The sequence below is a fragment of the Rhizobium sophorae genome (assembly GCF_013087515.1).
Classification (GTDB): domain Bacteria; phylum Pseudomonadota; class Alphaproteobacteria; order Rhizobiales; family Rhizobiaceae; genus Rhizobium; species Rhizobium sophorae.
In genome coordinates, this window is record NZ_JABFCN010000003.1 from 1 (window position 1) to 113,078 (window position 113,078).

Here is a 113,078-nt window from a genome sequence, read left to right on the forward strand (position 1 = left end):
AATGCGGCTGATCCCCTACCCTTCAAACGCCCATGTTGCACTTGGTGTAGATTCTCCAAAAAAACCGCAAAGTTGAAGTGTCCTGTTTCTGCAAAGTTGGAATGTCACTCTCCCCGCGTTTGATGACGTAGGAGATTGCGGATGGGACTGATAGCGATGAGCGAGCGTGATCTACAGCGGATCGAGATTCTATCGAAAGTGATTGCCGGCCGGATGACGATGGTGTCGGCGGCACATGTGCTTGAACTGAGTACGCGCCAAGTACGTCGTCTGCTGGAGCGGATCAGCACAGGTGGTGCGGAGTCGATCCGGCACAAGGCTCGACGCATAGACGAAGATAGCTGCGTCTGAAGCGATATACCTCCTTTTATCCAACGATGACGTGCGGCACGAAACGCGATAGATTGGCGGTTATGCGCGAGCGATCCTCGCGGACGGCAAGACCGCAGGCGCGATCACCGACGATCCAACTGCCGAGCACGGCGAAGCCGCCATCGCTTTCGAAAAGCGGAGCATAGGCCTGGACGATAAAGCCTTCGTCACCATAATCGCCGGGCGCGGAAATCAATTCCCGGCCATTTCGGAATATCGTGACGTTCTCGCCTTCTCGCGACAGCAGCGGTTTGCGCACATAGTCCGTCAAGGTCGAGGCCGCCGGGTCGTCGGTGAAATAGCTGGGCAGCAGGTTGGGATGATTGGGGTGGCGCTGCCAGAGCAGAGGCAGAAGCCCCTTGTTGGAGAGCACGGACTTCCAGGCGGGTTCGACGAAAACATCGCCCGAGCGCACGAGGTCGCGGGCGAACGGCTCGCGCAGCATGAATTCCCATGGGTACAGCTTGAAGCAGCGGTCGATCACCCGATCCTGGAGGTCGGTGTAACGGCCCTGCGCATCGATGCCGATCTCGCGTATGTCCAGAAGCTCGACGCGATGGCCAGCCTGCACTGCACAGTCCATCAGATAGACCGTCGTGCCGCGATCCTCCTCATTGTCGGTCATCGCGGCGAAGTGGAAGATCGATTCTTTGGAAAATTGCTCGAACGCCTCGACCAGGCTTTCCTGCAAGGAATTGTACTGGTCTGCTTCCTTGGGCAGGATACCCAAAGCCACCTGGTCGGTCAGCCAGTTGAACTGGAAATAGGCTGTCTCGAACACCGAAGTGGGGGTATCGGCGTTGTATTCGAGCAACTTGGCCGGGCCAGTGCCGTCGTAAGCAAGATCGAATCGGCCGTAGAGGTGCCGGTCGCGGCGCTGCCAGGAGCGCTGCACCACATCGCGCAGGTCCTCCGGAATCGCCAGCCTGTCGAGCGCCTCTTCGCTTCCGACGATATCCCCTACCAGATCCATGCACATGTCGTGCAGTTCCTGGCTCGGCCCTTCGATCTGCATCTCGATCTCATCGAGCGTGAATGTATAGGCGGCATCATCGAGCCAATAGGGCTCGCCATACATGACGTGAAACCCGAAGCCGACGGCGCGCGCCTTGTCAAGCCAATCAGGACGCGCAGGAAGTGTGATGCGCTTCATGTCAGCCGCCGAAACTGAACGACGAACGGCCCCCGAAGCCTTGACGGGCAACGGTGCGAGTGTTGACGTTGACCGGCTTGACAGTCTGACGCGAGGGCGCGATCGCGGTGTCGCTGCCGCCCGAGCGAACAGTCGTTGTCACCGTTTGCCCCGAGCGATTGCGATAAATCGGTGTCGAGCCGTAGGAGCCACTCTCCTCCTGGCGCCGGCGATAATTGTAATAGTCGCCGATGTTGTTGAGTGCCGAAGACAGCACGTAGCCTGTCAGGAACGGCACGAAAAAGCTGCCGCCTCCGCTGGTATTGTTGGGGACGGCACTAGCCGACTGTTCCGTGCACTGGCCCGAGCCGTATTCGGCCTCGCAGGCGGCCATGCCGTTGAAACGCGGCGCGGCGGCAAGATGGGCCCGCATAGCATCCTGATAGCCGGCCTGGCAGACCTGCCGGTCCATACCGGAAGTCACGCATTGGTCGACAGAGGTGAACATTGTCTCCGAAGGTGTCTGATCGCCGCAACCGGATAGCGCCAGGGTCGAGGCAGCGATAGTGCCGAGGGCCAGGAAAGGTCGTTTGTGCCCGCTCATGCGTCTGCGCATCGTTCCCTCCCTCAATAGGTCATGCAGGCGGCGTTGAGAATACCGATGACGAGCGCGATGCCGCCGCCCCATATGCCCGCAGCGATATTGTCGGCAGTGATCTTTTCATGCAGATCCGTCATGGTGAAATTCGCGATGTAGTAAGCGAGAATCTGGGCCAGGATGCCTACCATCGCCCATATGATGTAGTCGACGATGCTGACCGAATTGGCTGCTGCCGAAGCCAGAGGCAGGCTGAAACCGACAAGCGCGCCCAAGAATGCCGTGACGGCGGCAAGATTGCCTGCGCGAATGAGTTGGACTTCCTTCTGCGGCGTCAAGAATGTGTAGATCACCGCGAAAACGCCATAGGCGGCAAGTCCGACGGCGAAATAGCCGAGGAAGGCAGGCAGACCCGCCACGTAATGGAGCATTGAAAAAGTCCTCCGTTGAAATTGATAGGATCCATCAGACGCGGCGAACATCGGCCGGAGCGAGTCCGTAGCCGATCAGAAATTCCACCGAGCTGCCTGCCTGGCTCTGTCCGAGATCGAGGTCGCGCTCGACATTGATCAGCAGCATTTCGCGCGTCGAGCCAAGCGGGCGATAATACAACATGCAGGTCTGGTGAATGGAGCGTTGCGCCTCACCATCGTCGACCTTCTCGACAAACTCCGCCAATGGGGTCCGCTCCGGGCCTTCGCCCCAGAATCGGCTATAGAGGATGCCGTCGGCATCGTAGGCTGGCTGGCCGATCAGGCCGTCCGGCCCGGTCCAGCGGTTCCATTCGCCCTGCCCGGCAGGCACGACGCTGTCCCAGGGCTGATAAAAGCTGATGTCGTCGACATCACCCGGCTGGCCCGACGTCGACATCACCTGGATCATCCGATGGTCTTCATCGTAGTAACGCGAAAGAACCGTCGCGGCATCGAGCGAAACCTCACCGTAAGCGGCAATGATGAACGGGCCGCTCCGTGGCAGCGGCATGGCCGGCTGGCCGGCCAACGCCTCAGCTTCGAGGGAGAGGAAATCGATCTCCAACGCCCCGCCGATGGCGGCGCTCAACGGGCCAAGTTCTTTGGGTAAGGGCCTTTCGTTCTTGTCTCTGCCGAACCAGCCGATCATGATACCTCTCCCATTCGAGCCCAAGCGATGGCAGCGGGATCTAGCCGCATTCCGCTGATATAGTAAAGGGTCTCGCCGCCCCGCATCAGCGTCTCGTCCCGGCAATTGAGGTCGGTCATGCCCTGGCTCAGCATGCCCACCAGCGTCACGTTATGCTGACGCTTGAGCCTTAAAAACACGTCTCCATAGAGTAGCGGCATTTGCAAAGGCGGCACCGCCAGGGAAAAGGCCGTGTCGGTGGAGGCCGCCGACAGCAGCCGTGCGGCGATTTCCGAAGAGCCAGGATCACGGGCGGAACGCGACAGCAACTCCTCGGCGAGCGAGCCCACCGCCTCGACACGCGGCCGGCGTTGTTTGACCATCTGCGCCGTGCGGTCGTCGGCGAAATAGGCCACGATATGGGCGTTGGGCGCATGGTCCGCGGCAATCAGCACCGCGGCCAGCGTCTCGTCGTCATTTGCTCCGCGCGCGATGATCGCCCGCGCTTGGGCCACACCGGCCCGCACCAGAGCGTCGGCATCTGCAAGCCGCTCGGTTCTGATATAGTCGGCGTAATTGCTGGCGGGGTTTTCCGGAAGGTCCTTGGCAACCAGAACACTCATCGGTTCGTTGGCCTGTCGTTCGGCATGCAGCAGCCGAAGCGTCTGGTATGTCTGCCCCTCCTGCCAGCCGAGGACGATGATATGGCCGGTGCGTTCGCTGTAATCACCCAATCCGCGCATGCGGTTTCTCCAGATCGTGCCTATAGTTGTCAACAACTTGCCAAGAACAGCGGTGAAGATGGCAATGCCACCGGGAAGAACGAACAGGACGGTCATGATTCGGCCGAGCCCGGATTTTGGAGAGAGATCGCCATAGCCGACAGTCGTTGCCGTCACCATATAGTAATAAAGAAAGTCGACCGGATTGCCGACGAGATCGCCTTCGCCGGCTAGCAGGAAGAGCAGATAAGAAGCGACCAGATGGATCACGAGGATAAGAAAAAGGGCTGACCAGGCCAATTCGCCGAGCGAGAGATATACACGCCGCAGTAATGAAGCGATAAATGGCACGCGATTGGCCCCCGTTCCCAACGCTTAGCCTAGCGAAATTTATTTAGCGCGCCACCTTTAAGTGGCATATCGACTACCCAGATATTTTCGACGTTCCAACCGATGGAGGATTTTTTGGAGACCTGGAACCTCACCACTTTAACGCGCCTGTTCGCCTCCGATCCGGAGGTGCTGGGCGATGTGGATGTAGCCGTACCCGAACAGGGCGACGTCATATGCGTGACTCTGAAGGAAAAGGGTGATCTCGACGTCTTCGTCGCGGTAAGCGGGGAGCGCGATATTCTTGTCAGCGCTGTTCTGGTGCCATGCAAGGACATCCCCAAGCGGGAAGCCTTCGAACGCCTGGTGCTCAAGACGCACAAGTTCGTGCCGCTCTCCAGCTTCGGCATCACCACGATCGACGGTGAGGAATGGTATGAATTGTTCGGCTCGCTGTCGGCACGCTCGACGGCCGAGACGGTGGTCGAGGAGGTCGCAATTCTGGCTGCCAATGCCGTCGATGCGGCACACATGATCGAAGAATGGAAAAACGGGGAGATTGCAGCGTGAGCACCTGGGGAAAGATTTTCACCGCCATTCGCGGCGGTATTAACGAGGCAGCGGAAGCGGCCGCCGACAGTCAGTCCATGCGCATTCTTGACCAAGAAATCCGCGACGCTGAACAGTCTCTACGCAGCGCGCGATCCGATCTGGCCGGGATCATGGCGTCCAACAAGAGCGTCATGCGCCGACTTGAAGAAAACCGCGCAAAGGAGACCAAGGATACCGACAGCGCTCGCGCCGCGATCTCCGCGGGCCGCACGGATCTGGCTCAGGGTCTCGCTCAGCGCATTGCCGGTACCCGTGCCGAAGTGCAGCGCGACCAAGAAGAGCTCGATCGGCTGCTGCCCCGCCAGCAGCAGATGCTGCGCACGATCCAGGAGACCGAAGCGCGCATTGCTCAGATGAAGCGTGAGGTGGAGAATGTCAAAGCCAACGAGTCCCTGCTGCGCGCTCAGTCGGCGATTGCCCACAGCCAATCGGGCATCAACACCCGTCTCGGTAGCGCCGTCGAAAGTCTCGAACGTATCAAGAAGCGCCAGGAAATCACTTCCGGCCGCATCGAAGCCGGTGCTGAACTGGCCGCGCTGGAAAACGGCAGCGATCTTGATCGACAACTGCGCGAGGCCGGCATTGGCAGTTCGAGCCACTCGGCCGACGACATTCTTGCACAACTGATGGCACCGAAACATTCGGTCGAGCCCATCTTGCTGCCCGCGCCCGCCGGCAACAAAGACTGATAATGTGCGAAGCGGCCGCCCTGTCGGCAGATTGAAGACAGAGCGGCCGCACGTGGGACTTTCGGCGTTGCAGCCCCAACAAATCGAAGAATGATACGGCTCCTGCCTGTGATCTCGTCAGTGGGTTGCCAGCCAAGCACGTGCTCGCAGACCGCGCCTATGACGCCCAGCACGATCCCGGGAGTTCGGCACCGATGCGGCTTTGAGCCGGAGCTTTTGGAGCGATGGGCGCCTCCTAATTATTTGGATGTAATGCATTTGAATGGTGATCCCCCGCGACGCGCATCTTGCGCTTGCAGTCAAAGCACGCTAATTGGCTTTTGTAATGTTATTACATCACCAGGCGCGCGATGCGTGCCGGCCAATTGAAAGAGTTTCAGTGAATGAACAAGGCGATCACAACACTCAGCTATGCACTGGCTGTATCTGCAGCATTGACCTTTGCAGGAACGGCAGGCGCCCAGACATCTTCGGGAAACAATCGCAGCCACGGCCATTCCCACGATAAGAAGGGGTCGGTAAATGAGGGTTATTTCGATGACGATCAGGTGAAGGCGCGTGAACTGTCGGACTGGGAAGGCGACTGGCAGTCAGTCTATCCCTTTCTTGTCGACGGAACCTTGGACCCGGTGATGGCCGACAAGGCGAAACACGGCGACAAGAGCGCCGGGGAATATCGTGCCTACTACGACAAGGGATACAAGACCGACGTCGACCGGATCGTCATCAACGGAAAGAAAGTTACGTTTTTCCGCGGCAAGGACTCCGTGACCGGAGACTACGAGACGGATAGGCACGAAATCCTCACCTACAAAAAGGGTAATCGAGGGGTTCGTTTCATCTTCAGGAAAAGCGCCGGTGATGACGCCGCACCTCGGTTCATCCAGTTCAGCGATCACATCGTCGCCCCCGAGAAGGCCGACCACTACCATCTTTATTGGGGCAATGACCGCGCCGCCCTACTGAATGAGGTCACTAACTGGCCGACCTACTACCCCTCGAGCTTGAATGGGAAGCAGATCGCCGAGGAGATGCTGGCCCACTGACTAGCCGAGGCCGCACGTAGCCGGCTCGGGGGGCGCAGAGCGCCCTCTCTTGTTTTGCTTGGAGCGCGAAGCATCCGGCGGTCTCCATATCCTCGCCGAGGCTACAGCGCGTCGAGGAACCTTTGGCAATCACCAAAGTTTAGTTTTTGAAGCTCTTAGCGCGGAAGACTTCAGTGACGAGCGCCTCAAAAGACCTGCGTGAACAGCTTCAACGGCTCCGCGCCCTCGCGCCGCGGCAATCGATGACAATCTAGGCCTGCAACATGCACGTCGAAACGACAATTTTCGAGCCGAGCGACTGGGTCCCGAACAATCAGCGCCTTCCTGTGCTACTTTACCAGGGGCTTTCTGGCGACAACCGACCTTGTGATTTCGAAGATTGCTTCGCAGGAAGCGGTTGGAGGGGCATCTGGACAAACGGTGTCTTCGATTATCAGCACTACCATACCAGCGCACATGAGGTGCTCGGTGTGGCACGGGGTAGCGCCACTCTTCTCATTGGCGGTCCCGGTGGTCACGCAATAAAGGTTACGGCGGGAGACTGTTTGGTGCTTCCAGCCGGGACAGGGCACCAAAATCTCGGCTGCACGTCGGACTTCCAAGTCGTCGGCGCTTATCCTGAGGGACAGCATGCCGACATTCAGACTTCGGCTGCATCAAGCGAAATGCTGGCAAAAATCTCGTCAGTACCCATCCCCCGCAGCGACCCCGTTCAAGGCCCATCGGGATTTCTCACCAAGGAATGGCGGTAGTCGTTCGCCACAAATCGTGCGACCACACGACCGGCTCTGAAAGCTTTACATCTACCGATCACGACCTTGCTGGTATCCGGGGATGCACGAACCCCGGAGTTGCGGTTGCGCTTCAGGCGCTCGACTGCGCGTTAGCAAAAATATCAGCATTGCCTATGGTCGCATCGCCTAAAGGGCGCACTGGGATCGAGAGCTTTTCTGCAAAGCTTAAGCGATGACGACGAAATGCAACTCGCTATGACAAAATCGCCGCCGACTTCATGGGGTTCATCAATATTGCAGACACTATGCTCTGGCTCAAATGATTGAATTGTTACCGCCGCCTAGCTGACACCGAGAAACTGCCTGAGCTCAGCAGTCTGCGGACTGGCGAAGACGTCCTCGGGCCGGCCTGCTTCATGGACTCGACCCTGATGCATGAAGACAACGCGGCTGCAGACGTCGCGGGCGAACTTCATCTCGTGCGTTACCATCAGGAGGGTCATTCCCTCGGCGGCGAGTTCGCGCACGACGGCCAGAACTTCGGCGACCAGTTCCGGATCGAGCGCCGAGGTGATCTCGTCGCAGAGAAGCGCTGTCGGCTGCATGGCGAGCGCGCGGGCGATGGCGACGCGCTGCTGCTGGCCGCCCGACAGCTCGTCCGGATAGGCGTCGAACCTGTGACCCAGACCCACCCGCTCCAGCATCTTGCGGGCGGTGGCCTCGGCTTCGGCCTTCGGGGTCTTCTTGACCACGGTCTGCGACAGCATGACATTACCGCCGACAGTCAGGTGCGGGAAGAGATTGAATTGCTGAAAGATCATGCCGACCTTCAGGCGCAGTGCCTTCAGATGCACCTCGTCATCGAGGAGCTGCGCGCCGGCCACGGAAATAGAGCCGTCGGTAATGGTCTCCAGACCGTTGATGCAGCGAAGCAGGGTCGATTTGCCCGAACCGCTCTTGCCGATAATGGCGATGACTTCGCCAGCCTCCACATCGAGATTGATGCCTTTCAGCACCTCGGTGGAGCCAAAGCTCTTGCGGACTTCAGTGATTTCGATGAGCGACATTGAGCTTCCTTTCCAGGATCTGGCTGCTTTTCGACAAAGGCCAGCACAGGGCGAAGTAGATGAGGGCGACGAGCCCGTAGACGGTGAAGGGCTGGAAGGTGGCATTGGTGACCACGGTGCCAGCTTTCGACAATTCGACGAAACCGATGATCGAGGTCAGCGCCGTTCCCTTGACGATTTGGACCGAGAAACCGACTGTGGGCGGGATGGCGACCCTCAGCGCCTGCGGGAGGATGACGTAGCGCATCTGCTGCAACCGTCCCATGCCGAGGCTGGCGGAAGCTTCCCATTGCCCCCTAGCGACCGATTCGACGCATCCTCGCCAGATTTCGGCGAGGAAGGCAGCACTCCACAGGGTGAGCGCCAATCCCGCGGCAAGCCAGGCCGGCACATCGATACCAAAGAGCCCGAGGCCGAAAAAGGCGATGAAGAGCTGCATCAGCAGCGGCGTGCCCTGGAAGAGCTCAATATAATATTTCGCGATTGCCCTGAATGCCTTGCGCTTGCTGATGCGCAGGAACAGCAGCCCCAGTCCGACTGCGCCGCCGCCGATGAACGAGACGAGCGAAAGCAGGATCGTCCAGCGGGTGGCGAGCAACAGGTTGCGCAGGATGTCCCAGAGTGTGAACTCGATCATCGTGCTGCTCTCCTCGGGAAAATGAACCCGCCGACCACCCCGAGCAGCTGCCGGAGCAGGATTGCCAGGACGAGATAGATGGCTGTCGAGACGATGTAAGCCTCGAAGGCGCGGAAGGTTCGCGATTGTATGAAGTTCGCCGCAAAGGTCAGATCCTCGGCGGCGATCTGGGAGACGACCGATGAGCCGAGCATGACGATCACGACCTGCGACGATAGCGCCGGCCAGATGCGCTGCAGGGACGGCACGAGAACGACATGGCGGAAGGTTTCGAAGCGCGTCATGGCGAGGCTCTCGCCTGCCTCGAACTGGCCCTTCGGCGTCGCCTGGATGCCCGCGCGGATAATTTCGCAGCTATAGGCGCCGAGGTTGATGACCATCGCGAGATTGGCGGCCGTCAGTTCGGGAAGCTGGAGACCGAGCGACGGCAGACCGAAGAATATGAAAAAGAGCTGGATCAGGAACGGCGTATTGCGGATCAATTCGACATAGGTCGCAACGACGGGTTTCAGCCAGGCCGGACCGAGTGCCCGCACCCAGGCGCAGAAGATGCCAAGCGCAATGCCGAGCACGCCGCCGATCGCGATAAGCTCCAGTGTGACCAATATGCCCTTGATGATGTCAGGATAATATTCAAGCAGCCAGCCAAATTCGAAATGATAGCTCAAGGAATTGTCCCCTCTTGCGGTGACGGAGCGTCATGTCATCCCGCGCGCGGCGCGGGATGACATCCGTGAGACCGGGTTCCTTACAGATCCGACGGGAGATCGGCGCCGAGCCACTTCTGCGATATGGCGTTCAGCGATCCATCGGTTTTGGCGGCGGCGACAATGCCGTTCACCTTCTCCAGAAGAGATGCCTGTTCCTTGTTGAGACCGATGTAGCAGGGCGAGTTCTTGATGAGGAACTTCAGCTCAGGGCGCTTGGGGGGATTTTTGGCGAGGATCGCAGCGGCCACGACGTTGCCGGTGGCGATGGTGTCGACCTGGCCGGACAGGAAGGCCGAGATGGTGCCGTTATTGTCTTCGTAGCGCTTGATCGTCGCGTCGGCCGGCGCGATCTTCGTCAGTTCGAGGTCCTCCACGGCGCCGCGCGTGACGCCGATGCTCTTGCCCGCAAGATCCTCCGCCTTGGCGATCGAAACATCGGCCGGGGCGAACACGCCATTGAAGAAGGGGGCATAGGCTGTCGAAAAATCGATCACCTTTTCACGCTCCGCATTCTTGCCGAGGCTTGATATGACCAGATCGACTTTGTTCGTCTGCAGATAGGGGACGCGGTTGGCGCTGGTGACCGGCACGAGTTCGGCCTTCACGCCCAGCTTTTCGGCAATGAGATTGGCCACATCGATATCATAGCCCATCGGCGCCATATCGGTGCCGACGCTGCCGAAGGGCGGGAAATCCTGCGGAACGGCGACACGCAGCGTCCCGCGCGCCGTGATGTCGGCGAGAGCATCGGCATAGGACGCCGAACCGAAGCCGAAGGTTGCAGCCAGGGTCGCGATTGCGAAGAAGACTCGTCTTGTCAGCATGTTTCAATTGCTCCTTTGAAGTTGTGGTTTTTTGGGTCTGACGGTTGGGGATACAGTCCTGGGAGGAAGGGACAGGGAACTGCGCAGTTCCGAGAGCGGATCCGGGCGCGCGGTGAGGTCGAGGCCCATCTCCACTTCGTCCAGATGTTCGATAGAGAGTTCGGCAGCTCTGGCGAAATCGCCCGCCCGCATGGCCTCGAAGATGCGGCAATGCCCGTCATGAGACTGTGCCGCATGAAATTCAGACTGGTAGAGCATCGAAATGAGGATCGTCCTCGCGGTGAGATCGCGCAGGATATCGACGATGATGGCGTTGCCGCTCAATTCTGCGATGCGGATGTGAAAATCGCCCATCAAATAGGTCAGGCGCTGGCGGTCGCCCGCAACCATGGCGCCCTTTTCCTCGTTCAAATGCGCGTCGAGCGCTTTGTGTCCCTCGTCTGTCAGTACGCGCATGCTGCGCAGCAATCCGGCCTCGACGACGCGCCGTGCCTCATAGACCGCGATCGCCTCTTCGGCGGACGGTTCGACGACGAACCAGCCTCGTCTCGGACTGACATGCACGATGCCGCGTGTTTCCAGGCGCATCATGGCTTCACGAACACGGGTTCGAGACACGCCGAAGAGCGTTGCCAGCTGGTTTTCGCTGAGACGCGTACCGGGTCGGATCTTGGCTGAAAGAATCCCTGAGACGATCGTCTCCTCGATGGTTTTCTGCGGGGTCTCGGATGTCTGGCTATCTTGCATACAAGACAGGAAAGCAAAGCTCGTGCCAAAATTCTGCGGTCAGGATTTCCAGGGTGTCTCGGATCCCTCACCTGGAGTTTGCACGGTGAGAATGCAGATTGAACGTAAATTGAGCGAGTGCCTGCAACTCATTGCAAACCTGGATCAGCGTCGGCCGCTCATATGGCGCCGTGCCCACTGGCCGAACGACCTTATGCGGTCGAAGCCACCCAGGGATTGATCACTTTAACGCCCGCAGCGTCGAAAGCACTTGTATCGCGCGTGGCGACGGCGAACCCTTTTGATGCCGCGATGGCGGCGATATAGCCATCCGCAGTGGGGAATCCTCTGCCAGCGGCTCGGGCCTTGACGGCGAGATCGGCATAGTGCCGTGCCGCTGTGATGTCGAAAGCCAAAATACGGCTTTCGAAGAGCTCCATCAGACCGTCCAACGCGTTGGAGAGCCTTTCCCTGCGCTTGCCAGCCGGGAGCGCGCCGATTCCAAACATCAGTTCGGCGATCGTGACGCTAGAAAGGAACAGGGTTTCGGCTGCCTGCTCATCTAGCCAGAATTTCACGGCTTCGTCGGGCTCGGGTTTCATCGCCTCGGAAACGACGTTCGTATCGAGGATAATCATTCAAAGCTCATCGGCTTTGCAGGCAATGTGTCGCGAGCTTGGTCCAGAACGGCAAAGTCCTCATTCGTCAGCCCGAGGCGGCGGCTGCGTTCGGCGAGCGCGCTACCAAGACGCAGCCGCGTTTCTGGACGCACGGCAGCCTCAAGGATTTCCCGCATTTCCGCTTCGGCGCTGCGCCCGTGATGAGCCGCGCGCACCTTGAGGGCCCGGTGCGTCGCCTCCGAGAGGTTTCTGATTGTGACTGCAGGCATGATGGCAACCCCGTGAACATGATAGCGATGCTAGCAATGTAATGGATTTGCCATCACATTCAATGTGCGCTTGCCATGCGATCGTAAGGCAACCAGTCGCTAGGAGAGTTGCGCCCACCGTAACGGGTGATCGTCAAGGATTTCTCTTTTCGCCTAATTGAAACTCGAGGTTTTGAGGAATTCCGCGAGCCGTTCAGTCTTCGGATGCACGAACATGTCCTTTGGATCGCCCTCCTCGCAGATGACGCCCTGGTTCATGAAGATGACGCGTGACGAGACGTCGTAGGCAAAGCGCATCTCGTGGGTGACGAGCAGCATGGTCATGCCGTCGGCGGCAAGCCCCTTGATGACCTGGAGCACTTCGCCCACCAGTTCCGGGTCGAGGGCGGAGGTCACTTCGTCGAACAGCATCAGCCTCGGCGACATGGCGATGGCGCGGGCGATCGCGACGCGCTGCTGCTGACCGCCGGAAAGCTGCCCGGGGTAATGGTTCGTGCGGGTGGAAAGGCCGACCCGATCGAGCCATTTTTCCGCGATAACGCGGGCATCCGACTTCGTCATTTTCTTCACCTTGACGAGGCCGAGCATGACGTTTTCAGCGGCGCTCATATGCGGAAAGAGGTTGAACTGCTGAAACGCCATGCCGGTCAGCGCACGCTGGCGTGCAATCTCTTTCTCGCTCTTGCGGCGCCGTGTTGCGCCTTCGGCGCGGTAGCCGATCTCCTCGCCATCGAGGCTGATCGTGCCGCCCTGGAACTCTTCGAGCATGTTGATGCAGCGCAGCAAGGTGGTCTTTCCGGAGCCGGACGAGCCGATGATGGAAATGACTTCGCCTTCCTGCACGGCGCAATCGACGCCCTTGAGGACTTCGTGGATGCCGTAAGTCTTGCGCAAACCCTGGATGTCGAGAATGGTCTTGGCCATCGGGGGTGTCTCCTCAGGACGGCAGGGCGGTCTTGCGCTCGACGTATTTGCCGAAGTGCTCGATGCCGTAGTTGATGATGAAATAGAGACCGCCGGCCAGGAAATAGAACTGGAGGCTCATGAAATTGCGGGAGATGATCTCCTGCGTGCGCAGGAGAAGCTCAGCGACGCCGATGACGGAGAGCAGCGTCGAGGCCTTCACCATCTCGGCCGCGGTATTCACCCAGGCCGGCAGGCACTGGCGCATGGCCTGCGGCCACAGCACCGAGGTGAAGGTCTGGGTAAAGGTCAGGCCGATCGCCTTGGCGGCTTCGGTCTGCCCCTTGGGGATTGCCTGAAGCGCTCCGCGCACGATTTCGCCAACATGGGAGGAGCAGAAGATGGCAAGGGCGAGCACGCCGGCCGAGAACGGCCCGAGATCGAGGCCGACGGCGGCGGAGACATAGTAGCTCGCGAGCACGAGCACGAGCACCGGCGTGCCACGGATGATATCCGTATAGGCGCGCACGGTCAGACGCAAAACAACGCCGCCATAGACGAGCGCCAAACCGACGAAAACGCCGAGCACGGAACCCGCAAGGATGGCCAGCAGGGAGATCAACACGGTCACGCCGATGCCGTTCATGATGACATAGCGGGCGATCCAGAGTTGTTCGAGAAAGGTGTGGGACATCAGGTCTATCTCGGCAGGGCCAGACGGCGCTCGACAAAGCGCATCACGGCGGCGATGAGGAAACAGGTCGCGACATAGAGCGCGGATGTCACCATCCAGGTTTCTATGACGCGGAAGCTCTCGACATTGATCTTGCGGGCGGCGAAGGTCAGTTCGGGCACGGCGATGGCGGCGGCGAGCGAGGTGTCCTTGAAGAGCGAGATGACCGTCGAGGACAGCGATGGCAGCACGTTGCGCAGCATCAGCGGAGCGATGATGGAACTGCGGATCTGCATCCCCGTTAGGCCGATGGCAAGCCCCGCTTCTGTCAGTCCTCTTGGAATAGACAGCAGCCCGGCGCGGAACACCTCGGCCAGATAGGCGCCGGAATAGAGGGACAGAACCAGGACGAAGCTTTTTATCTTGTCGAGGCGCAAACCCATTTGCGGCAGCGCGAAAAAGACGAAAAGCACCAGGACGAGAATCGGCAGGTTGCGGATCACCGTGACATAGACCCGCGCCGGCGCGACCGCAAAGCGGCTTTTGGAGGTCAGCGCGAAGGCCACCACAAGGCCGATCGCGGCCCCGATCAGGATCGAGATCACCGCAAGGCCGAGGCTGAGCGCAAGCCCGCTCAAAAGAAAATCGAAGTTGCGCCAGACGGCAGCGAAATTCAACGTGTAACCCATGCGGGCCGCCCTTTCAGACCAGATCATGATGCCGAAAAGTGTGAGCGGTTTTCGGACGACATCCTGCTCTCACTCTTTAAATGCGGAGCGGGAAACATGTCCCGCTCCGCATGGCTGTTACTTGAACTCGACCGGGAAGCCGATCTGCGGCGGCGTCAGATCTTTGCCGAACCAAGTCTTGAAGGACTTGGCGTAAAAGTCGAATTCAACGCCGGTCATGGCTTCGTGCAGGGCGGTGTTGACGAAGTTCAGCCAGTCCTGGTCACCCCGCTTGACGGCGCAGGCGTAGGTCTGCGGATTCCAGCCATAGCCGGCATCTTTGTAGCGGCCCGGATTCTGCGTCATGTACCATGCAAGCGACGACTGGTCCGTGGCGACTGCATCGGCGCGTCCCGATTCCAGCGCCTGATAGATCAGGTCGACGGAATCGTACTGGTCGACGGTCGCCTCCGGCAACGCCGCATGCACCATCGCCTCGGCATAGACGTTCTGGAGAACCGAGATGGTGACGGAGGAACCGGCCGCCTTGAGGGCTGCGTAGTCGGCATACTTTCCGTCTGCCTTGAGCATCAGGCCGACACCCTCGCGATAATAAGGAATGGTGAAGGCAACCTGCTGGGCGCGCTCGCCGGTAACGGTCATGAACTGGCAGGTGATGTCGACTTTGTCGGTAGTGATGTTCGGGATGCGGGCATCGGAGGACTGGTTCACATATTCGATCTTCTCAGGATCGCCGAAGAGCGCCTTGGCGATGATATGGCCCATGTCGACGTCGAAGCCCTGAAGCTTGTCGTCGGCGCTCTTGAAGTGCCAGGGCGCATTGGTGCTGCCCGTGCCGAGGACGAGATGGCCGCGGGCCAGCACTTCATCGAGCTTGCTGCCGTCGGCCAGCGCAGGCGTGGACAACAGACCGGCGACGGCCAGCGACATCACGGCGGTGCGAAAGGAAATGGTCATGGCGTTCCCCTTATGGATGGTTCCTGTTGTTCCAGTATAATGGACGTATGTCTGTTTTACTGGAACAATGTTATGAAGTGCCATCAAGGGTGAATTGTCAATGGGTCATGCCGAAAAAACGCGCAGTGGTGCGCGTGGCGATTTTTTCGGCAGTGCAGCATTGTTCTGTTGTCTCAGAGGCTCAATATCATGCCCTTCCCGCTCAGCGACCTGACGGCCATGCCGACGGCGAAAGATGCGGTCTTCAGAGCCAGCGCCTCAGGATCCTGCGCCTTACGCGTTTGCGGTTGCAGCGCGGATCAGTGAACCAGCCGCCTCGCCTGCAGCTTCCATATAGGTCGGGTCGCGATGCAACAGAACGACGGCAAACGAGCCATCGAGCAACAGGACGATCTGCCGGGCGAGCTGCGGCGCTTCCGTCTTGATTCCGGCCGCCTCGAACGTCACCCGCAACCAGGCCTCGACCCTCTTCTTGTGTTCAATCCCGACTTTTATGGCTGGATGGCCAGGCATATTGGCGAGTTCCGCAGAAGTGCGCAGGAAGCCGCAGCCCTTCCATTTCGGATGACGGGCCGCGCGGGCGAGATTGCGAAAGATGCCTTGCACCTTATCCGCCGGTTCGCCCATCGCTTCCGCGTACCAGCGTTTGAACAGAGATAGGTTGGGCTGGTCGCGCCCTTCCAGATAGGCCCCGATGAGGTCGTCCTTGCTGGCGAAATGGTAGTAAAGGGTGCGTTTCGTGACGCCGGCCTCTTCAGCCACCGCATCGACGCTGACGCTCCTGATGCCCTCGTTGTAAAACAGCTTGGCGGCCGCCGAAATGATGCGTTCGCGCGTCGGAATTGCATGTGAGGTCATGCCTCTATGTATACCGACTAGTGAATATACACAAGCATCGGCCGGCGGCATAATTCTCCCGACGCAGCATACCGGAAAGGAAAACCGCATGGCCGACACTGTTTTGATCGACAGCCGCGACGGAATCGCCACCGTCACTCTCAATCGCCCGGAAAAACTCAATGCGTTGAATTACGCCTTGATAGACCGCTTGCTCGCGATCCTCGACGCTATCGAAACCGACAGTTCAATCCGGGTGATTATCCTCACCGGCGCAGGCGAGCGGGCATTCTCGGCGGGCGGCGATATCCACGAATTCTCCGAAAGCGTGACGCAGGGCGCCGATGTCGCGATGCGCGATTTCGTCGCGCGCGGACAGCGATTAACTGCGCGGCTGGAAGCCTTCCGAAAACCCGTCATCGCCGCCGTCAACGGCCTTGCCTTTGGCGGAGGCTGCGAGATCACAGAGGCTGTACCCCTCGCCATCGCCAGCGAACGCGCCCTGTTCGCCAAGCCCGAGATCAATCTCGCAATGCCGCCGACCTTTGGCGGAACACAGCGTTTGCCGAGGCTGGCCGGGCGCAAGCGCGCCTTCGAATTGCTGTTGACGGGCGACGCATTCTCCCCGCAGCGCGCCCTCGAACTAGGCCTTGTCAACCAAGTTGTCCCGCATGACGCTCTCATGCCGGCCGCCCACGACCTCGCGCGGCGCATTCTGCGTCATTCACCGCTGGCGGCGGCGAGCATTCTGACGGCGGTGACGCGCGGCATCAACCAGAGTATTGCGGAGGGGCTGCTGATCGAAGGCGAACAATTCGCCCGCATGGCGCCAACCGCCGATTTGCGCGAAGGGCTCGACGCGTGGATCGAGCGTCGCAAGCCGAACTATCCCGGCTCGTGGTCGCTCGATTGATTGTCGCCAATACTAATGAATGCCTTAGTCAGCGTAATCAGAACTCTTCCCAGTCGGACTTCAGCGCGGCGGAGGCCGACCCGCGCTGGACGGACGCGAGGGGCGAATTACGAACGACTTTCAAGGCCGTCGGTGCGGCAGGATGACGATCCGCCTGCGCAAACGAAGACCTGGGTCTCGGCGCATCGTTGAAACGGAACTGTTCAAGAAGCTCGAAGAGCGCGGCAGCCTCTCGGGCAAGGCCATGGCTCGCAGCCGTCTGCTCCTCGACCATTGCGGCATTCTGCTGCGTTCCCTGGTCGACGGTGTTGATGGACTGGCTGATCCCGCCGAGCGCAGTCGATTGCTCGCGCGCCGCCTCCACGATCGCCGTGACGTTGGTATTGATTTCGTGAACCTGAGTGGCGATTTCCTGGAGCGCGGATCCGGCATTCGTCACGAGGGCGACGCCGTTTGCGACATGGGAACCGGACGCTGTGATCAGGCTCTTTATCTCCTTGGCAGCTTTCGCCGACCGCTGCGCCAGCTCACGGACCTCCTGGGCGACGACCGCAAAACCCTTGCCCGCCTCCCCCGCTCGTGCCGCCTCTACGCCGGCATTGAGCGCCAAAAGGTTCGTCTGGAAGGCAATCTCATCGATGACACCGATGATATTGGAAATTTCGCGTGACGAGTTTTCGATCTGGTCCATCGCTCCGATGGCGTCACGCACCACCTGGCCGGAATGCTCGGCGTGATTTCTGGCGCGCCCCACGAGTTGACCGGCCTCCTCGGCGCGGCGGCTCGAATCCCTGACCGTCGTCGTGATTTCCTCAAGGGCGGCGGCCGTTTCTTCGACGGATGCCGCTTGCTGCTCGGTACGCTTTGCCAGGTCGTCGGCCGCTGTGCGGATTTCATTGGAACCGGCTGATATCGCCTTGGCATTTTCGGCAACAGTTGCCATTGCGCCCTTCAACTTCTCCGAGGCGCTGTTGAAGTCGGCACGCAGCCTTTCCAGCGAAGGAATGAAGGGCTTCTGGATCATCTGCGACAGGTCACCGTCCGCAAGGTTCGTCAGGCAACGGGCAAGTTGTTCGACATTTTCGACGCGCGCCGTGACATCGGTTGCGAACTTCACGACTTTGAACACTTTGCCGTTCAGGTCGAAAATCGGATTGTAGGAAGCTTGGATATAGACCTTCCGTCCGCCCTTGCCCACACGCATGAATTCGTCGGCAACCAGCTGGCCGCTCGCAAGTTTCCGCCAGAATTCCTTATAAGCCTCCGATCTCGAGTAGTCAGTTTCACAGAACATCGAATGATGTTTGCCCTGGATTTCAGCCAGCGAATAACCAAGCGCAGTCAGGAAATTATTGTTCGCGGTCAAGACTTCGCCGGCCGGCGTGAATTCGATGATCGCCTGAGCCCGGGACAGTGCATCGATCTTGCCCGCATCCTCGGCAGATTTCAGCTTCTGCGCGGTGATATCGGTTGCAATCTTGATCACCTTGACCGGTTTCCCGCGTCGGAAGACGGGATTGTAAGATGCTTCGATCCAGACCTCGCGCCCGCCTTTTCCGAGACGTTTGTATTGCTGTTGATCAAATTTTCCGGCTGACAGCTTCGTCCAAAAAGCCTTGTATTCTGCCGAGGATACATAGGCAGGCTCGACAAACATGCTGTGATGTTTTCCGACGATCTCCCTCAACTCGTAACCAAGCGCGCTGCAGAAATTTTCGTTTGCGGTGAGGATGTTGCCCGATAGGTCAAACTCGATCATGGCTTGCGAATTCGATAGAGCCGCAAGAACCGCGACAGCATTTGCACCACGATCAAGAATATTCACTCGCAAATCCCCCTAGATTCATCGCTGTCGATCCAGCCATTTCGCAAATATTCGCCCATGCTCATTAACGGGGATTTAATTATGAATATGACGTGCAGTATATTTTGTTTTCAACCAGCGCTGTGTTCGTCGGGCGCATCCGGGCAAAGGCAGCCGACCCCTGCAGTGCCGCGGGCAGCCATGCACCTCCGTCAAATTCTCCGGGAAGGAGGCCTGCAGGCCGCTCAGCCTCTTTTCAACTGCGCGACCGCAAGCAGCGTGTCAGCGCTTATTGCCGCCGAGCCAGTCAGGATCGAAAGGGCTGACGACGTGGTGCCTGTGCCGTTGGCCATGTCATACATGGCGGTGAAGCGTTTGATCAGATCATCGACTTTTTCGGGATCCGACAGATCCTCGATGTCGATAAAATTGTCGATCATCTCGGCTTGCTTGTCGACGTCCATGTTCGAGACGTAACTGGACAGGTTGAAGCTCGTCGTAAAAAACTCGAAGAGCGCGCTGTCGCCCAGAATGTCGTAGGCGCTCGAGATTTCCGGCGCCTTGCGCTGGAAGTAGAGGGCAAGGCGCACGCCGGTGTTGCTGTCGCCTTGATCATCCTCGAGCGTCAGCCTGACATAGGCGCCGATCGTCTCCAGCACGTCGCCGCGCTGCTGCACCGTCCCGGTCGGATCGGCCGAAATATTGCCGTCCTGATCGAAATTGAACGCACCGACGAGTTCGGCGAAACGATTATCGTCCAGCTTGTTGACGTAACTGTCTTCGTCGTCGAGATCGGAAGAAAACATCTTCTCCAACTCGTCCGACGTGACATCATCAGGATCGAGCCCCTTCGCCTTGAGCACGAAGGAAACCAGACGATCGTCGGCCAGGAACTCGCTGGTTGTGGTGATCGTCGCCATCTGCTCGCGAAAATAGGTAATCTCCTCGTCCGCCGCGTCGGTCGCTTCCGTCAGCTCGTCGCCTTCGAGATATCGGATCTTGTCCTGCTTGTAATAAGCGGCATAGTCGTCGACGACGGATTCCGACATGGCCTGCAGCGGAACGGTCACGTCGCCATTGTCGTCGAAATTGAAGGCTTTGCGAAAGGCGGCGATCCGCTCGTCTTCGAGGCTGTTGACATAGCTCTTCGAGTCCGAGGGATCGCTTTCGAGAATTTTCCGGACCTCGCTTCTCGAAACGCTGTCCGGGTCTATGTCAAAGGCTCGCAGCGCCATTTCCCACAGTTCCGGGAGATCGTCGTTGTCGTCATCGTCATCGTCATCATTTGACACCAGGAAATCATCGATCGAGGTGATGCTGGCGATGCGCGTCGTATAGTTGTCGACGGCGTCTTCAGTGTCGGTATTGGCGATCAGCACCTCATAATTTTCATCGAAGGCCGCCGTGGTCGCGGCGGTCTGTTCCGATGTCTGGGCCGTATCGCCATCGGCAAGCGCGCCGTCCTCATCGAAATTGAAGGCATCGTGCAGCTCGGACAAGCCGATCGCGTCGGCGAGGTCGGCACTTTTCAGCGCTGCGGAAATGAAGTTATCGGTCTCGCTATCGGTAAGCCCATAGGCAGTTCTCAGATAGGAAACCAGTTTGTCGTCGCTCATCAACTCATCGACGGAGGTGATATTTCCGATTTGCGCGGCGAAGTAAGTGTCATAGGCCTCCCCGGTTTCCGAGGAAGCGATCGTCGCAGAGGCCACCGCATAAGCGCTTGTGACCAGCGAGATCTGATCTTCCGACATCACGTCGCCGTCGGTCGAGCCATCCTCGTTGAAGTTGAAGGCCTTCGCCAGATTGACATAGACATCGTCGTCGAGCTGATTGACGAAACTATCGGCATCGTCGAGATCGCTCGTCAAAACACTCTTCAGGAAGCTGGTTGAGGTATATTCGGTGCTGAGGCCGAAAGCCGTCAGCACATAATTCTTCAGCTTAGAACTCGACAGGAGATCGTCGACTGAGGTGATCGACGAGATATTCTCTTCGAAATAGTCCGTCTCGTCGGCGATTTCGTCCGCCTCGGTGTCGAAGGACTCCTGATAAGCATCGAGCAGATTGTCTCGCTGCACGTCCGATTGCGCCGTCTTCGTCTCGCCGGCGAATTTGAAGGCGGCAGCGAACTCGGCATAGCGGGTGTCGCTCAAGCTGTTGGCGAAGCTCGATGAATCGCTAAGATCGCTCTCCAGCACCTTCTTCATGAAAGCCTTGGCATATGTCATGTCTTCAAGGCCGTATGCCTTCATGGCATAGGAATAGAGCTTGTAGTCGCCCATGAAGTCATCGACGGTCGTGACCTTGTCGATGTTTTCCTTGTAATAGGCGCTGTCGCGGGCAACCGTTGCCTGTGAAGCCACGTTCGAGAGACTGGCGTTCAGATTTCGCGCGACCGTAAGATAGCTTACATAGGTGGAAACCAAAGTGTGTCCCTTTCATAGGCACGGCGGTGCCGCGCGAAAGCCTGCCGGCAGTCACGGGTGAAAATTTTCATCTCTGCGGGAATGTCGTCGCCGGTCATGGCGAAGCGCAGCCATCTACATATGGCCGAATCAATTTAATAGAACTATATAGTTCTGTAATTCATCCAATGCGGAATTGGAAGCGAAAGTCAACGGATCGCGTTTTGCCGGACGAAAGCGCGAGGAGCGAATCTGACAGATTGCGATGCGCTTTAGGCGGCGGCGACGCCTGCGGCAAAGATGGCAATGCAGCGGCGAAGATGGGCAAACAGTTGAGCCCGATCGGGCCATGCCTGCGCGCGCCCTTCCGGCGGACCCATTCCGCCGAGGATCATATCCATCAGCATCCGGGCTCCACTCTCCGTATCGTCCAGCGTCAATCTGCCTTCCGACCGGCGTTCGCTCAGCCAGTCGGCGAGATGCTGCCGGCTGCCAAGCATGCCTTCGCGCTGCAGGATATCGACAAGTTCTGGAAATTGCGCCGCTTCGCGAAAGACGAGCTGCAGGAAGCCGGTGCGATCGGCATCCTTGCCCTCATCCATGTCGATCATGAAAATGCGCTCGAGGCTCGCGGCAATCGAGATATCTTCGGCAGGCCTGGGCAGATCGAGCATCAGGCGTTGATGCGCGCCGACCACGGCGGCAAACAACTCTTCCTTACTCTGAAACAGCTTATAGAGCGTCTGCTTCGAAACGCCCGCCTCGGAGGCGACGATCGCGGTCGTGCTTCCGGCATAACCGTATTTGACGAAGACGCGGCCGGCGACTTCGACGATATGCGCCCGCTTGTCCTCGTCGCTGGAAACTTTCGGTCGACCGCGTTTGCGCGGCTCGTCCGCAGGTTCGTCGATAATATCCATGACGGTCTAGACCACCCTGCCGAAACGCGTGCCGACGACCTGAGAACGTAGACTACGATTTCTGAGGGGCAATTTTTTCGGTTGTGGCATTAGTGATTTCGATTTAGAGAACTTATCAGTTCTGTAATGCGTTGCATCCTCACCCTCCTAGCGATGGAGCGCTTATGACGGCCATTTCCGCTGCAACATCAGTCTCTTCCTATTCCTATGGCAAGCACCCGGCATCCGCGTCCGAGGAGATCCTATCCTCTAATACGGTTTCGTCGGCAAAAGCAACCAAAAGCGGGCAGCTCGATGAAGACACGTCCAGCAGCGCCGACAAACTCCTGTCCCAACTGATGACGCTGTCGATGAACCGCTTCTCCGATCCGTCGGGTTCCGGTGAAGACGAGGACGGCGGCGAAGGCATGGACGTTGCCCAATTGGACAGCGATGGCGACGGCTATGTGAGCAAGGCCGAGTTCGTCGCGGCCCGACCGTCCGATGTGACGGAGGACCAGGCCGGCACGCTTTTCGACAGCTTCGACAGCGAAGGAGCGGGGTCGCTATCGGTCGATGCGCTGACCGAGGCAGTGTCGGTTGAGCGGTCGCAGCGTTCCGAAGGACTGCCACCGCCGCCGCCCGCAGAAGACGACCAGTCTCAATCCCTGCTCTCCGATCTCGATACGAATGGAGACGGGCTCGTGACATTGGACGAGTTCATGGCAAGCAAGCCAGAGGACGTCGCCGCAAGCCAGGCGAGCCAGCTCTTCGATCTACTCGACACATCCGACACCGGTTCATTGTCCGTACAGTCCGCAGGCTGACGGTGGATACGGAGCGTCGCCATTGCAGTTGCTGGAGAACGGCAATGAGACGATCTGAAAGCGGCCCGGCAGTGGTGCTGGCAGAGCCCTCAGCCGGGCCGCTCCTGAAATACTGAAACGTTGGTGTGCCGCCACAGGCGCACAATACTAGCGCGCGGATGAGCCGAGGCGCCTATCGCCATCACGGGGTCAGTCCAGACAATCAGATCATCGACCGGTGTCGGCCTTGCCCGGCGCCAGCGATGTCGTGCGCCCGCAACCCGGGCCCTGGAAGCCTGTCGTCACATGGCATGTTCCCAAACCATAAAGGAATCGAGCCATGAGCATTTTTGGAAGCATGAAAACCGCCGTCTCTGGCATGAGTGCACAGGCAAACCGGCTGAGCACGGTTTCCGACAATATCGCAAACGCGAATACCACCGGCTACAAGGCCGTTTCCACGTCCTTTTCGTCGCTGGTCCTGCCGTCTTCCTCGGGCAATTACAATTCGGGCGGCGTTCAGACATCCGTGCGCCAGGCGATTTCCCAACAGGGCGACATTTCCTATACGACTTCGGCCTACGACCTAGCGATCTCGGGAGACGGGTTCTTCATCGTGGAAAGCGCCGACGGCACGCCTGTGCTCACCCGGGCCGGCGACTTCTCGGTCGACAGCGACGGCAATCTCGTCAACGGTGCCGGCTTCACGCTCATGGGATATTCCTATGATTCCGGCGTGCCGGCGGTGGTCGTCAACGGCTTCGACGGCCTGGTGCCGGTCAACGTATCCCAATCGGGCTTGAGCGCCGTCGCTTCGAGCAGCGCCTATTTCAGCGGCAACCTGAATTCCGAAGCGACTGTCGTCACCGATACGACGACGCTGCCGAGCGCCAACACGGCAAGCGTCACCGACGACACGCAGAAGATGTCGCTGGTTGCCTATGACAGCCTCGGCGGCACCGTCCAGTACGACTATTACTTCACCAAGACCGGCGTCACGACGGATGCGAGCGGCGCGGTCACCGGCAGCACCTGGGAGGTCGCGGTTTACCGCAATGCTGATGCAGCCACTGGCAGCACGACGTCCTTTCCCTACTCTTCCGATGCCGTGAGCGTTGCAACGCTCTCCTTCGACGCCGGTGGCCAGCTGACCTCCGCAACCGATACCGACATCATCGATCCGGTGACGGCCAAGACGATTACCATGGACTATTCCGACTTCACCCAGCTTGCTTCCGACTTCTCGGCGACGGGCTCGGCAGACGGCCAGGCCGCAAGTGCCGTAAGCTCGGTGTCTATCGGTGCGGACGGCGTGGTGTCCGTCTCCTATGCGAACGGCGCGACGAAGGCTCTCTATCAGATCCCTCTCGCGACGGTTGCCAGCCCCGACAATCTGACGCTGCTCAGCGGCAACGTCTACAGTGCCAACGGATTGTCCGGCGTCACGGTTACCGGTTTTCCGCAGACGAACGGGCTTGGCTCCATCCAGTCCGGCGCTCTCGAAAGCTCGAATGTCGATCTCGCCGGCGAACTGACGGAGATGATCGAGGCGCAGCGCAGCTATACCGCCAATTCGAAGGTGTTTCAGACCGGCTCCGATATCATGGATGTCCTCGTCAATCTGAAACGATAGGGAGGGCGCCGGCATGTCGCTCACCTCCGCCTTGAACAGCGTGCAGAATATTTTCAACAATACGGGCCAGCAAAGCAGCGTCATCTCGACGAATATCGCCAATGTCGGAAATTCCGACTATGTGAGACGGGAGGCGTCGGTTACGACGTCTCTTTCCGGCGCCCAGGTCGTCAGTATCAGCCGGGCGCAGGAAACTGCTCTGCTTGCCCAGTATCTGCAAACGAATGCCAAGGACAGCGCCCAGCAGACGCTGGTGACCGGTCTCGAAAGCCTGAAGTCGCTGGTGGGCGGCAATGACTACGAGACCTCGCCGAGCACCTATCTCACGGCATTTCAGCAGGCGCTCCAGACATTCGCCACATCCCCGAGCAGCACGACCGCCGCGCAATCGGCCGTGACCGCCGCGCAGGATCTCGCCAATTCGCTCAATACCGCAAGCGACGGCGTCCAGTCGATCAGAGCCGAGGCGGATGCGGAGATTGCCACACAGGTCTCCACCTTGAATACGCTGCTGTCGCAGTTCGAGTCAGCCAACAATGCGGTCAAGCTGGCGACATCGACCGGCGCCGATACATCCTCGTCGCTCGACGAGCGTGAAAAGCTCCTGAAGCAGATCTCCTCGATCGTCGGCGTCACCTCCGCCGTGCGCGACAATAACGATATGGCGCTTTACACCTCGGACGGCACCGTACTGTTCGAGACCATCCCCCGAACCGTCACGTTCACCCCGACAGCGACTTACGTCGCGGGGACGGAAGGAAACTCCATCTACATCGACGGCGTTGCGCTCGACGCCGGCGAGGGATCGACGACGAGTGCCTCGGGCAGCCTGCAAGGGCTGCTGCAGCTTCGCGACGAGATCGCCCCGTCATTCCAGGCCCAGCTCGACGAGATCGCCAAGTCACTCGTCCAGATCTTCTCGGAAACCGACGGCAGCACCAGCGCGCCGGGACTTTTCGTGTGGACGACGGCGTCAGGCGCAACCGGGGGAACACCTGCTGCTTCCGACGATACGACAGGGATCGCCTCCACCATCTCGGTCAATCCAGCCGTCGTCACCAGCGAGGGCGGCGATGCGACGAAGCTGCGCGATGGCTCCATCAGCGGTATCACCGATCTCAACACCTCGGGAGACAGCGGCTTCTCGGACAATCTCGACGCCCTGTATGAGGCGCTGACGGAACAGCGCTCGTTCTCTTCGGACGCCGGTCTCTCCACGAAGCAAAGCCTGACGGACTACGCCAGCGCCTCCATCGGCTGGCTCGAACAATATCGAAGCGACGCCACCTCGGCCTCCGAAACCACGGCTGCCGCCTTGTCGCGCTCCGACGAGGCCTATTCCAACGAAACCGGCGTCAACCTCGACGAGGAACTGACACTGCTTCTCGACATCGAACAATCCTACAAAGCGGCGACAAAGATCCTGAACGTCATCGACGAGATGTTCCAGTCGCTCCTCGACATAGCGAGCTAGTCATGAAAGCATCTTTTGTCTCATCATCGGCGATGCAGAATGTTTTGCGGCTCACCATCAGCCAGTCCCAAGACAAGCTGCAGCAGGCCTCGACGGAAGCGACCACAGGAACCTACGCCGATATCGGCGTGTCCCTCGGCGCCGGCGCTGCAAAGTCGATCAATCTCACCAGCGCCATCGCCCAGGCCGCATCGTTCAAGATGAGCAATGCCGTCGTCGAATTGCGCATGAACGCATCGCAAACCGCTCTTTCGAGCCTCAAGGATGCTGGCGACAGCCTGGTGTCGAACCTGACCGCGCTCCAGGCGAGCCAGGATACGACGAGCATCGCCGTTGCCCTGCAGACGGCGAGCGCCACGATTTCGCAGCTGGTCTCGACGGCAAACACGTCAGTCAATGGCGAATTCCTGTTCGGCGGAACGAACCTCGACAGCCAGCCTCTGACCGATCAATCCTCGGCGGTCTCGGCTACGATCGTTTCCGCTCTGAACGATTATGCAACCGGTCTCGGAAAAGACGTCAGCGAGTTGACCGGCGAGGAAATCGGCAGCTTCATCACCGACACGGTCGAGCCGATGTTCTCCGAGAGCGCCTGGACGGATGCTTCCGAAGGCTGGTCGGCCGCTTCCAGTACCGACATGACAAGCCGGATTAGCGGATCGGAAACCATCACCTCGTCGACCAACGCCAATTCCGAAGGCATGCGCTATCTGGCCCTCGCCTCCGTCGTCGTCTCTGCCCTTTTCGGCCAGGATCTCAGCTCCGACGCGCAGAGCACCGTCGCATCCAAGGCGATCGCCTATGCGGCGCAGGCGACCTCCGGGATCGTGACGCAGCAAAGCGAACTCGGCCTCGCCCAGGAACGGCTCGAAAAGGCAAATGACGCGCTCGACGCTCAATCCACTCTGCTTCAGGGAAACCTCGTCGATCTCCAGGGCGTGGATACCTATGAGGCCTCGACGCTCGTCAACCAACTGCAGACGCAATTGGAAACGGCCTACACGCTCGTTTCGAAACTCCAGAGCCTGAGCCTGGTCAACTATCTCTGACGGATTGAAAAATGCGGGAATTCAAGCAGTTGCAAATACCGGCCCTCACGAGGGAGCCCAACACGACGTGTTCCGAAATCGTGGCGGAGGCGGCCTTCGCGCTTGCCTCCGGCATCATCGATACGATCCCCTTCGTCGGCAGCAAACTCGACGCGCAACAGCTGCGGGCATGGCCGCGATCGGGTGTCTTCACGGATGACGGCGTCGAGATGACCGGTACGCCCCCAGAAATATTCGAGCTTTGCGAGCTGCTGGCAGCCCACATCGAGAAAGGCACATCATTCGACGTTTTCGAGGTTTTCCACAAGATTGCACGCATCGACCGGCTGATCGACTGGCGCCACGGCGCCGTGCTGTCACCAGAGCCTCATCCGGTAACGCATTGACAGGAGACGCAAAATGCCTTCCCAATGGCGGCGCGATCACGGCCGCGACGCCAGGAAGCATGGCATAGGCTGGTCTTGCAGACTGCTTGTCCGTTGCGGCAGTCTGGACTTTCCCATAGGGGAGACTGAGGACGTTTGCCGAAGGTCTGCCGGCAATGGTCTTTCAGAGACCGAGTGTGTTCTTGATGTCGAAGCCGCGCGCGAAGCTACCCTTCTCCGAAGAGACCTTGCAGGCCATGCTGATCCGCGTGCTTCGCCCGCTGGTCAAGCTCGCACTCGCCTCCGGCTTCAACTTCATCTCTTTTTCGACCGTTCTTCGTCGCCTCTATATCGAGGTCGCAGAGAAGGAATTCGCGCTGCCGAACAAGAACCAGACGGATAGCCGCATCTCGCTTCTGACCGGCATTCACCGCAAGGACGTCAACCGGTTGCGCGGACAGGTGCTTGCGGCATCCTTCCTGACCACCGGCGTTTCGCAGACGAGCCGCATTCTCGCCAGATGGCTTGCCGATCCGTTTTATTGCAATGCGGAGGATCGGCCGAGTGCCCTGCCCCGGACCTCCAGCGACGGCGGTCCGTCATTCGAGAGCCTGGTGAGTGACATCACCAAGGACGTCCACCCCCGCTCCATCCTGGACGACTGGCTGGATAAAGGCATCGTCGTTCTCGATCAGAAAGGCTGGATCCAACTCGACCTCTCATCGATCGTCCCCAATGCCGGTGACGAAGCCCGTCGGCATTATTTTACGCGCAACCTCCGTGACCATGTGCAGGCGTCGGTCATGAACCTGATGAACGAGCCTCCTCCCAACTTCGAACGCGCGGTCCATTATGACGGGATATCACCTGTTCTCGCCGCCCGGCTCGACGAGATCGCGCGTGCGGAAGGAATGGCGTTGCTCCTGAAGCTCAACAAGATCGCCCATCAGGCTATCAAGGACGACCCCGGCGGCAACAGCCGCTGGATTGCTGGGCTCTATGTCATGACCGAGGAGGGCGAAACCGATCTTCAGGCAGACGCCGCATCCAAGACGGAGACGGACGAATGACCCCGTCGGCGATCTCGAGAAGGCAATTTCTGTTGGCCGGAATAGCGCTTCAGGTTCTGGGGCCCAAGATTGCCGCCGCGCAGCCGACGGGCACCAGCGATCACGGCATCGGCGGATCCGGACTTTCCATTCAGGGCGGCGGGGAGAACGAAGATCACGGCATCGGCGGAACGGGCATCGTCGGAACCATCCAAGGTTTTGGAAGCATCATCGTCAACAACATCCACATACCGTTCAGTGCAACGACACCGATCGAAATCGACGGCCGACGCGTTCGCGCGAGCGCGATGAAGGTCGGTCATGTCGCCCGGGTGCTGCTGACGGGCAAGCTTGCCGCCCGCATCACGATCGCCAGCGAAGTCCAGGGCCGCATCGACCGGATAGACAAGACCGGCCTGACCATACTGGGGCAAACGATCGACACGACGGGTGTTGCGACGAAGGGCCTGCGCAAGGGCAAGCAGGTTGCCGTGTTCGGCATCCGCAAACCTGACGGTACGATCATTGCCCGGCGCATCGAGCCCCGCTCCGTTTCCGAAGGCGCCCATGTTCGAGGCATCCCCGTCAAGAGCAGCAATCGCGTCCTGATCGGCGGCCTTTCGCTTGGAAGCACGCATGGATACCTGGCCGGCAAGCAAACGCTCGTGCGTCTCAAGGCCGTCGCCGATCGATTGATCATCACGCGCATTCAGTCTGAACCCCTTGTCCCGGGCTTGAAACGCGGCATCGTCAACGTCGAGACCTTCCGGCCGACCGATAAGGACCGGCCGGGCGCGGGACCCAGAGGGTCCACGCCTTTCGGCTCGATGCCGCCATCTCCTGATGGTCATGGCTTCGTCGATGTCGGCGTGCGGGACTCAAGCAGAATGACCGGCTTTCCCGATGGACGCATTCCGGACGGCTTCGGTTCGAGACGTCCGGGGGGGCCTTCGGATCGACCGCCGCCCGATCATTCGCCCTTCGGCAGAGGCGGGCCGGGCCGAGATTTTTCCGCTCCGGACAGAGGCGGGCCGCCAACTCAGGACGGCCCGCCGCCTGGGCCGCCGCCCCCGGGCCCGGGTCCGGGTCCGGGTCCGCGCTGAAAACGCTGTCACTCCTACGTTGACAAATGGGAAATTTTCCCATTTATTGTTCATGCGAATTCTGCTGCGGGTGATTCCTGGGAGGGTTTGCCGATTGGCTAACGGGTCCGCCCCACACCCGCTAGCCAATCGTTTGATTTTCAATCGTTCTGAGACTGTCAAACCCCATGTTCCTGAGTCATCGCAGGAATGGCCGATCCCGCAGGTTGGATGGCGCCATCCGAACCAAAACGTCATCGCCCAAGAGGAATCAGGAATTGTTTTTGCTGGAATGCGAACCGGATATGTCGGTGGAGATGGACGAACCGACCATCGTTGCAACCTGGGAAAACCGCGCTCAAATCATCGAAATTATGAGCAGTGCACGCACCATGAGCCAGGAATTTCAAGATCTTTGGAACAGCAGCGGCGGAAGGGGCCGGCTCAGCCAGGAAAACACGGACAGATTGGTCGAGCTCCTGCGCGAGATCGGCGCCCTGAACGAAAAGCTCCTGCGCTTGGCTTGAAAGGCCTCTCGGCTATGAGCGCCAAGCATGTTTCGGGAATTCAAAATTGCCATGGTGAAATCAACTCAAGACCTGTGGTCGCAAAGTCCCCCAGGTTTCGCGTCGCAAGTCGACCGCCATTAACCCGCGCAATAGCGGCTATCATGCCATCCGGAGCCGACATTCCACGCCCTTGACGAGCAGCAAGGCCCATAATGTCGCCATAAGCAAGAGCTGCCTCTTCGGTCAGACCGAAAATCCGGTCCGCGAAGCGACGGCGCCAGTCGGACAGCCCCTGTTCGAGGCGTTCGGCTCGCTGATCGGGTCGGATCTTCTGGATACCAAAAGCTATTTCCCCAATAGTCACCGTCGGTAACGCCACTTCTGCATCATGACGGACCAGCCATGCAATCACGGCCTCGTCGGGCGACTTTTTTAGGGTTTCCGATATGACGTTGGTATCGAGAAAGATCAAAGTTCGATGCCCTTGTGTGCGTGCCTGTCCTCTTTGATAACTGATTCAAGGTCGATATCCGTGCCACTTTGCTGCAAAAGACGAGCATAGAAGGTCGTGGCTGCCTCGCGGCCGGCTTCCCGTATTTCATACGATTCCAGAGCCCGCTCAACGATGTCAGCTATTGAGCGATTTTCGCGCCGGGCAAGCCGATGCGCAAGATCGCGTGCCTTCGCACTGCGCACGGAAAGTTGAGGTTCAGCCATGTCGGTCTCCTTTCATCTGTATATAAACATCAGCCTTCTAGCCATCAAGATGGCAACTGATGGCTAGGTACCACAAGTATTCAGGCTCTTGATTTCTTCCGACATCGAAAATAATTAACCATATTTCAGTGTTCTTGCCAAATAATGCCACACGTAGATCAGGCATCTCGAAGCAGATATGCCAAAAGTTATTTGGGGACAGTCGTGGCATTTACCATTGCTCGTAGTTTGGTGGCGTTTGGTGTCGCCGTTTCAGCCGGCCTTTTCATATCGATCGGTTTGCAGCAATCGGCGCTCGAACGGCTGAAGGTCAATGGTCCAGTCTACGAACAGGTGGTCTACGGCAAGGATTTGATCGCCGATATTCTGCCGCCGCCGTTGTTTGTAGTCGAATCCTACATGCTCTCCTTCGAGGCGAGCAAATTTCCCGAACTCACAGAAACCAATCTTGCCAAGATCGCAAATCTCAAGGCCGCTTACGACGACCGCCGCGCCTATTGGAAAACCACCCGGCTGCCGCAGGCTTTGAAGGACGAGCTTGAAAACGATGTCATCGCCAAAGGCGATGCATTCTGGGGGGTGATGAACAGTGAAATCATCCCGGCCCTGAACGCCAAGGATGAAGACAAGGCGCATGGTGCGATCGAGCAGTTGCACGGCGCCTTTCATTCGCACCAAGACGCGGTCGAGAAGCTCGTTGCCAATTCCGACGCTTTCCTGAAGGGCGAGGAACGCAATGCGACCTCGGAGATCGTCACCTGGACGGTCTATGCGGGTGCTGCGGGCTTCGGATCGTTCGGGCTGTTGCTGGTGGGGCTCTATCTTCTGCGACGCCGGGCGATCGTGCCGCTCGATGGCATGAAGGCCTATATGGGCAATCTTGCCGAAGGCGATTTTTCGACCGACGTGCCCTACGCCAACCGTTCCGACGAGATCGGAGCCATGTCCAAGGCCGTCGCGGTATTCCGCCGCAACGCGCTCGAGCGGCAGGACGCACAGAAGCGCGAGACCGCACTTCGCGATGCTGAATTCGAGCGTGAACGCAGCCAGCTGGCCGAAAAGGCCGCCGAGGAGCAGATCCGCGAAACGGTGATCGATCAGCTGACATACGGACTGGAACAGCTATCGACTGGCAATCTCGATTGCCGGATCAAGACACCCTTCGCCGCTGCCTACGAGACTTTGCGCGCGAAGTTCAATGACAGTATGGACGCTCTTTGCGCTTCGATGGCGGAGATTGCCCAGACCTCCAAGCAAGTGGGCAGTTCCGCGGCCGGCATCACGGATGCGGCTGACAGTCTTGCGTCGCGCACGGAACAGCAGGCCGCAATGCTCGAAGAAGCAACAGCGGCGCTCGATGAGATGAATGCCAAGGCGAAAGACGCCTCCAACCATGCCGGCAGGGCAACCGGCATGATGGCCGAGACCCGCACCAGTGCCGAACATTCGGCAGCCGTCGTTCGCGAAGCCATCGCAGCCATGGAAAGGATCGAAGGATCGTCAACCCAGATCGGCGATATCGTCAATGTCATCGATGAAATCGCTTTCCAGACCAATCTTCTGGCGCTGAATGCCGGGGTTGAAGCAGCCCGCGCGGGCGAAGCAGGCAAAGGTTTCGCGGTCGTTGCCCAGGAAGTGCGCGAGCTCGCCATGCTCTCGGCCAACGCCGCCAAGGAGATCAGAGCGCTGATTTCCACCTCCTCGTCTCAGGTCTCCACCGGGGTGCAGCTCGTCAACCGCACCGGCAAGGCGCTGCTGGAAATCGAAGGACAGGTCGAGCAGGTTGCCGGCCTAATCGCCCGCATCGTCTCGGTGTCCTCCGAGCAGGCGGTAGCGATCGGCGAGATCAATGCCTCCGTCAACGCCCTCGATCAGGTCACGCAACGCAACGCCGCCATGGCCGTCGAAACCGCCTCGGCCTGCCGGGCGCTCGGCAGCCAGACGCAGACATTGGAAGGGGTCGTCAGTCGCTTTCAGATCGACGCGGCCGCCGGCGGGTCAAAACCGCAGAAAGCTGCTTGACGTGTGATCGGCAGTCGAAATCGATCCTGCCTCTGCCTGTCCGACCACCTCAGTCCGTAACGATCGCCACGACGGCAACGCAATCACCAGCCTTGACCAGCCCTGGGAAATGCCGGGCACAAAGAATGCCATTCATGCTGGCGCGGATCTCGCGGGGGGCCACCCCGGTCCGTCCGGTCGGATAGATGCGAGCGATAACGGCATCGGCGGTGACGGCTTCACCGAGATCGATGACAGGTTCGATCAATCCGCCCTCCTCCGCGAGGGAGAAGCAGCGGCCGTCCGGCATGTCAAGCCAGGTCGTCGGACCGGGATCGACGGCGCCCGCGACGATCCCAGCATGGCGCAGCACGTTCATGGTGCCGCGCTTGGCAATCGCAGCACTTTTGGCCGTGGCGGTGCCGCCGCCGCCGAGTTCCGTGGTGATGAAGATCTTGCCCATCTCCTCGGCCGCGGTGTCGTACATGCCGACCGCATCGATCTCCAGCATCTTCATCGAATAGGGAGCGGCAAAGGCCGTCACGAATTCGAAGGCTTTTTCCTGCTGTTGCTTGTTCGGCAGGATGTGGGCTGCGCAGAACGGCAGAAAATCGAGAGTCTTGCCGCCGGAATGAAAATCGAGAACGAGATCCGCCATCGGCAGAAGCACACGGCTGAAATAGTCGGCGATCTTCTCGGTCACCGTGCCGTCCGGCCGGCCCGGGAAGCTGCGGTTCATGTTGCCCCTGTCGATCGGCGAAGTTCTGGTTCCCGCCTGGAATGCCGGATAATTCATGGCCGGCACGACGATGACAGTGCCACTCACCTCTTCGGCCTTTAGCGAGCGGGTAAGATCGAAGAGGGCGATCGGTCCTTCATACTCATCGCCGTGATTGCCGCCGGTCAGAAGGGCCGTAGGTCCCTTGCCGTTCCGGACGACCGTTATCGGCACCATCACCGATCCCCAGGCGGAATCGTCGCGGCTGTAAGGCAGGCGCAGGAAGCCGTGCTGGACGCCCTCGGCGGCGAAATTGACCGTCGCGCTGATCGGCGACGGCCGCAAGCCATTTTCTGTCATGACAGCCTCAATCCTTCACCATCAGCCTGCGCGGCACGTTGGCGAAGCATTCGACACCACTCTCGGTGATGAGGATGCTCTCGGTCGTCTCGAAACCCATGTCCTCGAGCCAGAGGCCGGTCATGAAATGGAAGGTCATGCCGGGCTTCAGTTCCGTCCGGTCGCCCGGCCGCAGGCTCATGGTGCGCTCGCCCCAGTCCGGCGGATAGGAAAGGCCGATCGGATAGCCCGTGCGGTTGTCCTTGACGATGCCGTATTTCTTCAGCACCGCGAAGAAGGCGTTGGCGATATCCTCGCAGGTATTGCCGGGTCTGGCGACTGCAAGACCGGCTTCCATGCCCTCCAGCGTCGCCTTTTCGGCATCGAGAAAGGCCTGCGTCGGCTTGCCGAGGAAGACGGTGCGCGACAGCGGCAGATGATAGCGGTTGTAGCAGCCGGCAATCTCGAAGAAGGTGCCCTCGCCCTTCTTCATCGGCCGGTCGTCCCAGGTCAGATGTGGTGCGGACGCTTCGACGCCGGACGGCAGCAGCGGCACGATCGCCGGATAATCGCCGCCGATGCCGTCGACGCCACGGGTGCCGGCATCATAGATTTCCGCAACCAGATCGCACTTGCGCATACCGACCTCGATCTTGTCGAAGATGCGGGCGTGCATCGCCTCGACGATACGGGCGGCATTGCGCATGTAGCCGATCTCGGTCTCGCTCTTGACGGCTCGCTGCCAGTTGACGAGGGCGGTCGCGTCGACGAAGCGAGCATTCGGCAGGTGCTTCTGCAGCGCCGCAAAGGCGGCGGCAGAAAACCAGTAATTGTCCATCTCGACGCCGATCGTCAGCTTGCCGAAGCCGCGCTCCGTCAGCATGCCCGAGAGGTAGTCCATCGGGTGGCGCTCGGTCGATTGCACATAGTGATCGGGATAGCCGACGATGTTGTCGTGCTTCAGATAGGCGGTGAACTTGGCACCATTGGCATCCTGGCCGCGGCCAAACCAGATCGGTTCGCCGTGCGGCGGCACGATCACCGCCTGGTGGACGTAAAAGGACCAGCCGTCATAGCCGGTCAGCCAGGCCATGTTCGACGGGTCGCTGACAACAAGCAGGTCTACGCCCTTCGCCTCCATGGCTCGCCGTGTCCTTTCCAGCCGCGCGGCATATTCGCCGAGCGAGAATTTGAGATTGGGCTGGGTCATATTTCTTCCCTTCTTTTCCGGCGCCGCGCCGGTCAGCTTTCGAACGTGGTTCCGGCATTCGCCGCACCGGCGCGGGCGAAGGCGAGCGTAGCGATGGCGGTATCCTGGATGCCGGTTCCGGTGAGGTCCGCGATGGTGATCTGGTCGTTGCGCGTCCGCCCCGGTGCCCGGCCGGCGACGATCTGGCCGAGTTCGGCGAAGACCGTATCGGCCGTGACCAGGCCGGCGTCGATTGCGTGATGCAACTCGCCGAGACGCCGCGTCTGCTTCAGGCTGTCGGCGACATAGACGTCGGCACCCACGATGGCAGCCGGATCGATCTCGTTCTTGTGTTCCGCATCCGAGCCCATGGCCGTCAGATGCTGTCCGGGTTCCAGCCACCCCGCCTTGATGATCGGAGTCTCAGAAGGCGTGGTGGTGACGATGAGATCAGCGCCGGTCACCGCACCTCTGGCCTCCGGTGTCGCGGTGACGGGAAAGCCGAGCTTTGTGGCCAATTCCGCTGCCACGGCTTGCGCCTTAGCAGCATCACGCGCCCATATCCTCGCCTCGCGGATCGGCCGGACCAGCGTCAGTGCTTCGAGCTGCAGCCGCGCCTGCATGCCCGCACCGAAGATCGTGGCCACGGATGCATTTTCCCGCGACAGATGTCTTGCCGCGACGGCGCCGGCTGCTGCGGTGCGCACGTCGGTGAGATAGCCATTGTCCAGTAGCAGCGCCTGCACCAGCCCGGTCCGGCTCGACAGCAGCACCATCATGCCGTTGGTACTCGGCAGTCCGATCTTGGGATTGTCGAAGAAGCCAGGGCTGATCTTGATCGCGAAGCCCTCGATGCCGGGCACATAGGCCGTCTTCACATCGACTTCGCCGCGATATTCCGGAATGTCGAGCCGCAGGATCGGCGGCATGGCGACGGCCTTGGTTGCAAGCGCTGCAAAAGCCTCCTCGATGCAGGCGACCGCATCTCGGTCAAGCCCGATGACTTTCCGCAGTTCCGCTTCCGTCAGAATGATCATCCGGCTCATGGTCTCTCCTCGCCGTAGAGCGGCTGCTTAGCGCTGATCACCCGCTGGTGCTGCTCCATGTCGACATTTTGCCCGGACAGGATCACGACGATGGGACCGTCGCCCCTGATTTTCCCGGCAAGTAGCGCGGCGATACCGACCGCGCCAGCGCCTTCGACGACTTGGCGTTCAGCGGCATAGGCATGGCGTATGCCGGCGGCGATTTCCGCTTCCGTCAGCAGGATGACCTCGTCGAGAAGGTCGCGGCACATGGCAAAAGTCAGGCGATTGTCGAGGCCGATGCCGCCGCCGAGCGAGTCGGCAAGGCTCGATACTTCCTCGACCTGCACCGGCCGTCCGGCATCGAGGCTTGCCTTCATCGCGGCGCCCTTCTCCATCGTCAGGCCGATCACCTTGGTCGTCGGACTGATGCCTTTGACCGCGGCGGCAACGCCGGCCGCAAGGCCACCGCCCGAGAGCGGCACCAGCACGATTGCCGCCTCCGGCAAGGTGTCGATGATTTCGAGCCCCATCGTCCCCTGCCCGGCTACAACATCAGGATGATCGAAGGGCGGGACCATCACCAGCCCCTCCTCGAGAACCAGCCGGTCGACCTCCTGTTGCGCCTCGTCCTGCGATACGCCGACGATGCGGACATCGGCGCCGAGGCGGCGGATTTCTGAAACCTTGTTCTCCGGCACCAGCCGCGACATGCAGATGGTCGCGACAGCGCCTTCCGCCTTTGCCGCATAGGCAAGCGCCCGGCCGTGATTTCCGGTCGAGGCTGCGGCGACGCCGCGCGAGCGCTCTGTCGCCGACAAGGAGAGCACCGCATTGGTCGCTCCGCGCAGTTTGAAGCTGCCGGTCGTCTGATGATGCTCGAGCTTGAGATGGACAGGTACGCCGGCCAATTCGCCAAGGGAAAAGGACTGCACCATCGGCGTGCCGAGTATGCGGCCGGCAATCCGGCGCGCCGCAGCGCGGATATCCTCCAGCGAGACGGGCAAGGTGCTCACCATGATCTTAGCCTTCCCAATAGGGCTTGGTCATCAATTGACCGAGTTCGGGCCGCGCCCGATCATCGCCGCAAAGCCGCAGGCAAGCCCAAGCGGTCGCGAGATTGCTGGTGACTACCGGCTTGCCGATTTCAGCCTCGATCCGGGCCGCGACCTCTGCTGCCCGCACCGCCGTACAGGAGATAAACAGCGCGTCCGACTGCGGCGCCAGCGCCTGACGCGCGAAGGCAAGGATCTCGTCCGGCGCGATCCGCGCCATCTCGCGATCATCGGTCAGGCCGAGACAGGTGAAGCGGTCGATCGCAAAGCCAAGATCGGCGAAATAGTCGGCCATCGGCCGGCTGGTCTCGATCGTATAGGGCGTCAGCACCGAAATCCGTCTGGCGCCCAGCGCCTTCAGGCCGGTCACGGCGACAGCCGTTGGCGTCACGACGGGCACGCCGGGCTTGGCCGCATGGATCGCCGCCTCGATATTCCGGTCGCCGATCACCACCGAGGCGGAGGTGCAGGAATAGACGATGGCATCGAGCGCCTCGTCCGGCAGGATCAGTGCCGCGCCTTCAGTCAGCGACGGCTGCATCTTCAGGAGATTTTCCGGCGTGACCGGATTGGCATAATGGATGCGGCTGACATAGATGCCGAGGCGATCGCTGGCGACCATGCGCTGGAAGTCGACTTCCGTCGTATGGTCGGTCGCGAGGATGACCAGGCCGATACGCTTTTCCAGCGGCCGGTCCTCCAGCCGCGGTGGCCGGCCGGCAGCGATGATCTCAATCTCTACGGTCATGATCAGTCGTCCATCCTGGCGTAGCGTTCCTCGAGCCAGCGTAATCCCACGACCGAGATCAGGCTGATGACGAGGAAGAAGACGCCGACCAGCGTCATCGGCTCGATGTAGCGGTAATTGCTGTTGGCGATGCTCTTTGCCTGGTTCATGAGTTCGAGCACGGTGATCGCCGAAAGCAGCGGCGTCTCCTTGAACATGGCGATGAAATAATTGGCGAGCGCCGGAATCATCGGCGGGATTGCCTGCGGCAGGATCACGTGGATCCAGGCCTGGCGCGTCGTCAGATTGGTGGCCTTGGCCGCCTCCCATTGTCCACGCGGCACATTCTCGATGCCGGCGCGATAGACCTCGGCGGTATAGGTCGCATAGTGAATGCCCATGCCGATGACGCCGGCGACCAGCGGCGCCAACCGGATGCCGATATCCGGCAGCACGTAGAAGATGAAGTAGAGCTGCACCAGCAATGGCGTGCCGCGGATGAATTCCGAGACGAAGCCGACCGTCCTGGAAATGCCGGCGACCGGTGAGCGCCGCGCAATGGCGAGCCCCAGGCCGACGATCATGGCAACGGCAGCGCCGAGGATGGTCGCGAGAAGAGTGATCTTGAACCCTTCGAGAAGGGTCGGCATGATCTGCCAGACGAAGTCCCAATCCCATTCCATCTGATCAGGTCCTTATGCCGTCGAGGCTGCGTGCCATCCGCCGCTCCAGCCAGCGCATCGTCGCGGAGATCGCCGAGGCCATGAGAAAATAGAGGATGAGGATCGTCGCGAAGGGCACCAGCGTATTGCCAGTTTGCGCCCGCACCACCTGCGCCTGGAACGTCATATCCGTCAGCGAGATCAGCGACACGACGGCCGTGCCCTTCAGGAGCTCGATCGCATTGTTGCAGAAGGTCGGCAACATCAGCGGCAGTGCCTGCGGCAGGATGACGTGGCGCATGCGCTGGTATCGCGAAAGGTTGAGCGCGATGCAGGCTTCCGACTGTTCGCGCCCGACAGCCTTGACGGCGCCGCGCACCACTTCCGCCGCATAGGCGCCGACATTCAGCCCGAGCGCCAGCACGCCCGCCTGCAGCGGCGTCAGGGTCAAGCCTGCGAAAGGCAGCACGAAATAGACCCAGAAGAGCTGGACGAAGATCGAGGTGCCGCGGAAGAACTCGATATAGGCCGTCGCCAGAGCCCGCACGGCAAAGAAGCGGGACAGGCGGCCGAGGCCGGCCAGGAAGGCCATCACCAGCGCCAGCGCAGACCCCATAATCGTCAATTCGAGCGTCACCAGGGCGCCCTCAAGGATCAGTGTCAGATAGCCGGACCATACCGACATCGGGAACTCGCTTCCTAGATCATGTCGCGCAAAATGGTGCAGCGGTTTTGCGATAACGACATGCGTAAAAACAAGGACCTAAAGCGCGACGCGCTTTGGGAGATCGTTGGGGGACAATCCGGCCATGCCCATGGCATGGCCGGCTGTTCACCTCATTTACTTCGCCGCGGCGCAGAGCTTCTCGCGGCTCGTCGACATCGCCGCCTTGGCCGAGAAACCATAGGGCTCGATGATCTTGGCGAATTCGCCGGATTCCTTCAGCTTCTTCAGCTCGACATCAAAGGCGTCGCGCAGTGCAACGTCCTGCTTGCGGAAGGCAGCGCCATCGCAATAGACCGGCGCATTGACGACGGGGGCGACGGTTTCGAGGTTCGGATCGTTCGCCTTAGCCATCAGATCGTGGATTGACAGAACCGGCAGCGAGTAGACGTCGATGCGGCCGTCCTGCAGCATCTTGATGCCGCTCTGGCCATCCGGAACGACGATGACGCGGTCGCGCGGCACGCCGGCTTCGAGCGCCAGCTTCTCCTCGGTGCCGCCGCCCGGCGCGCCGATCTTGGCGTCCGGATTGTCGGCGATGTCCTTGTAGCTCGTCAGCTTCAGCGGATTGCCCTTCTTGAGAGCGAAAGCTTCGGCGTCGCAAAGGATCGGTTCGGAATAGGCAACGGCGTTGCAGCGCTCGGGCTTCATGAAGAGGCCTGCGGTGATCGCGTCGTGGCGGCCGGCCTGCAGGCCGGGGATCATTGCGCCATATTCCGAGATCGAGGCGACCACTTCCTTGACGCCCAGCTTTTCGAAGATTGCGCGCGCCACATCGGGGGCAGCGCCAGACACCTTGCCGTCGGCGCCGACAGCGGTGAACGGCGGCTCGTTGGCGATGGCGATACGCGCAAAGCCTTGCTCCTTCAGCTGCTCGAGCTTGTCATCGGCGGCGGAGGCCGGGGCGGCCGTCATGGCCAGAAGCACCGACAGGCTGGCGGCGCTCAAAAGATATCCTGTTTTCATCGTTCCCAACTCCTCTGATTTTCCTTGAGTTTTGTTCTTACGGGCAATGTCTGAGGTCAGACGCGGTGCCCCGCCGCAATGATCTTGCGCAGGAAAGTCTGCGTCCTCTCCTGCGTCGGATTGCGAAAGATGTCGCTCGGCTTGCCTTCCTCGACGATCTTGCCGCGATCGAAGAACAGGACACGGTCGGCGAAATCATGGGCAAATCCCATTTCATGGGTGACGAGAAGCATGGTCATGTCGGTCTCGGAGGCGAGCCGCCGCATGACGTTCAGCACCTCCTCGACAAGCTCCGGGTCGAGCGCTGAGGTCACCTCGTCGAACAGCATGATCTTCGGCGACAGCGCCAGCGCCCGGGCAATGGCGACGCGCTGCTTCTGCCCGCCGGAAAGCTGCGCCGGAACGCTCTTTGCCTTGTCGGCCAAGCCGACCATGTCGAGAAGCTCCATCGCCCGCTTTTCCGCCACGGGGCGCTTGATACCCTTGGTCAGCATCGGCGCCAGCGTCACGTTGTCGAGCACGCATTTATGCGGGAACAGATTGAAATGCTGAAAGACCATGCCGATCTTTTCGCGCATCCGATGCAGATGCCGTTCGTCGGCCGGCACCAGCCCACTGCTATCAGGCATATGGTAGAGCTGTTCACCGTCGACCTCGATATGGCCGCCGCTGATCGTCTCCAACGTCATCAGAATGCGCAGGATCGTCGTCTTGCCGGAGCCGGATGGCCCGATCAGTGCCAGCTTCTCGCCCGGCATGACATTCATCGACAGGCCGTCGAGCACGGTCAGCGGGCCGTATTTCTTGACGATGTTGTCGATGCGGATGATGGGCGGAAGCATTCATGTCTCTCCCTGTTGAGACAAGCAATGTCCTAACGATGACGGCCCATCAAAATCATGTCAATTCGTAAAATAATATCATGACAATTATTCTGCACCCGCTCAAATACAAGGCATCGACATCAGATCGCAAGCAGCAGCTCTTCCGGATTGCCTTGCGCCAATGAGGCGACGATGCCGAGCCCGGTCCGCAGCTCGCTTTCCGTTGTCGAACCAAGCGAGATGCGCACGGCCGGGGTCCAGCCCTGATCGGTGGTGTGGAAGGATTTGCCGGACGCGATCGCGACCCCGCGCAGCCTTGCCTGCGATACGAAACCGTCCTCCGTATGGTTGCCGGAGAGCGGCAGCCAGACGTGCAGGCTTTGCGGATGCGCCCGGTACGGTAGGCCGGCCAGCATCTCCGCCGCGATCGCGTGCCGGCTTAAAAGGGCGCGACGCTGCCAGTTGACCAGCTCCATCGCCGTGCCGTCGCTGACCCAGCGGGTGGCGATCTCGGCCATGGCAGGCGTCGCCATCCAGTTGGAGACGAGATGCCGGTTGGCGACGGCGGCGACATAGCGGTCGGGCGCGGTGAGATAGCCGATCCGCAGGCCCGGAACGGTAATCTTGGTGAAGCTCGTCACGTAGAGTGTCCGCTCCGGCGCAAACGCGGCCATCGGCGGCGCACGACCCTCGACCATCGGGCCGAGAATATCGTTTTCGATGATGGCGATATCATGTTTCGCAGCGACGGTGGCGAGCGCCTGCCTGCGCTCCGCGCTCATCAGCGCCGCCATCGGATTGATCACCGAGGGCTGCAGGAAAATGGCCCGGATCGGTCCCTTTCGGCAGGCTTCGTCCAACGCTTCGGGGATCATGCCCTCCTCGTCGATCGCCAGCCCTTCGAGGTGCAGACCGAGATAGGTGGAGAGCGGAACGAGCGTATGATGGCTGATCGCTTCAGTCGCAACCGTCGAGCCGGGCGGGGCAACGCTCATCAGCGCCACCGTCATGCCCGATGTCGCACCGTTCGTCACGCTGACGTTCAGCGGCGATACCTCCAGCCCGCAGCGCGCCAGCCATTCCGTGGCGACGGCGCGGTGTCGCGGAAACACCATGTTCGGCCTGAACGAAAGGGCCGAGCTGGAGGGCAGGTTTTCCGAAAGCCAGCCGAAGGCTTGCCGCAGCCTTTCCAAATGGATCTGCTCGCAGACCGGCTTCAGGATCGACAGATCGATCACCTCGCCCAGCCTTTCCGGCAGATAGGGCGGCTCCGGCTCGCGCGGCCTGGTCTGGACAAAGCTGCCGCGTCCGATCTCGCCTGATATCAGCCCCCGGCGGATCAACTCGTCATAGGCGCGGCTGACCGTCTGCACCGAAAGATGCAGATCATCCGCCATCTTGCGGTGCGGCGGCAATTGTGTGCCGTCGGAGAGCTTGCCGTCGGTGATCGCGTTTGCGATCTGCTCGGCGAGCGAGAGATAGGCCGGACGGCGGAGTTGCGAGGGATCAGGGCGCCACTTTGTCATGATTTTAACACTGCTGAAAATCAGTTCAATTGACAATGCAAAAATGCGCTCCCATTGTCTTTTCCCTGCGATTGAAATGATTTCTTTTTAAAGAAAGCACCATGAAGCTCGACGCCATCGACCTGCGCATTCTCGACGCCGTCCAGCGCGACGGCCGCATCACCAAACTGGCGCTGGCCGAAAAGGCCGGGTTGTCGCCGACCCCGTGCTGGATGCGGCTACGCAAGCTCGAAAAGGCCGGGATCATCACAGGTTACCACGCGCGCGTCGCACCACGGCGCATCGCGCCGGTTGCCAGCGTGATGATGGAAGTGACGCTCGCCAACCATCGCCAGGCGGATTTCGAGCGCTTCGAGCGTGCCATCAGCGCAATCCCGGAGATCGTTGCCTGCTGGTCGGTCGGCGGCGGTGTCGATTACATTCTGAAGATCATCGCGCCCGATATCGACGCCTATCAGCGGCTGGTCGATGGGCTTCTCGACCGCGAACTCGGCATCGACCGCTACTTCACCTACATTGTCACCAAGACGGTGAAGGAGGAAACAGTCCTTCCGGTCTCTTCCTTCACTGCCGTCGGCGAAGAACAGAGCGCGCCGTAGACAATCTCTCTGCCAGGCCGCCGTCCTTTAGACCATCTCTCTCTTTTCGCATCCGCCAACAGACAATCTCTCGCCCGCTCCCGTGGAAGACTGACGTCAACCCGCCACGAGGAGACTGGACATGACCGCCGTTTTTGCCCGCACCGCCTATCATGACGCGCTGTCGCGGCTCGCCGACCGTCATCTCCTGCGCGATCTGGCCTATGTCGACGGCCGGTGGATTGCCGGCAAAACAGGGAAAAGTTTCGAGGTCACCGATCCCGCTTCTTCGGCGACGCTGGCCTGGGTTGCAAGCCTTGGCGCCGATGAGACGGCAGTGGCGATCGATGCTGCCTCGGAGGCTTTCGCCGGCTGGCGCGCAATGCTGCCGCAGGGCCGTGCGGCGATCCTGCGCAAATGGTGTGAGCTGATGCTTGCGGCCAAGGAGGATCTGGCGCTGATCATGACGCTCGAACAGGGCAAGCCGATCGCGGAATCGCGTGGCGAGATCGATTACGCCGCCTCCTTCGTCGAATGGTATGCCGAGGAAGGCAAGCGGCTGAACGCCGAAAGCGTGACCACCCATCTGCCCGGCGCGGAGATGATCGTCAGGCGCGAGGCGCTCGGCGTCGCCGGCATCGTCACGCCCTGGAATTTCCCCTCTGCCATGCTCACCCGAAAGGCTGCCGCGGCGCTGGCCGCCGGCTGCACGGTCGTCGCCCACCCCTCCTCCGAGACGCCGCTTTCGGCACTGGCCCTTGCCGTGCTCGGCGAGCGTGCCGGCATTCCGGCCGGCGTCTTCAACGTGGTCACCGGCAATGCCGCAACGATCGTCGGACGGATGTGCACCGACACCCGCGTGCGCGCCATGAGCTTTACTGGCTCCACCGGGATCGGACGGCTGATCGCCGCCCAATGCGCGCCGACCCTGAAGCGGCTAGTGATGGAACTCGGCGGCCACGCTCCACTGATCATCTTCGATGACGCCGATATATCAAAGGCAGTCGAGATTGCCGTCAACGCCAAGTTTGCAACCTCCGGCCAGGATTGCCTTGCTGCCAACCGCATCTTCGTCCAGCGGCGGATCGCCGATGGCTTCGCCAAAGCCTTCGCCCACCGCATTGCCGAACTGAAGGTTGGTCCAGGGCTCGAGGATGGCGCCGAGATCGGGCCGCTGATGCATGAACGCGCCGTCTCCAAGGTCGAGGAGCAGGTCTCCGACGCGCTGGCGCATGGCGCGCGGCTCGTTACCGGCGGCAGGCGCCATAAAGCCGGCCGGCTTTTCTACGAGCCGACGCTGCTGACCGACGTGCCGGCGAAGGCGCTGATCATGCGCGAGGAGACTTTCGGGCCAGTGGCGGCGGTTACCACCTTCGACAGGGAAGAAGAGGTCGTCGCCCGCGCCAACGATACCGAATACGGCCTTGTCGCCTATATCGTCACAGAAAACGGCGCCCGCCAGATGCGGCTTGGCCGTACGCTGGAATACGGCATGGTGGCCGTCAACCGGGTGAAGATCACCGGCGCGCCCATTCCCTTCGGCGGCTGGAAGCAGTCCGGCCTTGGCCGCGAGGGGTCACGCCACGGGCTCGAGGCCTTCACCGAGCTCAAATATCTCTGCATCGACACGGCCGCCTGAGCCGCCCCATTTCAAGAAAGAGGCTACGACATGCTCGACAGAAGCAACGAACTCACCGCCTGGGACCGCGATCACTTCTTCCACCCATCGACCCATATGGGCGGGCATGCCCGCGGCGAGACACTGACCCGTGTCGTTGCCGGCGGCGAAGGCGTCTACATCACCGACACGACAGGACGCAAAAGCCTCGACGCATTCGCCGGCCTCTATTGCGTCAATGTCGGCTACGGCCGCCAGAAGATCGCCGACGCGATCGCCGAACAGGCGAAGAACCTCGCCTATTACCACGCCTATGTCGGCCACGGCACGGAAGCCTCGATTACGCTGTCGAAGATGATCATAGACCGCGCGCCCGCCGGCATGAGCCGCGTCTATTTCGGTCTCTCCGGCTCGGATGCGAACGAGACCAACATCAAGCTCATCTGGTACTACAACAACATCCTCGGCCGTCCGGAAAAGAAGAAGATCATCTCGCGCTGGCGCGGTTATCACGGCTCCGGCGTCATGACCGGCAGCCTCACCGGCCTGGCGCTCTTTCACAACGCCTTCGATCTGCCGCGGGCGCCGGTGCTGCACACCGAAGCACCCTATTATTTCCGCCGCCCCGACCGGTCGATGAGCGAGGAGCAGTTCTCGCAATATTGCGCCGACAAGCTTGAGGAGATGATCATCGCCGAAGGCCCGGAAACGGTCGCCGCCTTTATCGGCGAACCCATCCTCGGCACCGGTGGCATCGTGCCGCCGCCGAAAAGCTACTGGCAGAAGATCCAGGCCGTGCTCGACAAATATGACATCCTGCTCGTCGCCGATGAAGTCGTCACAGGCTTCGGCCGCCTCGGCACGATGTTCGGCTCGGATCACTACGGCATGAAGCCGGATCTGATCACCATCGCCAAGGGCCTGACCTCGGCCTACGCTCCTCTTTCGGGCACGATCGTTTCGAACAAGATGTGGCAAGTCCTGGTGCAGGGTTCCGATCAGCTGGGCGCGATCGGTCACGGCTGGACCTATTCCGCCCATCCGATCTGTGCTGCTGCAGGCATTGCCAATCTCGAACTGATCGATGAACTCGGCATCGTCGAGAATGCCGGCACGACCGGCGCCTATTTCCGCTCGGAACTCGCAAAGGCCGTCGGCGGCCACCGAAACGTCGGCGAAGTCCGCGGCGACGGGCTGATGGCGGCCGTCGAATTCGTCGAGGACGAGGACGACCGCACGTTCTTCGATGCCGGCCGCAAGATCGGCCCGCAGGTTGCCTCCGCGCTGCTCGAACGCGGCGTCATCGGCCGCGCCATGCCGCAGGGCGATATCCTCGGCTTCGCCCCGCCGCTTTGCCTGACGCGCGAGGAGGCTGACATCGTGGTCAAGGCCGCGGCGGATGCGATCGAAACCGTCTTCAAGACCATCTGAGGGAGAAGATCAGCATGACGATCCCGGAAAAGATGGCGGCCGTATTGCTCACCGGCCATGGCGGTTTGGACAAGCTCGTCTATAGCTTGGACGTGCCCGTCCCGAGACCCGCAGAGGGCGAGGTTCTGATCCGCGTCACAGCCTGCGGCATGAACAATACCGACGTCTGGGTGCGTCAAGGCGCCTATGGCACCGAGGACGATCCGTCTGCCGTCTCCACATGGCGCAGGCAAGGCAATACGCTGACATTCCCGCGCATTCAGGGCACCGATACGGTCGGTCATATCGTCGCCGTCGGTGCCGGCGTTAATCCGGCGCGCGTCGGCGAACGCGTCATGGTCGACTTCTCGATCTATAACCGCGACGACGACAGCCTCGCCGACATCGATTACATGGGCCATGGCCGCGACGGCGGTTATGCCGAATACATGGCATTGCCGGCCGAGAACGCCCATGTCGTCGCAACCGATCTGACCGACGTCGAACTCGCCACCTTCTGTTGCGCCTATCTGACCGGCGAGCGCATGCTGGAACGGGCAAGGCTTGTTGCCGGTGAACGCGTTCTGGTGACCGGCGCCTCGGGCGGCGTCGGCTCGGCGATCATCCAGCTCGCGCGCGCTCGCGGCGCCATCCCGATCGCAGTCGCAGGTCCCGGCAAGGAGGCGGCGATGCTCGATATCGGCGCTGAGGCGGTGGAGACCCGCGGCAAGGGCGATCTGGTCGAAGCCGTCCATGCCGCCAGCCGTGGCCAGCCGATCGATGTCGTCGCCGATCTCGTCGGCGGACCGCTGTTCAACGATCTCCTGAAGATCCTGCGCCCCGAAGGCCGCTACACCACAGCCGGCGCCATCGCCGGCCCGGTCGTTCAGCTCGATTTGCGGACCATGTATCTGAAGCAGCTGGAGCTGCACGGCTCGAGCCAGGGAAGCCGCGCTGACTTCCGCCGGATCGTCGGCTACATCGAAAGCCGGAAGATCCGGCCTCTCGTCGGCGGCGTCTATCCGCTGTCGGAATTCCACCGCGCGCAGACCGATTTCATGGCGAAGAACTTCGTGGGAAAATTGGTCGTGGTTCCCGACGCGAGATGATCCTTGCTTTCGCGGCGAACCTTATCGGGTTTCCAGCGTTTCACGGCCATGGAACATCATGATGGCACCGGGCTTTCGCTGCGTCGGACTATTTCGCAGCAATGCGATGACATCCTTCCCGCGCCCTCACTCGAGGAGGCGGAACGGTCGTTCACGCCAAAAGGTTGCTGATGCCAGCCTCCGCCAGCACGAAACACCTGACCTCCATCGAACTTGGAAGAATTCGGCGCGCCGTCGGCATAGCGCGCCTGATGGATACCGCGGTCAGATTGCCTGTCATCGGCGTGCGGATCGGCGCGGACTCAATTCTCGGCCTTATCCCGGCCGTCGGCGACATTGCCGGATCCCTCATCGGTCTTTTCATCATCGATGAGGCAAGACGCCTCGGCATTCCCACCCACAAGCTCGCACGCATGGCCGTCAATCTCGGCATCGACGCCGCCGGCGGAACCGTTCCCCTGCTCGGCGATATCTTCGACGTCTACTTCAAATCTCATCGCCGAAACGTCGGCATCATTCTCGACCACTTTGGGATCAGCGAAGACGAGTTGAACCGGCGCATTTGACCAAGCCTGTCGCCTTGAGGGTCTGGATCAGGTCCGAACGCCCTTCCCTGTTAGAAACGCCAGAGCCGCTGCGCCGACGAGGCCCGAGTTCTGATCCAGCGCCGCCAGCACCACTTTGACATCCTTGAATGCCGGCATTGCCCATTGCGTGATGTAGGCTTGAATGCCCGGCTGCAGCCGGTCGAACTCGTGGGAAAGCCCGCCTCCCATCACGATGATATCCGGACTGAAGATATGGATCAGGCTGGTGAAGCCGCGACCGAGAATTTCCGCTTCCTCGTCAATCAGTTGATTTGCGAGACGATCGCCATCTCTTGCGGCCGCGAAAACGCCGCGGCTGTCGATGGCGCCGCCGTCGCTGCCGATCGTCGTCCCGCTGGATTCCATCGCCCTCATTTGGGCGCGGCGCGCAAAAGCCGTTCCGGATCCGTAGGCCTCGAAACAACCTCTGTTGCCGCAGGGGCAAAGCTCTCCGTTCGGCACGACCGACATGTGCCCGACATGGGCTGCCATGCCCTTGCGGCCGCGCACGACGCGACCATCCGACACTACACCACCGCCAATGCCGGTGCTCACCGTGACATAGACCAGATTATCGAGCCCCTTGCCGGCTCCGAACTGCCACTCGCCGATGGCAGCGGCAATCGCATCGTTCTCGAGGTCGACCGGAAACGGAAACCGCTTCTGCAATTCCGCCTTCAGTGGAAAGTCGACAAAGCCGGAGAGGGTCGGAATATTCGAAGCGACACCGGCGACCGTATCGAGCGGGCCCGGAGCGGATACGCCGACGCCCACCACCGAGGCAGGGTTCGATGCTGCAAAAAGTCCATCGGTCAGGCCGCAGATTTGGGCGAGCACCCGGTCGGGGCCTGCCAGCGCATCCGTCGGTTCGGCTGCACGCGCCAGGATCCCGCCGTGCTCGTCGACGAGGGCAGCGCGCACCTGTGTCCCACCGAGGTCGATTCCAATGGCAATCTGCTGCATGTGAAGACCATGAGTTAGAGTGCGCGCACCCATGCCATCCGCTCGTCCAGTGATGGCGCATTGAAAGCCAGGGAGCCGAGGACGATTGTTTCCGCACCCGACTGGCGCAGAAGAGGCACGGTGTGCTCCCGAATACCGCCGTCGGCCGCCAGCACGATCCGATGCGCCGCACCGCAACCGGCGATGATCTGTTTTGCCTGCTGAAGCCGCGCTCCGGCTTTTTCGTCGAGACCCTGGCCCTTCACGCCGATCGCCGTGCCGAGCAGCGTCACAAAGCGCAGCCGGGAAGCGTATTTCTCGACGCGCTCGACAGGGGTGTCGACCTTCAGCACCATACCGGCGGCGACACCGCGGCGATCGAGAAGATCGAGAGCCTCGGCGGCGACACTTTCGTTTTCAACATGGAGACTGATCAAATCGCTGCCCGCATCGGCGAACTGCTCGATCTGCGACAGGAGGATGCTGTCAGCGACCATCAGGTGAACATGGATCGGGCGCGCGGACACTTTGCGCACACCGGCAACAAGATCGGGGAAAAACAACATGGCCGGCGCGAAATGGCCATCGGCGACATCGATGTGGAGGATGTCGACGTGAGGATCGACACGTGCCAGATCATCCGCCAGATGCACGAGATCGGCCGACCAGACGGAGAATTCGGCAATCAGGCGATCCTTCGGAAGGTCGGCGATCCAGGTCTTGGAGGGGGTTGTCATTGTTTCAGAGCTCCTTCAGAAAATTGCCCATGGCAAGCCGGAAGTCGGCGACGTATTGCGGGCGGCTCTCGGTCTTCGATGTGATCTGCACGAAGCGCGCGCCGGCGATCCGCTCGGCAAGAGCACGCGCATGGTTGAGAGGATGAATACTGTCCCGATCATGGCCGATGATGAGTGTCGGCATGGAGAGATTGCCGACCTCCTCGTCGGTCACATCAGGACCGTCATTGGAAATCCTGGTGAGCAGTTCGGCGGTCACATCCAAAGGCGTGCGAGAGAAAAAGCCGGCAAGCGAGGCCAGATTGTCCGGCGCCTCGGCGGCGAGCCGCACGCCCACCGGCCCGGCGAGGAACGTGGTCTTTGCCTCGCCCGGTGGCAGAGTTTTCAGAAGCCGCCCGACTTCGGCGTTGGGTGCCATATTCTCCGGCGCGGATGCCATCACCCAGGCCGGCCTTGCGATGATCAGAGCCTTGACAAGATCGGGCCGCTTGACCGCGAGACGCAAGGCAATCGCCGCACCCATCGAGATGCCGCCGATCACGATCGGCAATGCCAGGTTTTTCTCGATATAGGCGGCGATATCATCGCAGAAGGTCGCGATCGACAGTTGCCCCAGTTTGCCGGCTTGGGAATGGCCGTGGCCGCGCGCTTCGATCGTGACCCGGAGAAAACCCGCGTCGAGCGGAAAGACTTCATCGGTCTGCGCCGCGTCTCCGCATAGGCCGTGCTGGAATATGACGGACGCGCCCTCACCCGCCATATCGACATTGAGAATGGTCCCGTCGCTGGTTTCGAACGGTTGCACCCGTCTCATCTTCCTGCCCCCGCAGAATTACCGTCGAGGCTATTCTTCAGGAAGGCCGCCACACCGGCCGCCTCGGAGGCCGAAAGACCATGCGTGACGAGACTGCCGTTAAAGCCGATCGCCTTGAGGCGGCCGAGATAATGCCCGTAGTCGAGGACACCCTTGCCGGCGGTCGCGAAACCACCGTCAGGATTGCGGTCTTTCGCATGCGCCATGACGATCCGATCGGCCAAAAGGTCGATCGCGGAAGAGACGATGCTGCGCTGCTCATCCAGCGTCGCGACCTCGAAGAGATTGGCCGGATCGAGCACGATCTTGATGCGAGGGCTCTTCAGCGCCGTGATCAGCCGATAAGCTTTCTCAGCCGAGTTGACGACATTGGCAATCTCGGGCTCGACGCCGAGATCGACATCGTAGCGCTCGGCGATCTCGATGGCCGCCCCCATCGCTTCGAGGAGGTCCCGCCACGCCTCCGGCGTACTGTTGTCGGCGTGGGCCTTCCACTGGTCGATGGGGTCGCGTGTGCCAGTGCAGAGCGTGATCAGAGCGGTCGACATGCCGGCGCTGCGTTCGGCCAGCGTCGCGAGGTTGCGAAGGCCGGCCTCGCGAACGGCAGGATCCGGGTGGATCATGTTGAAGGTGCCGGAAACGGCAACGATCTCGACGCCGCTCGCGCGCGCCGCTTCGGCAACCGAGCGGGCCTGCCCTTCCGTGATGATCTCCGGCATCGGCGAAAGGCCCGAGCAGGCCATATTATATTGGGCGCAGGTGAACCCGGCGCCAGCGACCGAGTTGAGAACGGTTGCGGGTTCCGCTCCCTCGAAGGTCTTTGCGAAAATGCCGAGCTTCATCACACGCCACCCGTGACGTCGGCCAGCGCAACCGCCTTGCCGCTTTCGACGGAGCGTGCAACCGCGACCATGGCCTGGACGGATGCCAGGCCATCATCGATATCGGCGCCTTCCATCACGGCGCCATCCAGAATGGTGCGCGCGAAGCCTTCGACCTGACGGCGATAGAAATGGCCGTCGGCACCGAGCACGCGATGGGTCGCGCCGTCCGCTTCCCGGAAAATGTCCACCTCACTGGTCTTGTAGTACCACGGGTTATAGGTCTTGCCCAAAATGCTGCCGTTCTTGCCATAGATCTGAAAGCCTTCGTGCCAGTCCATGCGCACCTGGACGGTGAGATCGAGATGGCCGAGCGTGCCGGAGGCAAATTCCACGTCCACGAACCAGCACCAGATACCCGCTCGCTCGGACAGGCGAGCGCTGACGGAAACGATGTCGCCGGCGAAATAACGTGCGGTGTCGATCAGATGGCAACCATGCGCAAGCATATAGTAGCGCCGCAGGTCGGCTTTCGGATTGGCGGAGGGTTTCCGCGCATTGGCGCTGGTGACGATCAGCGGCTGCACGGCATCGGTCATCGGATACCGGTGCGTGCTGTCGCAATACCATGCTTTCAGAGCGACCATCTCGCCCATTTCATCGCGGATGAAGGATTTGGCGGCCTGGAGCCCCGCGTCGAAACGCTTCATATGCCCGACCTGAAACACCTTTCCGGACTTGTCGACTGCGGCCTTCAGCTCAAGGCATTCCTCGATGGTGACGCCGACCGGTTTTTCGCAGAGGACATGTTTGCCCGCCTGAAGGGCGCGAAGGGAAGCCGGGACGTGAAAGGCGTCGGCCGTCGCGATGACCACGGCATCGAGATCGGGATCGGCCAGCATCTTGTCGTAATCGCCATAGGTTTTTTCCGCCCCGTGGGTGATGGCCATGCGTTCGCGGAGATCCTCGGCGACGTCGCAAATCGCATAGAGGTCGGCATTGGCTGCCTTCGTACAGCTCTCGAAGTGCGCCGCCTGGGCAATCTGGCCCGCTCCCAATACGCCGATGCGGAGACGTCGTTCCTGTTTTGCTGGCATCGATAAGCCCTTTGGATCGGATATTGAAGATGAATGCTGGTTTCGGCGTCGGATGGAATGCTTTCAAAACATCGAACGTCGCCGACGTCGTCTGGCCGGACCGCCACCGTCGTGTCGGCTCTCCCTCGTCACTTCACAGCGCCATGTGCGTTTGAGGATTGAAAAAGTGAAATTTCGCCGGGTCGATGGCCAGATCGATCGATTGGCCCGTCTCGACCGTGCTGACGGCTTCGAACCGCGCGACGGCGTTGGCGGCACCGCTCAGGTCCTCGACGGCATCGGGGTCGCCCGAGTCGATCCGGACCGCGTCGATCTTCAAATGCACGATCAACTCGGAGCCGAGTTCCTCGATCGACTTCACGATAACCGGGATCGTCGGATGGGAGGCTCCTGACGGCAACCGACTGTCGTAGAGGTCCTCGGGCCTGACCCCAAAGATCACGTCCCTTCCCTCGAAAGCAGATAGACCGGGATTGCGCTCGAAGGCGCCGTCGGACAGGGGAATGGAGAAGCCCGACAGATGGATCCGCCCGCTCGCCAGACGCCCCTCGAAAAGGTTCATCGACGGCGAACCGATAAAGCCCGCGACAAAGGCATTGACCGGGCGGTGATACAGAGCCTTGGGCGTATCCACCTGCTGAAGCACGCCGCCCTTCAGCACCGCGACCCGATCGCCCATGGTCAACGCTTCGGTCTGGTCGTGCGTCACGTAGATCGTCGTCACGCCCAGCTGTCTCTGCAGGCTGGCGATCTCCGCCCGCATCTGAACACGCAGCTTCGCATCAAGGTTCGAGAGCGGTTCATCCATGAGAAATGCCGCGGGCTCGCGGACCATGGCGCGGCCCATCGCAACACGCTGGCGCTGGCCGCCGGAAAGCTGTGCGGGCTTGTTGCCCAGCAAGGGCTCCAGCTGCAGAATCTTGGCGATCTCATGCACACGCTTGGTGCGTTCGGCCTTGTTCTTTCCGGCCAGCTTCATCGAAAAGGCAATGTTGTCGAAGACGGTCATGTGCGGATAAAGCGCGTAGCTTTGAAAGACCATGGCAATGTCCCGGTCCTTGGGCGCGAGATCCACGACGTCCTGACCGCCGATGCTCAATGTTCCGCTGCTGATTTCCTCGAGCCCGGCAATCATGCGCAGAGCGGTCGATTTTCCGCATCCGGACGGGCCGACCAGAATCAGAAACTCGCCATCATGGATCGTCAGGCTCAGATCCTTGATCGCATGGTAGCTGTTTCCATAGGTCTTGCAGATTTTGTCGAGTACAACCACAGCCACGTCTCGTCCTCCCGTACCAGTCCGGATCACATCTTCAAACGGCGCTCCCCGCCGTCTCGGATCCTTTCGACAAGAAGGCTCAGGACTGAGCTTCAAAGTCAACAAAAGAATCGAGGATAACAGGCCATAGATCACCAGCCGAAATTAATATCTATTTGAAAAATATAAATCTTTTCTGATAAATTAAAAATCAATTGCGGAATTATATTTTTTATCGCGCGTAACTTTTGTGGTCGAAGTCACAGCTGTTGAATGCGATTCAATGACACGTCACCGTGAGACTCTACCCGTGCGGCCGACCGGCGCCAGCACCCATCGCCGCCCCGCGCTCATTTTTGGCATCCCGGCATCGGGAGCGGCGCAGGCGCATTTTCCGCCGCCATCCACGCCATGCACGTCTGGTGATCTGGCAGGCCTCTGCGCCCTCCCCGTGCGGTCACGGAAATGGCGGCCGCCGCCGTGGCATAGGCAATGCAATCAAGCGGGCTCTTACCCCTAGCGAGGGCAAGGGCGTAGGCACCGTGAAAACAATCCCCGGCGCCGGTCGTGTCGACCGCCTGAACCTGATAGGCCGGCACATGCCACCGGGTGACATCGCCTTTCTGGCGGAGGTAAGTCCCTCGTTCGCCGTCGGTGAGGACAACCGCGGACCGATCCTTTGACCAGAGCCTGTCCAGGATCATCCTGGGATCACCCTCGCCGGTGTATTCCTGCCCGAAGGCGAGCGGCAGCACCAGATGGTCCGCGAAAGCCAGGATCCGGTCGGTCGCGGAACCGACCGTCCATTCGATATCGGCAATCACGGCCAGACCCAAGGCGCGTGCGCGCGCTACGACACTTTCGGAGTGCGTGGCATAGCCGTCGATCAGCAGTACCGGGGCCTTCATCAAAACGTCGTCGGGCAGCGCATCCGACGTGCCGTGCAGCACATCGTCGTCATAAGCGATGAACCGGTCGCCGTCGGGGCCGACCGTGATCACGGAGCGGATCGGCGCGGCATCCGCGTGGCGGGGAGCGAGCGATATGTCGACGCCGTCCCGCTCGAGTTCGCTGCCCGCCACATCGGCCGTTGGCTCATCGCCGAGCCAGCCAATGAAGCCGGCCTGACCGCCGAGCCGGGCGACGGCAACAAGGGCTGTCGCCACGTTGCCGCCATGGTCCGTGGCACGCTTCGTCACTTTCCCCTTGCCGGCCGTCAGCCCCCGATCGACATAGATGATGTCATCGATTGCCAGGGCGCCGAAGCCCAGAACCTGGAAAGGGCGCGACATGTCTCAAGCACCGGCCGCCGCCAGCGCATCCTCCGGCGTCATCCCCTTATGAATGACGAACTTGAAGGCGCGCGCGGCCATGGTCGTATCGCCGTGACCCCAAAGGTTGCGACCGACGACCGCGCCCTTGGCTCCAGCACGCAATGCTTCCGAGGTCTGGACGAGCGCTCCGAGCAGCGTATCGGTCTTCGGGCCGCCTGCGATCACGACTGGAATCGGGCAGGTCGCGACCGTCTCGCGGAAGGATTCGAAATCGCCGGTATAGCCGACCTTGATAACGTCGACGCCAGCCTCGAAGCCGATGCGCACCGCATAGGCAATCTCATCCGGCGTGAATACGATCTTGCCGCCGTCGGAGAAATCACGGGGATAGACATGGGCGACGACCGGCATCTCGAAGCGGGCGGCGGCGTTGACCGTATCGGTGAGCCAGCGAATGTACTCTCCTTCGGTGGCACCGCGCACGGGAATGGCGACAGCCAGTGCGTCCGCACCATAACGCACTGCGTCTTCCGGGGTCGCAATGAGCTGGCGAATGCGGTCGTCGGCGGTAAAGCAACCGCCCTGGATGACCAGCGCTGCCTTTCCGGCATATTCCGACCAGAGGTGGCGCGCCGCGCCGGGCTGGATACTGATGTAGTCAGGCCCTCCCGCCATGACGCGTCTGAGCGCACCCGGCAGGTCGGCAAGCCCGCCCTCACGCACATTGCCATAACCGACAAAATGATCGACGGCGCCGCCGAACAGATGACCCGATGGGTTCGAGAACAGGCGTGCGAGGCGGACTTTGGTTCCGAGACCCATGGCGATACTTCCTTTGTGATGGCAGCCTTTGCGATTGCTGGCGCCGATGCTGGCAAAACCCTAACTCGAAAACAAACAAATATTCAATATTTCGATTTCTTTCGTTTTCACATGAATGATGAATTTTTGACGTGCATTTTTGTCATCGAACGGCTATTTCTGCAGCAAGAGACGTGGAAAGAGCCGGCGAACTTTCGTTTTTCAAAAGTCGCATTGTTGCAAATAACAGCAGTCGGGATCACACATGCTTGCAGAACAGAGGCGGCAGCAGATCATGCTGGAACTTCAACGGGTCGGCCAGGCTCGCACCCGCCAGCTCGCGGAATTCTTCGAAGTCTCGGAAGTAACGATCCGCTCCGACCTTGAGATCATGGACGCCAAGAAGCAGCTGATCAAAACACATGGCGGGGCGATCGCCCTGCCGTCCGACTCGCCGGCAGCGGCCTTCGAGGAACGCATGCAGCGCAATTTCGATGCGAAGCGACGCATCGCCCAGATGGCTGCGCGACAGATCATCGACAATCAGTCGATCGTCTTCGACAGCGGTTCGACCCTGTTGCAGGTGGCCATGCAGATGCCCCCGGTCAACAACGTCGTGGTTGCGACAACGGCGATGAACATCGCCCAGCATCTGATGTACCGGCCGGGGCTCGACGTGCACATGATCGGCGGTCGCGTATTTCCCAGCACCGTGAGCACGATCGTACAGGATTCCGACAAGGCGGTCGGCGGCCTCGTCGCCCACCAGGCCTTTGTCGGCGCCCACGCGATCGATCAGGCCTTCGACGTCGTCGATGTCTCCGAGGACATCGCCCGGACCAAGCGCAACCTGGTTCGCATGGCCCGGCGTGTCGTCCTCGTGGCGGATTCGAGCAAATTTGACATCGGCGCCTCCTCCAAAGCCTTCTCGCTGTCGCGCGTCGACCTGATCATCACTGACAGCAACATGCCGCACAGCATTCGCCACCGGCTGGACAAGCTGGGCGTGGAGGTTCGCTACGCGTGACCTGCAGTCCACCTCTCCAATTTACAAGAGAGACAGGAGAGGCTTTGGCGTCGACGAATAGCTTTGGCCGACGCCACGGAATACGAGATGGGCTAAAACCCCAGACGTCGAAGCGTCTCGCGGTTGGCGCGAACGGCTGCGGCAGGATTGGTTCCGGCATGGTCCGATTCTTCTTCCACCACGATCCAGCTGATAAAGTTCGGCGCATCCCGAACGGCCGAAATCACGGCGGGCACGTCGCAGACGCCTTCGCCCAGCATCACCCAAGTCCCGCCGGCGTCAACATCCTTCAGATGCACGTAGCGGATCCGGTCCCGGTAGGCTGCCAGCGTATCGCCGACCTGCTGGCCACCACGCAGGATATGCCCGGTATCCGGCACCCAACCCACGTGTGGATCCAAGAGAACAAACAGGCGGTCATAGTCGTTCCGGGTGAACAGGAGCGTGTTGTGGTGCGAGGAAGGATGGACAGCAACAACGACGCCAGCCGACTGTCCGATCTCGGCCGCACGATTGTAGCACTCCGCCGCGATGGCAAACTTCTCATCGAGCGGACCATCCGAGACGACCGTCGCCGACCCCATCGATACCATCGCACCGGGAAAGTTCGCCGCGAAATCGACCCACCGCCGCGCCGTGTCGAGATCGGAGGCAATCTTTTCCGCCATCGTGAACCCGCTGGCGGAGCCGAAGGCAAAGGAGACCAGCGCCAAGCCGGCATCCGTCAGCGTGCGGGCAAAGGCGGCGGGCTTGAGCGCGTAGTGACCGATCATCGTGTCGGTGATTTCGATACCGGCATATCCGCCATCGGCAATGGCGCGCACCAGATCGTCCGGACCGCCGCCCCAATCTGTCCCCAGCATCTCCCAGGTAAATGTCTGGCAACCGATCTGCAACTCAGCATTTTTCATATCTTGGTCCTGACCTGTTCGTTGATCGCAGCCGATACCGAAGCCGTAAGCATCCACAATCTCACGCGTTTCACCGCGTCTGCCGAAAGCCCCTTCCGCCGAGAGGCGGATCGAAAACCGGAAACGGCAACTCTTCATCGGGGATTGCGATCCCAGCGTCTTGTCATTACGTACGGTCAAATGTTACCGTGCGTCAATATAATTTATTCCCTGCGCTTAAAACGTTACGCACCCTCAACTCTCCGCAGCCGCGACGGCAAAACCAGGTTCCTAGATGGCACAGACCAATGATATGAAACTCAGGATCGGCGTTGTCGGATGCGGCAATATTTCGCTTGCCTATATGCGCAACGCGCCGCTGTTTTGCGGCGTCGAAATCACCGCCTGTGCAGATCTCAACGCCGACGCCGCCAAGCGTCGCGCGGCGGAGTTCAATTTGCGCGCGGCTGACGTCGATAGCCTCATTGACGACAGGAACATCGACCTCGTCCTCAACCTGACGATCCCGGCCGCGCATTTTGACGTTTCGATGCGGGCTCTGTCGGCAGGCAAGCATGTCTTCACGGAGAAACCGCTCGGCGTCACGGCCGCAGAAGGACGCGGCTTGGTGGATGCCGCCGCCGCCAAGGGCCTCATGCTCGGCTCGGCGCCAGACACGTTCCTGGGCGCGGCCGGACGCCATGCCCGGCGGCAGATGGAAGCCGGCGCCATCGGCAGGCCGGTGACCGGGACAGCCTTCATGATGGGGCGCGGCATGGAGCACTGGCATCCGGATCCCAGCTTTTATTACCAGGCCGGCGCAGGCCCGCTGATGGATATGGGGCCTTATTATCTCACGATGATGGTCAATCTCATGGGGCCGATCCGCCGTGTGCAGGCCGTCGCCACAAGCGGGCAGGAAGAGCGGCTCATCACCGCCGAAGGGCCGAAACAGGGCACCACGTTCAAGGTCGGCACGCCGACCAGCGTGCTGTCACTGCTGGAATTCGATTGCGGCGCCACGGTCACCTTCGGTACCTCGTGGGACGTATTCCGCCACTCCAACCACCCCATCGAGCTCCACGGAACCGCAGGTTCGCTGCGCCTGCCCGACCCCGACAATTTCGGCGGCTCCGTCGCGCTCTCCGGCCGCGGCGCGCCCTGGCAGGAAACGGATACATCAGGCGAACTTTTCGGTGCCGTCAATTGGCCCATCGCAGCGCCTGATCGTGCCAACTATCGTATGCTTGGTCTTGCCGATCTCGCACGCGCAATCATCGAAGGCCGTAAGCCGCGCGCTTCGGGCGATCTCGCGCTGCATGTACTCGAAGTCATGGAAGCGATCCTGCGTGCCGGCGAAACGGGTATTGCGCAGACCATTTCGGGTACCGTCGCGCAGCCGAGGGAATTGCGGGAAGACGAAGCGAGGAGTTTGCTGGCATGACACAACTGGATGAATCCGCCAAACGCGCGCTTGCGTGGCCTGGGGATCCGGAAACGCCGGTCGAAAACTGCACGCCGGCGCTGGCGCGGCAGCAATATCTGGATAGTTTCGCAGACATCCAGCGGCCACTCGAAGACGTGGCCGAGATCCTGGAAAGGCACATCGGCGCAATCAGGTTGAAGATATGGCGCGGACGGACCGCGCCGCGCCAGGGCGCACCGGCCTTGCTTTATCTCCATGGCGGCGGCTTTGTGATCGGAGCGCCGGAAACCCATGAGGATATCTGCCGGACGCTTGCCAATATGGTAGGTGCCGTCGTGGTTTCACCCGACTATCGCCTGGCCCCGGAACATCCCTTTCCCGCTGCCATTGACGACTGCGCCGCCGCACTCGTCTGGATCACGGAGCAGGCGGATGCGCTCGGCATCGATCCCTTGCGGGTTATCGTCGCTGGCGATAGCGCCGGCGGCAATCTGGCCGCCGTCGTCGCCCTGCTGGCGCGCGACGGGCAGGTGCCGGCTGTCATCGGACAGGTGCTGATCTACCCGGTGACCGACCAGTTGCAGACAAGCGACAGCTACTCACGTTACGAAGAGGGTTTCGGCCTGACGGCAGCCGCGATGAAATGGTTCCGAGGCCACTATCTGCCCGACGCCGCGAGCCGGTGGGACTGGCGCGCCTCGCCGCTTACCGTAGCGTCGCTGGCGGGCGTGGCACCGGCCCTTTTGATCCTTGCCGGACATGACGTGCTGTTCGACGAAGGGGCCGCATATGCCGAGCGGCTCAGCGCCGAGGCGAAGGCAACGACCCGGACCTGGCCCGGACAGATCCATGGCTTCGTATCGAAGAGACGAGCCATTCCGGAGGGGCAAGAGGCACTCGAAGCCATCGCAGCGGCATGGCGCGCCATGGACCCAGCGCTTGCCCGTTGAAGCGGAAACCCGTGCCGGCCTCAAGCCGACTCGCGCATAACAAGCGTTGCCTCAAGGATCACCTTGTTCGTCACAGGGGTCGTTCCATCATCCTCGCTCTCGATATGCGCCAGCAAAAGCTCCACGGATTTCGCGGCGATCTCGGGCGCGTTCTGGGCCATCGTCGTCAGCGACGGACAGGTATATCGGCTAAGCGGGTGATCGTCGTGCCCGGCAATGCGCACGTCGCACGCGTCGCTGCGGCCGATTTTCAGTCCCGAAGCGAATGCGGCTGCCATCGCGCCGAAAGCGAAGCGGTCGTTGGCGCATAGGAGCGTTTTGCCGGGAAGACCGCCATTTGCAAGAATTCTCTGCATCTGCTCGTATCCGAGACGCTCGAATTCCCAGGAAGGTGGTGCGTCGCAATCGATGACCAGCGGTGAATGCCCTTCCCTCGCCATGGTCGCGCGGTAGCCCGCCTGCCGCTCGCCGGCATTTTCGGTCATATGCGGAATTTCCAGGAAGATCGGCGGCTCACCGGACCGGCAGAGATATTGCACAATGGCTGCCATGCTTTGCGCGTTGTCGTTACCGACATAAGGAAGGTCGGCGTCGGCAGGATTGTCGAAGCAGACGACGGGTATGGCATCCCTCAGCCTTTCCAGCGCGGAACGGCGCGAACCGGCTCCGAGCGGTGCCACGATCGCACCCGCGACCTTCAGCGAGAGCAAGGTCCGAACGGCCTCCGCCTCCAGCTCCGGCCGCGTATGCGAAGAAATCTGAACAGGCCAGAATCCCTTTTCACGCAACTCCAGCTCGATCAGCGACACGACCTGCACATAAAAGGGATCCGACATGGTCGGGACCAGAATCCCGATGTTCCTGGTCCGCTTGCGATTGAGATGCCGCGCGAAAAGATTCGGCTCGAAATGCGACTTCTTGAGAGCCGCCTCGATACGCTTGCGGGTCACCTCCTTGATCTGCGAGGGATCATCGAAATATTTCGACAAGGTCGGACGCGATACGCCGGAGGCGCTCGCGAAGTCGTCCATCGATTTATAGCTTTTCTTGGCCATTCAATTCCTTATTGGCGGGACGACGACAACTGATCGGGAACGATTTCGCACAACGGCCGATCCTCTGATGCGCCAAATCATGCATTCGGCAATTGTACAGGTGAGCTTCGTATCCTGAATCGTCGAGAATCAACGCATAACCGGCGTGATCCGTCATTTTTGTGCAGGCTCTGCCCTCCTTTCGAAAATCGAAATATTCCCTTCATTTGCGACTTGTGCCGTTTGCGCCGCGCGGTTGCAAAAGGCGCTTGTTTCAGCACCTAAAATTCGAAAATTTGCAGTGAAGAAGCCGGGTGCCACGCTTTTCATTTTATTGGGTAAACTTTCATTTGTTTACGAAAGTAAAGAAAAAATGCGTCACAAGCAATACAAATGCTGCAGAAAAACACTGATGATGTCAATCAATTTTATGATTTTTTATCAATGATTTAACGCAACACGCGCCGTGAATGCCGGCCTCCCATCTTTTCCTGATCGCAGTTCTTCATTGACAGATAGGGGCTTCAGGGAACCTACTTTGCCTACGATCTTGAGGAGGATCGATTAACTGACAATCTTTGGGAGGCACAGATGAATATCAGAAAATTTGGCGTGACCATGCGGGCTGCCGTAGCGGTATGGGCGCTCTGCGCCACATCGGCGTTTGCCGACACCACCATCGAATTCATTCAATGGTGGGAACCCGAAATGCCGTCGGGCGCTCTGCGCGGCATCATGAACGATTTTGAAGCCAAAAATCCCGGCATCAAGGTGACGCTGGTCAGCGGTCCCTATGCCACGACGCGTGACCAGATCGTCGTCGGCGCAGCCTCCGGAACGCTGAGCGACGTGGTGGGCCTCGATGGTGCCTGGGTAAACGGGCTTTCCAAGCAGGGCGCAATCGCCTCCATGGACGAACTGATGGAGAAGGCGAAATACGACAAGAGCCAGATCACCGATATCGTCAAGATCGATGGCAAGAGCGTGATGTTCCCGCTGGCATCCTTCGTCTACCCGGTCTTCGTCAACCTCGATATCGCCAAGGCCGCCGGCGTCGACAAGCTGCCGGCCACGCGCACGGAATTTGCCGAAGCCGCGAAGAAAATGACCGACGCCTCGAAGAACCAGTACGGCTGGGTCCTGCCGCTATCCCTACAGTCTCCGAGCGGAATCCAGAACGACGTCATGTCCTGGGTCTGGGCCTCCGGCGCCTCGATGCTGAAGGACGGCAAGCCTGACCTCGAAAATGAAGCAGTCGTCGGCACGCTCGACTATATCGCCTCCCTCAACAAGGAAGGCGTTATTTCTCCCGGCATTTTTGCCAAGAAGGAACAGGACAAGGTCGAGGAATTCGTCAACGGCCGCGTCGGCATGATGGTGGATTCCCTCGCCCATGTGAACCTCATCCGCGAGCGCAATCCGAAGCTCAATTTCGGCATCTCCGCCTTGCCGGCCACTGACGGCTACACCGGCAAGCGCGGCATGCCCTATGCATCCTGGGGCATCGGCATCAGCGAGGGCAGCCAACACAAGGAAGAAGCCTGGAAGCTCGTCGAATACCTGATGAGCCCTGACGTCAACGGCCGTCTCGTCTCGATTGCCAATGCCTTCCCCGGCAACGTCCATGCCAAGCCGGACTTCGTGGCCTCAGACCCGATCTTCGCGGAAGCCTTCAAAATCTTCCAGAGCGGTTATCCTGCGAACGAATTCGTCGGCCTTCCGGTTGCCGAAGAGCTGATGCGCGACATGAACGTCGAAGTTCAGAAGATGTTCGATGGCCGGCAGTCAGCCAAGGAGGCAGCTGCCAATACCGAAAAGGCTTGGCTGGCGAAGTTCTAAGCACGTCGCTTTCACGGATCACCGGCAGCGCAACCAGGCGCTGCCGGTGCAAGTCGTCAAATTTCGGCAGAATGGAAAGTCACAGCTCATGAATCATTCGGCTACGGCTCTGGTCGCTGCGCAAGCCAAAGCGCGAAGAAAAGGATGGCTTCGTTACAGCACCTTGAGGAAGCTGGTGCCGTATTTCTACGTTTCGCCGGCGACCCTGCTGCTTATCCTGCTGATGCTGTTTCCCATGATGATGGTCTTCAAATATTCACTGATGGACGGCGCCATCATGAAAAAGGACGCTGCCTTCGCGGGCGTCCAGAATTATATGACCATCTTCGAGAATCCGGTCTTCTGGCAGTCGGTCGTGCAGACGCTTTATTTCACGATCATGAGCGTCATCTTCCACTTCATCATCGGCCTGGCCTTCGCGCTGCTGTTGAACACCAACCGCGTCGATCCGCTCATTCGCAGCATCCTGCGCGTGCTCTTCATCCTGCCCTGGCTGTTCACGGCCGTCATCATCGCCATCATCTGGCGCCTGCTGCTCGACCCGAACGGCGTCGTCAACAGCGTGCTGATGGCGCTCCATATCATCAACTTCAAGGTCGAGTGGTTCTCCTCCACGCGCACCGCCATCCATGCTTTGACCTTCGCAAACATCTGGGCAGGCTATCCGCTCTACATGGTCAGCCTGCTCGCCGGCCTCCAGGGCATTTCGAAGGAGCTTTACGAGGCAGCCGGTATCGATGGCGCCAACGAAGTCCAAAAGTTCTGGTACATCACCATTCCGCAACTGATGCCGATCATCATCAGCATCGCGCTCCTCGATTTCATCTGGACGATGCAGGTTTTTCCACTCGTATGGATGACGACGGGCGGCGGCCCGATCTATTCGACGGAAGTGCTCTCCACCTTCACCTACAAGCTCGCCTTCTCCCAGTATGAATTCTCGCTGGCTTCGGCGAGCGCAATGATCATCCTCATCATCTCGATGAGCGTCACCTACTTCTACATCAAACACCAGCAGCGCAGGTGACCCATGGCAAAGCGTTCCTTCAAAAGCTCGGTATTGCCGACCATCCTGACCTATCTCGGCCTGGCGATCGGCCTGGTCTTTTCGGCCTTTCCGATCGTGTGGATGTTTTTCAGTTCGCTGAAATCGAATACGGAAATCTTCGCCCTTCCGCCGCGGCTGTTGCCGGATGATTTTACGGTGGCCGCCTATCTGACGATTTTCAACGATCCCGTGAAAGTGCGGTTCTTCATCAACAGCTACTTCGTCGCCGGCGTCGTCACCGGCCTGACCCTGGTCGTCGCGATCGTGACCGCCTACGGCTTCAGCCGCTATCAGTTCCGGTTCAAGAACACCTTGAACATCTTCATCATCAGCACCCAGACCGTTCCGCCGATCACCCTTCTCATCCCCTATTTCGGAATGGTGGTCGCCTTCAGGATCTTCGATACCTATCTGGCGTTGATCCTCACCTACATGGTCTTCACTCTGCCTTACGCCGTCCTGCTGATGACAGGCTATCTCAACACCCTGCCGAAAGAGCTGGATGAGGCCGTCCTTGTCGACGGCGGTTCAAGCTGGACGGCGCTTTGGCGCGTCATCGTTCCCGTATCCATCCCCGGGATCGTCGCCACCGCGGTCTACACCTTCCTGCTGGCCTGGAACGAATTCCTCTTCGCGCTGACGCTGACAAAGTCGATGGACCTCCGGACGGTTCCGATCGGCATTCAGCTTCTGATGGGCCAGCACGCCTTCGAATGGAACGAGATGATGGCGATGAGCGTGCTCGGTTCCCTTCCCCTTCTGGTCCTTTACCTGGTTGCCCAACGCTATTTCCTGGCGGGCATGACCGCCGGCTCGGTCAAGAGCTGATGGAGCGCTGATCGCGCTCGAAACTCATAGCGGGAGCAGAGTGCTGCGGCTAACGCCGACGTCCCAATCCCGCAGGGCAGCGCCGACCTCGGCCCTGGTTGGCGCGCCGGTACGACCGCCGAACACCTTGCATTTGAGAGCCGCTGCGATGGATGACACGCGCATCCTCTCTTCGATCGGCAAGGCCTCTGCGACAGCCAGCGCGAAAGCACCATGAAAAATATCGCCGGCTGCGAGCGTATCGACCGCCCTCACCTTCGGAGCGGTAAGATGGACGATTTCGCCGGTTCGGTCATCGAACCAGAAAGAGCCCTTTTCGCCAGCGGTGACGCTGATGAAGGCATGCTCGAACTTTCGCTTCAGAAGGCCGACGACCTTCACCAGCTCGGCTGCACCCGCAAGGCGCTCGGCGGCCGGCTGCGAGAATACGATGTGGCTGGCCGCCGGTGCAAGCATCTCGATCACGCCATCGCCTGCGACATCGCCATCGAGAATGCCCGGTTTGCCCGCCTCTCGGGCGGCCAACAGCGTCCGCAGCGCAAGCTTCGGCCACCGGACGTCGACTAGCACCGCATCGAAAGAAGAAACGTCCTTTCTTGTGACCGGCTTGACCGTCTCGTGCAGGCCCGCATCGTAGAAAGGCACAATCAGGCGCTCGCCCTGATCATCGACGAGAATGGTCGAGACGGCCGAGCGGGCACCGTCAACGCGCAGCATGCAGCTCGTGTCTATGCCGCTGTTGCCGAGGTCGGCAATGATGCGTTCGCCGGTGGCATCGTTGCCGACTGCGCCCCAGAGGCTGGCATTACCGCCCAGCCGGGCGACCGCAAAGGCGGCGCTCGACGCCATGCCCTCGGCGATCTGCAGCATATCGTAGGGCAGAATTTTGCCCTGGCCGGTCGGCAACGTGCGCACCCGAAAAAGGGTGTCCATGACCGCCGCGCCGACACACAAAACGCGGCGCGCCCGATCGGGAGGTACATCGAAGGCAGAGGACGTCGTCAAAGCCGTTGTCTCACCCGCTCACTTGACGGCTCCGGCCGTCAGGCCCGCCACGATCTGCCGTTGCGCAAACACCGTCAATATCAGCACGGGCAAGGTGACGATCAACGCCGCTGCCGCCAGCGGACCCCAACTGACCTGCTCGAACGAGAGCATGTTGTAGACCGCGACAGGAAGCGTGCGCGTCTCGCGACTGGCGAGCACGATGCCGAAGACGAAGTTGTTCCACGAGAAGATGACCGACAGGATGAAGGCGACAACAATGCCCGGCCTGGCGATCGGCAAGGCGACCAGGCGGAAAACCTGCCAGGGTGTTGCGCCATCGATGCTTGCAGCCTCCTCCAGCTCCATCGGCGTCGTCTCGAAATAACCGATCATGATCCACACGACGATCGGTACGGTGACCACGAGATGGATGATGATCTGCGGCATGAGCGTGCCGAGCAGGTTCAGCCACTGGAACAGCAGGAAGAGCGGTATCAGGAAGGAAAGGCCAGGCGTCATGCGCGCGATCATGATAACCATGGCAGACTTCTCGGCCTTCAGCCGCGCGATGCCATATCCGGCGGGCACGCCGATCAGCAGCGCCAGAAGCGTGGCGGCACCTGTCACCAGCACCGAATTCCAGAGATAGAGGAAGAAATTGTTCTCCTCGAAAACCTTCAGATAATTCGACCAGGCCAAGCGCTCCGGGATGAAGACCGGCGGATAGGCGCCGTTGTCGATCTCATATTTCAGCGACAGCGAGATCATCCAGAGGAAGAACAGGACGACCGGCGAGATCATCACCAGGGCAACAAACAGCAGTCCGATGCGATCGAGCGTCTTGCGCTTCATCAGCGTGCCTCCCCGTCGGACCAGTTCACGCGCTGCCGCAGCATCATAAGGACGAAGGAGAGCAGGACGATGAGGATGAAGAAGACAACCGCCATGGCCGAGCCATAGCCGATATCGTAGTAGGCGAAAGCGGTGTTGTAGAGGTAGATGTTGATCGTCTCCGACGCCGTGCCGGGACCGCCTTGGGTCATGGCATAGATGATGTCGAAACTTTTCACCGCATCGATGCTGCGGATGATCACGGCAATCATCAGGAACGGCGCGATCATCGGCAGCGTCAGATAGCGGAATTTCTGCCAGACATTGGCTCCGTCGATTTCAGCACTTTCATAGGGCTCACGTGGAACCGCCGCCAGACCGCCGAGCACGATCAACATGATAAGCGGCGTCCACTGCCAGGTCTCGACCAATACCAGCGACGGGATGACGCTGCTCTGATTGTAGATCCACTCCTGCGGGCCGATGCCGATGAAAGAGAGGAGATAGTTGAGGACGCCGAGCTGCGGATGGTACATCATCGTCCAGACCAGTGCGATGGCGACGGGTGTGGCCATCATCGGCATCACGAATATGCCGCGGATAAGACCGCGCAACGGAAATTGAGCATCGAAGATCAGCGCGGCGAGCGTCCCTAGAAAAAGGGGGACCACCACGGAAAGCGTCGTATAGAGCACCGTATGCCACAGCGAGTCCCAGAAGCGCATGTCCCCGACCAGGCGGGCATAGTTGTCCAGTCCCGCAAAGACCTGGGACTGGCCAAGCGTCCAGCTGTTGACGCTCATCCAAAGCGTAAAAACCCATGGAAAAACAATTACGGCCGCAATGACGATCAGCGCCGGGATGACGAAAGGCCAATAGTTGGGAGCAAACCGGTCCGGTTTGCTCCTCCCTTTCGCCGTCTTGGCCACTGCGGCCGTTTCGATGCTTGTCGAGGCCATTATCCCTCGCTTTTCGCCAGGACGGGTTCGAACTGTGCCGTCGCTGCCTTCAGCTCGGTTTCGGGATCGGCGCCGCCGATCATGTTGGTGAGACCAACACCATAGACGTCGCGGAACTCGGTGACCGGAATGATGACCGGCAGCGCGAGCTGCGAGATCTTGCCGGAACCGACGACGGCATCAAGCCAGGCGCCCGGCATCTTGACGCCTTCGCGGACCTTCGCATCCTCGAGGACGGACTGCCGGAAGGGAACACCGGCGCCGGCCTGCAGCAGACGTGCGCCCATTTCATGCGAAATTGCCCATTGGCAGAAGAGGTACCCGGCTTCTTTCTTCTGGCTTGCCGCGACGACGCCAAGGCCGTCGCCAAAGGTGCCTGCGGCTTGTGCCTTCGGACCTTTCGGCATGATGCCGTAACCGACCTGGCCGACGACGCGCGACTTTTCCGGATTCTCGATCGGCGGCGCAAAACCGACGCCGTCCAGCCACATGCCGATCTTGCCCTGCAGGAAGGCCGACTGCGCCTCGGCCCAGTTGAAGCCAGAAACGCCGGGAGGGGCGGTTTTGGTCATCAGCTTTTGATAGAGCTTGGCTGCATCGATCGCTTCTTGCGATGTCGTACGCAGCTTGCCATCCGGACCGAGCGGGCTCGAACCATACCCAAGCAGCAGCGACGTCCAGACCGGCGTATTGGCGTTCTTCAGGCCGCGGGCGACGAAGCCGTAGGTGTTGGTGGAAGGATCGGTGAGCGCCTCCGCAGCACTGGCGAGTTCTTCGAACGTCGTCGGGTAGGCGAGCCCCTTCTTCTCGAACAGCGTCTTGTTCCAGTAGATGATCCAGTAATCGACCGAGAATGGAAGCGAACGCAGGACGCCGTCCGGATCTCTGGCAAAAGTCAGGCCGGCTTCGGCGAAGTCGCTTTCAACCAGAGACGGGTCGGTCAGAGAGGGGTCCTTGAGAAACCCGCCAATATCAGCAAGCCAGCCGCCCTTTTCAAACTGCCGCTTCTGGACATGGTAGCTCATGTGCACGACATCGAAGCTGGGCTTGCCGGAGCTCAGCTCGATGGTCGTTTTCTGACGCTGCTGTTGTTCGGGCGTCGCTTCGGCATTGACCTTGATGCCGGTCAGCTCCTCGAATTCGGACAAGTACTTCAGAAGTATTTCGCTGCGCGGGCTCTTGACCAGGTTGACTTCGAGCGTCGTGCCGGCAAAGCGCTTCCAATCGACGGCAGCCGATGCCAACCGCACGCCGAGCATGCTGCTGGCGCCAAAAGCGGCCGTACCTGCCAGAAAGCCGCGTCTCGTCGGATTCAAAAACGATGACATGTGATTCCTCCTCCTTTTGCCGGCGATCTCCTCATCCCCGGCTGTTTATTTCCGATTATATCCTGAGCGCACGATCTCTTGCATGATTGATATGTGCGACAAGGCTGTTGACGGCGTCCTCCGCCGATCGTCGTTCGATCGCCTCGAGCACCTTCAGGTGCTCAGCCATGACAGGCCCGACGTGACCTTCGATGCGAAAACGGTCCTGACTGATCAGGCGCATCTTGATCGAGTTCACCCGGTAGGCGTTCGAGATGATGGTATTTCCAAGGGCATCGATGAAGGCGTCGTGCATGCCCCAATCGACAGCCTGCGCATGCACTTCCAATTCGTGCGATCCATCGCCGCTTCGAATGGCGTCGGCGATATCCCGATGCTGCTTCAATAGTCCGGCGATTGTCTCGTCAGACGCAGAGCGGGTGAAAAGCGCGACCGCTTCCTTCTCCAGGAACACGCGCAGCTGGAACGCCTCGCGAATGAGGTTGAGGTCGATATGCGCAATCTGCAAACCCCGCTGGGGCACCGTCTTGATCAGCCCTTCGGCTTCGAGCCTCGGGATGAGTTCGCGGATGGCGCCAAGCGTCAACCCCGTCAGCTCGACGAGGCGGCGCTGCGAAACGAACTGGCCGGGGCGCACGTCACGCGCAAGAAGGTGGCGTGTGAAGCTCTCATACGCCTTTTCCCGCAATGTCGGCTGCTCGTCCGTTCCGTCCATCGCCTCTCCCAGAAACATCGCCGACCTATGCCGCTTTCGAGCGGAAAAGAGTATCGAAGGCAAGAAAGAGTTGCGCCTGCCCTTCTGCCGATATTGAGACGAGTGGCGGACGAACCGCAAGCCAGATTTCATCCGACGTCACGTGAGAGACCATGGTTTTCACGGCGGCAGTCACCGGAAATTTCAGCAGTTCCTCCACGAAATCCTCGACGCGGGAATCGTCCACGCCTTCCTCCGCCATCAGCTTGACCTCGCGTGGCACGAAATTCGCCATGCCGGAGATCGCACCCTGGCCGCCAAGCCGCACGCCCTTCGCCAGGTGACGTTCGTCCCCCACCAGGATGACGAGATCGCCATGCGACTTCAATAGTGTTTCCGTGAAAGGCCAGTCGCCGGAGGAATCCTTGACGCCGATAACGATGTTGGGAAAGGCGGTTCGCAGCCGCCCGATCAACGATACGGTCAGCGGCACCATGGTGAGCGAGGGAATGTTGTAGACGATAATGTCTCGCGCCTTGTCGCCGAGGATGGCGAAGACAGCGGAAAACCACTGGAAGACGCCATCGTCACTGACGTTCTTGAAATAGCACGGTGGAGCAAGAAGGATATTGCGGGCTCCCCTGGAAAGCGCACGGCCGGCCTGCATCGCCGCATCCTCGGCCGCGTCGACCAGCACACCGACGATGATCTGATTTGCGGCTATCCCACTATCGAGCAAGGAATCGAAAACACGTTCACGTTCCTGCGTTCCGATCGAAGAGCCTTCACCCGTCGTCCCGAACAGCGTAACGCTCGAACATCCGGCCGCGAGGCTGCGTTGCGCCTGCTCGATCATCGCCTCGATCGCGATATCCCCATTGCTGTCGAACGGTGTCGCAAGCGCGACCGAGAGCCCGAATTTCTGTGTCAAATATGCTTTCCTCCCAATTCCGCGTCAGATGTAGCAGACTAACATGTTAGCTGTAAAGAGGTGATTGCACACTGCCTCGTTACACGATCGTCGCGGCCATAGCTTGCTAACGATCAACTGGCATGCCTCGCCCCCGGTCCGTTCGCACGCACGAGCGCCATCAGCATCGGGCCGATCGCAAATTCGCCCCTTTCGGTCCTTCGGGTCAGATCTCTGAGATAACCGCCGGGCGAGTTGATGTGCCCTCCCCTTTCCAGGATGCAGGCGATCACGGTTGCTGCGTTTTCCGGCCCCATGCCCGAGCAGGCTTCCTCATATGCCGAGGGACTGACGCCGAGCATCGAGCGCACGACGACGGCGGCCGACATCAGGTCTCGCCAATTGCCGATGCTTCCGCCAGGCCCGTAATCGAGAATACTGGGGCAGGCCTGGAGGACGAGGCCGAGCGGGAAGGATTTCAGGCTTGGTCCGGCGCCCGGATCGGCCGCGCCCCCCGCCCTGTTGCTCATCCCGCTGGAAGGCTTTTGCTGTTTCAATCTTCGTTCGTCCGACGGACCGGCGTTCGGGTCGTTATTAGCCGCTGCCTTTTCGCCCTGCTTCGTTTCGAAGCTTGGTTCAAGTTCATTAAGGGAGTCGGGATTTGAATTCTGTTTGTGATGCTCAATTTGAGACTCATTGGCGTCTATTTTTTTTGCTTTTATCCGTCTTTCCAGCATGTTGACGATCTCTGCGCGCAGCAGCCCCATCTCGTCGAGCAGCGGTGCCAGGTCTTCGGCGGTCGCCACGCGCGGAATTCGGGCAAGAAGCGTTCGAAACATCGCCGAAATGCCCTCCCAATCACCAGAAATCCCTTCTTCGAGTGCGGCCGCTATCAGCTTGGAGATGTCGCGCCGGCACACCGTCAGGCGTTCCCTGGTCACCCGTAACAGCTCCCGGTCGGCAACCGCCTGGGCGGCCAGGTATTCGATTTCGGCAGCACGGGCCAGAAGCGGTGCGACACTGAAGCCGAAGGCCTCGCCGATGGTCCCTGCCCTGTCGCGGCGCGCATAGCGCTTTCCATTCGGGCTGTCCTTGCGCAGGATCAGGCCGGCATCGACCAGGACGGCAAGATGCCGCCTGAGGGTGGCTGGGGTCATGCCGCGAGCGCGCAACGAAAGCTGCGCATTCGACGGGAAGACGATCAGTCCCTTTTCCTCGGAGATTTCGTCGTCAGGGTAGAAGGTCAGAAGCGCGTCGAGCACCGTCAACGCCCGATCGGTGACGCCAAGCGCCGGTCGCGCTTCGCAGATCGCCCTGAACAGCTTCCATTTGCTGCGTTTCATTCCCGGCTCGATGGTCTCGGCCAGTTGCTGGCTTGCCAGCATGCCAAGCGACATCGGCCGCCGCCCAAAGGGCGTCGTCACATATCCACTCTCCATTTGCCTTCACCTTCGTTCAGGCAAAAGAAAACCATCCACCAATTTGGTGCCTAAGACGCTTGACTGTGATTCGGGGAAATGCGATTCTCGATGTGCTTAAGATCTGAGAAGGGCTTCCACGGCGTCGTCGTTGGGGGCCTTTTTCTTTTGCGCGCTACGCTCCTCTGTCCTTGTTGAACTCCTGGAACAGGCCCTTCAGCCTTTCCTGGACGAATTGATCAAAACCGGGCGCGGTCTTGCCGTCGAAGACGAAGGTCGCACCGGATGCAGTCTTCTTGATCATGACAGGCACACCACTAACCTGGGTTTTAGCCACCGCCGGCTTCGGCGCAGCCGTCTTCTTCGTTGCCAGAACGAGTGCCCGCTGAAACCGCTCGTCGCTCGAAATTTTGCGCGCGTCGTCCGCGGACAACTCCGCGATGATTTTCTCGACGTCGGCTTTCTCAAGCCGCTCGCCCAGTTCCAACCATCGCCGGCGGCCGATATCAGGTGCCGCGCCTATGGCGTTGACGAGCTCCAGGGGGACCTGCCGGATGACGATCAGCATTCTCGACAGCGCCGCCTTGTCCACGCCGAGAGCCGCCATGATCACATCGCGGCCAAAGCTGCGTTCCTCGAGCCGCGATGCAAAGAGCGCGCGCTCGATGTAGGAGAGATTGGTTCGAGCGCTGTTTTCCTGTCCCTGGCTGACGACCAACTGACCGTCGGTGAGATCGCGGACGACCGCACGCACCCGGATGCCGATTTCTCGGGTGGCAGCCAGGCGCCGATGGCCGTAGGCGACCTGATAGCGTCCCCTGGTTTCGGGATGCGGGCGGACAAGGATCGGAACCTGCTGCCCATGCTCGCGGATCTGCTCGACAAGTTGCGCGAGTTCCGCCGCATCGATCGCCAATCGATCGCTGACGAACGAAGCGTCGATCAGGCCGGGATCGAGTTCGACGATAGTCTGGCCGGTGGCAAGCTGCCGTTCCAGCTCACTCGCTCGCTCCATTTTCTCGGTAATGTTGCCGAGCGTCTTGGTAATGCCGCCGACCGGCGCGGCACTGCGCTCCTGCGGCACGAACCCGGCGATCGGACGATTGTCGCGCGGCGCGACTGCTTCCGCCCTTGCCGGGTTCGGAGCGGAAATTTCGATGAGGTTTTTGCGCGCCATCTATCTATTTCCTCCCCCAGGTGGAGCGAATATGCGCCTCGATCTCGCCGTTCACGAGGTTGAGCGACTCCAGTGCCCGATCGTAGGTTCCGCGTGTGAACTGCGACCGCTCGACCTCGTAGAGTGTCTGCTTGGTGACGCCGGCGTCGGCGACCGCCGTCGACTTCACCATGGCGTTGTGGAGCATTCGATTGCCGAAGATCGCTCGCATGAAGCCGGTCATCTGGCTTTGCGGTCCGTCGTTCGGTTCGAACCGCGTCACGAGATAGCGCATCCAGTCATAGCTGGTACGCCCGCCGGCCTTTTCCACGACCGACATCAGCTCACTCGTCATCGTCAGAAACTGCGACATCGACATGACATCCAGCATCTGTGGGTGAACCGTGATCAATACCGAGGTTGCCGCACAGAGCGCCGACATCGTCAAGAACCCCAGCTGCGGCGGGCAGTCGATGACCACGACGTCGTAAAGGCTTTCGATCTCCGTCAGGACCTCGCCGATGCGGGCAAAGAACATCGTCTCCGCCGTCCCCGACGCCATCGCCTTTGGGGTCTCGTGCTCGAATTCCATCAGCTCGAGATTGCCCGGAATGAGATGCAGATTGGGCGTGTAGGTGGCGCGCACGATGTCGGCGATGGGGCGTGGCTCCTCATATCGGATCGCACCGTAGATCGTTTCACCCTCTCCGACATCGAACTCCGGCTGATGGCCGAACAAGGCGGACAAAGAGGCCTGCGGATCGAGGTCGACGGCGAGCACGCGGTAGCCCCTGAGCGCCATGAACTGCGCCAGATGGGCCGCAGTGGTGGTCTTGCCCGAGCCACCCTTGAAATTCATGACAGAGATGATCTGGAGTTTTTCGCCCGGCCTGCGAGCCGGCACATATTTCGGTGTTCCGTTTCGCTCGTCGAGGACCCGACGAATCCGATCCATATCCGTTGCACTGTAAAGCCGCCGTCCGTTTGCGAGCGGATCGGGCCCATGGCCGTCGGCGGCCACCTGGCGGAGATAGCCTTCGCCGATGCCGATGAAGGCCGCAGCTTCCGCCGGCGAAAATGTTCTGATGGTTTTTTGCGACAGCGGGGGGAAGATTTTTGCCTGATGCTGCTGAAGTTGATAGGATAACTCCTTCGCATCTGTTGCCAGAAGCGACGGGAGGTGCTCTTGATCGTCCTGAAGAGCAAGACTCGGCTGCATGATCTTTTTCCCAAGTAACTGCGCAATTCTGAACGAAAGCGCTTCAGTTGCGCAGTTACTATATGCCTCGATTCGTTACCAATTTACAAATGCTTAACCAAACCGCCCGTTTCAGCCCGCCGAGACGGCCGGAGACGTAAGGCAGATTTCAAGCGATATAGGCAATGCAATTGGCTCGAAATGACTGATAAGCCGGGTGGCTTTCAAGCCGAGCGGGAGGGCAATGAATTCGCCGCAGAAATCCAAGTTCGTCAATATGTTGGGCGCCGTCAGGCTATTTCCCGTCATCCTTCAGGTAGTTGTTGCCGTTGATCACCAGAAGCCCGTCGGAGCCTTTGTCGGGTTCGAATATGCTCATGCTTTCCGTCTTGCCGCTCGCGTCGGTCAGGTCGAGACGGTAACCGGAAAGCTTGTAGCGTCCGCTTGCGCCCGGCCGGTTGCCTGATGTGGTGATGCCCGATCGCGATCCGCCGATTTCGTTCGTCATCGAGGCGCCGGACCAGCCTGTGCGTTCGAAAGTACCGTTTCGATGAAGCGTCAGCGTATGGCTGGACGCCACCGACCCCGATGAAGTCGCGGTCATGCCGCTCGAGGCAAAGGTGGAGACCCATTCGCCGTCGAGCGTCGTGCCCTCATCAAATGGCGGGACGGCCTTTGAGACGCTAAAGGTGATCTTACGGGCCTCGCCTTCCCTTGGAAAAGGGGCCGCCAAATCGCGTCGGCGTCTCCCATACGGACTATTGGCCGCATGAGCTCACCTTCATCAGTCGGACACGCTCTGGGCTGTTCTCATCGCAGCTGACGATCTGTGGGGAAGCGCGCTTAAGCTAATTTCGGGAAAGATCGTTCCGCTCACCGTGATTGCCACTGGCACGGCGAAGCATGGGGGCGTTTGAGACGAGATGACGAGGCTGGAAGCAACGTGGCTTTTCCAGATGTTTCGTCCGAGATCTCATCAACCCTACTTTTGAATAGTGCGCGCTCTTGGTCGTCGGCACTCGCGTGTCGAGCGACTGCTGCTCCCACATTTAGGCGATGGTGCTTCCAACGCAGTAGGGTATGGCCAAGTCCAACGAGGTTCTGCAATGGAACTGTTGGGGAAAGCGGGGAGAACCTTTCCGCTGGGTTCAATTTTCCCCATGATAGCTGCCGAAGTATTTTAGGGGTGACCAAGCCGGAAGGATCTCCGGCAGTTTTGGCGATAGAGCGCTATAGTCCTGCGCACCAAACACGACCTCGCCGTCCATGATCGTGAGCACAGAAGAGATGGATTTGATCTGATCTTCCGACACGGTGAAGTAATCCCTGTCGAGCACAACAAAGTCCGCCAGGTATCCGGGGGCGATTACGCCCATTTCGGATTCTGTATTCATGAACCACGCTGCACCATTGGTAAACAGTTTCAGCGCCTCGGTGCGGGATAGGCGATTGTCCTTAGCAAGAATTTCGGATCCGGACACAGACTTGCCAGATACCATCCAACTTATACCGACCCAAGGGTTGAATGTGGCTGCCCGGAAGGCGTCGGTGGTCATGGCCAGCGGCATGCCGCTATCCACGAGCTTGCGCAGACGCGGGGTCTCCAGAGCCTTCTCGCGACCATGGGTTTTGATGAAACCATCGCCGTGCAGCGCCATTTTGGCGTCCAAGGCAATTCCCCCACCCAGCTTTTTCACCCGATCGATGTTCTCCGGATTGATGGTCTCAGCGTGCTCGAGACTCCATTTCAGGCCATCGAGCGGGGTCGTTTCGTTCACCTTCTCAAGAGCGTCGAGAAAGGGGGAGATGTTCTCGTCGTAGCTGACGTGGATGCGAAACGGGATACGCCGCTGGACCAGCTTCGTCACATCCTGCTCGACGAAGCGTCGCATCTTCTCGGGCTCGATGATGACCGCCGGACGGTCGAAGTTCTCATGATCGTGCACTTCCCCGCTCAGAACCTCCCCGGCCCCTCGATATTCATGGCCATGTGCCAGGGTGGGGTGCAGGTTTTGTCCTGGGCTTATCGGCGCCGTTTTCGTGATCGCCTCGACTTCCAGATCCACCATGTTTACCGGCCCGCCGTCGCCGAGTTGCAAGTCCACAAAGGGCATGCGCACATTGAGGCGGTTGTCTCGTGCAAGCACGCCCACCCTCTCCTGGGCCTCCGGGTATGGCCACCTGCCGCCGTTATCGATGATCGAGGTCACGCCGAACCGGTTCAGACCGTGAATGCTATAGATCAACGAACTCACTTCTTCGTCGAACGTGGGCTGCGGTACCATGCTCTCGAGGGCGAGAAACAACCAGGTATAGCCGTGGACCACACCGGTCGGATTGCCGCGGCTGTCCCTTTCGAATTCGGTGTCCGGCAACGTCGGGAACCGACCGGTGCCCACGCCAAGTGCCTCCATCGCCTGTTTGTTCAAGAAGGCGCGGTTGTAGGCATATTGCACGATCATGGGTCGGTCGGGCACGGCCTCGTGCAGTTCGCCCAGCGTGGGAAAGCGGTTCTCCTCAAACTGGTAGGGGGACCAGCCTCCGATCACCTTGACCCACTGACCCTCAGGCGTGCGTTGGGCCTGCTCGCTGAGCATCGTCAACGCCTTACGCAGCGTCGGCACGCCATCCCATCTTACATTGTAGTTGTAGGCCATGTCGTTGAGGACGTGCGTATGCGCATCGATGATGCCGGGGATGAGCCTCCGGCTGCGTGCATCAATCACTTTGGTAGTGGAATTCTTTAGACCGAGAATGTCCACATCAGATCCGACCGAATAGATGCGGCCTTTCTTGACGGCTACAGCAGAAGCTTCGGCCTGCCCCCGGTTGCCGGTGAAGATCTTTGCATTGATAACGATCAGATCAGCGCCGGGTCGTTCTTGCGTCGTTTGTGCCTGAACCGCAGAGAAAGAAGAAATCGTCACAAACGCGATGAATATTTTTCTGATCATTTTACCCTCGTTCGACTGATTTTTATGAATTGCGGTCATGCACAAGCCGGCGCCTTACGGATGCGTGCGATGGACGAAGAAGTGAGTTGAAGCCGTTAGATAGCCTATGGAAAAAGTCCTATATTGGCGGTTCGTGAGGCAGGTCGCGAGGATGCCCCACGGAGAGTCAGCCGCAGCGAAGTTGTCATTCTCCCCTTTGCCTTGGTAGTCCTCAGTCGTGTGAAGCCGTGTTGCAAAATAAGGAACGCTTTGTGGAACTTGAGGATCTGAGAATATTTGTCGAAGTTGCTGATGCGGGCGGAGTATCGTCTGCAGCGCTGCGACTGGGTATCTCCAAGTCGATGGTCAGCCGGCGGATCACCAGGCTTGAGGCGGAACTCGGCGCACAGCTATTTGCAAGGACGACCCGTGGTATAGCGCTCACGGAAGCAGGTTTTACATTCAGAGATTACGCAGCACGGGTTTCTGCTGACTTGGATGTGGTGCGCGAAACGATCCTGCCCGCCGGTGAGCTTCGAGGCCGCATGCGCGTAGCCGCGCCCCTATCATTTGGTCCGACCTATTTTGCTCCCGTCCTCTCCCAGATGGCTAGCCGACACCCGCAGCTGCAAATCCTTTCCTCCTATACTGATCGCTTCGTAGATCTCGTGGGAGAGGGTTTTGATTGCGCAATCCGGCTGGGGCATCTGCCGGACTCGAACCTTGTCGCAAGACGTATCGGACCGATCTTTGGCAAGCTGGTTGCGAGTCCTGCCTACATCGAGGCTCACGGCGCCCCCGAAACACCGGACGAGATTTTGAATCACCAAGTCGTTATGCGGGACGCCGAGAAGTGGCAATTCATGAATGGCGACGAGATTGTCACGGTGCGTCCCCAGGGACGCTTCATAGCTGATAACGCGTTGTCCCTCGTAGCGGCCGCTCTGGATGGGCTCGGGGTCGCCTATCTGCCAGAACCGCTTGTCGCGGACCATATATGTTCGGGCGCACTGGTGCCGATCATGACGCGTCATCCGATTCCGCCGGCCGGCATCTTCGTCGTGAGGCCGCCCGGCCAGTATCCCTCTCGAAAAGTACGAACCCTCACTGAGATGCTTATCGACCGATTTGGAACTCGTTAATCACAGCCAGAAGATGACGGAAGCTGCGATGCAGATTGCCGAGAAGAAGGTGTGGGCACAACGGTCATATCGTGTTGCGATGCGCCTCCAATCCTTGAGTTTGGCGAATAGGCCTCGACCTTGTGTCTGCTACGATAGAGAACTTTGTCCTAGACGCATGGTTTCTTCCGGCTTTTAGAGGAGAGGATGATGGAGGCTCTGAATCACACCTCAAACGAAATTAATAGGTCCTGACCCTAGATGAGTAGCATCCGTTTCCCGGAAACTTACCTGAAAGCGCGAGAGCAGTTTCCCCAACATCGGGCGACGGCCGCGACAAAGACGAGCGATTGAACGCTCAGTGTGGCAGATCAATTTAAGTCTCTACTTATCGCGAGAAAAGTGGCATGCCTACTCAATCATCGATTGGTAGAGCCAGTCGGAAAGCGTCTGACGCGCTACGCGCGCACCGGCGCCGGGGATCAGTGCGTCGTCGGTCAGTTCGACGCCGAAATACGGCGTGGATCGATCGGTTATCACCTGCCGTTCGTCTTCATTCGCGGCGAGATAGATCCGGGCAATTTCATCGATGCCGAACTGCGCCGGGCCGCCGATTTCGACGACATCGCCCGAGGGAGCGCCGGCTGCCAGTTCCGCCAGGAATGCAGCGACATCCCCGACCGCGACCGGCCTCATCAAGGCCGATGGCAACCGTAAGACATTGCCTTCAGCCCCGATGTCAATCAATCCGTTTATGAACTCGTAAAATTGCGTGGAGCGGAGGATCGTATAGGGTCGACCTGAAGCCCGGATCAGATTTTCCTGCACCATTTTCGCGCGAAAATAGTCGCTCTCCACGAGGCGCGGCGTGCCAACCACGGAGAGTGCGAGATAGTGCCGGACGCCGGCTTGCGCCGCAGCTGCGAGCAAGTTCTTCGTCGACGCCTTGAAGAAATCAAACGCCGAACTGTCACCGAACGATGCGGCATTGGTCACGTCCACAACGACTTCGGTTCCCGCCATCGCCACATCAAGTCCCTTGCCGGTAACCGTGTCGACGCCAAGCGACAATGATGCGGCCGCGACGTCGTGGCCCGATCGGCGCAACTTCTCGCTGAGCCGCGTTCCGATGAGACCGCTTGCTCCCACCACCGTGACTTTCATATCGGCATCCTCTGTTGCATGTCTTCTGCAATGCTTCACGCGGATCGACAATGACCGGAAAGCCGGACGCCTTCCATCGTGCCTGAGGTCTGGCGCCCTAGCCGTAGGGCTTAGCGGAGCCAGCCTGAAGTCTAGAATGTGCCATCGGGAAACAGAACAGTCTTCCGATCCGTCGTTCGCCCGAAAATTCCGGCTACATTCCCGCGCAATGCATGGGTTTCCATGAGTTGCGGTTGTGGTGCGGCGGGACTACGCTTCGCAACATGAGCTCTCCCGCCCCGAAATCGAGAACGACTGCTGCAGGAAATGCTGACGCCCCCCCGGTTCTCTCTGTCCGGCAGGAGCAGTTGATGCTGAGCGTCTGGTCGCACCGTCCCCAGTTCCTGCATCTGGGGCTTTTCTGCCTCGCCTACGTGCTCGCCTGCGGCTTCGCACAGTCGCTGGCAATCGTGCCGGGAACGGGTATTTCCATCTGGCCCCCGGGCGGGCTTTTCGTGGCTACGCTCATCCTCGCCTCCAGGCGCAGCTGGCCGTGGTGGATCCTGGCGGGTTGCCTGGCAGAGATGTTCAGCAATTTCCTATGGTTCTACAGCCCCGTGCCTGCGGCCTTCCTGATTTATGTCGGCAACGCTCTTGGAGCAATGGTCGCGGCATGGCTGGTGAATCGGACCTTGAAGCACCCTGTTCAGCTGGAAACTCTGCAGGAAGTTCTCACATTCGTCATCCTGGCTGCCGGAATTGCACCAATCGTGAGCGCGACCGTGGGAAGTGCCACGCTTGCCTGGTTCGCGATTCAATCGCAATCCTTCGCGACGGCCTGGCCGCTATGGTGGATCGGAGACGCAACCGGTGTCCTCATCGTCGCACCGCTGGCGTTGGTCCTCTTTCGCAGCTGGCGCAGCAAGACGGAGTTCTCGGCCGCGCAATGGCTGGAAGCCTGCGTCCTGGGGCTGATCTTTCTCGGTGTCGCAGCTCTTTCGCTGAGCGGCTACCTTCCTTTCGCCTATATCATCATGCCGCCTCTTCTTTGGGCCGCGGTCCGCTTCGAGTTCAAGGGCGCCGCGGTATCGCTCGCTCTGCTTGCTCTGATCACAGCGGTATTCACGATAACAGGCGCCAGCCAGTTTGCCGGTGATCCCGAATCCCAGAAACACAATCAGATCATGCTGCAGCTCTTTCTGGCCATCTCGGCATTTTCAGCACTGATTGTCGCCGCCATATCGCGACAGCACCAGCTGGCAGTGCTCAGATTGCACCAAAACGTGGAGACGTTGCGCGACCGGGAACTGGAGCTCTCGCAGCTCGTAGACATGGTTCCCAGCCATGTCTGGCGCCTGACGCCCGAGGGCGAGCCGACCTTCTTCAATAGGCGGATGGTCGATTTCCTCGGTCTTGACGTGGCGGACTCGGACAGACCGGGCATGAGCCGGCTGGAGGCCGTCCTGCAGGCCACCGTTCATCCCGATGATACAGCCGGTTTCAGGGACGCCCTTCGCCATTGCCTCGCCACCGGCGAGACCTTCGTCATGCGGTATCGGCTGCGCCGCGCCGACGGTCTCTATCGCTGGATGTCGAGCCGTGCCGAGCCGATGCGCGATCAGGCCGGAAACATCGTCCAGTGGTACGGCCTTTGTCACGATATCGATGATCAGGTGCATGCCGAAGAGACCGTGCGCCGGAGCGAACGGCAGCTTCAGCAGATGATCGACGCCGTGCCGGTCCGCATATGGAGCGTGGAACCGACAGGCGGATCGATCTACTTCAACAAACGCCACCGGGATCATTTCCACGCCGTCATCGCCAATTTTGACGCGCAGGCCGAACCGCGCATCGACGAGCTCCTGCAGCAGCTGATCCATCCCGAGGATGCGTCCGACGTGCAGCGCACGCTGCGTAATTGTTTCGAAACCGGCGGCGGCACCGCCATGCGGTTCCGCTGGCTTGAAAAGGATGGCGTCTACCGCTGGGCCGAATGCAGGGTGGAGCCGCGCCGCAATGACGACGGAACGGTCGTGCAATGGTACGGCGTCTCCCTCGACATCGACGAGGAGGTGCGCGCGCTGGAGGCGCTGCGCCACCGCGAACGCGAGCTGTCGCAGCTCGTGGACATGGTCCCGGCCCAGATCAGGCGCCTGACGCCGGAAGGCGAACCGGTCTTCTTCAACAAGCGCCTCATTGACTTTTTCGGTCTCGACGTGGGCGATATGGATAGGCCCGGCATGAGCCGTCTCTCCTCGGTCATCCACACCCTCGTCCATCCCGACGACGCATCAAGGTTGCTCGAGACGGTTCATCATTCCCTCGCCAGCGGCGATCCCTTCTCTATAAAATATCGCATGCGCCGTTTCGACGGAGCCTATCGCTGGGTCGATGGCCGAGCCGAGCCGCTGCGCGATCAAAGCGGCGCGATCACGCAATGGTATGTCATATCCGTCGACATCGACGATGAAATGCGTGCGCAGGAAACGCTTCGCGACCGGGAGCGGGAGCTTTCGCAACTCGTGGACATGGTTCCGAGCCTGCTCTGGCGGCTCAATCCGGAAGGCGCTCCGACCTTCTTCAACCAGCGCTTGGTGGATTTTTTGGGTCTCGACATTGCCGATACGGAAAAGTCGGGCGTGAGCCGGCTGGCGGCGCTCATCGAGGCCGCCGTCCATCCCGACGATGCAGCCGGCCTCGAGCAAGCGCTCAGCCATTCTCTCGCCACCGGGGAACGCTTCTCCAGCCAATATCGCCTGCGGCGCGCCGACGGTGTCTACCGATGGGTGAAAGGCAGCGCGGAGCCGCTGCGGGATGATAATGGACGGATCGTTCAGTGGTACGGCCTCTCGCATGACATCGACGATCAACTGCGCGTCGAGGACGCACTGCGGGAGAGAGAACGATCGCTCTGGCAGCTCGTTGAAACGCTGCCGGCAATGATCGATTGCGCGGCACCTGATGGAGAGCCGATCTATCGCAGCCAGCAACTGCGCGACTTCCTCGGTTATAATCTTGAAGAGCTGGATGGAACGGGCAAAACCCGGCTGGACGGCACACTCGATGCCGGTGTTCATCCCGACGATTTGGCAGGGGTCAAGGAAAACTATGCCCATTCATTGTCCACTGGCGAGCCCTATGCGCGCCGGCACCGTCTGCGGCGCCATGATGGTGAATATCGCTGGGTCGAGACGCGTGCGGCAGCGATGCGCAATGCCGAAGGCGCCATCGTCCAGTGGAATGTCATCTGCCTTGATATCGACGGTGAGGTTCACGCGGAGGAAGATCTGCGTCGAGCGCGAGAGGGTCTTGCACGGGCGAGTCAAGTGGCGAGCCTGGCCGAACTTTCAGCCTCCATTGCGCACGAGGTGAACCAGCCGCTCGCGGCCGTCGTGGCTAACTCACACGCCTGCCAGCGCTGGCTCATGGCCGAGCCGCCGAATATGGAGCGGGCACAGAGGACGGTCGAGCGCATCATCCGGGATGCCAACTCGGCGGCGGATGTCGTCAGCCGCATTCGCGCTCTGTTCAAGCAATCCGTAGACAGGAGGACCCCATCGACGCTCTCCGGTATCGTCAACGAAGCGCGCAACCTCATGGCCGACGAGGCCTGGCGTCGTCACGTTCGGATGGAGGTGGGGGTCGACGCCACCCTTCCGCTCATCGCAATCGACCGCGTCCAGATCCAGCAAGTTCTGATCAATCTCATCCGCAACGGCATCGAGGCAATGGACGCCACGACAGGCGACAGGGTCATTGAAATCCGCGTACGCCAGATCGGGAATATCCTCCAGACCGAGGTCAGCGATCGCGGCCAGGGCATCGAATTTCCCGAAAAGATGTTCGAGCCGTTCTTTACGACCAAGGAAAAAGGCATGGGCATGGGGCTGGCCATCTGCCGCTCGATCGTCGAACTGCACGGCGGGCGATTGTGGGCCGAGAAGAACAATCCGTGCGGAGCGACGTTGATCTTCACATTGCCTATTGAAACGAAGGCGGCGCTATGACGGCCGACGACCATATCGTCTTCATCGTCGACGACGATGAACGTATCCGGGAAGCGCTCGTCGAGCTGCTGGACTCGCACGGCATGCACGCCATCGCCTTCGAATCGGCCTGCGACTACGTGAGAGCGGACAAGCCGGATGTGCCCGCCTGCCTCGTTCTGGATATCGAGCTGCCTGACATCAACGGTCTCGATTTGCAGAGACAGATCGCAGACAGGGATCATCCACCGATCGTCTTCATTACGGGACATGGCGACATTCCCTCCTCCGTGCGTGCGATCAAGCATGGCGCGGTGGACTTCTTGACCAAGCCGTTCAGCGATGCGGATCTCATGGCGGCAATCCATGCGGCGATTGCTCAGGATCGGGAAAAGAGAGCCGAGCGCGCCGAGATCGACATGCTCAGACAACACTATCTCGACCTGACGCCGCGCGAGCGCGAGGTGCTTCCGCTGGTCGTCAGCGGCCTTCTCAACAAGCAGGCCGCAGCCGAATTGGGGATCAGCGAAGTCACGCTGCAGATCCACAGAAGAAACGTGATGCAGAAAATGGCCGCGGCATCGCTCGCCGATCTGGTGCGGATCGCGGAGAGATTGGAAATACCGATAACCCACTCGCGCAGAGTGGGAGGGAATTGAAGATGAACAAGACAAGACATGTCGTGGCAATTGTAGATGACGATCCAAGGTTGCTTGAATCGATGGGCGACCTTTTGGAATCTGCGGGTTATGTGGCCCGCAGCTTCTCATCGGCGGGCTCGCTGCTCGTCAACGGGCTGTCGGACCTCGACCTTCTCATCACCGATATCGGAATGCCCGGCATCGACGGCTTCGAACTTCGTGACCTGGTGAGGAAGTCGCGTCCGGAACTGCCGGTATTCATGATCACGGGCCGCCATGAGATAGCCGATCAGGGACGCGCTCAAGGCGCAAGCGGATTTTTCCGCAAGCCCTTCGATGCCCAGGCCTTGCTGGCCGCCATTGCCAACGCTTTGCATAAATCGACAGATGGAGGGTGACATGAGAGTTGACCAGCCGTTGCTGCGGAGATCGGCGCCGTTATCATTGCAATGCAGTTATGAAGAAAATCAGCCGCTTGTCATTATCGTCGATGACGACGCATCGGTCCGCGAGGCGCTGTCGGAGTTGATCCTGTCGGCGGGTTTCCAATCAGCCAGTTATGCCTCAACCCGCGAACTGCTTGACGCCGATATCCTGGATAGCCCCGGCTGCCTGATCCTCGACGTGCGCATGCCAGGCGCAAGCGGCCTTCACCTGCAGAGCCATCTGGCCGAAAACGGCATTTCCAAGCCGATCATCTTCCTGACCGGGCATGGCGACATCCCGATGACCGTCCAGGCGATGAAGGCCGGCGCCGTGGATTTTCTCACCAAACCGGTGCGGGACCAGACGCTGCTCGACGCTGTGACTGCCGGCATTGCGATGGATGCCGAGCGGCGAGCCGAAGCGGCGATCACCAAGCGCAATATCAAGCGCCTGGAGACCCTGACGCAGCGCGAGCGCGAGGTCCTGCATGAAGTGGCGCGCGGCCGCCTCAACAAGCAGATCGCCTTCGACCTCGGCATCAGCGAGGTGACGGTCAAGCTGCATCGCAGCAATGTCATGCACAAGATGGAGGCGGCCTCCATCGGCGAACTGATCCGGGCCTGGGAAACGCTGCCCGCGCAAATGCGCCAGGTCGGCCCGCGCCAGTAGGCGCAGGATGCCGGCCTCGAACATGATCTGCCGCCGCTGTCCATTTGATGCGCGCCGTATCCGATTCGCGCCGGAAAAGACGATGCGGCGCCGATAATGGGTTTCGGCCCCGCACCCATGCGTTATCTCTAAATTAAAGCTCGGGGATATGACCAGATACCCGGCTTTGGTTCCCCAAGGAGATCTCGCTTTGAACAATCAATCGTCAGCCGCGCCTTCCCCTGAAACCAACACCTTCGACAACGAAGCAAACTTCCTGTCGGCTATGGGGAATGCCAAACGGCTTCACATTCTGCATCTGCTGGCCGAAGGAGAAATGTCCGTGAGCGTCCTGGCCGACGAGGTGGGATTGAGCCAATCTTCGACTTCCCAGCATTTGGCAATTCTTCGAGAACAGGAACTCGTGCGGACGCGAAGGGATGCCCAGACGATCTACTATTCACTTCAATCCGCCGCGGCCACAGCGATGCTCGATACGCTCGCCGATATCTTCGGATGGCACCCTCGCTCCCCAGCGAAACGCGGCCGAGCCGTAGGCACCTGACAAAATGACGAAGCGTTGCTCTTGCGGCTCATGATTGGAGCATGCTCTTGTAGGCAACTCGGGATCGGCGCCGCGGCAACGAAGAGCAGCGCAATGGCGAAGACGGCGAAAGAGATGACTGCGGCTTGAGCGTAAGCGCCAAGCTGAGGCCGTTCAGGGGCGTCATTCCAGGCCGAGATGCCCGTGGCGCGGGAGTCCAGCAATGCTTCGCCCACATGCCCCCGAACGCATCGATCCCTGATGTACGTTTGATCTACGCCTCCTAGACCACGGTGTGATTACGCCTCCATTGCGAATGGAGATAATGAACGACATCAGGAACCGAACAGTCAGGAGGAAGCGGCCATGAGTATGGACGTAACGAACGGCCAGCGCCATGGAGGCGATCATGGACGTATATGAAGCAGTCACAAGCCGACGGGCGGTGCGTGGATTCAAAGGCGAGCCTGTGAAGAGGGAGGTGCTTGAGCGAGTGCTGTCCGCCGCAGCTTGGTCGCCGTCAGGATCGAACATCCAGCCGTGGAACACCTATGTGATGACCGGCGCACCGCTGGCTGAGCTCAAGACGTCCGCCGTCGAGCGCGTGGCCCATGGCGACGCCTGGGATAAGCGGCAGTACGAGATGTACCCGCCCGTGCTGAAGTCCCCCTACGGGGAGCGCCGATCCGCCTTCGGCAAGGAGCGCTACAGCGCGCTCGGCATTGCGCGCGAGGACTGGGAGGCGCGCCAGCGGGCAGCGATCGCCAACTGGAACTGTTTCGGCGCGCCCGCCGCCCTGTTCTGCTACATCGACCGTGACCTGGGCCTATCCCAATGGGCCGATGTCGGCATGTATCTGCAGACCGTCATGCTGCTGCTCCGCGCCGAAGGTCTGCACAGTTGCCCGCAGATGGCGTGGTCGCAGGTTCGCGAGACGGTCGCAGAAGTCCTGTCACCCCCGGACGAGCTCATCCTCTTCTGCGGCATGTCGATCGGGTACGAGGATCCCACAGTCAGTTACACCCGCACAGGCCGCGCGCCGCTCGACGAGACGGTCACGTTCGTCGGCGAGTAGTTGCCTGCGATCGAAGGACAAGAGACCCTTCTTTGATTTTTGCGTATGATAGGTCCTTTATCATGCGAGATATTGGAGAACGCCATGACCACGCATAAAGTAGGCTATCTCATCGGCAGCCTCGCAAAGGGCTCGATCAACCGCAAGCTCGCCAAGGCGTTGGTGCGGTTCGCCCCGCCGGAGCTTGAAATGTCGGAAATATCCTTCAAGGACCTGCCGCTCTACAGCTACGACTATGACGCCGACTACCCTCCGGCTGGCAAGGCATTCAAGGCGGCAATAGCGGCCGTCGACGCCGTGCTGTTTGTGACGCCCGAATACAATCGATCCATACCCGGTGGGCTGAAAAATGCAATCGACTGGGCGAGCCGCCCCTACGGCACCAACTCGTTCACACGCAAGCCGTCAGCGGTGATCGGCACGTCGCCGGGCGCGATAGGCACAGCAGTCGCCCAGCAGAATTTGCGCAGTGTACTCAGCTTCTGCAACTCTCCCCAGATGAATGCCCCGGAAGCCTACATCCAGTTCACACCGGGGCTGATCACTGATGACGGCGAGGTCACGAACGACAAAACGGCCGATTTCCTTCGCACGTTCATGCGGGACTTCCATGTCTTCATTGCAAGGGTTCGCTCAGTGCTGCCGAAAGATGCCTAGAAGCTCGTCCTGCGGGAGCTGGCCGGGCCATCCGGGCGGCCAGCTCCTGTTTCAAGCGGGCAATGCCCTCAGGCGAAGGCATAGGAGCCGTCGGGCCGCTTCGGCACGCGTCGCTGCCAATGGATGTAACCTTCCTCTTCCATCGCCTTCTCGTCCATTTCGACGCCCCAGCCCGGCCGGTCGGGACGCAGCTCCAGATAGCCGTCCTTCGGCAGATAGGGATCGACGACGTAACGGGTTTCCCCCTCCCGCTTCTCGATATCGAGGCCGCCATAGACATAGGCCTGTCCCTTCGGCAGCCGGTATTCGAGGATGCGAAAATTCTGCGCCGCCGCCGAAAAATGAACGTTGACCGCCGTCGCAAGCGGACCCATCGGGTTGTGCGGCGCCACGCCGACGAAGAAGGCTTCGGCGAGTGTGGCGATGCGGCGCATTTCGCTGATGCCGCCGACGACGCAGATGTCGGGCTGGATGAGGTCGGCGCCCTTGACCTGCAGCAGCCGCAGGAACTCGTTTTTGTTGTAGAGCGACTCGCCGGTCGCAAGTGTGCAGTTGAGCCCTTGCTTCAGGTCGCCCCAAGCCTCGATGTTCTCGGGACGCAGCGGCTCCTCGAAAAACAGCGGATCATAAGGCGCCAGCGCATTGCCGAGCTGGCGAGCGGCGATTGGCTCGAAAATCTTCGCATGGGCATCGAAGGCGATTTCGTATTCGTCATTGACCGTTTCGCGAAGCGAACGGAAATAATCCGCCGAGGCTTTCACGACATTACCCCAGCGGTTGGAGTGCATGTCGATCCGCCAGGGGCTGAGCTTGAAGGCGGTAAATCCCCATCCCTCCTTCAGGCGATCGAACTCGTCGCGCGCCGCCGGCGCATCCGGCGCGGTATAGACCCCGGCATAGACCTTGATGCGGTCGCGCACCTCGCCCCCCAGCAGCTTGTAGACCGGGACATTCGCTGCCTTGGCCGCAAGGTCCCACAAGCAGTGATCGAGCGCTGAGATCGCGGCAAGGCCAAGTGCGCCCGGCGGAAACCGGCTCTGCTGGATCAGCAGATTGACGAGATAGTCGACGCGTGTCGGGTCCTGGCCGGAGAGAAATCCGTAGAGATAATCCAAGAGCGGCGGCAGCGCCTTGTCCGGGCCGTGATTGTAGCATTCGCCCCAACCTGTCAGCCCGTCATCGGTGTCGAGCGCGACGATCACGCGCGGACGGTCCTTGTCGCGGGTCATGAAAACCCGCATGCGGTCGATCTTCATTTTTCTGTCCTTCTAGCGATTGAAATAGCTGCGGCGCGACAGGCGCGTCTGCACGTAGAGATGCTCATTGTCGGTTCCGGGATTGTAGGCGCCGGCGCTTTGCGGCACCGAGACATTGCCGTCGCTGGGGAAGCGCGCCACGAAGGCCTCGTCGATATCGCAGCCAAGTCCCGGGCCATCAGGAACGGCGATCAAACCGTCGACCTGTTGCGGATGCGGCACGATCGTCTGGCGGCGGCCGTCCCAGTCGTCGTCGAGCCGCTCGAGGATGAGGGCGTTGGGGATCGCCGCAAGCAGATGCAAAGCCGCATATTCCGCCACCGGCCCGAGCGAACCCGAATGCGGCGCCATCTGGATATGATGGGCTTCCGCCATCGCGGCGATCTTCTTCATCTGGGTGATGCCGCCGGCCCGCCCGGTATCCGGCTGGATCACGTCGACCAGTTCCTTCTCGATGAGCTCCCGCTCGCCGAAGATGGTCGCCGAGCGCTCGCCGGCGGCAAGCGGCACATGCGCTGCGTCGCGGATGCGCCGGTAGCCGTCGACATTCTCCGGCGCGATCGGATCTTCCACCCACATCAATTCATAGGGTTCGAGCGCCCGAACCAGCCGGCAGGCATCCGCAGGCGTCAGCCACGGCGGCCCATGCAGATCGATGGCGATGTCCATGTCGTCGCCGACGGCCTCACGCAGGGCGGCGACCTTGCGGACCGGATCGACGACGCCTCCGCACTTGATCGCCTTTATGCCGCGCTCCTTGAGGGCAAGCGCGCGCTCGGGTGTATTCGCATGCGAATAGATTGGGATCCGGTCGCGCACCTTGCCGCCGAGCAGCATCCAGACGGGCACGCCGAGCGCCTTGCCCTTGATGTCCCATAGCGCCATGTCGATGCCGGTCATCGCACCGCCGCCGACCGTCCCGAGCATGCCATGGCCCATCATGGCGATATGCATCTTCTGCCACAGCCGCTCGGTATGGGCCGGATCTTCGCCGATGAGGAGTGGGGCGAGATCATGGATCGCCGTCTCGACAACGCGCGGCCAGCCGGAGCATTCACCGATGCCGGTGATGCCCTCATCGGTATCGATCTTCAGAAAGAGCCAATTTCTGGTGCCGCCGAACTGTTTCGAGGCGCCACTACCGGACCGTTGGCCGGAAACCCAGTTCGCGGGATCGGGCTGACCGACATGCATGAGAAAAGTGCGGATCCCGGTGATTTTCATCGCTGAAAACTCCCATTCTTCAAAGTGTCCGGCGCGACGTAGCGGAAACGCCGCGAATGATCGCGATCACGCGGATCGGGGCGCGGGATCGCTGATATGAGCGCCTGCGTATAGGCATGCTCGGGCGTGCGGCAGACCTGCTCCGCGTCACCGATTTCGACGAGCTGGCCTTTGTACATGACGCCCACACGGTCACACATGTAACGGATAACGCCGATGTCATGACTGATGAAGATATAGGCAAGCCCGAGTTCGTCCTGCAGGCGCATCAACAGGTCGAGCACCTGCGAGCGCACGGAAACGTCGAGCGCCGAGGTTGCTTCATCGGCAACGATGACACGCGGATTGAGCGTGATGGCGCGAGCAATGCCGATGCGCTGGCGCTGGCCGCCGGAGAATGCGTGTGGGTAGCGTTCTCGCGCCCTCGGGTCGAGGCCAACCTGCTCCATCAGATGGCAAACGCGCTCCTCCAGCGCCCGCCCTTTTGCGACGCCATTGACGAGCAACGGCTCGCCAATGATCTGGGAGACGGTCATGCGCGGGTTGAGGGAGCCGAAAGGATCCTGAAACACCATCCGCAATTCCCGCCGTGCGGCGGCGAGCGTCTGACCTTTTGCCGTTGCCAGATCGATGATGTCGCCGTCGGCGCGGCGATAAAGGATTTCGCCTGCAGTCGGATCGATCAGCCGCATGATCGAGCGACCCATCGTCGTCTTGCCGGATCCGCTCTCGCCGACGATGCCGAGCGTTTCGCCCGGCAGAAGCGAAATGGAAACATCGTCCAGCGCTTTCACCTCGCCGAAATCCATCGAGACATTACGGAGTTCGAGGATCGGTGGCGCCGTCGTGTCGAGCGGCGCGCGCGCCAGCCGGATTTCGGCCTTCGCTTCCAGCTTCAGCACCGAGCCAATCAGCATCCGGGTATAGTCGTCTTTCGGCGCATGAAAAATCTGCTCGACTGGCGCATATTCCTTGGCGACGCCGTTATGCATGACCAGCACATCGTCGGCAATCTGCGCCACAACGCCCATGTCATGCGTGATGAAGAGAACGGCCATGCCCTTGGCCTTCTGCAGCCGGGCGATCAGGTCGAGAATTTCGGCCTGCGTCGTCACGTCGAGGGCCGTGGTCGGCTCGTCGGCGATCAGCAGCTGGGGTTTGCATGCAAGCGCCATGGCGATCATCGCGCGCTGGCGCATCCCGCCGGAATATTGAAAGGCATATCGGTCCAGTGCTTTTTCCGGCGAGGGAATCTCGACTTGGCTGAGCAGCGATATAGCTTCCGCGCGCGCCTCTGCCTTGCTCATCCGGGTGTGAAGGCGAAGCGCTTCGACGATCTGGTTGCCCACCGTGTGGATTGGCGACAGCGACGACATCGGCTCCTGGAAGATCATGGCGATGTCTCGGCCGCGGATCGCTCGGATCTGACGCCCGCGCGGATTGAGGCTGGTCAGATCGATCGAGCCGCCGTTCCGATCATTCAGTATGATCGACCCGCCGGATATGCGGCCAGGCGCATCGACGATCTGTAGGATCGAACGCGCCGTCACCGACTTGCCGGATCCGCTTTCGCCGACGACACAGAGCGTCTTGCCCGGCTCGATCGAGAAAGACAGATCGCTGACGGCGCGAAAGACGCCGGTGCGCAGTGGGAACTCGACCGTCAGATTTTTCACCTGCAACAGAGGCCTGCCGGCAATGGGAAGGATATCGGTCATGCCGGCCTCATTTGTTGTAGGGGTCGGCCGCATCGCGCAGGCCGTCGCCGAGAAGGTTGAGCGCCATCACGGCGACCACGACGGCACAGCCCGGCATGAAGAGCCATGGCGCGGTGGCGATCGAGCGAATGTTCTGGGCCTCGCGCAGAAGCACGCCCCAGGAGATGGTCGGCGGCTGCAGACCGAGCCCCAGGAAGGAGAGAGAGGTTTCGGCAAGGATCATTGCCGGCACCGCCAACGTGATCGACGCGATGATATGGCTGGCGAAACTCGGCAGCATGTGACGAAAGATGATGCGTCTTTCGCGAACGCCGTCGAGCCTCGCGGCGGCGACGAATTCCTCGGTGCGCAAAGACAGGAAGCGGCCGCGAACTACGCGGGCGAGCTGCGCCCAGCCGGTCAGCGACAGGATGATCGTGATCATCATATATTGCAGCGTCGCAGGCCAGTCCTGCGGCAGGGCGGCGGCCATCGCCAGCCAGATCGGGATCGTCGGCAGCGACAGCACGAAATCGATCACCCGCTGCAAGAAGAAATCGATGCGGCCGCCGTAGTAGCCCGAAATGCCACCGAGCACGATGCCGAGCATCAGCGAGAAGAAGACACCGACGAGGCCGATCGACAACGAAATCTGCGAGCCCTGCACCGTTCGGCTGAAGACGTCGCGCCCAAGCCTGTCGGCGCCGAAGAGAAGCAGCGGCGTCGTCTTGTCGGGTGAGGCGATCAGATGGATGTTGGTCCTGAACAGGCCGAACACGGAATATTCATAACCGCGCCCGAAGAACTGGACATCGACACGCTTCGTCGTGTCTTCCTTGTAGATGGCGGCCAGCGTTTCCGGATCGCGGGTCAGCTTCATCGGATAATAATGCGGGCCGAAGGAGAACCCGTTCTCAGTATCGATCAGATGCAATTTCTGCGGCGGGTGAAAGGTCGCCCGCGCATTTTGCAGGTACGGATCGTTGATGGCGAAGAAGCCGGGAATGAGGGCGACGATATACATCAGCACGGTGACGACAAGCGCCACCATGGCCAGCCGGTGCCGGCGGAAAGCCCACCAGATGAGCTGCCACTGCGATGCAACGGCGGCGCGATCCGGGGGAATGTTTGTAACGGTGATGTCGGCCATGTGAGGCTCCTATTCCAACCGGATGCGGGGATCGACCAGCGCAAGCAGGATGTCGCTGATCAGAGAGCCTATCAGCGTCAGCGCGCAGATCAGCAGGACGAAGGCGCCGGCGAGATACATGTCCTGGGCCATCAGCGCCTGCAGCAGCAAAGGAGCCGCCGTCGGCAGATTGAGGACGATGGCAACGACGACCGAGCCGGAAATGAGATTGGGCAGCAGCCAGGCGATCGTCGAGATGAACGGATTGAGGGCGATCATCAGAGGATATTTCATCAGCAGCCGGAACTCAGAGAGCCCTTTTGCCCGTGCCGTGGTCACGTAAGGCTTCGGCAGTTCATCGAGCATGTTGGCGCGCATGACGCGGATGAGGCTCGCCGTCGAGGAGACGGCAAGGATGATGACGGGAAGCCAGAGATGCGAGAAGAGGTCGACCATCTTGGCGAAGCTCCAGGACGCGTTCTCATATTCCGGCGAAAAGAGCCCGCCGACATCCTGTCCGAATTCGACCGCCGCGATGTACATCAGCACCAGCGCCAGCAGGAAGGATGGAACAGCCAGGCCGAAAAAGGTGAAGGCGGTGAAGAAATAGTCGCCGATCGAATATTTGCGCACAGCGGAAAAGACGCCGATCGGCAGTGCGATCGCCCAGGTGGCGATCAATGTCGAAAGGGCCAAAACGAGCGTCAGCGCCATGCGTTCCCAGATCAGGTCCGAGACCGGCTGCTGCCATTCGAAGGAGATGCCGAAATCGCCGCGCGTGAGAATGCCCCATATCCATTTGAAATATTGGACGAGCATCGGGTCGCCGAGGCCGAAGCGCTCACGCAATTGCGCCGCCGTGTTCTGATCGACGATTTCGTTGGAGGCTGCCAGCGTCGCAATATAGGTCGTGACATAATCGCCCGGCGGCAGCTGGATCAGCACGAAAGCCAAGAAGCTGACGGCAAACAGCGACGGAATCATCCATAGGAAGCGTTTGACGATAAAGACCAGCATGAGGCGCCTCTTGCGTTGAACGCCGCCTTCCGGGCCTTGTCGACCGTCAGTACCGACAAGGCATCTCGGAGGGCGAACTGAAAGAAAGCGCCCTACCTGATGGTACGGCGCTCAAGACGAAAATCAGCTCGTGAAGGTGAATTGCTGCGGCATTGCAGGGCCGGGATTGGGCCAGGACCAGCTATCCGGCTCCTTCTCGGGAACATTGCGCAGATTGTTGCGGATGATGCCGAAGCCGCCGACGGCAAGGCAAAGGCCGACTGTCTCGAATTCCTCGGCGGCGATGTCGAAGATCTGCTTCATGATCGCACCGCGTTTGTCGAGGTCGGCAGTCGAACGCGCTTCGTCGAAAAGCTTCATGCGCTTTTTCTGGCTTTCCGGCGGTTCTTCACCGCGTGCACCGTTGGAGGTGTACCAAAGCGTCCACGGAATGGCGTAACGCGAACCCTGCGGATGGAAGGCGAAGAAATCGCGCGGATCGAGCATCGGATCGAGGCCGCCAGGACCCGGCCACACCGCCGCATCATGGGCGTTGTCGTCGCCGCGGGTGTAATAGAGCGCCCGCTCGATCGTGTTGACCTTCATGTCGATACCGATCTGGGCCCAATGCGCCTTGACCAGTTCCAGGGCATCGACGAGGTCGGGATAGAGCGTCGGAATGACGTCGATCGAGAAGAACACCTTCTGGCCGTCGGGCCGGAGGCGAAAACCGTCGCCGCCTTTCTTGTAACCGGCCTCATCGAGCATCGCGCCGGCCTTGTCGGCGTCAAATTCGGTGAATTGGCGCGCGTATTTCTCGTTATACCAGGGGTGGGTCGGACGCGGCCCGGCCTGGTAGGGCTCGCTCTGTCCGAAATAGACGATGTCGATGAGCTCCTGGCGATTGATGCCGATCGAGAGCGCTTGCCGGAACGATTTGTCGGCAAACATCTTGCGCATGGCGGGATCTTTGTGGGTGATGTTGAAATAGATCTGGCACTGTTGCGAGGCCGAAGGCACGAGCGTTAGCAGCCGATAATCGCCCTTTTCCATGTTCTTGGACAGCGTCGGCTTGTTGGCGAGCACGCTGATGTGACGTTCCTGGATGTCGATCTTTCCGGAGATGACGTTCAGCATCAGCGATTCGACGTCCTGCGAGATGCCGAAGTTGATTTCATCGATGTAGGGGAGCTGATTGCCCTCGGTATCGACCTGCCAGAAATAAGGGTTGCGGGTCATGACGACGCGCGTGGCACCGCCGGCATAGGGCTCCTTGACCACCCATGGATCGAGCGTCGGCTTGTCGACATTGCCCCATCGCGACGGGATCTCGATATCGCCGCAACGGCTGCGGAACAGTTCCGTCCAGCTGGTGACGCCGGCCTTCTTCGCATCGGCCTCAAGATTGGGATTATATTTCGGCAGGAATTGGCTGCAATAATGCTTCGGAAACAGCGTCGGATGCTGGCCAAGCGGTGTGGCGAGGTTTTCCAGGTAAAGTGCGTTGGCCGCAGCAAAGGTGAACTTCACTGTATAGTCGTCAATCTTCTCGACGGTGACCGGCTTGCCGGCGACGGCAAGCTGCGCCGGTGTCGAGCTGTAGAGCTCTGTGTTCTTGACACAGTCTTCAATCGCGAAAACGACGTCATCGGCCGTAAAGGGATGACCGTCGGACCAGCGCACGCCTTCGATCAGATGGAAGGTGAATTGTGTTGCGTCGTCGCTGACTTCCCAGCGCTCGGCAAGGTTCGGCTGCACGGCGGTAAAATCGAGGTTCCAGCGCACAAGGCTCTGGTTGCCGACCATACGCAGGATGCCGTTGTGGTCGGATGAACCGCGAAGGCCGCGGCGCAGCGAACCGCCATAGGTGCCGACCTTCTCGAACGGCGTCACGACCATCGGCCTTTTCGGCAGGCGCTCGGCGAGCGGCGGCAGCTTTCCATCCTTGGCGAGCTGCGCTAGGGCCGGCGCTTCGCCGCCTGCGGCAGAGACGCGACCGGCGATAGACAGCGCCGCGACGCCAGCCATGCCGCCAAGCACGGCGCGGCGGGTGATGCCACGCGACAGTATTTCTTTGGCCATCGAATTCCTCCCTTTTGTGCCGGCGCAGCCTTTGCACCGGCTGATGCGGCGGGCTCCCGACCCGACGCTGACGCCCTCCTCGGCGCTACGACCGAGACCATAGACACGTTCTCAAATGATTACAAGAGTTGACAGATAATTACAAATTTTGTAGCCATACCGCATTGAAATGCGACGTTGTGCCGCCGAAAGACGGCAAACAGGACGTTGGATCTGTCAGATGCTGTCGCCGTCCTGATCATTATGGCCGGCGTCAGCCAGGTGCGGCCGGTGAACCGACGCACGCGGCGTTGAGAGAAAAGGACCATGATGACATTCGCCGTCGATGCCGTTTCGAACAGAGGCGCAACGCGCTTCAGCGACATTATCTACGAGAAGATCGTGGGGATGATCGCCGACGGCAACTTTCCGGTGAACGAACGGCTGCCGCCGGAGACGAAGCTCGCCGCTGATTTCGGCGCATCGAGACCTGTCGTGCGCGAAGCGCTCGAACGCTTGAGAGCCGATGGCCTGGTCGTTTCGCGCAAGGGTTCCGGTTCCTATGTCAGGCAAAGGCCGGATTCGTCGATGCTGAAAATGGTGCCGGTCGGCTCCTTGGCCGATGTCCAGCGGTTCTTCGAATTCCGCGCCGGTCTCGAAGCCGAGGCGGCGGAGCTTGCGGCGCGAAACTGGCAACCGGTCGACAAGGAACGGATAACGGCAGCGCTTCTTTCGATCGAGCAATGTTTGCGCAACGGGCAGCTTGGCGCCGAGGAGGACCAGGCCCTGCATGATGCAATTGCCATGGCGACCGGTAACCAGTTCCACATCACCCTGCGCGAGTGGTTCAAGCCGCATTTCGCCATCGGGCATTCCGTTACGCGAAGCTTGAGCTTGAAGCGGACGCCGGAACAGATCCGCAGCGTCCAGGATGAGCATGCGGTGATCGTCGAGGCGATCTTCGCGCACCGGGAAACCGAAGCGCATGACGCAATGAAAAGACACATACTGAATGCTCGTGCCCGCATGTTCCAGGGCGTTTGAGCGATATGAGGGAGAGACGATGAAACGGGTCGCTATGACGGGTGCTGCCGGACGTGTAGGGACGCTGCTGCGCCCGTTTCTTCGGTCACATGTCGAGCACCTCAGCCTGATCGATCTCCAGGAACCTGACGGGCTTGGCGAAAACGAGAATTTCGTCAGGGCCGACCTTACAAAGCTCGACGAGGCGACGGCTGCGCTGAAGGATATCGATGGCGTCGTCCATCTGGCGGGTATCGCAAGCGGCATCGATATGAACGCCATTCTGCACGCGAACGTGCTTGGAACATACAATCTCTATGAAGCGGCGCGGATCAACAAGGTCCAGCGGGTCGTCTATGCATCGAGCAATCATGCCACGGGCTTTTATCCGCGCGGCCAGCTCGTGTCGCCGCTCGACCCGATGCGCCCCGACAGCCCATATGGGCTTTCCAAATGCTGGGGCGAACTTGTGGCGGGGCTCTATTACGACACATCAGGCATTCGCTCCCTTTCCATCCGCATCGGCAATGCGGGCACCTATCCCAACAGCGAGCGATCCATTGCGATCTGGATCAGCGCGCGAGACCTGGCGCAATTGGTCAGGATCGGCCTTTCGCACCCGTCGATCGCAGCAACAGTGGTCTACGGCGTTTCCGACACCGAGGAGATGTGGTGGGAGAACGATCTGGCGGCACGATTGGGTTACCGGCCGCAGGACCGGCCGCGTGACCACGCCCTGATCGAAGAGCGGTCCGAAGGGCCGGTCGCTCTGGCTTTCCAGGGCGGCGGGTTCTGTGAGATCAATCACGACGGCACCATCCGCATGCGCGATGCCGAGGGCCTGGCCGAGAGCCCGGAGACGGTTGAATGACCGCGCCTCGGGTCATCCGCCCGGACGTCCGTCCGATGTTCCGGCAGCCGCTGACGGTCGGTGAATCGCCGGTATGGGACGAGAAGACCGGCACTTTGTGGTTCGTCGATATTCTGGCGCCGGCGCTCGTCCGGCTTTCGCCTTCAGGAAAGATCGACCGCTTCGACATGCCGGCCGCAATCGGCGCCCTCGGGCTTTGCCGCGATCACAGGATCGTCGTGGCGCTCCAGACGGGCGTCCATCTCTTCGATCCTGTCTCGGGAGATTTCGAGCTTGTGTCGGATCCAGTTGGGCGCCACATCAACTGCCGCCTCAATGACGGAAAGGTCGGCCCCGACGGGCACTTCTGGATTGGCTCGTTCAGCGAAGCCAAGCCGCAGACCGATGAGGCCGCACTTTACCGCGTAGGCGCCGATGGTCGCACGCGGACCGTTGCAACCGGACTGACGAGTTCCAACGGCCTTGCCTGGTCGCCGGACGGCCGGCGGATGTATCACTCCGACAGCCGGCAATGCTTCCTGCAGGCATTCGACTTCGATCCTGATACGGGCGAACTCGGCGATGGGCGCCGGCTCCGCAGCTTCACGGAAGACGAGGGTCGGCCGGACGGAGCGACAACCGATCGTGACGGGTTCTACTGGAGTGCCGGCGTTTCCGCCGGTCGCCTCAACCGAATATCGCCCGAAGGTGAAATCGTCGAAATCTACATTCTGCCGGTCCCCGCACCGACGATGCCGTGTTTCGGAGGGCCGGAGCTACGCACCCTCTTTGTCACGAGCCTGTCGACGGATCGCAGCGGGCGTTTCGAGGCGGGCACGGTGATCGCCTTCGACGTGGATGCAGAGGGCCTGCCGCCCTTCCGCTTCGGGGATCATCCCGTCGGATGACAGCGTGCCGATCACCCTTCGGGGACGGCGGATTTTTGGAAAGATAACGGGGAAGAAAGATGAGCATCGCAACCATGCGCAAGGCGCTTACAGGCGTATCTGGTGTTCCGGTCACCGCCTATGACGGCAAGGGTGAAGTCGAACCCCGGATCACGGCGAAGGTCTATGAGCGGGTGGCGGCAGCGGGTATCCACAACATCGTCGCCGCCGGCAATACCGGGGAGTTCTATGCTCTGACGCCGCAGGAAATCAGGATCGTCCACGAAGCGGCGGTTTCAGGCGTTGCCGGCAAGGCGCCGGTGACGGCGGCGATCGGCCGGTCGCTGCGCGAGGCGATCGGTATGGCGAAAGATGCGGCCGCGATCGGCGCATCCGCCGTCATGTCGCATCAACCCGTCGATCCTTTCGCAGCACCTGCGGCCCAGATCGACTATTTCTGCAATCTTGCGGATGCTTCCGCCCTGCCGCTCATCGCCTATGTCAGGGCGGATGGTTTCGCCGTCGCCGATATCGTCCGCCTCGCAAGTCACGGCAATATTGCCGGCATCAAATTCGCCACGACCGATCTGATGTTGTTGTCGAGAGCGATCCCGGCGGCGAGCCCCGGCGGCGCGCTGTTCGTCTGCGGCTTGGCGGAGAGCTGGGCGCCGACATTTACCGCAGCCGGCGCCCGAGGCTTCACGTCCGGCCTCGTCAATGTCGCGCCGAAGCTCTCGCTTGCGGTCCACGCTGCGCTTGAAAAAGGCGACTTTGCCGCCGCCAGGGCGATCGTCAACAAGCTCGAGCCATTCGAGCGGATGCGAACCAAATTCCGCAATGGCACGAACGTGACCGTCGTCAAGGAAGCCGTCACCTATTCCGGTCTCGATGTCGGTCCCGTGCGTGTGCCGGGATTGCCGCAGCTCGACCACCAGGACCGCGAGGAGCTTCATCGGCTGCTTCAAGGCTGGGAGGCCGAAGGCGACATTCAAACTCATTCAGACCAGACGGCCGTAAAGGCGGCCGGCTGATTTCGACACTATCACAAACAACAGGATTGGGAGGTCTTGAGATGCTGAGACAAGTACTGACAACGATCGCAATTGCCGGCGCCCTGACGACGGCGCAGCCCAGCTTCGCGGCGTCGCCGCCCAATATGCTGGTGATCGGCACCAATCTCACCGGTATAAGGACGCTCGATCCGGCGCAGAACAATGCCCGCACGGTTTCCGAACTGATCTCGAACCTCTACGACAACCTCGTGCAGCTGTCGCCAGACGATCTTAAGACGCTGAAGCCGATGCTCGCGACGCAATGGAGCGTCTCGGCGGATGGTAAGATCATCACGCTGACATTACGCGACGACGCGCTCTTCCAGAGCGGCAACAAGGTGACCGCCGAGGATGCGGCCTGGTCGATCCAGCGCGTGATCAAGATGGGCCAGGTCGGCTCCACCGACATCGCGCTCTGGGGATTTACGCCTGAAAACGTCGAAAAGCTCGTTCGCGCAAAAGACGAACACACGCTCGAGATCGAGCTGCCGCAGTCGGTCAATACCGATCTAGTGCTCTATTCGCTGGCGGGCTCGTCGATCGGCATCGTCGACAAGAAGACGGTTCTGTCGCACGAGGCGAACGGCGATTTCGGCGGCGCCTGGCTTTCCGCCAATTCCGCCGGCAGTGGCCCATTCAGTCTGGCGCAGTGGCGGCCGAACGATGTCGCGATCTTCAATGCGCAGCCGAAATACTGGGGCGGCAAGCCGGCCATGGCGCGCGTCGTCGCTCGTCATATCCCGGAATCCGGCAATCTCCGGCTTCAGCTCGAAGCCGGCGACGTCGATGTCGGCCAGTATGTGGCAAGCGGCGATCTCGATGCGCTCGCCACTAAGAAAGACATGGTCATCGAGAATGTCCCGGGTCTCGGCTTCTACTATATCGCCCTCAATCAGAAAGACCCGGATCTGCAGAAGCCGAAGGTTCGCGAGGCCTTCCAGCACGCCTTCAACTGGAAAGCGATCTCCGGCAATATCATGCGCCATACGGGCTTTCCCTGGCAGTCGATGATCCCGCGCGGCATGATCGGCGCTCCCGGCGAGGCGGAGGTGCGCTACGATTACGATCCCGCCAAGGCCAAGCAACTGCTGGCGGAGGCCGGATATCCCAATGGCCTGAAGAAGGTGCTCAATCCGTCGGGAGCCCCGACCCTGCCCTTCGCCGAAGCGCTGCAGGCGAGTGCCCGCGCCGCCGGCATCGATCTCGATCTCGTGCCCGGCGAGTTCACGCCCGCCTTCCGCGAGCGCAAATTCGAAGTGCTGCTCGGCAATTCCGGCGCCCGCCTGCCCGATCCCTTCGCGGTCGCCACGCAATATGCCTTCAACCCCGACAATAGCGACGAAGCACGCCTCGGCAGCTATTACCTCTGGCGCACAGGCATGAAGGTGGACGAGCTCAACACGCTCATCGACCAATCGATGAAGGAGCGCGACACGGAAAAGCGTACCGACATCTTCAAGAAGATGGACGGCATCTATGCCGGCATGGCTTCGCCCCTGGTCATCTTCTTCCAGCGAACCGACCCCTATGTCATGCGCGCCAACGTGAAGGGCTACCACGGGCATACGACATGGTCGACGCGCTGGCACGACGTGACCAAGGAGTAGAACGCCGTGGCAAGCGCCGATATGACATCGAAGGGGGGGAGCAGCCGACACTCCCCGGCGGGCGGGTTCGCCGAGGCGGCCCCGCACCCGGCACTGAGCCTGCTGCGGCGCCTGGCGGGACGTATTGTGGCCGTCGTGACGACGCTGCTCGGCCTGCTCTTCCTGACCTTCTCGATGGGTCGCCTGCTGCCCGCCGACCCGGTGCTCGCCATCACCGGGGCGGAGGTCAGCAAGGAGGTTTACGATCGCGTCTATAACGAGTTGGGTCTTGGGCAGCCCATCTGGATGCAGTTCCTCTCCTACGTCGGCAAGATCGCCACAGGCGATCTCGGCATGTCGGCGACGACGGGCCAGCCGATCCTCACCGATCTCCTGACGATCTTTCCCGCGACGATCGAACTTGCGATCATCGCCATGATCATCGGGGCGATCGTCGGCATTCCTTTAGGGATCACCGCTGCGGTCAGGCGCGGAACCGTGATCGACCACATCGCGCGGATCGTCGCCCTTGCCGGCCACTCCATCCCGATCTTCTGGACCGGGCTGATGGCGCTCTTCGTCTTTTATGCGAAGCTGAAGCTCGTCGGTGCCTCGGGCCGGATCGATGTCTTCTATGAAGGCCTTGTCACGCCGATGACGGGCTTTCTCCTGATCGACGCGGCGATTCAAGGCCAATGGGACGTGTTTTACAACGCCCTTGGCCACATCATCCTGCCGGCGGCAATCCTCGGCTACTATTCCGTCGCCTATATCAGCCGCATGTCGCGGAGCTTCATGCTGGAGCAACTGAGCCAGGAATACATCATCACCGCCCGGGCCAAGGGGCTCGGCACCCGCAAGGTGGTCTGGCGCCATGCATTCAAGAACATCCGCGTACAACTCCTGACGATCATGGCGCTGACCTTCGGCGGGCTGCTCGAAGGCGCAGTGCTGATCGAGACCGTCTTCGGGTGGCCGGGGCTCGGCCAGTACCTGACCCGAGGGCTACAGATGAACGACATGAATGTGGTCATGGGTTCGGTGCTGACGATCGGCGCCGTCTTCCTGACGATCAACATCCTGTCGGACTTCCTTTATCGCATTCTTGATCCGAGGACACGGTGACGCCATGACGATCTCCTCTGAGCACGCAGACAGCGTCAACACCGGCGGCCTTCGCAACTGGCTGCTCGCACCGGAGCCTCGAGGCTGGTTCCAGTCATCGGCGCAACAAATTTACCAGGGCTGGCGGAAATTCAGCCTGCACCCGCTTGGATTGGCCGGATTGGCCATCATCCTGCTGCTGATCGTCGTGGCGCTGGCCGCACCCCTGCTGACGAGCTACGATCCGATCGTTCAGGACATGGCCGGGCGGCTTGCCGCGCCATCGGCGAGCCATTGGCTCGGCACCGACAATTTCGGCCGCGACGTCTTTTCCCGGGTCATCTATGGCGCCCGCACGACGCTCTACATCATCATGCTCGTCACGGTGATCGTCGCCCCGCTCGGCCTGCTGATCGGCACCGTCTCGGGTTATTTCGGCGGCATTGTCGATGAAATCCTGATGCGCGTCACCGATATTTTTCTCTCCTTCCCCGGCCTCGTGCTGGCGCTGGGCTTTGCCGCAGCGCTCGGTCCAGGCATCACCAATGCGATCATCGCGATTTCACTGACCGCCTGGCCACCGATCGCGCGCCTGGCGCGCGCCGAGACGCTCAGCCTCCGCAAGGCGGATTACATCGCCGCCGTACGCCTGCAGGGCGCGACATCAATCGCAATCATCACTCGTCACATCCTGCCGATGTGCATTCCCTCGGTGATCGTCCGCGTCACCCTCAACATGGCTGGCATCATCATCACTGCCGCCGGTCTCGGCTTCCTCGGCCTCGGCGCGCAGCCGCCATGGCCGGAATGGGGGTCGATGGCGGCCAGCGGACGTGAATTCATGCTCGACAGCCCCTGGGTCATCGCGGCACCCGGCATTGCCATTGCGCTCGTCAGCCTCGCCTTCAACCTTGTCGGCGATGCGCTTCGCGATGTTCTCGATCCCCGAGGTTCGGAATGACTGATCTGATCGATATTCAGAACCTCGAAATCGCCTTCGGCGGCGGACAGGTCCGGGCCGTGCGCGGCGTGAGCTTTTCGCTTGGACAGGAAAAGCTCGGGATCGTCGGTGAATCCGGATCAGGAAAGTCGACCGTTGGCCGCGCCATCATGAAGCTGCTGCCACCGACCGCGATCGTCAATGCCGAGCGGATGCGCTTTCGCGACGTCGATCTGCTCAAGGCGAACGAAAAAACGATGATGACGATCAGGGGGCGGCGGATCGGCCTGATCCTGCAGGATCCGAAATATTCGCTCAATCCCGTCATGCGGATCGGCGAACAGATCGCCGAGACCTACCGCTCTCATCATCCGAGGACGAGCACCAAGAAGACCTGGCAGAAGGCGCTCGATATGCTCGAGGCCGTCCAGATCCGGGATCCGGAGCGTGTGGCCTGCCTTTATCCACACGAAATCTCGGGCGGCATGGGCCAGCGGGCGATGATCGCCATGATGCTGATTGCCCAACCCGAAGTGCTGATCGCCGACGAACCGACGTCAGCACTCGACGTGACGGTGAGGCTCGAGATCCTGGCCCTGCTCGACGAGCTCGTCTTGCGCCGCAATCTCGGGCTGATCTTCATCAGTCACGATCTCAATCTCATCAGGAATTTCTGCGATCGCGTCCTCATCATGTATGCGGGGCGGGTCGTGGAAGTGCTCGAGGCGCGCGATCTCGACAAGGCCCGACATCCTTATACCCAAGGCTTGCTGGCATCCCTGCCGACGATCGAAGATCCCCCTGCCCGGCTGCCGATCCTGAAACGAGATCCGGCCTGGCTTGAAGAATTCGCATTGGAGCCGCCGCGGTGATTAAAATCGACAATCTTACGGTCCGTTTCGGACCCGGGCAGCGACCTGTCGTTCGAGACGTAAGCTTCGCCATCGAAAAGGGAACTGCTTTCGGCCTGGTCGGCGAGTCCGGCTGCGGGAAGTCCACTGTCCTGAGGGCGCTTTCCGGCCTCAACGCCAACTATGACGGCCGGATCGAGCTCCACGGCGAGCCGTTAAATCAACAGCGCAGCCGGCCATTCTTCCGCCGGGTGCAGATGGTGTTCCAGGACCCCTACGGATCCCTCCATCCCCGCAAGACCATCCGCTCGCAGCTGAAGGAACCGCTGCGCAACCAGGGCCTGGATACGAATGCCGTCGACGTGAACGCCGTCCTGAGATCGGTCGGCCTCGATCCGGCGCTGAGCTACAGATTTCCCCACCAGCTCTCCGGCGGGCAGCGCCAGCGCGTGGCGATCGCCCGTGCCCTGATGCTGGATCCGGATGTACTGCTTCTCGACGAACCGACATCGGCGCTCGACGTGTCGGTTCAGGCCGAAATCCTCAATCTTCTCCAGGATTTGCGCGTCAATCGCGGTCTGACCTATCTGCTCGTCAGCCACGACCTCGCCGTCATCTCGCACATGTGCAGCCGCGTCGCCATCATGGAAGCGGGCGAGATCGTCGAACAGGTCGATGTCGGCGCCCTCCGAAGAGGTGCGGTCGAACACCCCTATTCGCAAAGCCTGCTGCGGGCGAGCCGGATGTACGGAAGGGCGTAATTCTCGATCGATACGCGCCTGCTTCTTGGCGTCGTCGCAGACCCGCCATCCACATCAATCCGATCCGGCTGCGGAGATTCCCAATCCAAAGTTATCCGCTCGATCTGGAGTACAGGCCAAGGTCGCTTCTCATAGCAAATTCGCAACGCTGATAGAACTCCGACAGCGCCCCTGCTCGCTGTGAGATCAGCCAGACGCTGCTACATCCTTCAGCTGTGGCTGTTTCGAACATTGCAGAAAGTAGAGCGGTCCCTATTCCCTTACCCTGTGCGTCGGGCTGCACTGAAAGCTCGTCCAAATAGATGACGGGGCCGGTATGGCGCCGCTGTCGTATCCCGAGCGCAATGCCGAGCACCTTGCCTCCGTCAACTGCCGCAAGTGCAATTGACCTGGGAGTTTCAAGCACATAGGTCACATTCTCTGCAGCCGCTTCAAGGGACCAGCTCTCATTCCACGGTGGCAGGGCGTAGGCATTTACCAATACGACGGCCGCGCCGCCAATGTGTTTTTCAACCAGACGCTCGATACGAAATGACATAAACTCACCTCACGCCACGTGAGGTGACATTCGCCGAAGGCTATTGGTTTCGCAATGGCGTGTCGGCTGAATCCGCAGGTTTTTCCCCGAGCTTGTCCCCAAAAATGGTAAAGATCGCGCTGCGCCAGGAAGGTCCGGGCCAGTCCGCTGGCTGAGCCAGCATTGAATGCTCTATTTCCACCTCACGTGAAGCCGCAAAATCCCAAGCGGGACTGGACTAATGATCTCTTCGGCTGCAGGCAGCATCTTTTCTTTTCGGCAAACCCGCGGGGCGACGCAGTTAACGCACTGGTTCAGGACCGTCCGGTGAATGCTGAGCAGATCGAGAATGCGGCAATCCCTTTCAGCGCGCATGGGCAGCATTGGTAGTTTGATCCTGTTGAAACGCGTGCTCCGCGGCGAGCTAATACGCCCCATACGGAACCAATTCACCGCCGAGTGGTTATATGACACCCTCCACCTCGAAGAGCCGAGCGTCATGATGCGGATGTTAATCGGCCCGAAAGTGACTCAGATGATCAATGTCCTTGCCTGCGCCATTGCCGCTGCGACGGCGTCAATGCTCATGGCCGGCTCCGCCAATGCCGACGAGTCTGCTTTCCTCAAGACATTGGCAGGAAATTGGAGCGGTAAGGGTACGGTGAAAGTGCGGACAAATGCACCCACTTTGAACGTCACTTGCCGTTTCAAGTCGGATGCGAATGCAAGTTCCCTTGCACTCAATGGGCGCTGCACCAGTCTCGCCATTTTTTCCCGTGTCATCCGCGCTAACCTCAAGGCCAGCGGTGAAACCTACACCGGCTCCTACGTGGGCGCGGGCACCGGCACCGCGGGCCTCGGCGGAAAACGCGCCGGTAATGCCATAAACCTCGCGATCAAATGGGCGAAAGAAGTGAATGGCGACCGACGTGCGCAGATGACGATCGAAAAAACCGGGGCGTCGGGCATGCGTCTCACAACCATCGATACCGACCCCGCGACAGGTCGATCGGTTGTCACGAGCCGCATTGAGCTTCGTCGGAGCTGATATCTTTTTGCGTTCAAATAGCCGTTGGCGTGCTAAAGGGTTGATAGAGACGCCCCGAAGCTATAGTTTCGCCTTCGCAAATCGTCGAACGATACAAGGAAATAGTTATCTCATGCCGACAGGTACCGTTAAATTCTTCAATGACGACAAGGGCTTCGGCTTCATTACCCCTGAGGGTGGCGGCCAGGACGTTTTTGTTCACGTGTCTGCGCTGCAGAGCGGCGGGTCGCTCCGCGAAGGCGACAAGGTCAGCTTCGAAATTGGACAGGATCGCAAGACCGGAAAATCGAAGGCTGAGAACGTCTCGACGCTCTGATCGAAATCAAAGATGGCCCAGCCTGCGTTGAGCGGGTTGGGCTCATCGTGACGAGTCGCGGGCGCGAATGCCTTCGTACTCTAAAGCGCATCGTGATCTTCGCGCTTTAGAGCGCTTGTGTTACGCATGTCGTTGTCGCAAAGCCGCTGCACAGTTCGCGCCACACGCTTTAAGCCGAAACGCCGACGATTGCCCGTTGAGGCCGGCTTCCGCCGCCGTCCTCATCATCCAGTCGGTGCGTGGATTGCCCATGCATTAGAGATAGCCGATCGGCACATGCACCCAATGATACTGGTCGCTGCCGCCGGCCTCGAGCAGAAGGACGCGGCTTATCGGATCGGCCGACAGTCGGTTGGCCAGAACGCATCCGGCCGATCCCGCGCCGACGATGATGAAGTCGTAGCTTCCCGCATCAATGGCTGCATCATCCACACGCATATTCACGCCGCCGCTCCCGCTGCCGCCGGCGAGACCGCCGTCAGACGGCGCCAGAGCGGCACCATCGCCTCGGCGATATCCTGATAGAGAGCGTAGCGTCGCGCGTAATGCGCCTCAAGCGAGACATCCGGACGATAATGCCGCTCGGCCCGGACCATGGCCGCAGCACCAGCGCCGAAATCCGCGAAGATGCCGACGCCGGTTCCCGCCGCAATCGCCGCCCCCAGTGCACCGGTTTCGCGCGAGCGGGCGACAGTGACGGGTACGCCAAGCACATCGGCAAAGATCTGCGGCCAGATCAGGCTGCGCGAGCCGCCGCCGGAGAGCACCGCCTCGTTGAACACCGCCCCGGCCTTTCGGATCGTCTCGATGTGCTGGCGATGACCGAAGGCGACACCTTCGAGAAGCGCGCGAAGGAGATGGCCTTTGGTGTGCCAACCGGCAATGCCGTAGAAGCCGGCGCGCGCGTGACCGTCCTGCTGAGCGCCATAGAGATAGGGATGGTAGAGCGGGTCGTCTGCCGCGGGTTCAACCGCCCCGGCCAGTGCGCAGCAGGCATCGAAGGGCGAAACGCCTTCTGCATGCTCGCCTTCGAAGAACTCCCGCACCAACCATTCGAGATTGGCAGCCGAGGTGGCGCTGTTCTCCATCGCCATGTAACGGCTGCGGTCGAAGGTCGAGGACATGAAGACCGGCCCGTCCAGGTCGGGACTGTCTATAACGACCTGGTTGATGCTCCATGTGCCGGCAATGATCGAGGCGCTGCCGGTGCGCGCAACGCCCGAGCCGAGCGCCGAAGCGACAACGTCGAACAGCCCGCCGACTACAGGCGTACCGGCGGCGAGCCCGGTTTGCGTCGCCACCTCTTCCGTTACCGTACCGGCAATGTCGGCGCTTTCGATGAGCGGCGGCAAGAGGTCCATGCAATCCCCCAGTCCATAGGCCTCCATCAGCGCCTTGTCGTAGCGGCGCGCGGCAAGATCGAGGAGACCCGCCCCCGACATGTCGGATACTTCGCTGACGCGACGGCCGGTCAGGCGGTTGACGACGAAATCCTTGGAGAAGAACACCGTACCGATGCGGTTGAACAGTTCCGGCTGGTGACGCTTCAGCCACGCTAGCAATGTCGGTGTCTGTGATGGCCACGGACGCTGGCGGGCAACCGGATAGGTCCGGTCTCCAACGCCGGCTTCTCGCCATTCATCGACCAGCCCGGCCGCGCGCGTGTCGAGCGACTGGATGCCGATGAGCGGAGCGCCGTCGCGATCAAGCGCATAGAGACCGTTGCCATGCCCGGCGCAACCGATCGCGGCGATTTCCTCCGGCGGGATCTCTGCCCTTTCGAGACAGGCGCGGATGACCTGCCGAGCATTCGCCCATAATTCGTCCAGACCCCGCTCGACATGCCCCGGGCTCGGCATGCGGCTGTGTCCCTCTTCCGACGCAGCCGCGATCTCGTTGCCCGTCCGGTCGAAAATTACCGCCTTGATGACGGTGTTTCCAGCATCGAGCCCCAAAAGATAGTTTCCCATGCAGAACCCCTCCCAAGGTTCGAAATCGCTACTCAGCCCTGCTGGTAGAGCGCAAAGGCCTGTTCGCCGGTCGCATCCTCATGCACGATCGCCATCAGCCCGCGCACCACAGCACTCGGATTGGCGTGCTGATAGATGTTGCGCCCATAAACCATGCCCATTGCGCCCTGTCGCATCAAGGCGGCGGATTTGTCGAAGACGGCACGAAGATCTTCCTTGCCGCCGCCACGCACCAGAACCGGGCAACGGGCTGCTTCCACCACTCTGTGGAAATCCTCGGCATTGGTGGTCGGATCCGCCTTGACGATATCCGCCCCCATCTCGCGGGCGAGCCGCGTCAACGTAACGATCTTGTCGGCATCGCCATCGACCATGTAACCGCCCTTTTCGGTGACCGGCTGCATCACCAGCGGCTCGATCATCAGCGGCATGCCATACTTGTCGCAATCGGCCCGCACGCGGGAAATGTTCTGCACGCATTGGCGGAACAGGTCCGGCTCGTCCGGCAGCATGAACAGGTTGACGACGACGCAGGCTGCATCCATTTCGATCGCGCCGACCAACGGCTCGGCCTCGTTCTGCAGCACCGCCCACATGTCGCGGTGGCGGATCCGGTTGTAGGGGTTGCCCATGTCGATGCGCATGACCAGCGCCGGCTTGTCCTTGCCGGGCACGTCCTGTAGCAGGTCTGCCTGGCCATAATTCATCTGGATTGCATCCGGCGCGGCAGAGACCAGCGCCTTGACGACGGCCTGAATGTCCTCCAGCCCGTTGAGGAAGGACGGTTCGTTGCAGACGCCGTGATCGATCGCCACGTCGAGGCAGCGGCCGCCGCCGAACAGCCGGTTCATCCGGACTTTGCTGTTGTGTCGCATTCTATGCTCCTTGGTTCGTTCCTTGCCGAAAGCATGTCTTCGTCGACGCCGTGGCGTTCGTTGAGAAGGGTGAGAAAACGGTCACGCTCACGGGCGCGATGCGTGAGCGTCCAATGCTTTTCCTGCGCCAGAAGGTCGAGTACGGCATCCATCATATCGAGCGAAAGCTCGCCCGAAACGGCCAGCGTCGTGCGCCGCAAAAGCAGGTCGTCCAGATGTTCCACCGCTTCACAGCGGATCAGGAACTGCAATTCGCGAACCGAGTAGCCGGCGTGCGGCAGCACTGCATCGGGGCCCGCCGCGATGAAACCGGCAACCGCCTCGGCATCCGTGCCGTATCGCGCAAACAGCTCAGCCATGCGCCCGTCGGAAAGGCCATTGCTGGCCGCCACCTGCGCAAGCCAGACAGGCGCGTTGGCGGGAAATGCCTGCCCGCCGCCGATCGGCCGATTGGTTGTCGCAACACGGCGCTGCCTGCTTAGCCGTTCCAGAGCCATGTCGGCCGCCAGCTCCCCGAAGGACCGGAATGTCGTCCATTTGCCGCCGATCATGCACAGAACCGGTGGGCCACCATCCTTCGGCTCTACGACCGTGCAGAAATGATCGCGCGGAATGCGCCCGGTAAAACTGTCGGTGCTGGCCGGCAGCGGCCGCACGCCGGAAAACTGGAAAACGATCTGCTCCGGCCGGACGGCGATATCAGGCAACACGAAGGCGAGCGATTGCAGAATATAATCCCGCTCGTCCGCCTCGCAGCGCACTGATTCCGGATCGTCGACGCGGATATCGGTCGAACCGACGAGAACCTTTCCGAGATAGGGAAACAGGATACAGATCCGCCCGTCCTCGTTCTCATAGTAGATCATGTGATCGGCCAGCGCGTCGCGCAGGTCCGCATTGTCGACGATCAGATGCGAGCCCTTGGTGCCGCCCATCAGCGGAGCCGGCCGCCCTTCTGGCGAAAACAGGGTCTGATTGGCGATGTCGATCCAGCCGCCGGTGGCGTTGATGATCAGCGTCGGTTCGACGGCAACGGACGCGCCGCCGATCTGGTCTTCGAGGCGGTACTGACCATCCTCTGTCCGACGCAGTTCCGCATAATTCAGCGCCATCGCTCCGAACTTTGTCGAAAGACCATCCTGCAGAAGCTCGATGCCCAGCCGCTCCGGATGGCTGACCCAGGCGTCGAAATAGGTAGCTGAACTCCTGATGTCGGGATTGAGCGCCGGCCATTTGGCAAGGGTCGAGCGCCTGCCGCGGAACTGGTGGCGCGGCATCAGCGCCCGTTTGCGCGTCAGGAAATCATAGATGCTCAGGCCCGCCTTGATGGCGACGGCGCCACGCCGGCTCGGGCGGCGGCTGAGACCCAGGAAGCGAACGATGCCATTTCCGAGGCCGGAAAAGATATCGAACACCGGCACCGTCGTCGGCAGCGGCGCGACGTAATGCGGCGCATTGCGCAGCAGGCGGTCCCGCTCGACCAGCGATTCCTGCACCAGCTTGAATTCGCCGTTTTCAAGATAGCGAAGCCCGCCATGCACCATACGCGACAGCGCCGAACTGGCCCCGGAGCAATAGTCGTGTTTCTCGACGAGCAGCACATTCAGCCCCTGCAGCGACAGCTCCCGAAAGACGCTGATGCCGTTGATGCCGCCACCGATGACACAGACGTCCACCTTCGGGCTCTGGCGGAGCCCGTCCAATATCTCTTGCCGTTTCATGATGGCGATCCGCTACCTGTCCATGTCAGTCAGTTTCGCCGCTATGGCCGTATCGATGGCCGCAAGATCGGCCGCATCCAGCCGGATGGTCCCGGCTCGCGCATTGTCGAGCGCTTGCACCGAATTGCGCGCCCCACAAAGTGCAAAGGTGATGCCCGGCTGCGCCAACGTCCACGCAATCACGATCTGGGCGATGCTCGCGCCGTGTTTTTCCGCTACGGGGCCGATGGCGTCGGCAAGCGCCGTTGCCTTCTGGCGATTGCCGACTGAAAAACGCGGATTGCCCTTGCGCTGGTCGTCGCCTGAGAACACCCGGTCGGGACCGATAGTGCCGGACAGCAACCCCAGCGCCAGCGACGAGTAGCTCAGCGTCGCAATGCTGTTGACCTCGGTCAGCGGCAGAAGCTCCGCCTCGATCTCCCGGTCGATCATGCTGAACCGCTCCTGGATCGCATCGAGACCACCGGCTGCGATATAAGCATTGAGGTCGTCGGGGCTGACATTGCTTGCGCCGATCGCCCGGATCTTGCCCGATCTGCGCAGGTCTTCCAGCGCCCGCATCGTTTCCTCGATCGGGGTCGTCGGATCCTGCCAATGGGTGATGTAGAGGTCGATATAGTCGGTTCCGAGCCGCCTCAGGCTTTCCTCGACCTCATGCAGGATCGCGTCGCGGCCGAGATAACGGTGGACAGGCCTGCCGTCCTGGTCGAAGAAATGACGGCCCTTCTGCGTATGCCAGACAAGGCCGCATTTGGTGGCGATGACAGCCTTGTCGCGGCGCCCGGTCAGCGCCTTTCCTACGATCTCCTCGGAACGTCCAAGCCCATAGGCCGGCGCCGTGTCGATCAACGTCACGCCGGCATCGAGCGATGCCTGGATCGCAGCGATGGATTCGGCCTCATCGGTCCCGCCCCACATCCAGCCGCCGATCGCCCAGGTGCCCAGTCCGACCGCCGAGGCTGAAACGCCCGATTTGCCGATCTCACGTGTCAGTTGCTGTCCGCTCATGCCCATTTTCCTTCGCCATTCGCCAGTGCCAGCACGCGGGCACCCGTTGCCTCATCGGTCACCAGCGTATCCAGATGATTGCCCCTGAGAACGCTGAGGATCGGGCCTGCCTTGTTCGGGCCGCTCGCCACACCGATCTTGGTGGGGATCGAGGCGAATTCCGGCAACGTCAACGACACCAGCGAACGGTTGAGGCTGTAGTCGCAGACCTGGCCATGATCGTCGAGCAGATGCGCCAGCAGTTCGCAGGAGGCGCCGGAGCGCTCGATCGCGGCGCGGTCGGTGCTCGAGGAGGGATGCAGGTCGTAATAGCTCGAGTCGTCCGACAGGATCGAGCCGATGCCGACCACCGCGACCTTCGCCTCGCGCGCCCGTTTGAAAACGTCGGCGACCGAACGCATGTTGATCAGCATCGCCCGCTGCTCCGCATCGTCCGCAAAGAGGGGCGCATGAATCTGGTAGGAACGCCCCCCAAGACGGTCGGCCATCAGGGTCGAAACATGATTGACATCGGTATAGTGCTTACCTTGCACGCAGCCGGTTGCAGGGATGACCTCGACATTGAAACGACGCGGCGGCTGCAGACCGGCAACGACGGCGCTTACCCCTTTGCCGCCGGTGATGCAGATCGTATCGCCGTCGGTGATCTCTTCCAGCAGCAACCTTGCTGCCGCTTCGCCGACGGCTTGAAGCGCCGTCTGCGGGTTTTCGGACACTGTCGGCACCACCACGGCGCGACCGATGCCGCCAA

Annotated in this window: 110 protein-coding genes and 6 pseudogenes (1 of these 116 running past the window's edge); 48 read left to right on the forward strand and 68 right to left on the reverse strand. The window is 60.5% G+C overall.

Annotation, left to right across the window (positions count from 1 at the left end):
- Positions 1-141: 141 nt before the first annotated feature.
- A pseudogene (locus G9X64_RS01920) lies at positions 142-321 on the forward strand (helix-turn-helix domain-containing protein); the annotation flags it as partial.
- 46 nt (positions 322-367) lie between these two features.
- Here the strand turns inward: G9X64_RS01920 and G9X64_RS01925 are convergent.
- The 5 genes from G9X64_RS01925 to G9X64_RS01945 are packed head-to-tail and all read right to left on the reverse strand — an operon-like array spanning position 368 to position 4,276.
- Positions 368-1,525 (reverse strand): glutathionylspermidine synthase family protein, encoded by a 1,158-nt coding sequence (locus G9X64_RS01925; RefSeq protein ID WP_171375865.1) that lies wholly within the window; start codon positions 1,523-1,525, stop codon positions 368-370.
- Position 1,526: 1 nt separating this feature from the next.
- Entirely contained in the window at positions 1,527-2,120 is a 594-nt protein-coding gene (locus tag G9X64_RS01930; protein ID WP_168308159.1) for a DUF1190 domain-containing protein, read from the reverse strand.
- Positions 2,121-2,131: 11 nt separating this feature from the next.
- Complete coding sequence (locus G9X64_RS01935) at positions 2,132-2,533, reverse strand: DUF350 domain-containing protein (RefSeq protein ID WP_171375866.1); 402 nt, start codon at positions 2,531-2,533, stop codon at positions 2,132-2,134.
- A gap of 34 nt (positions 2,534-2,567) precedes the next feature.
- Positions 2,568-3,224, reverse strand: a complete 657-nt coding sequence (locus G9X64_RS01940; RefSeq protein ID WP_168308161.1) for a YjfK family protein — start codon at positions 3,222-3,224, stop codon at positions 2,568-2,570.
- The gene (locus tag G9X64_RS01945; RefSeq protein ID WP_168308162.1) at positions 3,221-4,276 is read right to left on the reverse strand and encodes an ion channel; all 1,056 of its coding nucleotides are present in this window, start codon (positions 4,274-4,276) and stop codon (positions 3,221-3,223) included. Before G9X64_RS01945 ends, G9X64_RS01940 begins: the two co-directional genes overlap by 4 nt.
- A 102-nt stretch (positions 4,277-4,378) precedes the next feature.
- Between G9X64_RS01945 and G9X64_RS01950 the strand changes: the two genes are divergently transcribed.
- The 6 genes and pseudogenes from G9X64_RS01950 to G9X64_RS37225 all read left to right on the forward strand — a co-directional run.
- Positions 4,379-4,825 (forward strand): YjfI family protein, encoded by a 447-nt coding sequence (locus G9X64_RS01950; RefSeq protein WP_168308163.1) that lies wholly within the window; start codon positions 4,379-4,381, stop codon positions 4,823-4,825.
- A complete protein-coding gene (locus G9X64_RS01955; RefSeq protein WP_168316077.1) occupies positions 4,822-5,556 on the forward strand; it encodes a PspA/IM30 family protein in 735 nt (244 codons plus the stop codon). The genes G9X64_RS01950 and G9X64_RS01955 overlap by 4 nt, the downstream gene beginning before the upstream one ends.
- A gap of 86 nt (positions 5,557-5,642) precedes the next feature.
- Positions 5,643-5,732 (forward strand): annotated as a pseudogene (locus tag G9X64_RS37220) (IS5/IS1182 family transposase); the annotation flags it as partial.
- 207 nt (positions 5,733-5,939) lie between these two features.
- The gene (locus G9X64_RS01960; RefSeq protein WP_168316076.1) at positions 5,940-6,602 is read left to right on the forward strand and encodes a ZinT family metal-binding protein; all 663 of its coding nucleotides are present in this window, start codon (positions 5,940-5,942) and stop codon (positions 6,600-6,602) included.
- Positions 6,603-6,865: 263 nt separating this feature from the next.
- A complete protein-coding gene (locus tag G9X64_RS01965; RefSeq protein WP_168308166.1) occupies positions 6,866-7,354 on the forward strand; it encodes a cupin domain-containing protein in 489 nt (162 codons plus the stop codon).
- Positions 7,355-7,489: 135 nt separating this feature from the next.
- A pseudogene (locus tag G9X64_RS37225) lies at positions 7,490-7,659 on the forward strand (IS5/IS1182 family transposase); the annotation flags it as partial.
- 18 nt (positions 7,660-7,677) lie between these two features.
- Here the strand turns inward: G9X64_RS37225 and G9X64_RS01975 are convergent.
- From G9X64_RS01975 to G9X64_RS02030, 12 genes are all read right to left on the reverse strand, one after another.
- Positions 7,678-8,403, reverse strand: a complete 726-nt coding sequence (locus G9X64_RS01975; RefSeq protein ID WP_168308167.1) for an amino acid ABC transporter ATP-binding protein — start codon at positions 8,401-8,403, stop codon at positions 7,678-7,680.
- Positions 8,381-9,040 carry an amino acid ABC transporter permease gene (locus tag G9X64_RS01980; protein ID WP_168308168.1) on the reverse strand — a complete coding sequence of 220 codons (660 nt, stop codon included), beginning with the start codon at positions 9,038-9,040 and terminating at the stop codon, positions 8,381-8,383. The genes G9X64_RS01975 and G9X64_RS01980 overlap by 23 nt, the downstream gene beginning before the upstream one ends.
- Positions 9,037-9,708 carry an amino acid ABC transporter permease gene (locus tag G9X64_RS01985; protein WP_168308169.1) on the reverse strand — a complete coding sequence of 224 codons (672 nt, stop codon included), beginning with the start codon at positions 9,706-9,708 and terminating at the stop codon, positions 9,037-9,039. Before G9X64_RS01985 ends, G9X64_RS01980 begins: the two co-directional genes overlap by 4 nt.
- An 80-nt stretch (positions 9,709-9,788) precedes the next feature.
- The gene (locus G9X64_RS01990; RefSeq protein ID WP_168308170.1) at positions 9,789-10,574 is read right to left on the reverse strand and encodes a transporter substrate-binding domain-containing protein; all 786 of its coding nucleotides are present in this window, start codon (positions 10,572-10,574) and stop codon (positions 9,789-9,791) included.
- A 3-nt stretch (positions 10,575-10,577) separates the two neighbouring features.
- Positions 10,578-11,321 (reverse strand): GntR family transcriptional regulator, encoded by a 744-nt coding sequence (locus G9X64_RS01995; RefSeq protein ID WP_168316075.1) that lies wholly within the window; start codon positions 11,319-11,321, stop codon positions 10,578-10,580.
- A gap of 191 nt (positions 11,322-11,512) precedes the next feature.
- On the reverse strand, positions 11,513-11,938 hold the full coding sequence (locus tag G9X64_RS02000) for a type II toxin-antitoxin system VapC family toxin (protein ID WP_171375867.1): 426 nt from the start codon (positions 11,936-11,938) through the stop codon (positions 11,513-11,515).
- A complete protein-coding gene (locus G9X64_RS02005; protein WP_011648870.1) occupies positions 11,935-12,189 on the reverse strand; it encodes a FitA-like ribbon-helix-helix domain-containing protein in 255 nt (84 codons plus the stop codon). The genes G9X64_RS02000 and G9X64_RS02005 overlap by 4 nt, the downstream gene beginning before the upstream one ends.
- A 153-nt stretch (positions 12,190-12,342) precedes the next feature.
- On the reverse strand, positions 12,343-13,113 hold the full coding sequence (locus tag G9X64_RS02010) for an amino acid ABC transporter ATP-binding protein (protein ID WP_168316073.1): 771 nt from the start codon (positions 13,111-13,113) through the stop codon (positions 12,343-12,345).
- Positions 13,114-13,126: 13 nt separating this feature from the next.
- Complete coding sequence (locus G9X64_RS02015; RefSeq protein ID WP_168316072.1) at positions 13,127-13,786, reverse strand: amino acid ABC transporter permease; 660 nt, start codon at positions 13,784-13,786, stop codon at positions 13,127-13,129.
- A gap of 5 nt (positions 13,787-13,791) precedes the next feature.
- The gene (locus G9X64_RS02020; RefSeq protein WP_168308175.1) at positions 13,792-14,454 is read right to left on the reverse strand and encodes an amino acid ABC transporter permease; all 663 of its coding nucleotides are present in this window, start codon (positions 14,452-14,454) and stop codon (positions 13,792-13,794) included.
- Positions 14,455-14,571: 117 nt separating this feature from the next.
- Positions 14,572-15,411, reverse strand: coding sequence for a transporter substrate-binding protein (locus G9X64_RS02025; protein WP_168308176.1), 840 nt, complete (start codon positions 15,409-15,411; stop codon positions 14,572-14,574).
- Positions 15,412-15,684: 273 nt separating this feature from the next.
- A complete protein-coding gene (locus tag G9X64_RS02030; RefSeq protein WP_171375950.1) occupies positions 15,685-16,269 on the reverse strand; it encodes a TetR/AcrR family transcriptional regulator in 585 nt (194 codons plus the stop codon).
- Between the two features lie 88 nt (positions 16,270-16,357).
- Here G9X64_RS02030 and G9X64_RS02035 point away from each other — a divergent pair, with 88 nt between their 5' ends.
- Positions 16,358-17,161 (forward strand): crotonase/enoyl-CoA hydratase family protein, encoded by an 804-nt coding sequence (locus tag G9X64_RS02035; RefSeq protein WP_171375868.1) that lies wholly within the window; start codon positions 16,358-16,360, stop codon positions 17,159-17,161.
- Positions 17,162-17,198: 37 nt separating this feature from the next.
- On the opposite strand, the gene G9X64_RS02040 is transcribed toward G9X64_RS02035, so the two are convergent.
- From G9X64_RS02040 to G9X64_RS02050, 3 genes are all read right to left on the reverse strand, one after another.
- Complete coding sequence (locus G9X64_RS02040) at positions 17,199-18,986, reverse strand: methyl-accepting chemotaxis protein (protein ID WP_171375869.1); 1,788 nt, start codon at positions 18,984-18,986, stop codon at positions 17,199-17,201.
- A gap of 224 nt (positions 18,987-19,210) precedes the next feature.
- A complete protein-coding gene (locus tag G9X64_RS02045) occupies positions 19,211-21,394 on the reverse strand; it encodes a DUF1217 domain-containing protein (protein ID WP_171375870.1) in 2,184 nt (727 codons plus the stop codon).
- Between the two features lie 251 nt (positions 21,395-21,645).
- Positions 21,646-22,293 carry a TetR/AcrR family transcriptional regulator gene (locus G9X64_RS02050; protein WP_168316068.1) on the reverse strand — a complete coding sequence of 216 codons (648 nt, stop codon included), beginning with the start codon at positions 22,291-22,293 and terminating at the stop codon, positions 21,646-21,648.
- 164 nt (positions 22,294-22,457) lie between these two features.
- Here G9X64_RS02050 and G9X64_RS02055 point away from each other — a divergent pair, with 164 nt between their 5' ends.
- From G9X64_RS02055 to G9X64_RS02090, 8 genes are all read left to right on the forward strand, one after another.
- Entirely contained in the window at positions 22,458-23,099 is a 642-nt protein-coding gene (locus G9X64_RS02055; protein WP_168316067.1) for an EF-hand domain-containing protein, read from the forward strand.
- A 319-nt stretch (positions 23,100-23,418) separates the two neighbouring features.
- Positions 23,419-24,711, forward strand: coding sequence for a flagellar hook protein FlgE (locus G9X64_RS02060; RefSeq protein ID WP_171375871.1), 1,293 nt, complete (start codon positions 23,419-23,421; stop codon positions 24,709-24,711).
- A gap of 13 nt (positions 24,712-24,724) precedes the next feature.
- Entirely contained in the window at positions 24,725-26,185 is a 1,461-nt protein-coding gene (gene flgK, locus G9X64_RS02065; protein ID WP_171375872.1) for a flagellar hook-associated protein FlgK, read from the forward strand.
- 2 nt (positions 26,186-26,187) lie between these two features.
- Positions 26,188-27,234 (forward strand): flagellar hook-associated family protein, encoded by a 1,047-nt coding sequence (locus G9X64_RS02070; protein WP_168308184.1) that lies wholly within the window; start codon positions 26,188-26,190, stop codon positions 27,232-27,234.
- 11 nt (positions 27,235-27,245) lie between these two features.
- Positions 27,246-27,620, forward strand: coding sequence for a hypothetical protein (locus tag G9X64_RS02075; RefSeq protein ID WP_171375873.1), 375 nt, complete (start codon positions 27,246-27,248; stop codon positions 27,618-27,620).
- Between the two features lie 155 nt (positions 27,621-27,775).
- Entirely contained in the window at positions 27,776-28,669 is an 894-nt protein-coding gene (locus tag G9X64_RS02080) for a DUF6502 family protein (protein WP_171375874.1), read from the forward strand.
- A complete protein-coding gene (locus tag G9X64_RS02085) occupies positions 28,666-29,751 on the forward strand; it encodes a DUF5666 domain-containing protein (RefSeq protein ID WP_171375875.1) in 1,086 nt (361 codons plus the stop codon). The genes G9X64_RS02080 and G9X64_RS02085 overlap by 4 nt, the downstream gene beginning before the upstream one ends.
- A 257-nt stretch (positions 29,752-30,008) precedes the next feature.
- Entirely contained in the window at positions 30,009-30,257 is a 249-nt protein-coding gene (locus G9X64_RS02090; RefSeq protein WP_168308188.1) for a hypothetical protein, read from the forward strand.
- Positions 30,258-30,297: 40 nt separating this feature from the next.
- On the opposite strand, the gene G9X64_RS02095 is transcribed toward G9X64_RS02090, so the two are convergent.
- The gene (locus tag G9X64_RS02095; RefSeq protein WP_168308189.1) at positions 30,298-30,711 is read right to left on the reverse strand and encodes a type II toxin-antitoxin system VapC family toxin; all 414 of its coding nucleotides are present in this window, start codon (positions 30,709-30,711) and stop codon (positions 30,298-30,300) included.
- Entirely contained in the window at positions 30,708-30,956 is a 249-nt protein-coding gene (locus G9X64_RS02100) for a type II toxin-antitoxin system VapB family antitoxin (RefSeq protein WP_003550200.1), read from the reverse strand. The genes G9X64_RS02095 and G9X64_RS02100 overlap by 4 nt, the downstream gene beginning before the upstream one ends.
- Before the next feature lie 204 nt (positions 30,957-31,160).
- On the opposite strand from G9X64_RS02100, the gene G9X64_RS02105 reads away from it, so the two are divergent.
- A complete protein-coding gene (locus G9X64_RS02105) occupies positions 31,161-32,978 on the forward strand; it encodes a methyl-accepting chemotaxis protein (RefSeq protein WP_171375876.1) in 1,818 nt (605 codons plus the stop codon).
- Between the two features lie 49 nt (positions 32,979-33,027).
- On the opposite strand, the gene doeB is transcribed toward G9X64_RS02105, so the two are convergent.
- From doeB to ehuR, 10 genes are all read right to left on the reverse strand, one after another.
- A complete protein-coding gene (gene doeB, locus G9X64_RS02110; protein ID WP_168308191.1) occupies positions 33,028-34,035 on the reverse strand; it encodes a N(2)-acetyl-L-2,4-diaminobutanoate deacetylase DoeB in 1,008 nt (335 codons plus the stop codon).
- A 7-nt stretch (positions 34,036-34,042) separates the two neighbouring features.
- Positions 34,043-35,224 (reverse strand): ectoine hydrolase DoeA, encoded by a 1,182-nt coding sequence (gene doeA, locus G9X64_RS02115; protein ID WP_168308192.1) that lies wholly within the window; start codon positions 35,222-35,224, stop codon positions 34,043-34,045.
- A gap of 32 nt (positions 35,225-35,256) precedes the next feature.
- Positions 35,257-36,249 (reverse strand): ectoine utilization protein EutC, encoded by a 993-nt coding sequence (gene eutC, locus G9X64_RS02120; protein WP_168308193.1) that lies wholly within the window; start codon positions 36,247-36,249, stop codon positions 35,257-35,259.
- Complete coding sequence (gene eutB / locus G9X64_RS02125) at positions 36,246-37,247, reverse strand: hydroxyectoine utilization dehydratase EutB (RefSeq protein ID WP_168308194.1); 1,002 nt, start codon at positions 37,245-37,247, stop codon at positions 36,246-36,248. The genes eutC and eutB overlap by 4 nt, the downstream gene beginning before the upstream one ends.
- A 4-nt stretch (positions 37,248-37,251) precedes the next feature.
- Entirely contained in the window at positions 37,252-38,031 is a 780-nt protein-coding gene (gene eutA / locus G9X64_RS02130) for an ectoine utilization protein EutA (RefSeq protein ID WP_168308195.1), read from the reverse strand.
- 2 nt (positions 38,032-38,033) lie between these two features.
- Positions 38,034-38,693 carry an ectoine/hydroxyectoine ABC transporter permease subunit EhuD gene (ehuD, locus tag G9X64_RS02135; RefSeq protein WP_168308196.1) on the reverse strand — a complete coding sequence of 220 codons (660 nt, stop codon included), beginning with the start codon at positions 38,691-38,693 and terminating at the stop codon, positions 38,034-38,036.
- Positions 38,694-38,697: 4 nt separating this feature from the next.
- Complete coding sequence (ehuC, locus tag G9X64_RS02140) at positions 38,698-39,357, reverse strand: ectoine/hydroxyectoine ABC transporter permease subunit EhuC (RefSeq protein ID WP_003550191.1); 660 nt, start codon at positions 39,355-39,357, stop codon at positions 38,698-38,700.
- Between the two features lie 156 nt (positions 39,358-39,513).
- Positions 39,514-40,362, reverse strand: a complete 849-nt coding sequence (ehuB, locus tag G9X64_RS02145) for an ectoine/hydroxyectoine ABC transporter substrate-binding protein EhuB (RefSeq protein WP_168308197.1) — start codon at positions 40,360-40,362, stop codon at positions 39,514-39,516.
- Positions 40,363-40,418: 56 nt separating this feature from the next.
- Complete coding sequence (gene ehuA / locus G9X64_RS02150) at positions 40,419-41,204, reverse strand: ectoine/hydroxyectoine ABC transporter ATP-binding protein EhuA (RefSeq protein WP_027664840.1); 786 nt, start codon at positions 41,202-41,204, stop codon at positions 40,419-40,421.
- 122 nt (positions 41,205-41,326) lie between these two features.
- Positions 41,327-42,712, reverse strand: a complete 1,386-nt coding sequence (gene ehuR / locus G9X64_RS02155) for a MocR-like ectoine utilization transcription factor EhuR (RefSeq protein ID WP_168308198.1) — start codon at positions 42,710-42,712, stop codon at positions 41,327-41,329.
- A gap of 101 nt (positions 42,713-42,813) precedes the next feature.
- Between ehuR and G9X64_RS02160 the strand changes: the two genes are divergently transcribed.
- The 5 genes from G9X64_RS02160 to G9X64_RS02180 all read left to right on the forward strand — a co-directional run bounded on the left by G9X64_RS02160 (position 42,814) and on the right by G9X64_RS02180 (position 47,993).
- Positions 42,814-43,311, forward strand: a complete 498-nt coding sequence (locus tag G9X64_RS02160; RefSeq protein ID WP_168308199.1) for an Lrp/AsnC family transcriptional regulator — start codon at positions 42,814-42,816, stop codon at positions 43,309-43,311.
- Positions 43,312-43,432: 121 nt separating this feature from the next.
- Positions 43,433-44,929 carry an NAD-dependent succinate-semialdehyde dehydrogenase gene (locus tag G9X64_RS02165; protein ID WP_168308200.1) on the forward strand — a complete coding sequence of 499 codons (1,497 nt, stop codon included), beginning with the start codon at positions 43,433-43,435 and terminating at the stop codon, positions 44,927-44,929.
- A gap of 30 nt (positions 44,930-44,959) precedes the next feature.
- Entirely contained in the window at positions 44,960-46,339 is a 1,380-nt protein-coding gene (locus tag G9X64_RS02170; RefSeq protein ID WP_171375877.1) for an aspartate aminotransferase family protein, read from the forward strand.
- A gap of 14 nt (positions 46,340-46,353) precedes the next feature.
- The gene (locus G9X64_RS02175) at positions 46,354-47,427 is read left to right on the forward strand and encodes an alcohol dehydrogenase family protein (protein ID WP_168308202.1); all 1,074 of its coding nucleotides are present in this window, start codon (positions 46,354-46,356) and stop codon (positions 47,425-47,427) included.
- Positions 47,428-47,597: 170 nt separating this feature from the next.
- Positions 47,598-47,993 (forward strand): DUF4112 domain-containing protein, encoded by a 396-nt coding sequence (locus tag G9X64_RS02180; protein WP_168308203.1) that lies wholly within the window; start codon positions 47,598-47,600, stop codon positions 47,991-47,993.
- Between the two features lie 27 nt (positions 47,994-48,020).
- Here G9X64_RS02180 and G9X64_RS02185 read toward each other — a convergent pair whose 3' ends face one another.
- The 8 genes from G9X64_RS02185 to G9X64_RS02220 all read right to left on the reverse strand — a co-directional run bounded on the left by G9X64_RS02185 (position 48,021) and on the right by G9X64_RS02220 (position 55,779).
- Complete coding sequence (locus tag G9X64_RS02185; RefSeq protein WP_168308412.1) at positions 48,021-48,977, reverse strand: ROK family protein; 957 nt, start codon at positions 48,975-48,977, stop codon at positions 48,021-48,023.
- 14 nt (positions 48,978-48,991) lie between these two features.
- On the reverse strand, positions 48,992-49,693 hold the full coding sequence (locus G9X64_RS02190) for a ribulose-phosphate 3-epimerase (RefSeq protein ID WP_168308204.1): 702 nt from the start codon (positions 49,691-49,693) through the stop codon (positions 48,992-48,994).
- Between the two features lie 4 nt (positions 49,694-49,697).
- Positions 49,698-50,507 carry an alpha/beta fold hydrolase gene (locus G9X64_RS02195; RefSeq protein ID WP_168308205.1) on the reverse strand — a complete coding sequence of 270 codons (810 nt, stop codon included), beginning with the start codon at positions 50,505-50,507 and terminating at the stop codon, positions 49,698-49,700.
- Positions 50,504-51,349: a sugar phosphate isomerase/epimerase family protein gene (locus tag G9X64_RS02200; protein WP_168308206.1), complete on the reverse strand. Its 846-nt coding sequence runs from the start codon at positions 51,347-51,349 to the stop codon at positions 50,504-50,506. Before G9X64_RS02200 ends, G9X64_RS02195 begins: the two co-directional genes overlap by 4 nt.
- On the reverse strand, positions 51,349-52,425 hold the full coding sequence (locus tag G9X64_RS02205) for a Gfo/Idh/MocA family protein (protein WP_168308207.1): 1,077 nt from the start codon (positions 52,423-52,425) through the stop codon (positions 51,349-51,351). The genes G9X64_RS02200 and G9X64_RS02205 overlap by 1 nt, the downstream gene beginning before the upstream one ends.
- 133 nt (positions 52,426-52,558) lie before the next feature.
- Entirely contained in the window at positions 52,559-53,704 is a 1,146-nt protein-coding gene (locus G9X64_RS02210) for an ABC transporter ATP-binding protein (RefSeq protein WP_168308413.1), read from the reverse strand.
- A 329-nt stretch (positions 53,705-54,033) separates the two neighbouring features.
- A complete protein-coding gene (locus G9X64_RS02215) occupies positions 54,034-54,975 on the reverse strand; it encodes a PfkB family carbohydrate kinase (protein ID WP_168308208.1) in 942 nt (313 codons plus the stop codon).
- Between the two features lie 3 nt (positions 54,976-54,978).
- Positions 54,979-55,779 carry a class I fructose-bisphosphate aldolase gene (locus G9X64_RS02220; protein ID WP_128461455.1) on the reverse strand — a complete coding sequence of 267 codons (801 nt, stop codon included), beginning with the start codon at positions 55,777-55,779 and terminating at the stop codon, positions 54,979-54,981.
- 244 nt (positions 55,780-56,023) lie between these two features.
- Between G9X64_RS02220 and G9X64_RS02225 the strand changes: the two genes are divergently transcribed.
- The gene (locus tag G9X64_RS02225; protein WP_064655556.1) at positions 56,024-56,785 is read left to right on the forward strand and encodes a DeoR/GlpR family DNA-binding transcription regulator; all 762 of its coding nucleotides are present in this window, start codon (positions 56,024-56,026) and stop codon (positions 56,783-56,785) included.
- 92 nt (positions 56,786-56,877) lie between these two features.
- On the opposite strand, the gene G9X64_RS02230 is transcribed toward G9X64_RS02225, so the two are convergent.
- Positions 56,878-57,696 carry a sugar phosphate isomerase/epimerase family protein gene (locus tag G9X64_RS02230; protein WP_168316054.1) on the reverse strand — a complete coding sequence of 273 codons (819 nt, stop codon included), beginning with the start codon at positions 57,694-57,696 and terminating at the stop codon, positions 56,878-56,880.
- A 274-nt stretch (positions 57,697-57,970) separates the two neighbouring features.
- On the opposite strand from G9X64_RS02230, the gene G9X64_RS02235 reads away from it, so the two are divergent.
- Together G9X64_RS02235 and G9X64_RS02240 are read left to right on the forward strand one after the other, a co-directional pair.
- Positions 57,971-59,119, forward strand: a complete 1,149-nt coding sequence (locus G9X64_RS02235; RefSeq protein ID WP_168308210.1) for a Gfo/Idh/MocA family protein — start codon at positions 57,971-57,973, stop codon at positions 59,117-59,119.
- Positions 59,116-60,051, forward strand: a complete 936-nt coding sequence (locus G9X64_RS02240) for an alpha/beta hydrolase (protein WP_168308211.1) — start codon at positions 59,116-59,118, stop codon at positions 60,049-60,051. Before G9X64_RS02235 ends, G9X64_RS02240 begins: the two co-directional genes overlap by 4 nt.
- Positions 60,052-60,071: 20 nt before the next feature.
- Here the strand turns inward: G9X64_RS02240 and G9X64_RS02245 are convergent, their stop codons facing one another.
- Positions 60,072-61,106, reverse strand: coding sequence for a LacI family DNA-binding transcriptional regulator (locus G9X64_RS02245; RefSeq protein WP_168308212.1), 1,035 nt, complete (start codon positions 61,104-61,106; stop codon positions 60,072-60,074).
- A 145-nt stretch (positions 61,107-61,251) separates the two neighbouring features.
- On the opposite strand from G9X64_RS02245, the gene G9X64_RS02250 reads away from it, so the two are divergent.
- From G9X64_RS02250 to G9X64_RS02265, 4 genes are all read left to right on the forward strand, one after another.
- Positions 61,252-61,533 carry a hypothetical protein gene (locus tag G9X64_RS02250; RefSeq protein WP_168308213.1) on the forward strand — a complete coding sequence of 94 codons (282 nt, stop codon included), beginning with the start codon at positions 61,252-61,254 and terminating at the stop codon, positions 61,531-61,533.
- 143 nt (positions 61,534-61,676) lie between these two features.
- Complete coding sequence (locus tag G9X64_RS02255) at positions 61,677-62,924, forward strand: ABC transporter substrate-binding protein (protein WP_168308214.1); 1,248 nt, start codon at positions 61,677-61,679, stop codon at positions 62,922-62,924.
- Positions 62,925-63,012: 88 nt separating this feature from the next.
- On the forward strand, positions 63,013-63,951 hold the full coding sequence (locus G9X64_RS02260) for a carbohydrate ABC transporter permease (RefSeq protein ID WP_168308215.1): 939 nt from the start codon (positions 63,013-63,015) through the stop codon (positions 63,949-63,951).
- Between the two features lie 3 nt (positions 63,952-63,954).
- Positions 63,955-64,800, forward strand: a complete 846-nt coding sequence (locus G9X64_RS02265; RefSeq protein WP_168308216.1) for a carbohydrate ABC transporter permease — start codon at positions 63,955-63,957, stop codon at positions 64,798-64,800.
- Positions 64,801-64,824: 24 nt separating this feature from the next.
- On the opposite strand, the gene G9X64_RS02270 is transcribed toward G9X64_RS02265, so the two are convergent.
- From G9X64_RS02270 to G9X64_RS02320, 11 genes and pseudogenes are all read right to left on the reverse strand, one after another.
- Positions 64,825-65,805, reverse strand: coding sequence for a sugar kinase (locus G9X64_RS02270; protein ID WP_168316053.1), 981 nt, complete (start codon positions 65,803-65,805; stop codon positions 64,825-64,827).
- An 18-nt stretch (positions 65,806-65,823) separates the two neighbouring features.
- A complete protein-coding gene (locus tag G9X64_RS02275; protein ID WP_020047105.1) occupies positions 65,824-66,639 on the reverse strand; it encodes a carbohydrate ABC transporter permease in 816 nt (271 codons plus the stop codon).
- Entirely contained in the window at positions 66,639-67,577 is a 939-nt protein-coding gene (locus tag G9X64_RS02280) for a carbohydrate ABC transporter permease (RefSeq protein ID WP_168308218.1), read from the reverse strand. Before G9X64_RS02280 ends, G9X64_RS02275 begins: the two co-directional genes overlap by 1 nt.
- Positions 67,577-68,905, reverse strand: coding sequence for an ABC transporter substrate-binding protein (locus G9X64_RS02285; RefSeq protein WP_168308219.1), 1,329 nt, complete (start codon positions 68,903-68,905; stop codon positions 67,577-67,579). Before G9X64_RS02285 ends, G9X64_RS02280 begins: the two co-directional genes overlap by 1 nt.
- A 55-nt stretch (positions 68,906-68,960) precedes the next feature.
- Positions 68,961-69,638, reverse strand: a complete 678-nt coding sequence (locus G9X64_RS02290) for a GntR family transcriptional regulator (protein ID WP_171375878.1) — start codon at positions 69,636-69,638, stop codon at positions 68,961-68,963.
- Between the two features lie 7 nt (positions 69,639-69,645).
- Positions 69,646-70,530 carry a dihydrodipicolinate synthase family protein gene (locus G9X64_RS02295; RefSeq protein ID WP_171375879.1) on the reverse strand — a complete coding sequence of 295 codons (885 nt, stop codon included), beginning with the start codon at positions 70,528-70,530 and terminating at the stop codon, positions 69,646-69,648.
- Positions 70,531-70,643: 113 nt separating this feature from the next.
- Positions 70,644-71,948 (reverse strand): plasmid replication protein RepC, encoded by a 1,305-nt coding sequence (gene repC, locus G9X64_RS02300; RefSeq protein ID WP_168316051.1) that lies wholly within the window; start codon positions 71,946-71,948, stop codon positions 70,644-70,646.
- Between the two features lie 154 nt (positions 71,949-72,102).
- Entirely contained in the window at positions 72,103-73,104 is a 1,002-nt protein-coding gene (repB, locus tag G9X64_RS02305) for a plasmid partitioning protein RepB (RefSeq protein WP_168316050.1), read from the reverse strand.
- Between the two features lie 4 nt (positions 73,105-73,108).
- Positions 73,109-74,302, reverse strand: coding sequence for a plasmid partitioning protein RepA (gene repA, locus G9X64_RS02310; protein ID WP_003550127.1), 1,194 nt, complete (start codon positions 74,300-74,302; stop codon positions 73,109-73,111).
- Positions 74,303-74,576: 274 nt separating this feature from the next.
- Positions 74,577-74,957, reverse strand: a pseudogene (locus tag G9X64_RS02315) (hypothetical protein); the annotation flags it as partial.
- A 472-nt stretch (positions 74,958-75,429) separates the two neighbouring features.
- Positions 75,430-77,235 (reverse strand): amidohydrolase, encoded by a 1,806-nt coding sequence (locus G9X64_RS02320; protein WP_168316090.1) that lies wholly within the window; start codon positions 77,233-77,235, stop codon positions 75,430-75,432.
- 251 nt (positions 77,236-77,486) lie between these two features.
- Here G9X64_RS02320 and G9X64_RS02325 point away from each other — a divergent pair, with 251 nt between their 5' ends.
- Positions 77,487-78,356: a LysR family transcriptional regulator gene (locus G9X64_RS02325; RefSeq protein WP_168308415.1), complete on the forward strand. Its 870-nt coding sequence runs from the start codon at positions 77,487-77,489 to the stop codon at positions 78,354-78,356.
- Here G9X64_RS02325 and G9X64_RS37230 read toward each other — a convergent pair.
- Together G9X64_RS37230 and G9X64_RS02330 are read right to left on the reverse strand one after the other, a co-directional pair.
- A pseudogene (locus tag G9X64_RS37230) lies at positions 78,357-78,464 on the reverse strand (IS5/IS1182 family transposase); the annotation flags it as partial.
- A 282-nt stretch (positions 78,465-78,746) separates the two neighbouring features.
- Entirely contained in the window at positions 78,747-79,499 is a 753-nt protein-coding gene (locus tag G9X64_RS02330; protein WP_168316049.1) for an SDR family oxidoreductase, read from the reverse strand.
- 350 nt (positions 79,500-79,849) lie between these two features.
- Here G9X64_RS02330 and G9X64_RS02335 point away from each other — a divergent pair, with 350 nt between their 5' ends.
- From G9X64_RS02335 to G9X64_RS02365, 7 genes are all read left to right on the forward strand, one after another.
- Complete coding sequence (locus tag G9X64_RS02335) at positions 79,850-83,485, forward strand: PAS domain-containing protein (RefSeq protein WP_168308226.1); 3,636 nt, start codon at positions 79,850-79,852, stop codon at positions 83,483-83,485.
- Positions 83,482-84,123 (forward strand): response regulator transcription factor, encoded by a 642-nt coding sequence (locus G9X64_RS02340; RefSeq protein WP_077976962.1) that lies wholly within the window; start codon positions 83,482-83,484, stop codon positions 84,121-84,123. The genes G9X64_RS02335 and G9X64_RS02340 overlap by 4 nt, the downstream gene beginning before the upstream one ends.
- A 2-nt stretch (positions 84,124-84,125) precedes the next feature.
- Complete coding sequence (locus tag G9X64_RS02345) at positions 84,126-84,503, forward strand: response regulator (RefSeq protein ID WP_003550117.1); 378 nt, start codon at positions 84,126-84,128, stop codon at positions 84,501-84,503.
- A gap of 1 nt (position 84,504) precedes the next feature.
- Complete coding sequence (locus G9X64_RS02350) at positions 84,505-85,200, forward strand: response regulator transcription factor (RefSeq protein ID WP_168308227.1); 696 nt, start codon at positions 84,505-84,507, stop codon at positions 85,198-85,200.
- A 190-nt stretch (positions 85,201-85,390) separates the two neighbouring features.
- Complete coding sequence (locus G9X64_RS02355) at positions 85,391-85,744, forward strand: ArsR/SmtB family transcription factor (RefSeq protein WP_168308228.1); 354 nt, start codon at positions 85,391-85,393, stop codon at positions 85,742-85,744.
- Between the two features lie 388 nt (positions 85,745-86,132).
- Positions 86,133-86,798: a nitroreductase gene (locus tag G9X64_RS02360; protein ID WP_168308229.1), complete on the forward strand. Its 666-nt coding sequence runs from the start codon at positions 86,133-86,135 to the stop codon at positions 86,796-86,798.
- Between the two features lie 84 nt (positions 86,799-86,882).
- Entirely contained in the window at positions 86,883-87,455 is a 573-nt protein-coding gene (locus tag G9X64_RS02365; protein ID WP_168308230.1) for an NADPH-dependent FMN reductase, read from the forward strand.
- Between the two features lie 68 nt (positions 87,456-87,523).
- On the opposite strand, the gene G9X64_RS02370 is transcribed toward G9X64_RS02365, so the two are convergent.
- From G9X64_RS02370 to G9X64_RS02395, 6 genes are all read right to left on the reverse strand, one after another.
- Positions 87,524-88,711, reverse strand: a complete 1,188-nt coding sequence (locus G9X64_RS02370; RefSeq protein ID WP_168316048.1) for a galactarate dehydratase — start codon at positions 88,709-88,711, stop codon at positions 87,524-87,526.
- 12 nt (positions 88,712-88,723) lie between these two features.
- Positions 88,724-89,935 carry a mandelate racemase/muconate lactonizing enzyme family protein gene (locus G9X64_RS02375; protein ID WP_168308232.1) on the reverse strand — a complete coding sequence of 404 codons (1,212 nt, stop codon included), beginning with the start codon at positions 89,933-89,935 and terminating at the stop codon, positions 88,724-88,726.
- On the reverse strand, positions 89,932-91,653 hold the full coding sequence (locus tag G9X64_RS02380) for an ABC transporter ATP-binding protein (protein WP_168308233.1): 1,722 nt from the start codon (positions 91,651-91,653) through the stop codon (positions 89,932-89,934). The genes G9X64_RS02375 and G9X64_RS02380 overlap by 4 nt, the downstream gene beginning before the upstream one ends.
- A gap of 7 nt (positions 91,654-91,660) precedes the next feature.
- Positions 91,661-92,782, reverse strand: a complete 1,122-nt coding sequence (locus G9X64_RS02385; RefSeq protein ID WP_077976955.1) for an ABC transporter permease — start codon at positions 92,780-92,782, stop codon at positions 91,661-91,663.
- Positions 92,783-92,791: 9 nt separating this feature from the next.
- Positions 92,792-93,778, reverse strand: a complete 987-nt coding sequence (locus G9X64_RS02390) for an ABC transporter permease (RefSeq protein ID WP_168308234.1) — start codon at positions 93,776-93,778, stop codon at positions 92,792-92,794.
- A gap of 123 nt (positions 93,779-93,901) precedes the next feature.
- Positions 93,902-95,839, reverse strand: a complete 1,938-nt coding sequence (locus G9X64_RS02395; RefSeq protein WP_168316047.1) for an ABC transporter substrate-binding protein — start codon at positions 95,837-95,839, stop codon at positions 93,902-93,904.
- 309 nt (positions 95,840-96,148) lie between these two features.
- Between G9X64_RS02395 and G9X64_RS02400 the strand changes: the two genes are divergently transcribed.
- Genes G9X64_RS02400 through G9X64_RS02440 form a run of 9 tightly spaced genes read left to right on the forward strand, consistent with a single transcriptional unit; the run spans position 96,149 to position 104,872 of the window.
- Positions 96,149-96,862: a FadR/GntR family transcriptional regulator gene (locus G9X64_RS02400; protein ID WP_164581031.1), complete on the forward strand. Its 714-nt coding sequence runs from the start codon at positions 96,149-96,151 to the stop codon at positions 96,860-96,862.
- Between the two features lie 19 nt (positions 96,863-96,881).
- Positions 96,882-97,712 (forward strand): NAD-dependent epimerase/dehydratase family protein, encoded by an 831-nt coding sequence (locus G9X64_RS02405; protein WP_168316046.1) that lies wholly within the window; start codon positions 96,882-96,884, stop codon positions 97,710-97,712.
- The gene (locus tag G9X64_RS02410) at positions 97,709-98,599 is read left to right on the forward strand and encodes an SMP-30/gluconolactonase/LRE family protein (RefSeq protein WP_168308237.1); all 891 of its coding nucleotides are present in this window, start codon (positions 97,709-97,711) and stop codon (positions 98,597-98,599) included. Before G9X64_RS02405 ends, G9X64_RS02410 begins: the two co-directional genes overlap by 4 nt.
- 59 nt (positions 98,600-98,658) lie before the next feature.
- Positions 98,659-99,609: a dihydrodipicolinate synthase family protein gene (locus G9X64_RS02415; RefSeq protein ID WP_171375880.1), complete on the forward strand. Its 951-nt coding sequence runs from the start codon at positions 98,659-98,661 to the stop codon at positions 99,607-99,609.
- Between the two features lie 41 nt (positions 99,610-99,650).
- A complete protein-coding gene (locus G9X64_RS02420) occupies positions 99,651-101,237 on the forward strand; it encodes an ABC transporter substrate-binding protein (RefSeq protein ID WP_168316044.1) in 1,587 nt (528 codons plus the stop codon).
- A 6-nt stretch (positions 101,238-101,243) separates the two neighbouring features.
- Positions 101,244-102,341, forward strand: a complete 1,098-nt coding sequence (locus tag G9X64_RS02425; RefSeq protein WP_168316043.1) for an ABC transporter permease — start codon at positions 101,244-101,246, stop codon at positions 102,339-102,341.
- Between the two features lie 4 nt (positions 102,342-102,345).
- The gene (locus G9X64_RS02430; RefSeq protein WP_168316042.1) at positions 102,346-103,281 is read left to right on the forward strand and encodes an ABC transporter permease; all 936 of its coding nucleotides are present in this window, start codon (positions 102,346-102,348) and stop codon (positions 103,279-103,281) included.
- Positions 103,278-104,132, forward strand: coding sequence for an ABC transporter ATP-binding protein (locus tag G9X64_RS02435; RefSeq protein ID WP_168316041.1), 855 nt, complete (start codon positions 103,278-103,280; stop codon positions 104,130-104,132). The genes G9X64_RS02430 and G9X64_RS02435 overlap by 4 nt, the downstream gene beginning before the upstream one ends.
- Positions 104,129-104,872: an ABC transporter ATP-binding protein gene (locus G9X64_RS02440; RefSeq protein WP_168308243.1), complete on the forward strand. Its 744-nt coding sequence runs from the start codon at positions 104,129-104,131 to the stop codon at positions 104,870-104,872. The genes G9X64_RS02435 and G9X64_RS02440 overlap by 4 nt, the downstream gene beginning before the upstream one ends.
- A gap of 91 nt (positions 104,873-104,963) precedes the next feature.
- Here the strand turns inward: G9X64_RS02440 and G9X64_RS02445 are convergent, their stop codons facing one another.
- On the reverse strand, positions 104,964-105,410 hold the full coding sequence (locus tag G9X64_RS02445) for a GNAT family N-acetyltransferase (RefSeq protein WP_168308244.1): 447 nt from the start codon (positions 105,408-105,410) through the stop codon (positions 104,964-104,966).
- A 514-nt stretch (positions 105,411-105,924) separates the two neighbouring features.
- Between G9X64_RS02445 and G9X64_RS02450 the strand changes: the two genes are divergently transcribed.
- A complete protein-coding gene (locus G9X64_RS02450; RefSeq protein ID WP_168308416.1) occupies positions 105,925-106,437 on the forward strand; it encodes a hypothetical protein in 513 nt (170 codons plus the stop codon).
- Between the two features lie 112 nt (positions 106,438-106,549).
- Positions 106,550-106,753 carry a cold-shock protein gene (locus tag G9X64_RS02455; RefSeq protein WP_017956647.1) on the forward strand — a complete coding sequence of 68 codons (204 nt, stop codon included), beginning with the start codon at positions 106,550-106,552 and terminating at the stop codon, positions 106,751-106,753.
- Positions 106,754-106,939: 186 nt separating this feature from the next.
- On the opposite strand, the pseudogene G9X64_RS36945 reads toward G9X64_RS02455, so the two are convergent.
- From G9X64_RS36945 to G9X64_RS02485, 6 genes and pseudogenes are all read right to left on the reverse strand, one after another.
- Positions 106,940-107,191 (reverse strand): annotated as a pseudogene (locus G9X64_RS36945) (lycopene cyclase family protein); the annotation flags it as partial.
- A gap of 2 nt (positions 107,192-107,193) precedes the next feature.
- Complete coding sequence (locus G9X64_RS02465) at positions 107,194-108,723, reverse strand: FGGY-family carbohydrate kinase (RefSeq protein ID WP_168316040.1); 1,530 nt, start codon at positions 108,721-108,723, stop codon at positions 107,194-107,196.
- A gap of 32 nt (positions 108,724-108,755) precedes the next feature.
- Positions 108,756-109,598: a class I fructose-bisphosphate aldolase gene (locus G9X64_RS02470; RefSeq protein WP_168316039.1), complete on the reverse strand. Its 843-nt coding sequence runs from the start codon at positions 109,596-109,598 to the stop codon at positions 108,756-108,758.
- Positions 109,571-111,319 carry a glycerol-3-phosphate dehydrogenase/oxidase gene (locus tag G9X64_RS02475; protein WP_168316038.1) on the reverse strand — a complete coding sequence of 583 codons (1,749 nt, stop codon included), beginning with the start codon at positions 111,317-111,319 and terminating at the stop codon, positions 109,571-109,573. Before G9X64_RS02475 ends, G9X64_RS02470 begins: the two co-directional genes overlap by 28 nt.
- A gap of 12 nt (positions 111,320-111,331) precedes the next feature.
- Positions 111,332-112,327: an aldo/keto reductase gene (locus G9X64_RS02480; RefSeq protein ID WP_171375881.1), complete on the reverse strand. Its 996-nt coding sequence runs from the start codon at positions 112,325-112,327 to the stop codon at positions 111,332-111,334.
- Positions 112,324-113,078, reverse strand: partial view of a sugar-binding transcriptional regulator gene (locus G9X64_RS02485; RefSeq protein ID WP_171375882.1) — the 3' portion only. The gene runs 250 nt beyond the window's last position; 755 of the gene's 1,005 nt are visible here — the last part of the coding sequence; its start codon lies off the right edge, out of view; its stop codon occupies positions 112,324-112,326. The genes G9X64_RS02480 and G9X64_RS02485 overlap by 4 nt, the downstream gene beginning before the upstream one ends.

Excerpts from the sequence above, each read along its gene's own strand:
- G9X64_RS01925 (WP_171375865.1), bottom strand. The coding sequence starts at position 1,525 with ATGAAGCGCATCACACTTCCTGCGCGTCCTGATTGGCTTGACAAGGCG.
- G9X64_RS01930 (WP_168308159.1), bottom strand. The coding sequence starts at position 2,120 with ATGCGCAGACGCATGAGCGGGCACAAACGACCTTTCCTGGCCCTCGGC.
- G9X64_RS01935 (WP_171375866.1), bottom strand. The coding sequence starts at position 2,533 with ATGCTCCATTACGTGGCGGGTCTGCCTGCCTTCCTCGGCTATTTCGCC.
- G9X64_RS01940 (WP_168308161.1), bottom strand. The coding sequence starts at position 3,224 with ATGATCGGCTGGTTCGGCAGAGACAAGAACGAAAGGCCCTTACCCAAA.
- G9X64_RS01950 (WP_168308163.1), top strand. The coding sequence starts at position 4,379 with ATGGAGGATTTTTTGGAGACCTGGAACCTCACCACTTTAACGCGCCTG.
- G9X64_RS01960 (WP_168316076.1), top strand. The coding sequence starts at position 5,940 with ATGAACAAGGCGATCACAACACTCAGCTATGCACTGGCTGTATCTGCA.
- G9X64_RS01965 (WP_168308166.1), top strand. The coding sequence starts at position 6,866 with ATGCACGTCGAAACGACAATTTTCGAGCCGAGCGACTGGGTCCCGAAC.
- G9X64_RS01975 (WP_168308167.1), bottom strand. The coding sequence starts at position 8,403 with ATGTCGCTCATCGAAATCACTGAAGTCCGCAAGAGCTTTGGCTCCACC.
- G9X64_RS01980 (WP_168308168.1), bottom strand. The coding sequence starts at position 9,040 with ATGATCGAGTTCACACTCTGGGACATCCTGCGCAACCTGTTGCTCGCC.
- G9X64_RS01990 (WP_168308170.1), bottom strand. The coding sequence starts at position 10,574 with ATGCTGACAAGACGAGTCTTCTTCGCAATCGCGACCCTGGCTGCAACC.
- G9X64_RS01995 (WP_168316075.1), bottom strand. The coding sequence starts at position 11,321 with ATGCAAGATAGCCAGACATCCGAGACCCCGCAGAAAACCATCGAGGAG.
- G9X64_RS02000 (WP_171375867.1), bottom strand. The coding sequence starts at position 11,938 with ATGATTATCCTCGATACGAACGTCGTTTCCGAGGCGATGAAACCCGAG.
- G9X64_RS02005 (WP_011648870.1), bottom strand. The coding sequence starts at position 12,189 with ATGCCTGCAGTCACAATCAGAAACCTCTCGGAGGCGACGCACCGGGCC.
- G9X64_RS02010 (WP_168316073.1), bottom strand. The coding sequence starts at position 13,113 with ATGGCCAAGACCATTCTCGACATCCAGGGTTTGCGCAAGACTTACGGC.
- G9X64_RS02015 (WP_168316072.1), bottom strand. The coding sequence starts at position 13,786 with ATGTCCCACACCTTTCTCGAACAACTCTGGATCGCCCGCTATGTCATC.
- G9X64_RS02020 (WP_168308175.1), bottom strand. The coding sequence starts at position 14,454 with ATGGGTTACACGTTGAATTTCGCTGCCGTCTGGCGCAACTTCGATTTT.
- G9X64_RS02025 (WP_168308176.1), bottom strand. The coding sequence starts at position 15,411 with ATGACCATTTCCTTTCGCACCGCCGTGATGTCGCTGGCCGTCGCCGGT.
- G9X64_RS02030 (WP_171375950.1), bottom strand. The coding sequence starts at position 16,269 with ATGACCTCACATGCAATTCCGACGCGCGAACGCATCATTTCGGCGGCC.
- G9X64_RS02035 (WP_171375868.1), top strand. The coding sequence starts at position 16,358 with ATGGCCGACACTGTTTTGATCGACAGCCGCGACGGAATCGCCACCGTC.
- G9X64_RS02050 (WP_168316068.1), bottom strand. The coding sequence starts at position 22,293 with ATGGATATTATCGACGAACCTGCGGACGAGCCGCGCAAACGCGGTCGA.
- G9X64_RS02055 (WP_168316067.1), top strand. The coding sequence starts at position 22,458 with ATGACGGCCATTTCCGCTGCAACATCAGTCTCTTCCTATTCCTATGGC.
- G9X64_RS02060 (WP_171375871.1), top strand. The coding sequence starts at position 23,419 with ATGAGCATTTTTGGAAGCATGAAAACCGCCGTCTCTGGCATGAGTGCA.
- flgK (WP_171375872.1), top strand. The coding sequence starts at position 24,725 with ATGTCGCTCACCTCCGCCTTGAACAGCGTGCAGAATATTTTCAACAAT.
- G9X64_RS02070 (WP_168308184.1), top strand. The coding sequence starts at position 26,188 with ATGAAAGCATCTTTTGTCTCATCATCGGCGATGCAGAATGTTTTGCGG.
- G9X64_RS02075 (WP_171375873.1), top strand. The coding sequence starts at position 27,246 with ATGCGGGAATTCAAGCAGTTGCAAATACCGGCCCTCACGAGGGAGCCC.
- G9X64_RS02080 (WP_171375874.1), top strand. The coding sequence starts at position 27,776 with ATGGTCTTTCAGAGACCGAGTGTGTTCTTGATGTCGAAGCCGCGCGCG.
- G9X64_RS02085 (WP_171375875.1), top strand. The coding sequence starts at position 28,666 with ATGACCCCGTCGGCGATCTCGAGAAGGCAATTTCTGTTGGCCGGAATA.
- G9X64_RS02100 (WP_003550200.1), bottom strand. The coding sequence starts at position 30,956 with ATGGCTGAACCTCAACTTTCCGTGCGCAGTGCGAAGGCACGCGATCTT.
- doeB (WP_168308191.1), bottom strand. The coding sequence starts at position 34,035 with ATGACAGAAAATGGCTTGCGGCCGTCGCCGATCAGCGCGACGGTCAAT.
- doeA (WP_168308192.1), bottom strand. The coding sequence starts at position 35,224 with ATGACCCAGCCCAATCTCAAATTCTCGCTCGGCGAATATGCCGCGCGG.
- eutC (WP_168308193.1), bottom strand. The coding sequence starts at position 36,249 with ATGAGCCGGATGATCATTCTGACGGAAGCGGAACTGCGGAAAGTCATC.
- eutB (WP_168308194.1), bottom strand. The coding sequence starts at position 37,247 with ATGGTGAGCACCTTGCCCGTCTCGCTGGAGGATATCCGCGCTGCGGCG.
- eutA (WP_168308195.1), bottom strand. The coding sequence starts at position 38,031 with ATGACCGTAGAGATTGAGATCATCGCTGCCGGCCGGCCACCGCGGCTG.
- ehuD (WP_168308196.1), bottom strand. The coding sequence starts at position 38,693 with ATGGAATGGGATTGGGACTTCGTCTGGCAGATCATGCCGACCCTTCTC.
- ehuC (WP_003550191.1), bottom strand. The coding sequence starts at position 39,357 with ATGTCGGTATGGTCCGGCTATCTGACACTGATCCTTGAGGGCGCCCTG.
- ehuB (WP_168308197.1), bottom strand. The coding sequence starts at position 40,362 with ATGAAAACAGGATATCTTTTGAGCGCCGCCAGCCTGTCGGTGCTTCTG.
- ehuA (WP_027664840.1), bottom strand. The coding sequence starts at position 41,204 with ATGCTTCCGCCCATCATCCGCATCGACAACATCGTCAAGAAATACGGC.
- ehuR (WP_168308198.1), bottom strand. The coding sequence starts at position 42,712 with ATGACAAAGTGGCGCCCTGATCCCTCGCAACTCCGCCGTCCGGCCTAT.
- G9X64_RS02160 (WP_168308199.1), top strand. The coding sequence starts at position 42,814 with ATGAAGCTCGACGCCATCGACCTGCGCATTCTCGACGCCGTCCAGCGC.
- G9X64_RS02165 (WP_168308200.1), top strand. The coding sequence starts at position 43,433 with ATGACCGCCGTTTTTGCCCGCACCGCCTATCATGACGCGCTGTCGCGG.
- G9X64_RS02170 (WP_171375877.1), top strand. The coding sequence starts at position 44,960 with ATGCTCGACAGAAGCAACGAACTCACCGCCTGGGACCGCGATCACTTC.
- G9X64_RS02175 (WP_168308202.1), top strand. The coding sequence starts at position 46,354 with ATGACGATCCCGGAAAAGATGGCGGCCGTATTGCTCACCGGCCATGGC.
- G9X64_RS02180 (WP_168308203.1), top strand. The coding sequence starts at position 47,598 with ATGCCAGCCTCCGCCAGCACGAAACACCTGACCTCCATCGAACTTGGA.
- G9X64_RS02185 (WP_168308412.1), bottom strand. The coding sequence starts at position 48,977 with ATGCAGCAGATTGCCATTGGAATCGACCTCGGTGGGACACAGGTGCGC.
- G9X64_RS02190 (WP_168308204.1), bottom strand. The coding sequence starts at position 49,693 with ATGACAACCCCCTCCAAGACCTGGATCGCCGACCTTCCGAAGGATCGC.
- G9X64_RS02195 (WP_168308205.1), bottom strand. The coding sequence starts at position 50,507 with ATGAGACGGGTGCAACCGTTCGAAACCAGCGACGGGACCATTCTCAAT.
- G9X64_RS02200 (WP_168308206.1), bottom strand. The coding sequence starts at position 51,349 with ATGAAGCTCGGCATTTTCGCAAAGACCTTCGAGGGAGCGGAACCCGCA.
- G9X64_RS02205 (WP_168308207.1), bottom strand. The coding sequence starts at position 52,425 with ATGCCAGCAAAACAGGAACGACGTCTCCGCATCGGCGTATTGGGAGCG.
- G9X64_RS02215 (WP_168308208.1), bottom strand. The coding sequence starts at position 54,975 with ATGTCGCGCCCTTTCCAGGTTCTGGGCTTCGGCGCCCTGGCAATCGAT.
- G9X64_RS02220 (WP_128461455.1), bottom strand. The coding sequence starts at position 55,779 with ATGGGTCTCGGAACCAAAGTCCGCCTCGCACGCCTGTTCTCGAACCCA.
- G9X64_RS02225 (WP_064655556.1), top strand. The coding sequence starts at position 56,024 with ATGCTTGCAGAACAGAGGCGGCAGCAGATCATGCTGGAACTTCAACGG.
- G9X64_RS02230 (WP_168316054.1), bottom strand. The coding sequence starts at position 57,696 with ATGAAAAATGCTGAGTTGCAGATCGGTTGCCAGACATTTACCTGGGAG.
- G9X64_RS02235 (WP_168308210.1), top strand. The coding sequence starts at position 57,971 with ATGGCACAGACCAATGATATGAAACTCAGGATCGGCGTTGTCGGATGC.
- G9X64_RS02240 (WP_168308211.1), top strand. The coding sequence starts at position 59,116 with ATGACACAACTGGATGAATCCGCCAAACGCGCGCTTGCGTGGCCTGGG.
- G9X64_RS02245 (WP_168308212.1), bottom strand. The coding sequence starts at position 61,106 with ATGGCCAAGAAAAGCTATAAATCGATGGACGACTTCGCGAGCGCCTCC.
- G9X64_RS02255 (WP_168308214.1), top strand. The coding sequence starts at position 61,677 with ATGAATATCAGAAAATTTGGCGTGACCATGCGGGCTGCCGTAGCGGTA.
- G9X64_RS02260 (WP_168308215.1), top strand. The coding sequence starts at position 63,013 with ATGAATCATTCGGCTACGGCTCTGGTCGCTGCGCAAGCCAAAGCGCGA.
- G9X64_RS02265 (WP_168308216.1), top strand. The coding sequence starts at position 63,955 with ATGGCAAAGCGTTCCTTCAAAAGCTCGGTATTGCCGACCATCCTGACC.
- G9X64_RS02275 (WP_020047105.1), bottom strand. The coding sequence starts at position 66,639 with ATGAAGCGCAAGACGCTCGATCGCATCGGACTGCTGTTTGTTGCCCTG.
- G9X64_RS02280 (WP_168308218.1), bottom strand. The coding sequence starts at position 67,577 with ATGGCCTCGACAAGCATCGAAACGGCCGCAGTGGCCAAGACGGCGAAA.
- G9X64_RS02285 (WP_168308219.1), bottom strand. The coding sequence starts at position 68,905 with ATGTCATCGTTTTTGAATCCGACGAGACGCGGCTTTCTGGCAGGTACG.
- G9X64_RS02290 (WP_171375878.1), bottom strand. The coding sequence starts at position 69,638 with ATGTTTCTGGGAGAGGCGATGGACGGAACGGACGAGCAGCCGACATTG.
- repC (WP_168316051.1), bottom strand. The coding sequence starts at position 71,948 with ATGGAGAGTGGATATGTGACGACGCCCTTTGGGCGGCGGCCGATGTCG.
- repB (WP_168316050.1), bottom strand. The coding sequence starts at position 73,104 with ATGGCGCGCAAAAACCTCATCGAAATTTCCGCTCCGAACCCGGCAAGG.
- repA (WP_003550127.1), bottom strand. The coding sequence starts at position 74,302 with ATGCAGCCGAGTCTTGCTCTTCAGGACGATCAAGAGCACCTCCCGTCG.
- G9X64_RS02320 (WP_168316090.1), bottom strand. The coding sequence starts at position 77,235 with ATGATCAGAAAAATATTCATCGCGTTTGTGACGATTTCTTCTTTCTCT.
- G9X64_RS02330 (WP_168316049.1), bottom strand. The coding sequence starts at position 79,499 with ATGAAAGTCACGGTGGTGGGAGCAAGCGGTCTCATCGGAACGCGGCTC.
- G9X64_RS02335 (WP_168308226.1), top strand. The coding sequence starts at position 79,850 with ATGCTGAGCGTCTGGTCGCACCGTCCCCAGTTCCTGCATCTGGGGCTT.
- G9X64_RS02340 (WP_077976962.1), top strand. The coding sequence starts at position 83,482 with ATGACGGCCGACGACCATATCGTCTTCATCGTCGACGACGATGAACGT.
- G9X64_RS02345 (WP_003550117.1), top strand. The coding sequence starts at position 84,126 with ATGAACAAGACAAGACATGTCGTGGCAATTGTAGATGACGATCCAAGG.
- G9X64_RS02350 (WP_168308227.1), top strand. The coding sequence starts at position 84,505 with ATGAGAGTTGACCAGCCGTTGCTGCGGAGATCGGCGCCGTTATCATTG.
- G9X64_RS02360 (WP_168308229.1), top strand. The coding sequence starts at position 86,133 with ATGGACGTATATGAAGCAGTCACAAGCCGACGGGCGGTGCGTGGATTC.
- G9X64_RS02365 (WP_168308230.1), top strand. The coding sequence starts at position 86,883 with ATGACCACGCATAAAGTAGGCTATCTCATCGGCAGCCTCGCAAAGGGC.
- G9X64_RS02370 (WP_168316048.1), bottom strand. The coding sequence starts at position 88,711 with ATGAAGATCGACCGCATGCGGGTTTTCATGACCCGCGACAAGGACCGT.
- G9X64_RS02375 (WP_168308232.1), bottom strand. The coding sequence starts at position 89,935 with ATGAAAATCACCGGGATCCGCACTTTTCTCATGCATGTCGGTCAGCCC.
- G9X64_RS02380 (WP_168308233.1), bottom strand. The coding sequence starts at position 91,653 with ATGACCGATATCCTTCCCATTGCCGGCAGGCCTCTGTTGCAGGTGAAA.
- G9X64_RS02385 (WP_077976955.1), bottom strand. The coding sequence starts at position 92,782 with ATGGCCGACATCACCGTTACAAACATTCCCCCGGATCGCGCCGCCGTT.
- G9X64_RS02390 (WP_168308234.1), bottom strand. The coding sequence starts at position 93,778 with ATGCTGGTCTTTATCGTCAAACGCTTCCTATGGATGATTCCGTCGCTG.
- G9X64_RS02395 (WP_168316047.1), bottom strand. The coding sequence starts at position 95,839 with ATGGCCAAAGAAATACTGTCGCGTGGCATCACCCGCCGCGCCGTGCTT.
- G9X64_RS02400 (WP_164581031.1), top strand. The coding sequence starts at position 96,149 with ATGACATTCGCCGTCGATGCCGTTTCGAACAGAGGCGCAACGCGCTTC.
- G9X64_RS02405 (WP_168316046.1), top strand. The coding sequence starts at position 96,882 with ATGAAACGGGTCGCTATGACGGGTGCTGCCGGACGTGTAGGGACGCTG.
- G9X64_RS02410 (WP_168308237.1), top strand. The coding sequence starts at position 97,709 with ATGACCGCGCCTCGGGTCATCCGCCCGGACGTCCGTCCGATGTTCCGG.
- G9X64_RS02415 (WP_171375880.1), top strand. The coding sequence starts at position 98,659 with ATGAGCATCGCAACCATGCGCAAGGCGCTTACAGGCGTATCTGGTGTT.
- G9X64_RS02420 (WP_168316044.1), top strand. The coding sequence starts at position 99,651 with ATGCTGAGACAAGTACTGACAACGATCGCAATTGCCGGCGCCCTGACG.
- G9X64_RS02430 (WP_168316042.1), top strand. The coding sequence starts at position 102,346 with ATGACGATCTCCTCTGAGCACGCAGACAGCGTCAACACCGGCGGCCTT.
- G9X64_RS02435 (WP_168316041.1), top strand. The coding sequence starts at position 103,278 with ATGACTGATCTGATCGATATTCAGAACCTCGAAATCGCCTTCGGCGGC.
- G9X64_RS02445 (WP_168308244.1), bottom strand. The coding sequence starts at position 105,410 with ATGTCATTTCGTATCGAGCGTCTGGTTGAAAAACACATTGGCGGCGCG.
- G9X64_RS02450 (WP_168308416.1), top strand. The coding sequence starts at position 105,925 with ATGATCAATGTCCTTGCCTGCGCCATTGCCGCTGCGACGGCGTCAATG.
- G9X64_RS02455 (WP_017956647.1), top strand. The coding sequence starts at position 106,550 with ATGCCGACAGGTACCGTTAAATTCTTCAATGACGACAAGGGCTTCGGC.
- G9X64_RS02465 (WP_168316040.1), bottom strand. The coding sequence starts at position 108,723 with ATGGGAAACTATCTTTTGGGGCTCGATGCTGGAAACACCGTCATCAAG.
- G9X64_RS02470 (WP_168316039.1), bottom strand. The coding sequence starts at position 109,598 with ATGCGACACAACAGCAAAGTCCGGATGAACCGGCTGTTCGGCGGCGGC.
- G9X64_RS02475 (WP_168316038.1), bottom strand. The coding sequence starts at position 111,319 with ATGAAACGGCAAGAGATATTGGACGGGCTCCGCCAGAGCCCGAAGGTG.
- G9X64_RS02480 (WP_171375881.1), bottom strand. The coding sequence starts at position 112,327 with ATGAGCGGACAGCAACTGACACGTGAGATCGGCAAATCGGGCGTTTCA.